Raw genomic sequence first — 115,343 nt, forward strand, 5'->3', positions numbered from 1 at the left:
GAATTTGCCTGGCGGCACTAGCGCGGTGGTCCCACCTGACCCCATGCCGAACTCAGAAGTGAAACGCCGTAGCGCCGATGGTAGTGTGGGGCCTCCCCATGCGAGAGTAGGGAACTGCCAGGCATCAGATAACGAAGAACCCCGACCGCAAAGCCGGGGTTTTTTGCTTTTTGTCTTCTCTGTTTTTATGTCTGCTTTACCTGCTAAACGATCGTTTTCCGTGTCCTGAACTATAAAATCGCATGAATACGCGCAGCCTTAAAACGGCAGCGACGCATATTCACCTGATGCGGTAACAGCCAGGTTTTGAATAATAAATTACTCTCTTAAGCCATATCAGAAAGAAGTTTGCAGCCACGACAGTTCTTCCTTCCGGCTCCGACATATTCCGAAAACCTTTTCCTGCCAGCCAGAAATGTGATCTTTGTCACTATTTGTTTATAACATATATGTAACATTTCCCTCCTCGTATAACAGTGAACAAGGACGCTCACCGCAGGAGTATCATTCGTATGGCCGAAAGCAGTATGACAACGGACGCATCGCTTACCAGTAGCGATACTCGCCGTCGGGTGTGGGCAATCATCGGCGCCTCATCCGGTAACCTTGTAGAATGGTTTGATTTTTACGTTTATTCCTTTTGCTCTCTCTACTTCGCCCATATCTTTTTCCCGGCAGGAAATACGACAACCCAGTTATTACAGACCGCAGGCGTTTTTGCTGCTGGTTTTTTAATGCGGCCAATCGGCGGCTGGTTGTTTGGGCGCATCGCTGACCGTCGCGGGCGCAAAACATCTATGCTTATCTCGGTATGCATGATGTGCTTCGGATCGCTGGTCATCGCCTGTTTACCTGGTTATGACACTATAGGCACCTGGGCTCCGGCTTTGCTATTGCTGGCGCGCTTGTTTCAGGGGCTTTCCGTTGGGGGAGAGTATGGCACCAGCGCCACTTACATGAGTGAAGTGGCAGTCGAAGGTCGCAAAGGTTTTTATGCATCGTTCCAGTATGTCACCCTGATTGGTGGGCAGTTGCTGGCGCTGCTGGTCGTCGTTATTCTGCAACAGGTACTCGACAATGAAGCGCTTCGCAGCTGGGGCTGGCGTATTCCTTTTGCTATCGGTGCTGTGCTGGCAATCGTTGCGCTCTGGTTGCGCCGTCAGCTGGATGAAACCTCGCAGCAAGAAGTACGCGCGCTGAAAGAAGCCGGATCGATGAAAGGGTTGTGGCGCAATCGCAATGCCTTTCTGATGGTGCTCGGTTTTACCGCTGCCGGTTCTTTGACTTTTTATACATTCACTACTTATATGCAAAAGTATCTGGTCAATACTGCCGGTATGCATGCCAATGTCGCCAGCGTGATCATGACCGTTGCGCTGTTTGTCTTTATGCTGCTTCAGCCCGCGATCGGCGCGCTCTCGGATAAGATTGGTCGCCGCACGTCGATGTTGATTTTTGGCGGGATGGCAACGCTATGTACGGTACCGGTCCTGAGCGCTCTGCATAGCGTGACCTCACCTTACGCGGCATTTGGCCTGGTAATGGTTGCACTGGTGATCGTCAGCTTCTACACCTCGATAAGCGGTATTCTTAAGGCTGAGATGTTCCCGGCACAGGTACGGGCATTAGGGGTGGGGCTATCTTATGCGGTTGCTAATGCCTTGTTTGGTGGCTCCGCTGAATACGTTGCGCTTTCCCTGAAATCGGTAGGATTTGAAACGGCCTTCTTCTGGTATGTAACGGTTATGGGTGCAATCGCGTTTCTCGTCTCGCTGAAACTGCACCGCAAAGGAAAGGGGATCCGTCTTTAATGCCTCGCCAGTTGCCACACGGTATAACCCGTCGTGGCACCGGCGACATCCCATACAAAATCTTTCCAGCTCCAGCCGCTTCCTGTCGGGCGGCTGTCCCACAGCTCTTTTGATGCCCCCAGACTCAGGGAGAACATGACGCCAATGGTCGCACTGCGATCGCGGCTTATTCCCTGATGCTGCGCGTATTCATTACCGGCTGCGGAAAGCATCGCCGAGCCAATAAAGTGTTGTGCTTTATCTTGCCCGCTCCAGTTATCATTTGCCATATGACTACAGCCTGTTAATAACAATGCGCTTGCCAGCCAAAGATATTTCATCACGAAGCCCGAAAAAAAGCCCCGTCAGGAGGACGAGGCGCAGGTATCAGAGAATACGGCTAATTAGTTTATCGATACGGATACGGCGCAGACGACGGATCAACTTGCGCACTTTGACCGGATAGTCAGCGATACTCTGTAGATCGCGATAGTGGTTCACAACAGTCGTATGTGTGCGAATAAGTTCCAGTTCCTTCTCTCGCTGCGCGGTTAACTCATGTTTAGGATCGTGGATCAGCACGGCATTTTCCAGATCCAGTCGCCACGCGCGCGGGTTCAGGTTATTCCCTGTCAGCAGGATCCATTCATCATCCACCCACATCCCTTTCAGGTGATAGCTGTTGTCGTCATCTTTCCATAAACGTACCACCAGCTGATCGGTATTCACATAATATTGCAGGCGGCTTAAGAAACGACGCAGGTTGATCTCATAAAGGTAGGGCAAAGCACCGATAATTTTAAACGGTTGATCTTCGGGGATATAAAAATCATTCGCCGTTTTATCACCCACGATAATTTCAACTTTTTTGCCTTCACGCAGTAGCTGAATAATATTGCGCACCAGCACCGCTGGCAGGTTGAAATAAGGCGTGCAAATGGTGAGTTTATGCTCTGTACAGGGCATTAAGTGGAAAATCGTTTTGTTCAGCGGACTGGATTTCCCCAGACCAACGAGCGGGGTGACAGCCAGCTGGTCATTGTTCGCATCGCCCGCGAAATGGAACGTGGCATCGCGCAACGCCTGGCGAAAAAGGCGAATATCGTTTTTGATTTCCGGGCTTTTTGGCCGCTCCGGGTTATCAAGACGATTAACTCCGCGCCCCTGAATCAGGTTCTGTTCCACCCAGCTTTGCATCACATCCGCCATCTGAGGGTTACGAATCACCTGGTAACGGTCGTAGCGGTACTTATCGTGCTGATGCAGGTAGACGTCATTCAGACTCGCGCCGCTGTACAGCACGCTGTCATCAATGATGAAACCTTTAAAGTGGAGTACGCCGAGGGCTTCACGGGTGTTGACCGGCACACCGTATACCGGAACCGCGACGCCAGGATTTTCCTGCGCCAGGCGGCAATACCAGTCGGCATTCGTGTCTGAGGCGGCGGCACCAATACGCCCACGCTGGGCGCGATGCCAGTCGACAAGAACGCAGATTTCCAGCTCTGGTCGTTGGCGCTTAGCGTCATACAGCGCGTTGAGGACGCCTTTCCCGCCATCGTCCTGCTCCAGATACAGGGCGATAATCGTTATGCGACGCGTGGCGCTGGCTATTTTTTCCAGCAGCGTCTCCCTGAATTCCGCGGGCGAATAGAAAAAGGTTACATCATCAACTGATTGAGAAAGCTTGGGTAGTTGGGCAAGGTGTTGTTGATGTTTATTACGCTTAAATTTTGACAACATCACAGTGCGTTTCTTCTCTGTTTAATAAAGGGTCTTCTGTACCATGCAGACGACATAAGCGGACAATAATAACACTGTGCCTGCTAAAGTGGTCAACATTTCCAGTACCTTACTCAGAATTCTTCCATCCGATCCAGCTGAAGCGATAACCCGACGATCCCTTCCTCCAACTGAACATCGACGTCAAATCCCAGTTTTCGCGCAAGTGTTACCATGCCGCGATTGTTTGGCATCGTAATGCCATTTAAGCGCTTAAGTCCGTGATCTCGCGTATAACTGATAAGCTTTTCGAGTAAGCGCCGCCCAAGCCCAAGTCCTTTCAGATCAGAGCGCACCAGTACGGCGAACTCTGCATCGATATTGTCCGGATCGGAGATAGCGCGAGTCACTCCCAAAATTTCCTCACCGCTACCCGTTTGGCGAACAGCCACGAAGGCCATTTCCCGATCGTAGTCGATCTGCGTCATATTCGCTAAATCATCATGGGTAAATTCGTTTATTTCACTAAAGTAGCGATAATAAAGATCTTCTTTCGTCACCTGCGCGATAAACGCCTGTAGCTGAGGTTCATCTTCCGGAAGAATCGGACGAAACAGGCACTGTTCGCCGTTTTTCATCACGACGTGCTCTTCCAGATTTTGCGGATAGGGACGAATGGCCAGCCGGGATTCGCCGCTATCTGTGCAGGGCGCCACCGTCATGGTCACATCCAGCGCGATAAATTCGCTGCCGGAGGCCAGCAACGGATGGATATCAAGACGCTCTATCTCCGGGCAATCGACTATCAGGTTTGAAACCTGCACCAGAAACTGGCTCAGCCCGGCGATATCCAGCGCACGTAACGCGCTACGCCCGCGGATCTTTTTGCTTTTGATAGCCTGGATCACCAGATAGCGCGCCAGGTTCATATTCAGCGGCGGCAGCGCAACGGCGGCTTGATTCTCCGCGCGCCACTCCACACCCCCTTCGCCCAGCATCAGCAACGGACCGAACACCGGATCGTGCTCAACGACCACCCGTAGCTCCTGCGCGCCCGCGCGATTCGCCATGCTCTGCACCTGTAAGCCCTGAATGCGCGCCTGTGGCCAGCTCATTTTTACACGATCGATGATTGCGTCGGCGGCCTGCTGTACCTCTTTCGCGGTGCGCAGGTAGAGCATCACACCCTGAACCTCTGATTTGTGCGCAATATCGGGCGAGCGCAATTTCAGCGCCACCGGATAACCAATCTGCTCTGCGATATGCACCGCTTCGGCGCTGTCGCTGGCAATCCACGTTGGCAGAGTTTGTAGCCCCCAGGCCCGCAGGATAGGCTGGACTTCGTGGGTATCCAGGGTGGTCGCGCCCTCGGTTATCGCCTGACGCAGCAGGTTATGCGCCTCGGCGGTATCTTCGTTCAGATTTAGCGACAGGGCAGGCGTTTCACGTAGCTGTTTCTGGTTGCGGCGATACTCCACCATATGCATAAAGGCGGTGATGGAGCCTTCCGGCGTGCGATAGGTGGGCAGCCCGGCTTCGCTAAAGAAGCGTCGTGCTTCCTGGGAGGAAAACTCGCCGCACCAGTTGGTGAGCACGGTGACGTATTTACCACGCGGATGTTTCTTCAGGGCATTGATCAGCGCCAGCGCACTTTCACTACCGGGAGCCACGGCGCTTGGAGCATGGATAACCAGCAAAGCGTCGAAGTCCTGGCTATCGAGTAAAACATTCAGAGCTGCAATATACCGTTCGCTGCTCGCGTCATCGCGCAAGTCCAGCGGATTTCCCGCATCCACCGACTCTGGCAATGCGCTACGTAGCGCCGACACGGTCTCGTCGCTGAGCGTCGCCAGCTTTCCGTTACGCAACCATAGCTCGTCCAGCGCCAGCGCCGCCGGTGCTGCGCCATTACTGATAATCATTAACCGCTCACCGCGCAATGGCCGCATATGGCTGAGGGTTTCAACCGCCGAAAAGAGTTCATGGGTATCCTGCACCCGCAGCAACCCCGCGCGCTGGATGGCCGCATCCCAGGCCGGGTCGAGGCCCGCGTGTGAGTGTAACAGCCGCTGTGCCTGTGGGCTGCGGCCGCTTTTGATAACCAGTATCGGTTTATTGCGTGACGCGCTGCGTGCAGCAGAGACAAACCGCCGGGCGTCGCTTAAATGCTCCAGATAGAGCAGAATGGCGCTGGTTTTACTGTCCCGCGCGAGATAGTCCAGCAACTCGTCGACATCAATATCGAGGCTGTCACCGAGGGCGATAAAATAGGAAAAACCCATCTCGCGCTGCTGCGCCCAGTCAAGGATGGTATTGGAAACGGCGGCAGACTGAGAGATAAACGCCAGCTTACCACGGGTAATCGGCACCGGAGAGAAACTGGCGTTCAGCCCCTGCCAGGGGGCCAGCAAACCAAGGCTGTTCGGCCCAAGAAGGCGCATCTGGTAACGACCGGCGCAGGCCAGCAAATCTGCATGCTGTTCAGAAGGCGCAGAGAGGATAATGCAGGTTTTGCACCCTTTTTGCCCAAGCGCCTCAAGCAGTTCCAGATTGCGCCGGGCATGGGTGCAGAGTACGGCCAGGTCCGGCGTGAACGGTAAACTGGCGACATCCGGCCAGGCCAGCACGCCTTGTACCGCTTTCCAGGATGGCGTGACGGGCAGCACCGGCCCGTCGAAACCGCCCGCCAACAGGTTGCGCATCATAAAATAACCGGCGCGATCCTTTTTCATCGATGCGCCCACCACCGCAATAGATTTCGGACGCAGTAACGCTTCCAGCCCTCGTTGGCTCATACCGGCCTCCACAAAAGAGTGACCAGAAGATTTTAAACGTTTTCTGTTGATATTGCTGTGATGGCGGCCGGATGATGAGGCTTGCCTGCCAGATAGCGCTCACGAAACAGAACAAAATGCTCGCCAAGCGCCTGGGCCGCAAGCGTATCCTGAGCCAGAGCCAGCAAGGCGATCGCCACCTCTGCCGTGCAGTATTGATCTTCGCTGTGGGCAATGCGCAGGCGGTACGCCGACACGCGGGAGAGATCGACAGAAATAACCGGTAGCGCGTCGAGCCACGGGCTTTTGCGAAACATCTTACGCGCCTCCGTCCAGGTGCCATCCAGCATAATAAAAAGCGGCGGTTTACCCGGCGGCGGTGCGCTTAATACCTGTCGTTCGCTGCCAGCGTACGAGGCCGGAAACACCACGATAGGCTGGTACTCATCGCTCTGGCATAAATCGATAAGCGCCTGCGGCGGTGCCGTGCGTGACCATTGAAAGGCTAACGTATCGGGCAGCACGTCTGCTATCAGTCGCCCGGTATTGCTGGGTTTCATTGGCTCGGTATCAAACATCACCAGGCAAAAGCGGCTGCGCGCGGCGGTAGGCGTAATGGTGTCACACAAACACTGTTTGAGCGGGAGCAGGCAGCGCTGGCAACGGCGGATACGGTTACCGCGCGCAAGGAACGGGCGCGTCGAACGGGCAAGGCGCTCAGCACGAAGTGTAAGGACAGCGTTATTAGTCATGAAAAGAGGCACTGGAAAAAGGCTATTGTCGCAGAGGCGAAAACGGGGCACAAGATGCGCCCCGGCAGGTTTACAGTGATTCGTTCAGCCAGCTATCGAAAGGCGCTTTTGGCACTGCGCCGCTGAGCGTATCGACCACTTCGCCATTTTTGAACAGCATAATGGTCGGAATACTGCGAATACGAAAGCGCGCGCTCAGTTCGCGCTCGACTTCAGTATTCACCTTCACAAAACGGATTTTACCGCTGCGTTCTTCCGCCACATCTTCAAAGATAGGCGCGAAGCTGCGGCACGGGCCGCACCACGGCGCCCAGAAATCCACCACCACGGGCAGATCGTCTTTTAATAATTTATCCAGCGTTTCGTCAGTTGCGTTGATGACATCTCCGGCGAATAATTCATGCCCACAGCGTCCACATTTGGCAGCATCGTTCACTCTTTCTTCGGGAATGCGGTTCAGCGCCTGACAGCTTGCACATACGGTATTCATAACTAACCTCAGGAAAGCGATGGTACAGAGCGGCGTTTCGCCGATTTGTTTCTTTGATGTTACATATTATTGATAAGAAGGTTTTAAACGACAATGTGTTTTGTTCAATGAATACGATAGTCGAGAGCTTTTGAATGAATTAATGGCGAAGCGCAGGGACATCAGGTAATCTGCGCGCTTCGCGCAGCGCTGGTGGAGAAAAGCATGAACGATGAATTAAAGAACAAAAGCGGCAAGGTCAGAGTGATGTATGTCCGCAGTGATGATGATTCCGATAAACGTACCCATAACCCGCGTACCGGGAAAGGGGCAGGGCGTAGCGGATCGTCTCGTGCCGACGGTGGCCGTCGCCCCTCCCGCGATGACAGAAGTCGTCCGCAACGCGACGATTTCAACAAACGTAACGATTCCCCGTGGCGTACCGTCTCCCGTGCGCCGGGCGATGAGGCACCGGCAAAACCGGACCACGGCGGTATCAGTGGTAAAAGCTTTATCGACCCGGAAGTGCTGCGTCGCCAGCGCGCCGAAGAGACCCGCGTCTATGGGGAAAATGCCTGCCAGGCGCTGTTCAGCAGCCGTCCGGAGTCGATTGTTCGCGCCTGGTTTGTACAAAGCGTCACGCCGCGTTTTAAAGAAGCGCTGCGCTGGATGGCCGCGAACCGCAAAGCTTACCATGTGGTGGATGAAGCCGAGCTGGAGAAAGCGTCCGGCACCGAGCACCACGGTGGCGTTTGCTTCCTGATTAAAAAACGCAACGGCATGAGCGTGGATCAATGGGTTGCGCAGGCAGGCGAAGAAGATTGTGTGCTGGCGCTGGAAGATGTCGGCAACCCGCATAACCTCGGCGCAATTATGCGTAGCTGCGCGCACTTTGGCGTGAAAGGCGTGGTGTTGCAGGACGCGGCGGTGATCGAGTCTGGCGCGGCAGTCCGTACGGCAGAAGGCGGCGCTGAGCATGTGCAGGCTATTACTGGCGACAGCTTTATGGATGCGCTGGAAGATTTCCGCAAGGCAGGCTATGCCCTGGTAACGACCTCTAGCCATAAAGGCATGTCGCTGTTTAAAGCGGAGCTGCCGAAAAAAATGGTGCTGGTGTTAGGCCAGGAGCGTGATGGCCTGTCCGATGCGGCGCTGGCCAGCGCTGATCTGAGCGTCTCTATTGATGGCACCGGGAACGTTGAAAGCCTCAACGTCTCCGTTGCCACCGGCGTACTGCTCGCGCAGTGGTGGCGTCAGAACAAAGCATAAAATGAAGGCCGGGTACTACACCCGGCCTTTTTTGTTACTCACTCTCAGCCGGTAATGTCGGCATCCAGTCAATCGGTTTTTCCCCTCGCTGTTCCAGCCACTGATTCGCCAGTACAAAATGATTACAGCCAAAGAAGCCCCGGTGCGCTGAGAGCGGTGACGGGTGAGGCGCTTTCAGTACGTGGTGGCGGGAACCGTCAATAATGGCGCCCTTTTTCTGCGCGTGCGAACCCCAGAGTAAAAACACCACGCCTTCGCGATGCGTATTGATAAGGCTTATCACTTTATCGGTAAATGTTTCCCAGCCAAGACTGGCATGTGAGTGCGCCTGCCCGGCGCGTACCGTTAGTACGGTGTTGAGCAGCAGTACGCCCTGGCGCGCCCAGCTTTCAAGATAGCCATGATTCGGGCGAACAAAACCCGGCACGGTGTTCTCCAGCTCTTTATACATATTCAACAGCGAAGGCGGAATTGCCACACCAGGTCGCACAGAAAACGCCAGGCCGTGCGCCTGGCCGGGGCCGTGATACGGGTCTTGCCCGAGGATCACGACTTTGACATCGCCCAGTTCGGTAAAGCGAAAAGCGTTAAACACATCCTTTTGCGGTGGGTAGATGGTAACGCCGGACTGACGCTCTGCGGCAACCGTGCTGAGGGTGTTGATGAAATAAGGTTGCTGTTTTTCGTCTGCCAGCACGTCATGCCATGTTTGTGATGTGGTCATCCCGCTCTCCTGCGAAGTTTGTTCCGTCTAGCTTAACTGCTTATTTCAGCAGAACAAAATTTGCTGACATGCCGCTCAAATTTTTTTGAAAATTTACACTTTTTGGCAAATCTGCGCGGCTGCGTAACTTGATATAAAACAAGAAATTTCCCCTATCACCCTTTTTGTGGTGTGGTTTTTATTGATTTAAATCAAAGAATGGTGGGTGTCAGGCTGGTATATAAACAAGCAGACAACATTGGTTTTACCATTTGGCCAGTTTTGAACGGCCAAATAGATATCGTGCCTGAGGGAGGCTAATTATGATTACTGGTATCCAGATTACTAAAGCAGCAAACGACAACCTGTTAAATTCGTTCTGGCTGCTCGACAATGAAAAAGGCGAAGCGCGCTGCGTATGTGCAAAAGGTGACTTTGCAGAAGATGAAGTCGTTTCCGTCAGCAAACTGGGTGATATCGAATACCGCGAAATTCCGATGGAAGTGAAACCGGAAGTGCGCGTGGAAGGCGGTCAGCACCTGAACGTAAACGTACTGCGCCGTGAAACGCTGCTTGATGCGGTAGAGCATCCGGAAAAATATCCGCAGCTGACCATCCGTGTATCCGGCTACGCTGTACGTTTCAACTCACTGACCCCGGAACAGCAGCGCGACGTTATCGCTCGTACTTTTACCGAAAGCCTGTAATTTTCAGGTACACACAGCAAAACGCCGGGAAACCCCGGCGTTTTTTTTACTCTTCGGTATTTTGCTGTTCGTTACCGCTGGTGCTTGGTTTACGGCGCTTACCGATGTTTTTGGTATCGCGGTGGCGTTTTTTCACCCGTGGCTTCTCTTTTTCTTTCTCTTTTTTCTTCTCTTCACGCTTCGCCAGCGCTTTTTTCGACGGCTTGCCTTTGAGCTTCTCGCTTGGCGTACGGGTTTTTGGCCGCAGCTCGTCAATCACACGGGCCTTCAGCGGCTCTTCAACATAGCGGCCAATTTTACCCAGCAGCAGGTGATCGTGAGCTTCCACCAGGGAAATCGCCGTACCTTTGCGTCCCGCGCGACCGGTACGCCCGATACGGTGCAGATAGGTATCCCCGCTGCGCGGCATATCAAAGTTAAAAACATGGCTGACATCAGGAATATCAATCCCGCGCGCGGCCACATCGGTTGCGATAAGCACATTCACGCGACCGTCAGTCAGGCGTTTGATGGCCTCGTTACGCTTCACCTGAACCATCTCGCCTTCGAGATAGCAGTTGTTGATCCCCGCTTCACGCAGCCAGTTTGCCAGCTCATGCACGCGCTCACGCTTGCGCACAAACACGATTGAGCGGCTGGTCTCCGGCTGTTTCAACAGGTGCACCAGCAGTGCGGTTTTGTGCTCGATATCGTCGGCACGGTAGTACCACTGGTGGATTTTTTTACGCTCGCGCGTGGACGGTGTGGCGGAAACCTCTACCGGCTCTTCCAGCAGGCGCTCGGCAAAATCTTTGATTGCGTCGCCTTCGAGCGTTGCGGAAAAGAGCATGGTCTGCTTACGCCAGCGGGTTTCGCCCGCGATATGCTCAATATCCTGCGCGAAGCCCATATCCAGCATACGGTCGGCTTCATCCAGGATCAGCGTTTCAACGGCGCGGCAGTCAAAGTTCTCTTCTTTAATATATTGCAGCAGGCGGCCGGTGGTGGCTACCACGACATCCTGGTTTTCGCTGAACACTTCGGCGTGGTTCATATACGCAACACCACCGGTAATGGTAGCAATATCCAGATGGGTATGCGCTGCCAGTTCGCGGGCGTGATCGGCAACCTGCATCGCCAGTTCACGGGTTGGCGTCAGGATCAAAATGCGCGGCGGACCGGATTTCTTGCGTGGAAAGTCCAGAAGGTGTTGCAACGCAGGCAGCAGATATGCCGCTGTTTTACCCGTACCGGTTGGCGCAGAACCGAGGACATCACGCCCTTCAAGCGCAGGCGGAATGGCAGCAGCCTGAATAGCGGTCGGGCGTGTAAAGCCTTTATCCTGGAGCGCGTCCAGCAGGCTGTCATCAAGTTCTAGTTCGGAAAAAGTCGTTACAGTCATGGTCTACCTCTGTGTGGGGCGCTGATTATAGACGTTACGGCTACAATCTTCATCTGTTGTCTGCTTATCGCTTTTCCAGCGCTGCGCTTTCCCCTATGCTAAACCTGTTTCCGTTTCGAGGTTAGAGAAATGCTTTCGCCAAAGGCTCAGTTGCGCCGTGACGGCTTTACCTTTAAAGAATTTTTTGTCGCTCACGATCGTTGTGCCATGAAAGTGGGTACGGATGGGGTGATGCTGGGGGCATGGTTGCCGGTTGCCAGGGCTCGCCATGTGCTGGATATCGGGACCGGCAGCGGGCTGCTTGCGCTGATGCTGGCGCAAAGAACACCGGCGCAAGCCGTTATTGACGCGGTGGAACTTGACGCGCAGGCCGCTGCGCAGGCGCAGGAAAATGCGCAGGCTTCGCCCTGGGCGCAACGTATTCATATTCACCATGCTGATATTCGCCAGTGGAGCCAGCAGACGACCGTTCGTTACGATCTTATCGTCAGTAATCCGCCTTATTACGATGAAGGCGTGAAATGCGCTACGCCGGAACGCGACCGCGCACGCTACACCACCACGCTTGATCACCAGGCGTTACTGGAAACCGCGGCCATGTTGATAACCGAAGAGGGATACTTCTGCGTGGTGCTACCGATTGAAACCGGCGAGTCGTTTACGCAAAAAGCGCAGCGCCTGGGCTGGCACCTGCGTTTACGCACCGATGTCAGCGAAACCGACAGCCGCCTGCCGCATCGCGTTTTGCTGGCGTTTTCGCCAAAAGCGGGGGAAGTCTTCCTCGACAGGCTGGTGATCCGTGGGCCGGATCAGCGCTATTCGCAGAGCTATACCGCGCTGACCCAGGCGTTTTATCTTTTTATGTGATGACATGCGGTGTCAGCACCGTCGGGCCTGCGTCCGGCAACTGCGCCGGGTAATCCAGGGTAAAGTGCAGGCCACGGCTCTCTTTGCGCTGCATCGCACAGCGAACAATCAGCTCTGCCACCTGCACCAGGTTGCGCAGTTCCAGTAAATTGTTCGAGACGCGGAAATTGGCGTAGTACTCGTCAATTTCCTGCTGTAGCAGCCTGATACGGCGCAGGGCGCGCTCCAGGCGTCGGGTGGTGCGCACTATTCCGACGTAGTCCCACATAAATAGCCGCAATTCATGCCAGTTATGTTGCAAAATAACCCGCTCGTCGGCGTCATCCACACGGCTTTCGTCCCAGGCCGGTAGCGTGGGAGCGGGCTGAATATCATGAATGCGCCGGGAGATATCTTCCGCCGCCGACCAGCCATAGACCAGGCATTCAAGCAGTGAATTCGATGCCATACGGTTCGCCCCGTGCAGGCCGCTGTAACTGACCTCGCCAACGGCGTACAGGCTCTCCACATCTGTCCGACCATGCTTATCAATCATCACGCCGCCGCAGGTATAGTGCGCAGCGGGAACAATCGGCACCGGCTGTTTGGTTAAATCAATACCCAGCCCGAGCAATTTTTCATAAATCATCGGAAAGTGATGGCGGACAAATTCTGCCGGTTTATGGCTGATATCAAGATACATACACTCAACGCCCAGCCGCTTCATCTCATGATCGATAGCGCGCGCGACGATATCCCGTGGAGCCAGCTCGCCGCGGGCGTCAAAGTCAGGCATAAAGCGCGTACCGTCAGGGCGCTTGAGATGCGCGCCTTCTCCCCGTAGCGCCTCGGTCAGCAGGAAGTTACGCGCCTGCGGGTGAAACAACGCTGTTGGGTGAAACTGGTTGAACTCCAGGTTTGCTACCCGGCAGCCCGCTCGCCAGGCCATCGCAATGCCATCACCAGAAGCAATATCCGGGTTGGTCGTATATTGATAAACCTTTGATGCGCCCCCGGTTGCCAGCACAACGGCTTTAGCCTGACAGGTGACGACGCGCTCCTGGTTGCGGTTCCATACCCATGCGCCGACAACGCGACGAGCGCCAGGGAGACCGATTTTGTCTGAAATAATCAGGTCCACTGCGTTGCAGCGCTCCAGTATGCGAATGTTGGGGTGATTAATCGCTTTACTGACCAGCGTATTTTCTACTGCTTTACCGGTGGCATCAGCTGCGTGAAGAATGCGACGATGGCTGTGTCCGCCTTCCCGCGTAAGGTGATAGTTGGCTTCGCCGTTTTCAGCCACCTCGGTGTCAAAGCAGACGCCCTGGTCGATAAGCCACTGCACACACGATCGCGCATGGCTGGCGACAAACTCCGCCGCTTGCCGGTCAACAATACCGGCGCCGGCAATCAGCGTATCTTCTACATGGGAGGCGATGCTGTCCGTTTTATCAAAAACCGCGGCAATCCCCCCTTGCGCATACAAGGTAGAGCCTTCGTTTATCGGCCCTTTACTCAGGACGATGACGTTATGTTGCGCAGCCATGCGTAACGCCACCGACAGACCAGCCGCTCCGCTGCCTATCACTAATACATCACAGGAAAATTCCGTCGTCGTGTTCATGAGAGTGTGTTTAGTATATTAAACATTGATGCTGAGAATAGCACTCTCAGGTGAATTAATGGCAAGTTTTTTTATTTTTTGTATTTAGCACTAAACGCGAGGCTAAAAGAAAAGGAGGTTGCGGGCGCGAAGCAAACACTTATTAAAGATGAAAAAAATGCGCTATTGCGTTACTCTCTGGCGATCTTAAGGTCTTTTCTTTGAGAAACGGATCGTTCACTGCTTGCAGACTTATAATGATTCATAATGAAAAGTTCGTAGAACGGTGTACAAAAATAAAGGCGTAACGGAACTTAACAACCTATCCGCTCTCTAATTGGCTGCTTGCTCATGATAGTGCAGTATTGGAGTGGCGTTTCTGGATACGCGTGGAAATTGGTTTTGGGGAGACATTACCTCGGATGAGCGAGCAGTTAACGGATCAGGTCCTTGTCGAAAGGGTACAGAAAGGGGATCAGAAAGCGTTCAACTTACTGGTAGTTCGCTACCAGCATAAGGTGGCGAGTCTGGTTTCCCGCTATGTACCTTCAGGCGATGTGCCCGATGTCGTACAAGAGTCATTTATAAAGGCCTATCGCGCGCTTGATTCATTCAGGGGGGATAGTGCTTTTTATACCTGGCTGTACCGAATTGCTGTTAATACAGCAAAAAATTACCTGGTCGCCCAGGGGCGCAGGCCGCCTTCCAGCGATGTGGACGCTATTGATGCGGAAAACTTCGAAAGTGGCGGCGCACTGAAAGAAATTTCGAACCCTGAGAACTTAATGTTGTCAGAAGAACTGAGACAAATAGTTTTCCGTACCATTGAGGCGCTTCCGGAAGATTTACGTATGGCCATTACCTTGCGGGAACTGGATGGCCTGAGTTACGAAGAGATTGCGGCCATCATGGATTGCCCGGTAGGTACCGTACGTTCACGTATCTTCCGTGCGCGGGAAGCTATTGATAATAAAGTTCAACCGCTTATCAGGCGTTGACGATAGCGGGATACTGGAAAAGGTATTAGGCATGCAGAAAGAAAAACTTTCCGCTTTAATGGATGGTGAAATGCTGGATAACGAGCTGCTCAGCGAGCTGGCAAACGATCCGCAAATGCAGCAAACATGGGAGAGTTATCACCTTATTCGCGACACCATGCGCGGTGATACTGCCGAACACATCCATTTCGATATCTCAGCCCGAGTCATGGCCGCGATTGAGAACGACGCTGCGTCATCGCCAGCGCCACTGATCCCCGAAGCCCAACCGGCACCCCATGAGTGGCGTAAAATGCCGTTCTGGCATAAAGTGCGCCCGTGGGCCAGCCAGCTCACCCAGATGGGTGTCGCTGCGTGCGTTTCGCTTGCTGTTATTGTTGGCGTCCAGCACTATAATGGGCAGTCTGAATCCACCCAGCAGCCCGAGGCGCCGGTGTTTAACACGCTGCCGATGATGGGCAAAGCCAGCCCGGTGAGCCTGGGTGTTCCGGCTGATGCCACGGCAAGTACCGGTCAGCAACAGCAGGTGCAGGAACAGCGTCGTCGCATCAATGCGATGCTGCAGGACTACGAACTGCAACGCCGTCTGCACTCTGAACAGCTTCAGTTTGAGCAGGCGCAAACGCAGCAGGCCGCTGTCCAGGTGCCAGGAAATCAAACTTTAGGAACGCAATCGCAGTAATGAAGCAACTTTGGTGTGCCATGTCTGTTGTGGCTGCTGGCCTGTTTTTCTCTGTTAACGCCTCGGCTGATGTATCGTCCGGGGCGTTGTTGCAGCAGATGAATGCGGCGAGCCAGTCGCTTAACTACGAACTGTCTTTTATCAGCATTAATAAGCAGGGTGTGGAGTCGCTGCGCTATCGTCACGCGCGCCTTGACGATCAGCCTCTTGCGCAACTGCTGCAAATGGATGGTCCCCGCCGCGAAGTGGTACAGCGTGGCAACGAGATAAGCTACTTTGAGCCGGGTCTTGAACCCTTTACGCTCAACGGCAACTATATTGTCGATTCGCTGCCTTCACTGGTCTATACCGATTTCAAACGTCTCTCACCCTGGTATGACTTCATCTCTGTCGGGCGTACACGTATTGCCGATCGTCTTTGCGAAGTGATCCGCGTGGTGGCGCGAGACGGGACGCGCTACAGCTACATTGTGTGGATGGATGCCGAAACGCACCTGCCGATGCGTGTTGATTTGCTCGATCGCGATGGCGAAACGCTTGAACAGTTTCGCGTAATCGCCTTTACCGTTAATGGGCAGGTTGCGAACAGTATGCAAACGCTGGCAAAAGCTAACCTGCCGCCGCTGCTTTCCGTCCCCGCTGGCGATGACGTGCAGTTTAACTGGGCGCCTTCCTGGCTGCCGCAGGGCTTCAGTGAGGTCGCCAGCAGCCGCCGCAAATTGCCGACGGTTGATATGCCTGTCGAATCCCGCCTCTATTCTGATGGCTTATTCAGCTTTTCGGTTAACGTCAATCGCGCGAACCAGAACAGCGGCGATCAACTCTTGCGTACCGGCAGGCGCACGGTGAGCACTGCGGTGCGAGACAATGCTGAAATCACCATCGTCGGCGAACTTCCTCCGCCAACCGCAAAACGTATTGCGGACAGCATTAAATTCAGGGCCGCACAATGATTAAAGAGTGGGCGACCGTCGTCTCCTGGCAAAATGGCGAAGCGCTGGTCGAATGCGACGTTAAAGCTTCCTGTAGCAGCTGCGCTTCCCGCGTGGGCTGCGGTAGCCGGGTGCTGAATAAACTGGGGCCGCAAACCACGCATACGCTTGTCGTACCCTGCGCGCAGCCGCTGGTGGCAGGGCAGAAGGTGGAGCTGGGTATTGCTGAAGCCAGCCTGCTCGGATCGGCCCTGCTGGTCTATATGTCTCCACTGGCAGGGCTTTTTGCCATTGGCGCCATTTTTCAGACAATGTTTGGTTCCGATTTTGCCACGCTCTGCGGCGCGCTGCTCGGCGGTACGGGCGGCTTCCTTCTTGCGCGCGGGTTGTCGCCAACACTTGCTTCCCGTCACGCATGGCAGCCGGTTATCTTAAGCGTCGGGCTGGCTCCAGAGCTGCTTCGCGTTGATAATGACGCTGATGAGCCACGCCAGTGATTTAACTGAAATTCGCGACTCTTCTCTTGCTCGTATGAGCATTTCCCCGCATTGTGGTTGTAGTGTAGAATGCGGCGTTTCAGTATATTTTACGTCAGGCGCGAACAGGCCTCTTAGTGACTCGTAAGGCATAAAAACTCATTATATGAAGAATATTCGTAACTTTTCGATCATCGCACACATCGACCACGGTAAGTCGACGCTGTCTGACCGTATCATCCAGATTTGCGGTGGTCTTTCCGATCGCGAAATGGCGGCGCAGGTTCTTGATTCGATGGATCTGGAGCGTGAGCGCGGTATCACCATCAAAGCGCAAAGCGTCACCCTGGATTACAAGGCCAGCGACGGCGAGACTTACCAGCTGAACTTTATCGACACGCCAGGGCATGTTGACTTCTCTTATGAAGTTTCCCGCTCGCTTGCCGCCTGTGAAGGCGCGCTGCTGGTGGTGGATGCCGGGCAGGGCGTAGAAGCGCAGACGCTGGCAAACTGCTACACCGCCATTGAGATGGATCTGGAAGTCGTACCGGTACTCAATAAAATTGACTTGCCGGCGGCCGATCCTGAGCGCGTGGCGGAAGAGATCGAAGATATTGTCGGTATTGATGCTACCGACGCGGTGCGCTGCTCGGCGAAAACCGGCGTTGGCGTACCGGACGTACTGGAGCGCCTGGTTCGCGATATTCCGCCGCCGGAAGGCGACCCGGATGCGCCGTTACAGGCCCTGATCATCGACTCCTGGTTTGATAACTACCTCGGCGTTGTTTCGCTGGTGCGGATTAAAAACGGCACCCTGCGTAAAGGCGAAAAAATTAAAGTGATGAGCACCGGCCAGGTGTACAACGCCGACCGCCTGGGTATTTTCACGCCGAAACAGGTTGATCGTACCGAGCTGAAATGCGGCGAGGTGGGCTGGTTAGTTTGCGCTATCAAAGATATTCTCGGCGCGCCGGTTGGCGATACCCTGACCAGCGCGCGTAATCCGGCAGACAAAGCGCTGCCCGGCTTTAAAAAAGTGAAGCCGCAGGTTTACGCGGGCCTGTTCCCGGTCAGTTCTGATGATTACGAAAACTTCCGCGATGCGCTTGGCAAGCTAAGTCTCAATGACGCCTCCTTATTCTACGAGCCGGAAAGCTCAACGGCGCTGGGCTTCGGCTTCCGCTGTGGCTTCCTGGGTCTGCTGCATATGGAGATTATCCAGGAGCGTCTGGAGCGTGAATACGATCTGGACTTGATTACCACAGCGCCGACCGTTGTGTATGAAGTGCAGACCACCAATAAAGAAGTTATCTATGTCGACAGCCCCTCTAAGCTGCCGCCGCTGAATAACATCGAAGAGCTGCGCGAGCCTATCGCCGAGTGTCATATGCTGCTGCCGCAGGAGTATCTGGGCAACGTTATCACCCTGTGCGTTGAGAAGCGCGGCGTGCAAACCAACATGGTTTACCACGGCAAACAGGTGGCGCTGACGTATGAAATCCCGATGGCGGAAGTGGTGCTGGATTTCTTCGATCGTCTGAAGTCAACGTCGCGCGGCTATGCTTCGCTCGATTACAACTTTAAGCGTTTCCAGGCTTCAAACATGGTGCGCGTAGATGTGCTGATTAACGGCGAGCGAGTTGATGCGCTGGCGCTTATCACGCACAACGATAACGCGCCGTACCGTGGCCGCGAGCTGGTGGAGAAGATGAAAGAGCTTATTCCTCGCCAGCAGTTTGATATCGCCATTCAGGCGGCTATCGGCAACCATATTATTGCCCGCTCGACGGTAAAACAGCTGCGTAAAAACGTGCTGGCAAAATGCTATGGCGGCGACGTCAGCCGTAAGAAAAAGCTGCTGCAGAAACAAAAAGAAGGTAAGAAGCGAATGAAGCAGGTCGGCAACGTCGAACTGCCGCAAGAAGCATTCCTCGCCATTCTGCACGTTGGCAAAGAGAGCAAATAACCTTAAGGAGTTGGCATGGCGAACATGTTTGCCTTGATCCTGGTGATCGCAACGCTGGTGACCGGCGTTTTATGGTGCCTGGATAAATTTATTTTTGCGCCAAAACGACGGGAACGTCAGGCTGCCGCGCAGGCAGCCACAGGAGAGGCGCTGGATAAACATACGCTAAAGAAAATCGGCCCGAAACCGGGCTGGCTGGAAACGGGAGCGTCTGTTTTTCCGGTACTGGCGATCGTGCTGGTTGTGCGTTCCTTTATTTATGAACCCTTCCAGATCCCATCAGGTTCAATGATGCCAACGCTGTTAATTGGTGATTTTATTCTGGTGGAGAAGTTTGCTTACGGTATTAAAGATCCTATCTACCAGAAAACGTTAATAGAAACCGGGCACCCAAAACGCGGAGACATCGCGGTATTTAAATATCCCGACGATCCGCGTCTTGATTATATTAAGCGCGTGGTTGGGCTGCCTGGCGATAAAGTCTCATACGATCCGCTGACCAAACAGGTGACCGTCCAGCCAAATTGCCGTTCTGGCCAGGCGTGCGATAACGCGCTGCCTGTGACCTACAGCAACGTAGAACCGAGTGATTTTGTGCAGACGTTCGGTCGCCGTAACGGTGGCGAAGCGAGCAGCGGTTTCTTCGAGCTGCCGAAAGGCGAAACTCGCCCGGACGGTATTCGTCTCAATGAGCGTAAAGAGACGCTGGGCGATGTGACGCACCGTATTCTGACGGTACCTATCGCACAGGATCAGGTCGGCATCTACAATCGCCAGAGCGGGCAGCCTGCGGGAACGTGGATTGTGCCGCCGGGTCACTACTTTATGATGGGCGACAACCGCGATAACAGCGCAGACAGCCGCTACTGGGGCTTTGTGCCGGAGGCCAACCTGGTCGGTCGCGCAACGGCTATCTGGATGAGTTTCGATAAGCAAGAAGGTGAATGGCCGACAGGCGTGCGCCTGAATCGTATTGGCGGAATTCATTAATTAATCGGGGGGCTAATAATATTGCCCCCCGAATTATTTCACCGATTATTCCCTTCAGGCTAACGACAACCCCGGTGGTTGCGTATAGAATATTCCCCCGAAGTTTAAGGCTGGCTCCCACGGGTGCCACATCACACGAAAGCGCGTTGATTTCCTCAGGTCGGTTTCGTGTGCTGCATTATTGACGCATTTATTTATTGGTAACGCATGAATCCCATCGTAATTAATCGGCTTCAACGGAAGCTGGGCTACACTTTTCAACATCATGAACTGTTACAGCAGGCATTAACTCACCGCAGCGCGAGCAGCAAACATAATGAGCGCCTCGAATTTCTCGGCGACTCAATTTTAAGTTATGTGATTGCTAACGCACTTTACCATCGCTTCCCGCGCGTGGATGAAGGGGATATGAGCCGGATGCGCGCGACGCTGGTGCGTGGTAACACGCTCGCTGAAATCGCCCGCGAGTTTGAGCTGGGCGAGTGCCTGCGTTTAGGGCCGGGCGAGCTGAAAAGCGGCGGTTTTCGCCGTGAATCTATTCTGGCGGACACCGTTGAAGCGTTGATTGGCGGGGTGTTCCTCGATAGCGATATCCAGACCGTCGAAAGACTGATTTTGAGCTGGTATCAAACCCGACTGGACGAAATCAGTCCGGGCGATAAGCAAAAAGATCCGAAAACGCGCCTGCAGGAGTTTTTGCAGGGTCGCCATCTGCCGCTACCTTCTTATCTGGTGGTGCAGGTGCGTGGTGAAGCGCACGATCAAGAATTTACTATCCACTGCCAGGTTAGCGGCCTGAGTGAACCGGTGGTTGGCACGGGTTCCAGCCGCCGTAAGGCGGAGCAGGCTGCCGCCGAACAGGCGCTGAAAAAACTGGAGTTGGAATGAGCACTGAAACTGAAAAAAATTATTGTGGGTTTATCGCTATCGTCGGGCGTCCGAACGTTGGCAAATCTACCCTGTTAAACAAGCTGCTCGGGCAGAAGATCTCTATCACCTCCCGTAAAGCTCAAACCACGCGCCACCGCATTGTGGGTATCCATACCGAAGGACCGTATCAGGCTGTGTATGTCGACACGCCTGGCCTGCATATGGAAGAGAAGCGCGCGATCAACCGCCTGATGAACAAAGCGGCCAGCAGCTCCATCGGCGACGTTGAGCTGGTAATTTTTGTCGTTGAAGGTACGCGCTGGACGCCGGACGATGAAATGGTGCTTAACAAGCTGCGCGATGGCAAAGCACCGGTTATCCTGGCGGTTAACAAAGTGGATAACGTGCAGGAAAAAGCCGATCTTCTGCCGCATCTGCAATTCCTGGCAAGCCAGATGAACTTCCTTGATATTGTGCCGATTTCCGCAGAAACAGGCATGAATGTCGATACAATTGCCAGCATCGTTCGCAAACATCTGCCGGAAGCGGAGCATCACTTCCCGGAAGATTATGTCACCGATCGCTCTCAGCGCTTTATGGCCTCTGAAATCATTCGCGAGAAGCTGATGCGTTTTCTTGGCGCGGAGTTGCCGTATTCCGTTACCGTTGAAATCGAACGCTTTATTACCAACGAGCGCGGCGGTTATGACATCAACGGGCTGATCCTTGTTGAGCGCGAAGGGCAGAAGAAAATGGTGATTGGCAACAAAGGCGCCAAAATCAAAACCATTGGTATCGAAGCGCGTAAAGATATGGAAGAGATGTTCGAAGCCAAAGTTCACCTTGAGCTGTGGGTGAAAGTGAAATCCGGCTGGGCCGATGACGAGCGTGCGCTGCGCAGTCTTGGTTATGTAGACGATCTCTGAGTAAAGCAGAATGGAAGGTTGGCAGCGGGCCTTCGTTCTTCATAGCCGTCCCTGGAGCGAAACCAGCCTGATACTGGACGTTTTTACCGAGGAATCAGGCCGCGTGCGTCTGGTCGCAAAAGGCGCACGCTCCAAACGCTCCAACCTGAAAGGCGCGCTTCAGCCTTTCACCCCTCTGCTGGTGCGTTTTGGCGGGCGCGGCGAAGTTAAAACCCTGCGTAGCGCAGAAGCGGTCTCGCTGGCGCTGCCATTAAGCGGTATCACGCTCTACAGCGGACTTTACGTCAATGAGCTTATCTCCCGCGTGCTGGAGCATGAGACGCGCTTCTCAGCCCTTTTCTTTGATTACCTGCACTGTATCCAGGCCTTAGCTGGCGCAACCGGTTCGCCGGAACCGACCCTGCGCCGCTTCGAGCTGGCATTGCTCGGCCATCTTGGTTACGGCGTTGACTTCCTTCACTGTGCAGGCAGCGGCGAGCCGGTCGAGGACGCCATGACCTATCGCTACCGGGAAGAGAAGGGGTTTATCGCCAGCCTCGTTATTGATAATGCAACCTTTACCGGGCGCGATCTGCGGGCGCTGGCCGAGCGTGAGTTTCCCGATGCCGATACATTACGCGCGGCAAAGCGCTTTACCCGCATCGCCCTGAAGCCGTATCTTGGTGGCAAACCGTTAAAGAGTCGGGAGCTATTCCGGCAATTTATACCGAACCGGAATCTATCAAAACAATGAGGAGTGTCATGGCTGAACTACTGTTAGGCGTCAACATCGACCATATCGCCACGCTGCGTAACGCGCGCGGTACCGCCTATCCTGACCCGGTTCAGGCGGCATTTATCGCTGAGCAAGCCGGTGCCGACGGTATTACTGTGCATTTGCGTGAAGACCGTCGTCATATCACTGACCGTGATGTGAAGATACTGCGCCAGACGCTGCATACCCGAATGAATCTGGAGATGGCGGTGACCGACGAGATGCTGGCGATCGCCTGCGAAACGAAGCCGCACTTTTGCTGCCTGGTGCCGGAAAAACGCCAGGAAGTGACCACCGAAGGCGGGCTGGATGTTGCCGGTCAGCGTGAAAAAATGCGCGATGCCTGCCTGCGCCTGGCGGATGCGGGCATTCTTGTCTCGCTATTTATTGATGCCGACAGCACGCAGATTCAGGCGGCAGCGGACGTGGGCGCGCCGTACATTGAAATCCACACCGGTTGCTATGCGGATGCGAAAAGCGATGCTGAGCAGGCAAAAGAGCTGGAACGTATCGCACACGCGGCCACTTACGCGGCAAGCCTTGGGCTGAAAGTTAACGCAGGGCACGGGCTGACCTATCACAATGTAAAATCGATTGCTGCGCTGCCGGAAATGCACGAGCTGAATATTGGTCACGCTATCATCGGTCGGGCGGTGATGAGCGGTCTGAAAGAAGCGGTTTCTGAAATGAAACGCCTGATGCTGGAAGCGCGCGCATAATGGCAATCCTCGGCCTTGGCACCGATATCGTTGAAATTGAGCGCATCGAGGCGGTCATCGCCCGTAGCGGCGACCGGCTGGCAAAACGCGTCCTCAGCGCCAATGAGTGGGCGCAGTATCAGGCGCATCAACAGCCTGTGCGCTTTCTGGCGAAACGCTTTGCGGTAAAAGAAGCGGCGGCAAAAGCCTTTGGCACGGGGATCCGTAACGGGCTGGCTTTCAATCAGTTCGAAGTTTATAACGACGAACTGGGAAAACCGAGCCTGCGTTTGTGGGACGAAGCGCAGCGGCTGGCGGAGCGAATGGGCGTGCGCTCAACGCACGTAACGCTTGCCGATGAGCGTCACTACGCCTGCGCCACGGTTATTATTGAGAGCTAAATTTTATCGGCGTGATGCAGCTGGACGAACTTGTCCCACAGCTGTTCTTCCGTTTCGCGGTGTGCCGGATCTTTAAGGATGGTATTAGGGATCGGGCACACTTTCTGGCAGGTCGGCGTGTCATAGTGTCCGACGCACTCGGTACAGCGATCGCTGTTAATCTCATAAATGCTATCACCCAGCGAAATGGCTTCGTTCGGGCATTCCGGCTCGCACATATCGCAATTGATGCATTTTTTGGTAATTAACAGCGCCATCAGGAAATTCTCAGAAACAACACAAACAGGGCGGGCATTATACGATGATTCTCTGCTCAAACCAGTTTTTTTACCAGCTCCTGACTATGGCGAATGCGCTCCGGTGCGTGTTCCAAATCCTGCTGCACCAGCGCCATAAACAGCAAATCAGTTAGCATCATCTGCGCACTGGTTGAGGAGATCGCCGCGCTGCGCGTGGTTTGCTCCTCGGCGATAGTATACAAGCAGTGGGTCGCACGTTGTTGCAAGCCATTGGGGGTAAAACCGGTGATGGCGAGGATCTTGCCCCCGACGTGCAGCATCTCTTCAGCCGCCAGGTTTATCTCCCGCCGCTCGCCGGAATAAGAAATAGGCAGCAGTAAATCCTCAGGTGACATCGCCTGCACCGTAGCCAGAAGCGCATGCATATCCTGCTCAACGATGGCATTGACGCCAATTTTCATCAGCTTCCAGCCAAAATTGCGCGCCACCAGACCGGAAGCGCCAATGCCGGTCAGAATTATTCGCCGGGCATCGTGCAACAGCCGTACGCTTTCCAGCAGTTTGTCTTCGCTGTTGACATCCAGCGAGGCATGCATGGCGCTGAGGTTTTCTTTAATTAATTTTTCCCCCACCACCCGCAGAGAATCATCACCGCGAATCTTATTATGCAGGGGAATGGAATAGGGATTGGGGCTGCTGGCCAGCGCTTCGCTGATCGCCAGTTTCATCGCCGGAAAGCCTTTAAAATCCATTTTCTGGGCAAATTTAACCACGCTGGATTGACTCACCCCGGCTTCGGCCGCAAGCTGCTGCGAACTGAGATGCCGGGCGCGGTCGGGGTTTTCCAGCAGAAACTCAGCTAATTTTTTATCGCTCTGCGGCAGGTCTGGATAGCGCTGGCGAATACGAATCAAGCAATTCATAGGCACTCCGGAAGGCGGTAATGAAGGAAGCAAAACCACTTCCATCCATTTGTAATAATTATGAATTAAAACTTCCGTGAGTACAAAAAAAGTGTCAATTCGCGTTGATGGCGCTTAAGGGGAAGCGGGAGGATGCGCGTTCAGCCGCGGCGAATTATCCAGCTGACGAATGGCCGGGACAAGTGCGGCACACAGTGTGGCAACCACTACCGCGAGCGCGGAAAACAGCAGCACCTGGCTGCTGCCGTACTGCAAAGCCAGCGGCCCGGCGGCCAGCTCGCCAAGCGGAATGGCCACAAACGATCCCATTGCATCATAGGCATAAACCCGCGCCAGTTTATCTGCCGGAATATGCGTCTGCAGCGATTGCGCCCAGGTGACGCCAAAGAAACCAAAACTGACGCCAGCGATAAAAAATGCCGCCATAAGCCAGGGGCTCGTCGTCACCAGGCTTAGCAGAAAGATAGGCAGCGCACACAGGGCAACCAGAAGGGTGCCAAGAAACAGATCGCGGCGCGGACGCCAGCGCAGGGCGAGAAATGTCCCGGCAATCAGACCGACGCTTTGCGCTGCAACAATAATCCCCCAGCCGGTACGGCCAAAAGAGGTATCGGCAATCACCGGGCCAAGAACCATCACGATGCCGCTAAACGCGGCATTAATAATGGTGAACTGCACGACGATAGCCCATACCCATGCACGGCTGGCAAACTCCTGCCAGCCATCGCGCAAATCCTGCACGATATTGCTTTGCGACGTTTTAAGCTGTATCGCACCGGCACGAATGCACAGATAGAGCGGTGCCGAGGCCGCAAAGCCCAGCGCATCGATAGCCAGTCCCCAGCCAGGCCCAACGGCACCTGTTAACACACCGCCCAGCGAAGCGCCAACAACGGTGCCGCTGTAAATCCCTAACTGTATCAATGCATTGGCTGCCCGCAGATGATGCGGTGCTACCGTTTGCGGCACCAGCGCGGAAGAGGCAGGCAGCGCAATGCCTGCCGCCGCGCCGTTGAGCGTGCCGAGCAGCGCCAGGCTCGTCACGGTAGCCGAACTGTCCAGCACCAGCCAGGCGACAACACCCTGGCTCAGGGCGGCTACCAGCGATGAGGAAACCAGCACCAGGCTGCGTGAATAGCGGTCTGCCAGCACGCCTCCGAGGAGCAAAAAGGCAACGTTAAAGACCGATCGCGCGGCGACAACAAAGCCTAAATCCGCCGCCGAACCGCCGATATCCAGCACCGCAAAAGCCAGCGCAATCGGCGCAATACCGTTACCCAGTACGGTCAGCAGGCGAGCAAAAAAGAGATAGCGGAAAGCGGCATAACGAAAGGCGTGCATTTTTTATACTAATAAGTCTGCTCAATAAGTTGGCCCAGTGTAGAGCATCTGCGGCATAACAATATAGCTGCTTATTATCGCGGGGCCGTTTCGTGACGGTGACCGGAAAATTAAGGTGTTATCTGTTAGGCTTCTTTTATTAGCGATCGCCAGCAGGAGGAGCAGGGCGGTTGGAGTTTAACCAGACGAGGGATAACATTTGGCTACCAGCGAGCGCCGCGTTGTATTTTTCGATCTCGACGGAACACTTCATCAGCAGGATATGTTCGGAACGTTTCTGCGCTTTATGTTGCGTCATCACCCGCTTAACGCCTTACTTGTGCTGCCGCTATTGCCGGTTATCGGTGTGGCGTTATTGATTAAAGGCCGCGCAGCACGTTGGCCGATGAGCCTGCTGCTGTGGGGATGTACGTTTGGACATAGCGAGGCGCACCTGCTGCGTTTACAGGAAAAATTTGTTAATTGGTTCAGAGGCCACGTGACTGCTTTTCCGGTGGTGCAGGACAGGCTGACTAACTACCTCGCTGCGTCCGATGCTGACATCTGGCTGATAACCGGCTCACCACAGCCGCTGGTCGAGCAGGTCTATTTCGATACGCCCTGGCTGCCGCGCGTGAATCTTATCGCCAGTCAGATAAGCCGACGTTACGGCGGCTGGGTATTGACGCTGCGCTGCCTGGGGCATGAAAAAGTGGTGCAGCTTGAGCGCCAGATTGGCACGCCGCTGCGCCTGTACAGCGGCTACAGCGACAGCAAACAGGATAACCCGCTGCTCTACTTTTGCCAGCACCGCTGGCGCGTTACGCCGCGCGGCGAACTGCAACAACTGGAATAGTGAAACAGATAACGGGTGTGTATAATGCGCCCCGCCTGAATCACTGGAGTGCACCCTTTTGTCCAATCCTGAACTGAACCATGAATACTGGATGCGTTATGCGCTGACGTTAGCGAAGCGCGCGTGGGACGAGGGCGAAGTGCCTGTTGGCGCGGTGCTGGTGCATAACGATCGTGTTATCGGCGAAGGCTGGAACCGCCCCATTGGCCGCCACGATCCTACCGCACATGCTGAAATCATGGCGCTGCGCCAGGGTGGGCTGGTGCTGCAAAACTACCGACTTATTGATACCACGTTATATGTCACGCTGGAGCCGTGCGTGATGTGCGCCGGGGCGATGGTGCATAGTCGCATTGGTCAACTGGTGTTTGGCGCGCGGGATGCGAAAACCGGGGCCGCCGGATCGCTAATTGATATTTTGCACCATCCTGGTATGAATCATCGGGTGGAAATTTGCGAAGGCGTGTTAGGCGATGAGTGCGCGGCAGTGCTGAGTGAGTTTTTCCGCCAGCGCAGGCTTGAGAAAAAAGCGCTCAAAAAAAGCGCCGGTTAGCGCTCAGCGCTGCTTTTCAGCGGGCGTGGTCGCCAGCGACTCTGGCAGCAGAAGCGGGCTACGCGGGAACGGATCGCGGGTGGCGAACGCGCTAAAAGGCAGCACGCCAAAGCCCGGGCGACTCAACTCATCTGTCGTGACTGCCGGGTAACTTTGCGCCAGTTGCAACGCTTTGGCCGCGAGTTTTTCTTTCTCGCGCAGATAACCCACCAGGCTTATTTCATACTTACGGATATTTTCCACATACGCATAAGCTTCATGCCCACGGGCGTAACCGTAGGTCAGTTTGCTGTACCAGGGTTTGCGGCTCAGCAGCGGCAGCCGCTGTTTAACGTCCGCCCAGCTGTCGGGGTTGCCTTTGGTCTTCGCCGTCAGCGCTCGGGCATCCAGCATATGTGCGTAGCCCATATTGTACGCCGCCAGCGCAAACCAAATCTTCTCATCCTGCGGGACGCTGTCCGGCACTTTGCTCATCATATCCTGCAAATAGCGCGCGCCGCCGCTGATGCTCTGCTCGGCATCGGTGCGATCGCTCAGGCCTAAGCTTTGCGCGGTGTTTTTCGTCAGCATCATCAGCCCGCGCACGCCGGTCGGCGATGTCGCCTGTGGGTCCCAGTGCGACTCCTGATAGGCGATAGCGGCCAGCAGCCGCCAGTCGATAGCACCAGCGTATTTTTCAAAAAGCGGCTGTAATTCAGGCAGAACGCTGTCGATAGCGCGTAGAAACGTGCGTGTGTCGACATAGTCAAAATCATCGCCGTGACCGAGATAGCGCTCTTCCAGCCGGGCAAGCGTTCCGTCTTCGTTGATATTATTAAAGAAATCAAGCATAGCTGCCGACAATGTATTGTCATCATCGCGCGCCGTAAACCAGGTCACCGGTTGCTCATCGGTCACATCCAGGGCGACCGCCAGCTCCGGATGAACGCGTTGAAAAAGGCTGACGGCGACCGAGTCGGCAACCGTATAGCTCAGTTTACCGCTGATCACCTGCTCCAGCAGGGCGCTGGTACCGAGCTTTTCGTCCACCGTCCAGCTCAGGTCCGGGTACTTTTTCTCTTTCAGTTCGCGCAGATCGTCAAGCACTACGTGACCCGGTGCGATGGTTAACTGGCTGGCATTGACGGACTCCAGCGTGCGCGGGCGATAGCTGCCAACCCGGTAGACGAGCTGCTGCGAAACGGAGTAGTAGACCGGGCCGGTTTGATAGTTTTTTATGCGCTGGCTGTTATAAACCAGACCGGCGGCCAGCATATCGGCATGGTCATTATCCAGATCGTCAAACAGCTGGCTAATATTCTGCCGGACGGTGATTTTGAGTTTTACGCCCAGATAGTCGGCAAAATGCTGAGCCAGTTCATAATCCAGGCCGTAAGATTTGCCATCGATCTGTGTATAAATGAGCGGCGTGGAAATCGTACTGACACGCAGCTCCCCGCGCGCTTTTATCGCCGCGATACGGTTGTCGGCTTTGCCGAACCAGGGGATGGAAGGCCACAGGGCCGCTGCCAGCAGCAGGGTGACAATGCCGATGAGCAGATAATTAAGCTTAAATTTTTTCAATTAGTTAATTCTCTGCGCCGTACGTTGCCTCAGAATTGACCCTCGGTATAACAATAAGGTTTGTCCGTGAATGTGCGGCATTTTGCGCAACAAAACGCCAGTTGGCAACTAATTACAGTATTCGGCGGCAGCTATTGTTAAAAAAGATGTTGATTTTATTTCCACGCAAACGGTTTCGTCGCCGCGCACTATTCTCTATAATGTCGCTCGTTTTCCTCCTGGTGCACACTTAAAGCGTCGCCGACGCTTCGTATTCGAAGACGAGAGACTTATGATCGAAATTCTGCGTGGTTCGCCTGCCTTGTCCCCTTTTCGTAGTAACAAACTGCTGGCGCGTTTTCAGGCGGCCAACCTTCCGGTAACGAATATTTATGCTGAATATGTTCACTTCGCCGACCTGACCGACAGGCTGACGGAAGACGAACTCGCCCGGCTTCAGCGCCTGCTGAAATACGGCCCAAGCCTCAGCAGCCATACGCCGGACGGAAAATTACTGCTCGTCACTCCTCGTCCTGGCACCATCTCTCCCTGGTCTTCAAAAGCAACCGATATTGCCCACAACTGCGGTCTGAACAAAGTCGCCCGCCTTGAGCGTGGCGTAGCCTGGTACGTTGAAGCGTCCACGCTGACCGAGGCCCAGTGGAGCGAAGTAGCGGCAGAGCTGCACGACCGCATGATGGAGAGTGTTTTTAGCGCGCTTGCGGATGCGCAGCGGCTGTTTGAGCACCATCAGCCTGCGCCGGTACAAAGCGTGGATTTGCTGGGGGAAGGGCGCAAAGCGTTAGTCGATGCGAACCTGCGTCTTGGCCTTGCGCTGGCAGAAGATGAAATCGATTACCTGCACGATGCGTTTACGCGCCTGGGGCGCAACCCGAACGATATCGAGCTGTATATGTTCGCGCAGGCCAACTCTGAGCACTGCCGACACAAAATTTTCAACGCCGACTGGGTGATTGACGGCCAACAGCAGCCGAAATCGCTGTTCAAAATGATTAAAAACACCTTTGAGAAAACGCCGGACTTCGTGCTGTCTGCCTATAAAGACAACGCGGCGGTGATGGAAGGTTCAGCGGTCGGGCGTTTCTTTGCCGATCGCGGCGAAGGGCGCTATGACTACCATCAGGAGCCTGCGCATATCCTGATGAAGGTGGAAACCCATAACCACCCCACCGCGATTTCACCGTGGCCGGGTGCGGCAACGGGTTCTGGCGGCGAGATCCGTGACGAAGGCGCGACCGGGCGCGGCGCGAAGCCGAAAGCAGGCCTGGTTGGGTTCTCGGTCTCGAACCTGCGCATTCCGGGCTTTGAACAGCCGTGGGAAGAGGATTTCGGCAAGCCGGAGCGTATCGTCACGGCGCTGGATATTATGACCGAAGGCCCGCTGGGCGGTGCTGCGTTCAACAACGAATTTGGTCGCCCGGCGCTGACCGGCTACTTCCGTACCTACGAAGAAAAAGTGAACAGCCATAACGGCGAAGAGCTGCGGGGTTATCACAAACCGATAATGCTGGCGGGCGGTATCGGTAACATCCGCGCCGATCACGTGCAAAAAGGCGAGATCCCGCCAGGCGCGAAGCTGATCGTGCTCGGCGGCCCGGCGATGAATATCGGTCTTGGCGGCGGCGCGGCTTCCTCTATGGCCTCCGGTCAGTCGGAAGCCGATCTGGATTTTGCCTCCGTACAGCGTGATAACCCGGAGATGGAACGCCGCTGCCAGGAGGTTATCGATCGCTGCTGGCAACTGGGGGATGCAAACCCAATCCTCTTTATTCATGATGTCGGCGCGGGCGGTCTTTCGAACGCAATGCCGGAGCTGGTCAGCGATGGCGGTCGCGGCGGGCGTTTTGAGCTGCGCGATATCCTCAGCGATGAGCCAGGTATGAGCCCGCTGGAAATCTGGTGTAACGAGTCTCAGGAACGCTATGTGCTTGCCGTCGCCGCCGATCAGTTGGCGCTGTTTGACGAGCTGTGCCGCCGCGAGCGCGCGCCTTACGCGGTGATTGGCGAAGCGACCGAGGCGAAGCATCTGACACTGAACGATAACCATTTTGGCAACCAGCCTATCGATATGCCGCTGGATGTGCTGCTGGGTAAAACCCCGAAGATGACGCGCGATGTGGCGTCCCGCACGGCGGCGGGCGAGGTGTTTGACACCCGCGCGATAACCGTTGCTGAAGCGGTGAACCGCGTGCTGCATCTGCCTGCCGTAGCGGAAAAAACCTTCCTTGTGACCATCGGCGACCGCACGGTGACCGGCATGGTCGCGCGCGACCAGATGGTTGGCCCGTGGCAGGTTCCGGTGGCGAACTGCGCGGTCACCACCGCCAGCCTCGACAGCTATTACGGTGAAGCGATGTCGATTGGCGAGCGCTCGNTCGCGCTGTTGGATTTTGCCGCCTCTGCTCGCCTCGCCGTCGGGGAGGCGCTGACCAATATTGCCGCTACGCAGATTGGCGATATCAAGCGCATCAAGCTTTCGGCGAACTGGATGGCGGCGGCAGGGCACCCTGGTGAAGATGCCGGGCTGTATGCGGCGGTGAAAGCGGTGGGCGAAGAACTGTGCCCGGCGCTTGGCCTGACTATCCCGGTGGGCAAAGACTCTATGTCGATGAAAACCCGCTGGCAGGAAGGCAGTGAGCAGCGCGAAATGACCTCGCCGCTGTCGCTGGTGATTTCTGCGTTTGCCCGCGTTGAAGATGTGCGCCGCACGGTTACGCCGCAGCTTTCAACCGAAGATAATGCGCTGCTGCTTATTGATTTGGGTAAGGGGCATAACGCGCTGGGTGCTACCGCGCTGGCGCAGGTCTATCGCCAGCTAGGGGATAAGCCTGCGGATGTGCGCGATGTCGCGCAACTGAAAGGTTTTTATGATGCCATGCAGGCGCTGGTGGCAGACAGCAAGCTGCTTGCCTACCATGACCGCGCCGATGGCGGGCTGCTGGTGACGCTGGCGGAGATGGCGTTTGCCGGTCACTGTGGCATCCATGCGGATATCGCTTCGCTTGGCAATGATCGTCTGGCTGCGCTGTTTAACGAAGAGCTGGGCGCGGTTATCCAGGTTCGCGCCAGCGATCGTGAGGCGGTGGAAAGCGTGCTGGCCGCCTGGAATCTTAGCGATTGTGTGCACTACCTCGGCAAGGCCGTGGCGGGCGATCGCTTTGTTATCGAGGCAGACGGGCAGGCGGTGTTCAGCGAAAGCCGTACCCAGCTGCGCATGTGGTGGGCCGAAACGACCTGGCAGATGCAGCGCCTGCGCGATAACCCGGCGTGTGCCGATCAGGAGCATGAAGCGAAAGCGAATGACAACGATCCGGGCCTGAACGTGGCGCTGTCGTTTGATATCAACGAAGACGTCGCGGCACCTTATATTGCCACCGGCGCGCGGCCAAAAATTGCCGTGCTGCGCGAGCAGGGCGTGAACTCCCACGTGGAGATGGCGGCAGCATTCCATCGTGCGGGTTTTGATGCGTTCGATGTGCATATGAGCGATTTGCTGGCGGGGCGTACCGGTCTGGAAAACTTCCAGGCGCTGGTGGCCTGCGGCGGGTTCTCCTACGGCGACGTTTTGGGCGCAGGGGAAGGCTGGGCGAAATCGATTCTGTTTAACGAGCGCGTGCGCGATGAGTTTGCAACTTTCTTCCATCGCCCGCAAACGCTGGCACTGGGCGTGTGTAACGGCTGCCAGATGATGTCGAACCTGCGCGAACTTATTCCTGGTAGCGAACTGTGGCCACGCTTTGTGCGCAACCAATCCGATCGCTTCGAAGCGCGTTTCAGCCTGGTGGAAGTGACGCAAAGCCCGTCGCTGCTGATGCAGGGAATGGTAGGGTCGCATATGCCTATCGCGGTTTCTCATGGGGAAGGGCGTGTGGAAGTGCGTGACGAGGCGCACCTGGCAAGCCTTGAGAGTAAAGGGCTGGTGGCGCTGCGCTACGTAGATAACTTCGGCAAGGTGACGGAAAACTACCCGGCGAACCCGAATGGCTCTCCGAACGGTATCACGGCGGTGACCAGCGAAAGCGGTCGCGTGACCATTATGATGCCGCACCCGGAGCGCGTGTTCCGCACGGTGGCAAACTCCTGGCACCCGGAAAACTGGGGCGAGGACAGCCCGTGGATGCGTATCTTCCGTAACGCACGTAAACAGCTCGGCTAACCTGAGCGCGTAGCAAGCCTTCTCACCGGAGAAGGCTTTTTTATATGTGTGCAGGCACTCGCTTCCTGTGGGCGCTCTCCACAACACATTTGCTCGGGCGTATTTTTTAACCGAACGGTGAAAACAGCTCTCTGGCGCTTTCCCGTTCAAGCTTACATGGTGAATCAAAGCCATCTCCTTCGCCGCGAGTTGTGCCAGAGCGCAGTGTCGGTACTTTGCGACAATTCCTTTCCTGTGATGTCTCCAAATGGCGACACTTAATTATTTGATTATTAACCATTTTTGTAAATGGCATTTAAGATGTTGCTAAACAGCGACAGTGTGATTGAAAAATAATCACTCATACTTTGCGCGTTACTGTAAATAAATACATTATTAATCAATAGACTGAATGAATAGTTTGTATGTTGGCATAAACAATGCATAATGATATGCAGTGGCTCATTCACCTATTTATGTCAGCCCCTTCGGGACGCGCTACATAAGCTTCGAATGACGCACAAAAAGGTGCCTGCCGTCCACCTGCTGATAATTGCGAAGCTTTATCAGGCATCGGGCGAAACGTCGAGTTAGGCACCGCCTAATTTCATAGCAAAGCCGGGTTTATGCCCGGCTTTGCTGTTTCTGGCTTTCCCTCGCCGCCTGACTCGGTTAGCATCTGCGGGTACTCTTCCGGCGGGCTGCGTCCTCTTACTCCAGTCACTTATTTTAGTAAGCGCCCGAAGATGCCCATTCTTACCTTCGCGATATCTCAAAAAAGAGATATATAAACTTTTTATGCTGCGAGAGTGATGCGTTGAAACGTTGGCCTGTTTTTCCTCGTTCGTTACGCCAGCTGGTCATGATGGCGTTTTTGCTTATTCTGCTGCCGCTGCTGGTGCTCGCCTGGCAGGCGTGGCAAAGCCTCAACGCACTCAGCGCGCAGGCATTACAGACCAACCGCACCACGCTGATTGACGCCCGTCGCAGCGAAGCGATGACCAACGCTGCGCTGGAGATGGAGCGCAGCTACCGCCAGTACTGCGTGCTGGATGACGCCACCCTCGCGCGGGTGTATCAGAACCAGCGCAAGCGCTACAGCGAAATGCTCGATGCCCATGCGGGCGTGCTGCCGGATGACAAGCTCTACCAGGCGCTGCGCCAGGATCTCAGCGATTTAGCGCAGTTACAATGCAGCAACAGCGGCCCGACATCCGAGGCATCGGCGCGACTGGAAGCCTTCGCCTCAGCAAATACCGAAATGGTGCAATCAACCCGCGCGGTCGTGTTCTCCCGTGGTCAGCAGTTACAGCTGGAGATTGCCGAGCGCGGTCAGTTTTTTGGCTGGCAGGCGCTGGTGCTGTTTCTGGTGAGTCTCGGTCTGGTTCTGCTTTTTACCCGCATGATTATCGGCCCGGTAAAAGGTATCGAGCGCATGATAAGCCGCCTGGGGGAAGGGCGCACGCTGGGTAAAAACGTGGCGTTTAAAGGCCCTCGTGAGCTGCGCTATGTCGGCGAGCGGATTATCTGGCTGAGCGAAAGGCTCGCCTGGCTGGAGTCCCAGCGCCATCAATTTTTACGCCATATCTCCCATGAACTGAAAACGCCGCTTGCCAGCATGCGTGAAGGCACGGAACTGCTTGCCGATCAGGTGGTTGGGCCGCTTACGACAGAGCAGAAAGAGGTGGTGGATATTCTCGATGCCAGTAGCCGCAATTTGCAGAAATTGATTGAGCAACTGCTGGATTACAACCGTCGGCTGGCGGATGGCGCGGTGGAGCTGGAAGAGGTGGAGATAGCGCCGCTGGTTGAGGCGGTTATCACCGCCCACAGTTTGCCCGCGCGGGCTAAAATGATGCATACCGATGTCGCGCTGGATGCGCCAACCTGCCAGGCTGAACCCATGTTACTGATGAGCGTGCTGGATAATCTTTACTCCAACGCGGTGCACTATGGTGCTGAATCCGGTACCATTTATTTACATAGCTATACTGTCGGCGCACGGTTTCGTATCGAAGTGGCAAATAGCGGTACGCCGATCCCTGAAACGGAACGCGAGATGATTTTCGAACCGTTCTTTCAGGGCAGCCACCAGCGAAAAGGGGCCGTAAAAGGCAGCGGGTTAGGGCTAAGTATTGCCAGAGATTGCATCCGCCGTATGCAGGGTGAATTATTTCTGGTCACTGACAGTAAAGCCGACGTCTGTTTCCGTATTGAGTTACCGCTTAATGCATCGGAAAAATCAATTAAATGAATCTATATCTGGTGAGTATGTCGCACGTTTTTTCCCGCATGATAAGCGCGGTTTCATTGCAAACCCCCTGGCTGCGAACGCTTCCGTGTCTGCTGCTGGCCGGGTGCGTGGTGCAAAAGCCACAGAGTGCCATCCATAACGACCCGCGTGAGCACTTGCCCGAACAGCAACTGGCTGATTTCCTCTCGACCAACTGTGACGATATCTGGTCGCTGTCGGGTACGCATGTTGATTCCAACCCACTTTACTGGCTGCGCGCGATGGATTGCGCCCAGCGACTCGCGCCAGCGGTGGCGCGGGCCGAAGCGCGGACATGGTCTGATGACAGCTGGGAAGCCACCTTTCGCCGCGGTATTTTGCTCTCCAGAGCAAAAATCACCCCGCTTGAGCGCCGCGAATACGCCCAGCGGCTGGATACGTTAAGTCCGGGCATTCCGGCGCAGGTGCGCCCGTTGTTCCAGCTCTGGCGCGATGGTGAAATGGCGCAGCTGCAGCTTTCTGAAGAGCGCAGCCGTTACGGCAAGCTTCAGCAATCTACCGATAGCGAGCTGGATACGCTTCGCCAGCAGCACCAGTATCTGCGCGAACAGCTCGATACCACTACGCGTAAGCTGGAGAATCTGACCGATATTGAGCGGCGGCTCTCCACGCGTAAACCGGTGTCTGGTGAATTGCCGGACAGCGCCCGCCCGGAGAAAACGCAAGGTGAGGAGATAAACCATGACAAGCCGTAAGCCTGCCCATCTGCTGCTGGTGGACGACGATCCGGGCCTACTGAAATTACTGGGGCTGCGCCTGACCAGTGAAGGTTACAGCATCGTCACCGCAGAGAGCGGCCAGGAAGGGTTACGTATCCTGGCGCGTGAAAAGGTCGATCTGGTGATTAGCGATCTGCGCATGGATGAGATGGACGGGATGCAGCTTTTTGCCGAAATCCAGCGCGTGCAGCCGGGGATGCCGGTGATCATTCTGACGGCGCATGGTTCGATTCCGGACGCGGTCGCCGCGACCCAGCAAGGGGTGTTCAGCTTTCTCACCAAGCCGGTGGACAAAGACGCTTTGTACCTGGCCATTGATGAAGCGCTGGAGCACAGCGGCTCGGCAAGCGACGACCAGTGGCGTGAAACCATCGTCACCCGCAGCCCTACGATGCTGCGCTTGCTTGAGCAGGCGCGAATGGTGGCGCAGTCAGACGTCAGCGTGTTGATAAACGGCCAGAGCGGTACCGGTAAAGAGATCCTCGCGCAGGCTATTCATAACGCCAGCCCGCGCAGCAAAAAAGCCTTTATTGCTATCAACTGCGGCGCGTTACCTGAGCAACTGTTGGAGTCCGAACTCTTTGGCCACGCGCGCGGCGCGTTTACCGGTGCCGTCAGCAATCGCGAAGGTCTGTTCCAGGCCGCAGAAGGCGGCACGCTGTTTCTTGATGAAATTGGTGATATGCCTATTCCGCTTCAGGTGAAGCTGCTGCGCGTGTTGCAGGAGCGTAAAGTGCGCCCGCTTGGCAGCAATCGCGACATTGATATTAACGTGCGCATTATTTCCGCCACGCACCGCGATTTGCCCAAAGCGATGGCGCGCGGCGAGTTCCGTGAAGACTTGTTCTATCGGCTAAACGTGGTGACCCTGAAAATTCCCGCGCTCGCCGAGCGTGCAGAAGATATTCCGCTGCTGGCAAACCACCTGCTGCGCCAGTCGGCGGACAGGCATAAATCGTTTGTCCGCGCGTTTTCAACCGATGCAATGAAGCGCCTGATGACCGCCAGTTGGCCCGGCAACGTGCGCCAGCTGGTGAACGTGATTGAGCAGTGTGTGGCGCTCACTTCGTCGCCGGTCATCAGCGATGCGCTGGTAGAACAGGCGCTGGAGGGCGAAAACACCGCTCTGCCGACCTTTGCCGAAGCGCGTAATCAGTTTGAACTCAACTACTTACGCAAACTTTTGCAAATCACCAAAGGGAACGTCACCCACGCGGCGCGCATGGCGGGGCGTAACCGCACAGAGTTCTATAAATTACTCTCACGGCATGAACTGGACGCCAATGACTTTAAAGAGTAATGGCGTAGTGATTATGATACTGTGAGCAACCGATTACGATGCAGCAAACTGGCAAGAGCGTTTAAGGACCGACCATGAAAAAGATTGATGCGATTATTAAACCTTTCAAACTGGATGATGTGCGCGAAGCACTGGCTGAAGTCGGGATCACCGGTATGACGGTGACCGAAGTGAAAGGTTTTGGTCGCCAGAAGGGCCACACCGAACTCTATCGTGGCGCGGAATATATGGTGGATTTTCTGCCGAAGGTAAAAATTGAAATCGTGGTCACTGACGATATCGTCGATACCTGCGTGGATACCATTATTCGTACCGCCCAGACCGGGAAAATCGGCGACGGTAAAATTTTCGTCTTCGACGTTGCGCGCGTAGTGCGTATTCGTACCGGGGAAGAAGACGACGCGGCAATCTGATGGTTTTCCCTCACCCCGCAGGGTGAGGGCTGTTCGCGCTTACAGCACTTTATGCGGGCCAAAGCATTCGTAATGAATCCGCTCGTTTGCCACACCCAGGCTCACTAATTGCTGTGCGGCAAACTGCATAAACCCTACCGGTCCGCAGAGGTAAAACTGCATCGCCGGGTCGCTAAACTTGCCTTCATGCCGGGCTAAATCCATCAAACCTTCGCTGTCAAAACGCCCGGCGGCGCTGTCCGCCTCATCCGGCTGGCGATACCACACATGCTTATAAAAGCGCGGCAGGGATGCGCCAAGTGTGTTCACCTCGTCGGCAAACGCATGCACCTCACCTTTTTCAGCGGCGTGCAGCCAGTTTACCTGGGCTGCATGGTGTGATTTTGCCAGCGTATCCAGCATCGCCAGCATCGGCGTCTGGCCTACGCCTGCTGAGATAAGCGTCACCGGCGTGTCTGGCGTCACATCCATAAAGAAATCCCCGGCAGGCGCGGCGAGATAAACCACATCGCCGGGTTTGGCGGCGTTATGCAACCAGTTTGAAACCTGCCCGCCTTCCTCGCGCTTCACGGCGATACGGTACGTTTTGCCATTCGGCTTACGGGTCAGAGAGTACTGGCGGATCTCCTGGTGCGGGAAGCCTTCGGGTTTTAACCAGATAGCGAGATATTGCCCCGGCTGATAATCGGCAACGGCTTTGCCATCCACCGGTTCGAATTCAAAGCTGGTGATAAGCGCGCTTTGCGGGGTTTTGTTCAGCAGGCGGAACGCGCGGGTGCCTGTCCAGCCACCCTCTTTTTGTGCATGTTCGTCGTAAATTTGCGCTTCGCGATTGATAAACACTCCGGCCAGCACGCCGTAAGCTTTACCCCATGCGTCCAGCACTTCCTGGCCTGGGCTGAACAGCTCATCCAGCGTCGCCAGCAGATGTGTGCCAACGATATCGTACTGCGCGGGCTGGATCTGAAAGCTGGTATGCTTCTGGGCGATTTTCTCCACCGCCGGCAAGAGTGCTGCCAGGTTATCAATATTGCTGGCGTAAGCGGCAATCGCATTGAACAGTGCTTCGCGCTGATCGCCGTTGCGCTGGTTGCTCATATTAAAAATTTCTTTTAATTCAGGATTATGTTTAAACATCCTGTCATAAAAATGCGCGGTGAGTTTGGGGCCGGTGGCCGCCAGCAGGGGGAGGGTGGATTTGACCGTCGCGATGGTTTGAGCGTCAAGCATGGTGGCTTCCTCTAATGCATTTCATTTAAAGTTGTATTTTAAATGCATCTTATAGCGGAGGCGGAAAGTTGTAAAGAAAATGGCGAGTGGCAGCGTTGCATTGTGAATAATGTGCATCACAATCCTGAAAAGAAATCCGTTTCAAATCGATGGGGCGTTTGCGCGGCATGCCTTGTCTGGCCTGAAGCCAAACGTTTGCGTAAAAAGGTTTGTCAAGACCTGTTATCGCGATATTAATCAGTTATACTGTCAGCCGTTCCCAACATTGGGCCCTTTTTAAGCGTTGTTTTGTTAGCTGAGTCAGGAGATGCGGATGTTAAAGCGTGAAATGAACATTGCCGATTATGATGCCGAACTATGGCAGGCTATGGAGCAAGAAAAAGTACGTCAGGAAGAGCACATTGAACTGATCGCCTCCGAAAACTACACCAGCCCGCGCGTTATGCAGGCTCAGGGTTCTCAGCTGACCAATAAATATGCGGAAGGCTATCCGGGCAAACGCTACTACGGCGGTTGCGAATATGTGGATATTGTTGAGCAACTGGCTATCGACCGCGCCAAAGAGCTGTTTGGCGCTGACTACGCTAACGTCCAGCCGCACTCAGGTTCTCAGGCTAACTTCGCTGTTTACACCTCGCTGCTGGAACCGGGCGATACCGTGCTGGGGATGAATCTGGCGCATGGCGGCCACCTGACTCACGGCTCTCCGGTTAACTTCTCCGGCAAACTGTACAACATCGTGCCTTACGGCATTGATGAAACAGGCCATATTGACTACAACGACCTTGCCGCTCAGGCGCAAAAGCATAAGCCGAAGATGATTATTGGCGGCTTTTCTGCCTACTCCGGCGTGGTTGACTGGGCGAAAATGCGCGAAATCGCCGACACTATCGGCGCGTATTTGTTTGTGGATATGGCGCATGTTGCCGGTCTGGTTGCCGCTGGCGTTTACCCGAACCCGGTTCCGCATGCCCACGTTGTGACCACCACGACGCACAAAACGCTGGCTGGCCCGCGCGGTGGTCTGATCCTTGCAAAAGGCGGCAGCGAAGAGCTGTATAAAAAACTCAACTCAGCCGTCTTCCCTGGCGGTCAGGGCGGCCCGCTGATGCACGTTATCGCCGGTAAAGCCGTTGCGCTGAAAGAGGCGATGGAGCCTGAGTTCAAAACCTACCAGCAGCAGGTGGCTAAAAACGCGAAAGCGATGGTTGAAGTGTTCCTGGCGCGCGGTTACAAAGTCGTTTCCGGTGGTACTGACAACCATCTGTTCCTGCTGGACCTGGTGGATAAAAACCTGACCGGTAAAGAGGCCGATGCCGCGCTGGGCCGTGCGAACATCACGGTGAACAAAAACAGCGTGCCGAACGATCCGAAAAGCCCGTTCGTGACCTCCGGTATCCGTATCGGTAGCCCGGCCGTAACCCGTCGTGGTTTCAAAGAAGCTGAAGTCAAAGAGCTGGCTGGCTGGATGTGTGACGTGCTGGATAATATCAATGACGAAGCGGTCATTGAGCGCACCAAACAAAAAGTGCTGGATATCTGCGCGCGTTTCCCGGTTTACGCCTAAGCGTTTACCCCCTGAACAAGGCCGCCCGCGCGGCCTTTTTTTACGCCCTTTATTCGTGTGGTCTTATAAAGGTGCGGCGCGAAGTGACCCGGCGCAAAAAGTCCGGCAGGCCCAGGCACAGCCGTTTATTTGTTGCGCTGTTGTTACTTGCCAGTCCGGACTTTTACCGCCAGACTAGGGCCACCATTCAGGAGGGAATCATGGTTCTGCAGTCTACGCGCTGGCTGGCGCTCGCTTATTTCACCTATTTTTTTAGTTACGGTATCTTCTTACCTTTCTGGAGCGTCTGGCTCAAAGGTGTAGGGCTGACGCCTGATATCATCGGTATATTGCTTGGCGCAGGCCTGGTAGCGCGCTTTCTCGGCAGCTTGCTGATTGCGCCGCGAGTCAGCGATCCCTCCCGTCTCATTACCGCCCTGCGCGTACTGGCTCTGGTGACGCTGCTGTTTGCGCTGGCATTTTACGCGAGCAGCAACGTTATGTGGCTGGCCGTGGTGATTGTGGGTTTCAACCTTTTCTTCTCGCCGCTGGTGCCGTTAACGGATGCGCTGGCGGGCACCTGGCAAAAACAGATAACGATGGATTATGGCCGGGTGCGGGTGTGGGGTTCCATCGCGTTTATTGTGAGCTCGGCGCTGACCGGCAAGCTGGTGAGTCAGTATGATTACCAGGTGATCCTCGCCATGCTGATTCTGGGCATCGTGTCGCTTCTGCTGGGCATGCTGCTGCGCCCGTCCATCGCCCCACAGGGTGAAGCGCGCCGCCAGACGTCTGCGGGCTGGCAGGAGTGGCGCAAACTGGTGGCGCAGAACTGGCGCTTTCTCGCCTGCGTCTCCTTTTTGCAAGGCGCGCACGCGGCCTACTATGGCTTTAGTGCTATCTACTGGCAGTCGGCGGGGTATTCCGCATCCACAGTTGGCTATCTTTGGTCGCTGGGCGTGGTCGCTGAGGTGGTTATCTTTACGCTGAGCAACCGGCTGTTTCGGCGTTTCAGCTCGCGAGATTTGTTACTGCTTTCTGCCGTCACAGGCCTGGTGCGCTGGGGACTTATGGCGTCCACCACGGAACTGCCGTGGTTGATTGTTATGCAGCTTATGCACTGCGGAACCTTTACCGTTTGCCATCTCGCGGCGATGCGCTATATCTCTGCCCGCCACGGCAGCGAGGTGATCCGTTTGCAGGCCGTTTACTCGGCGGTCGCAATGGGAGGCAGTATTGCCATCATGACCGTGTTCGCGGGCTTTTTGTATGAGTACCTGCAACAGGGCGTTTTCTGGGTGATGGCGCTGTTAACCCTCCCGGCGATGTTCCTGCGCCCGTACGTGAGCGCACAGGAAAAGGCGGTCTAATCTTCCAGCATGGCGCGAATATGCTCCTGCTGCTGAGGGCTGAGCGTGCCGGCGGTGTGTATCAGCGGCGGCGAGAACAGCGGCAACGGCATGGCATACGGCAGGATGATGAGCGTGACATCACGCGGCGCGCCGTGCTTTATGAATTCTGACAGCGGCATATAGGTAATATTGAGCGGCAACAGCGTTAACTCACGTAGCTGCTGCTCGATTTCCTGCTCCCGCGCCGTCTCCTCTGCGGTCACCAATATGACCGATTTTTCATGCAGATCGCTCTCCTGCATCAGCCAGGCGCCAAAAATCACCGCCACCAGACCCGCCTCTTCTTCACTAAAACGCAGCGCATACTCCTCTTCCAGCGTTTGCAGCGCTTCACGCGTGGTGCGCATCAGCCTGGGATAGAGCTGATGAATTTCATCCGGCAGGCTATTATCGATACCAATGGTAAACAGGGTTCTGTCCAGCGCCAGCGCCAGGTGGATGTAAAGCTGATCGCTCAGGCCCTTTTCATCGCTAAAACGCAGCCCGGCCAGTTCGCGAAAGCGGGTAATCATCCTGCCGATAGCCTGTTGCAGGCGGCGGTCCTGATGGTGAACATCACGCAGCGGGTCCGGGATGCGCAGCATCATAAACATCAAAGAGAGAAACAGCTGCTCGTTTTCTTGCGGGTGGGCGATGACCCGGCGCTGCCAGTGGCGCACAATCTCCTGCGCCACTAGATACTCGGCGCGCGACTGTGTCCACTCCTGCTGGACAGGGCTAAATTCGGGCGTCTGGCCGTAGTGGTTTTGCAGCAGGCAATACTGTAAATAGAGGCGCAAAAACTGCACGTCGCGACTCTCGAATGAGCGCTGCAAGCGGCGCGAGCACAGGTGAATCAATGCGTGCAGATTGGTGTCGTCATAGAGCGTTCGGGAAATCCGATGCTCTTTTAACGCATTTTTTAGCGTCGGCGTGAAGTGATGCGTGATAAATTGCGGGCACAGACGCAGCGCGCGCCTGAGCCAGTGGAGCAGACATAAGCGTTGATTCAACGTTGCGCCTTCAATCCGGTAGCAGCCGTTGGGGTGCGGCACAATGGAGAGCTGGTGATAACGTTGGATCTCACTTTGGGTATCGGCGATATCCTGTCGCGCTACAACATCGTCCACTCCATTCATGGCGCTGATAGTTTCCATGGTGACAGCGTGCCCGGGCAAGGCGAGCATCAAAAGCACCTGGCAGCGGCGCTGCGGACTGGAGAGCGCAGATGGCGGCGTCATTACTATAGTCATCTGTCAAATTCCAGTTAGGGGATTTGATAAGCGTAGTTAACGCTGTGCGCTGTGAAAGCGCAACCGGTGCTATTTCCTCCAGGAATGCCGGAGAGGGTCACAGAATTTTTCACGTGAGGAACACATGCAAGCAGTGAAACAATGCGTATGCGGGGCAATTCTTGCGCTTTTATCATTTGCCGTTTCGGCGCATCCTCACAGTTTTATTCGATTAACCACGCAATTTATTGCTGATAATGAAAACTTTATTGGCCTGAAAATGCGCTGGACGATGGATGAGTTGACCTCCGCCGATCTGTTATATGACGCGGGCGACGCGAAGCCAGGCGATGAGATCTGGAAAAAACTGGCGGCGGAAGTGATGGCAAATGTGCTCGGGCAGCACTATTTCACTGAAATTTGGCACAACGGGCAAAAAGTCACGTTTTTAAACCGCCCGACCGAGTACGGCATGGCACGTGAGGCGCATCAGGCGGTGCTGACATTTACCCTGCCGCTGGCGAAACCCCAACCGCTGCGCGGCCAGCGTTATCAAATCACCACCTTTGATCCAACCTACTATGTTGATATGAGCTATGAACAGGATAGCGACGTCACGCTGCCTGTGGCGTTGCAACGTTTTTGTAAAGTGACGGTGTTAACCCCCACGCCCGGAGACGATATGCTGAGCTATGCGCAGTCGCTGGATAAAGACGACGCGCCGGAGGAAGATATGCAGCTTGGTAAACAATTTGCCCAGACGGTGACGCTGGCATGTCAGTGATAGCACCGGTGGGTGCCCGTAAACAGCGCTTCCTGCACTGGTGGCCGCTGGTGCTTTTTCTGCTGTTGATGCTGGCTGGCGGCATCTGGCTCTGGCAGGCGTGGCCGCAGGTGATGATAAAAAGCGTGGTCTGGCAGCGTGAAATCAATATGCAGCTAAGCGGGCTTTTGAAAAATGTGGCGCAAAACCCGGGCAAAGCAGGCGGAACGTTGCTGCTGTTCAGCTTTACCTGGGGTGTGCTGCATGCGCTGGGGCCTGGGCATGGCAAAATTGTGATTACTACCTGGCTTGCCACGCATCCATCAAAGCTGCGTTCAGGGATAGCGCTGACGCTTGCCTCTTCATTATTACAAGGGCTGGTGGCGATTGCGCTGGTCGTGGTGGTGCTGACTATCCTCGCACTGCCCGCCCGCCAGCTGCACCTCAGCGGCTACTGGATGGAGAAGGGGAGTTATCTGTTGGTGGGGATGCTGGGCATGCTGCTGTGCTGGCGGGCGCTGAAAAATCTGCGCGCGCTATTACAGGTTCCCCGGTTTCGCCGTTTTTCACCGTCGCATGTGCATGATGAGCGCTGCGGCTGTGGCCATCAACATTTGCCTGACCCGGAACAGTTAAACGGTGAGTGGCGCGCGCGGGTAATGATTGTGTTATCCATGGGAATGCGCCCGTGTTCCGGCGCCATCATGGTGCTGCTGTTCAGTAAAGTGCTGGGCGTGTTCGCCTGGGGCGTGGCTTCGGCGCTGGCAATGGCGGCAGGCACGGCGCTGACCATCAGCGCGCTGGCTGTACTGGTACACAGTTTCCGTGTGCTGGCGATAAAAATGAGCGGTCAACGAGCGCCGGTATTGTGGCGGCAGGTAGGATGGACGACGCTTGCGCTGGCGGGAGGTGTGCTGTTGCTTGGTGCTGCGGTGATTATGTGGCTTAGCGCGCTACCGCCTGGGGGCGGGCTGCGGCCATTTTAACGATGCCCGGCAACAAGGCCGGGCACGGTATTGCTTAGCGCTTCAGCGCGTCGCTCAGTTCTTCGCGCATGTTCGCCAGCATTGCTTTCACAACGCGTGGGTTACCTGCAACGAGGTTGCCGCTCATCATATAGTTGTGCCCACCGGTGAAGTCGGACACCAGGCCACCGGCTTCACGCACCAGCAATTCACCGGCTGCGAAATCCCACGGCTTCAGGCCAATCTCAAAGAAACCGTCCACGCGACCTGCGGCAACATAGGCCAGATCCAGCGCGGCGGAACCGGTACGGCGGAAATCGGCGCACTCGGTAAACAGTTTACTTACGATGTTGATATAGGTTGTTGCGTGCTGCTTCGCTTTGAACGGGAAGCCAGTCGCCAGGATAGTGCCGTCCAGATCGCGGGCAATGCTGCCGCGCAGGCGGTAGCCATTAAGCTGTGCGCCCTGGCCACGGGTAGCGGTAAAGAGTTCGTTACGCATCGGATCGTAAACCACCGCCACTTCGGTGCGGCCTTTGATACGTACAGCGATAGATACCGCGAAGTGCGGCAGGCGTTTGATAAAGTTGGTGGTGCCATCCAGGGGATCGATAACCCATTGTACATCCTGGTCAGCGCCTTCGTGCTCACCACTCTCTTCGGTGATGATGGTGTGTTGCGGGTAAGATTTGCGGATGGTGTCAATAATTACCGCTTCCGCAGCTTTATCAACGTTAGTCACGAAATCATTGCTGCCTTTCTGGCTGGTTTCTACGGTGTCGGGCGTTTCGTAGTTTTTGGCAATTAAATTACCCGCCTTGCGCGCAGCACGCACGGCGATGTTCAGCATCGGATGCATCGGTCTCTCTCACTGGATGTTAAAGAACAGGAAAACGGCGCGTATCATAGCAGCGAATTCGGATTATGTCTTCGGTTTATGATAGTATGCGCCAATATTCTTTAGTCGTTGAAAAGCTATGCTGCAAAATATTCGAATTGTACTGGTAGAAACATCCCACACCGGCAACATGGGCTCTGTTGCCCGCGCCATGAAAACCATGGGCCTGACCAATCTGTGGCTGGTTAACCCGCTGGTAAAGCCTGATTCACAAGCGATAGCGCTGGCCGCCGGTGCCAGCGATGTGATTGGCAACGCACAGATTGTCGATACGCTCGATGAAGCGCTGGCAGGGTGCAGCTTAGTGGTCGGCACCAGCGCGCGCTCACGCACGCTGCCCTGGCCGATGCTCGACCCGCGTGAATGCGGCGTGAAAAGCGTGGCAGAAGCGCAACATGCGCCGGTCGCGCTGGTGTTTGGCCGCGAACGCGTGGGCCTGACGAATGATGAGCTACAAAAGTGCCACTACCATGTTGCGATTGCGGCGAACCCTGAATACAGTTCGCTGAACCTGGCGATGGCGGTACAGGTTATCGCTTATGAAGTGCGTATGGCCTGGCTTGCCGGGCAGGAGAGCGCAACGGAAGACGCAGCCCAGGAGACGCCTTATCCGCTGGTGGACGATCTGGAACGTTTCTATGGGCATCTGGAAAAAACCTTGCTGACGACCGGTTTCATCCGTGAAAACCATCCCGGCCAGGTGATGAACAAACTGCGCCGTCTTTTTACCCGTGCGCGCCCGGAAAGTCAGGAGCTAAATATCCTGCGCGGTATCCTGGCCTCCATTGAGCAACAGCAAAAATCCTGATGCCGCCCCGTTAACGCACTAAACGCTAAATACCTGACTAAAACAGTCAACTAAATAGTTGACCAAATTAGTCAGGAATGTCAGACTTGCCACTGCTATGCGACAGTAACATATTAATAAATAAACCCCGGGCAGGGGCGAGTTTGAGGTAGTAAGACATGAGACTAACATCTAAAGGGCGTTATGCCGTGACCGCTATGCTGGACGTGGCTCTCAACTCCGAATCAGGCCCGGTTCCATTGGCCGATATTTCTGAGCGTCAGGGGATTTCCCTCTCTTATCTGGAGCAGCTGTTCTCCCGTTTGCGTAAAAATGGCCTCGTTGCCAGCGTACGTGGTCCGGGCGGCGGTTATCTGCTGGGTAAAGACGCTGGCAGTATTGCAGTCGGTGAAGTCATCAGCGCCGTTGACGAATCTGTAGACGCTACCCGTTGCCAGGGTAAAAGCGGTTGCCAGGGCGGTGATAAGTGCCTGACTCACGCGCTGTGGCGCGATCTGAGCGACCGTCTGACCGGTTTTTTAAATAACATCACCCTGGGTGAGCTGGTGAATAATCAGGAAATTCTCGACGTTTCCGATCGCCAGCACTCTAACGAATCCCATCGCGGTAACCGTGCACAAGACGCAATCGACGTCAAACTGCGCGCATAATAAAAATACAGAATTCAGAATCGGGCCAGGGCACAACACGTGCCCTGTTAACACGGTCGTACATCCAGCCGGTTGCCCGATTCCTTGCATTAGAGCGATGTACGGAGTTTAAAGAGCAATGAAATTACCGATTTATCTCGACTACTCCGCAACCACGCCGGTGGACCCGCGTGTTGCCGAGAAAATGATGCAGTTTCTGACCCTGGACGGGACCTTTGGTAACCCTGCTTCCCGTTCACACCGTTTTGGCTGGCAAGCTGAAGAAGCCGTCGATATCGCCCGTAACCAGATTGCAGAACTGGTCGGTGCCGATCCGCGTGAAATCGTCTTCACTTCCGGTGCAACCGAATCCGATAACCTGGCGATTAAAGGTGCTGCCAACTTCTACCAGAAAAAAGGCAAGCACATTATCACCAGCAAAACCGAGCACAAAGCTGTGCTGGATACCTGTCGCCAGCTGGAGCGTGAAGGGTTTGAAGTCACCTACCTCGCGCCGCAGAGCAACGGTATCATTGACCTGAAAGAGCTGGAAGCGGCGATGCGTGACGACACCATCCTCGTTTCCATCATGCACGTGAATAACGAAATCGGCGTGGTGCAGGACATCGCGGCAATCGGCGAAATGTGTCGTGCGCGCGGTATCATCTACCATGTGGATGCCACCCAAAGCGTGGGCAAACTGCCGATTGACTTAAACCAGCTGAAAGTTGATCTGATGTCCTTCTCCGGCCATAAAATTTATGGGCCGAAAGGGATCGGTGCGCTTTATGTGCGCCGCAAACCGCGTATCCGTATCGAAGCGCAAATGCACGGCGGTGGTCACGAGCGCGGCATGCGTTCCGGCACCCTGCCTGTTCACCAGATTGTCGGCATGGGCGAAGCCTATCGTATCGCGAAAGAAGAGATGGCGAGCGAGATGGAGCGCCTGCGCGGCCTGCGTAACCGTCTGTGGAACGGCATCAACGATATCGAAGAAGTGTATCTCAATGGTGACCTTGAGCACGGCGCGCCGAACATCCTCAACGTTAGCTTTAACTACGTTGAAGGCGAGTCGCTGATTATGGCGCTGAAAGACCTGGCTGTTTCTTCCGGTTCTGCCTGTACTTCTGCAAGCCTTGAGCCGTCCTACGTGCTGCGCGCGTTGGGCATGAATGATGAACTGGCGCATAGCTCCATCCGTTTCTCTTTAGGGCGTTTCACCACTGAAGAAGAGATAGACTACACCATCGCACTGGTGCGTAAATCCATTGGTCGTCTGCGCGAGCTTTCTCCGCTGTGGGAAATGTTCAAGCAGGGCGTGGATTTGACCACTATCGAATGGGCTCATCATTAATTCGTTGCGCAAACAGGAGAATACATCATGGCTTATAGCGAAAAAGTAATCGATCACTACGAAAACCCGCGCAACGTTGGCTCGTTCGACAACGGCGACGACAGCATCGGTAGCGGCATGGTCGGCGCGCCGGCGTGCGGCGACGTGATGAAGCTGCAAATTAAAGTTAACGAGAAAGGCATTATCGAAGACGCGCGTTTCAAAACCTACGGTTGCGGCTCTGCGATTGCCTCCAGCTCGCTGGTGACCGAGTGGGTCAAAGGTAAATCCCTGGACGAAGCGCAGGCGATCAAAAACACCGATATCGCCGAAGAGCTGGAACTGCCGCCGGTGAAAATTCACTGCTCAATTCTGGCGGAAGATGCTATTAAAGCCGCGATTGCGGATTACAAAAGCAAACAAGCGAAATAAGGCGGGAGGTTGTTGTCATGTCCATTAGCCTGAGCGACAGTGCTGCCGCGCGAGTAAATTCTTTCCTTGCCAACCGTGGAAAAGGGTTTGGTCTGCGTCTGGGGGTCAGAACCTCTGGTTGTTCTGGTATGGCCTATGTACTGGAATTTGTTGACGCACCGAACGAAGAAGACACAGTGTTTGAAGACAAAGGCGTAAAGGTTGTGGTTGACGGCAAAAGCCTGCAATTTCTCGACGGCACTCAGCTGGACTTCGTCAAAGAAGGCCTGAACGAAGGGTTCAAATTTACCAACCCGAACGTCAAAGACGAGTGCGGTTGCGGTGAAAGCTTCAACGTCTAATCGCGTATCACCCGATGACCCCACCGCAGGCACCTGTGCGTGGGGTCTGCTTCGAATGCACACCCGGAATTGTTATGGATTACTTCACCCTCTTTGGGTTGCCGGCCCATTATCAACTCGATACCCAGGCGCTGGCGACACGTTTCCAGGATCTGCAACGGCAGTATCATCCTGACCGTTTTGCCAGCCATCCGCAGGCGGAGCAACTGGCCGCTGTGCAGCACTCCGCAACGATTAATCAGGCGTGGCAAACGCTACGAAACCCGCTAACGCGCGCAGAATATCTGCTCTCGCTCCACGGGTTTGATTTGGCCTCTGAGCAGCACACGGTTCGCGACACCGCCTTTTTGATGGAGCAACTGGAGCTGCGCGAAGAGCTGGATGAGATAGCCCGCGCTGAAGACGCCGCGCGTCTGGAGGCATTCCAGGCACGGGTGAAAGCGCTGTACGATGCGCGACATCAGCAAATGGTACAACAGTTAGATAATCAAACGTGGGATGCCGCGGCGGATACCGTGCGTAAACTGCGTTTTCTCGATAAACTGCGCAGCTCAACAGAACAACTCGAAGAAAAACTGCTCGGTTTTTAAAATTTTGGAAGCACACAATGGCCTTATTACAAATCAGTGAACCCGGCCTGAGCGCCGCACCGCACCAGCGCCGTCTGGCTGCGGGCATCGACCTTGGCACTACCAATTCGCTGGTGGCCACGGTGCGCAGCGGGCAGGCAGAAACGCTGGCCGACAGCGCCGGGCGGCACTTGCTCCCCTCCGTCGTTTATTACCAGGCCGACAGCCACTCCGTCGGTTTTGATGCGCGTGACAATGCCGCGCTGGACCCGATCAACACTATCAGTTCCGTAAAACGTCTGATGGGCCGCAGCCTTGCGGATATTCAGGCGCGCTATCCGCACCTTCCGTGGCAGTTTCAGGCCAGCGAAAACGGTTTGCCGATGATTGTCACCCCGGCGGGCCTGGTGAACCCTGTTCGCGTCTCCGCCGATATCCTTAAAGCCCTTGCGGCTCGCGCGCAAGAGACGCTGGCGGGCGAGCTGGATGGCGTGGTTATCACTGTCCCTGCCTATTTTGATGATGCGCAGCGTCAGGGCACAAAAGATGCGGCGCGTCTTGCGGGCCTGCACGTGCTGCGCTTGCTCAATGAGCCGACCGCCGCGGCCATCGCCTACGGCCTGGACTCCGGGCAGGAAGGGGTGATTGCCGTCTACGATCTCGGCGGCGGCACCTTTGATATCTCAATTCTGCGCCTCAGCCGTGGCGTGTTTGAAGTGCTGGCGACCGGCGGAGATTCAGCGCTGGGCGGAGACGATTTTGACCATCTGCTGGCTGATTACATTCGCGAGCAGGCGAAGCTTACCGATCGCAGCGATGCCCACCAACAGCGTGAATTGCTGGACGCGGCGATTGCCGCCAAAATCGCGCTCAGCGATGCCGACGTTGTCGATGTGAACGTGGCGGGGTGGCAGGGCAGCATCACGCGTGCGCAGTTCGACGCGCTGATTGCACCGCTGGTAAAACGTACATTGCTCGCCTGTCGCCGTGCATTGAAAGATGCAGGCGTGGAAGCAAGCGAGGTACTGCAAGTCGTGATGGTTGGCGGTTCGACGCGCGTGCCGCTGGTGCGCGAACGTGTGGGCGAGTTTTTTGGCCGCACGCCGTTGACTTCCATCGACCCGGATAAAGTTGTCGCCATTGGTGCCGCAATCCAGGCGGATATTCTGGTCGGCAACAAACCCGACAGCGAAATGCTGCTGCTGGACGTCATCCCGCTCTCGCTGGGGCTGGAAACGATGGGCGGCCTGGTTGAGAGGGTTATTCCGCGCAATACCACCATTCCGGTGGCGCGGGCGCAGGAGTTCACCACCTTTAAAGATGGCCAGACGGCGATGTCCATCCATGTGTTGCAGGGTGAGCGCGAACTGGTGCAGGACTGCCGCTCGCTGGCGCGTTTTGCGCTGCGCGGTATCCCGGCGATGCCCGCAGGCGGAGCGCATATTCGCGTGACCTTCCAGGTTGACGCTGATGGTCTGCTCAGCGTGACCGCGATGGAAAAATCGACCGGTGTGGAATCCTCTATCCAGGTGAAACCGTCCTACGGTCTGACCGACGGCGAAATCGCCGACATGATCAAAGACTCCATGAGCTTTGCTGAGCAGGACGTGAAAGCACGTATGCTGGCAGAGCAGAAAGTGGAAGCCGCGCGCGTACTGGAAAGTCTCGACGGTGCGCTCGCCGCTGACGCCGCGCTGTTAAGCGCCGCAGAGCGTGCGGGAATCGACAAGGCAGTGGCGCATCTGCGCGCGGTTGCCGAAAGCGATGATACCGACGCAATAGAACAAGCCATTAAAAATGTAGATAAACAAACCCAGGAATTCGCCGCGCGCCGTATGGATCAATCCGTGCGTTCCGCGCTGAAAGGCCATTCCGTCGACGAGGTTTAATATGCCTAAAATTGTTTTTCTGCCTCATCAGGATCTCTGTCCGGATGGCGCAGTTCTGGAAGCAAAAAGCGGTGAAACGATCCTGGATGTCGCCCTGCGCGGCGGCATAGAGATTGAGCACGCCTGCGAAAAATCCTGTGCCTGCACCACCTGCCACTGTATCGTGCGGGAAGGTTTTGATTCTTTGCCGGAAAGCAGTGAAGACGAAGACGACATGCTGGATAAAGCCTGGGGTCTTGAGCCGGACAGCCGTTTAAGCTGCCAGGCGCGCGTCACTGATGAGGATCTGGTGATAGAGATCCCGCGCTACACTATCAACCACGCACGGGAGCACTAAGATGGGACTGAAATGGACCGATAGCCGTGAAATCGGCGAAGCTCTCTACGACAGCCGTCCGGATGTGGACCCGAAAACCGTCCGTTTCACCGATATGCATCAGTGGATCTGTGAACTGGAGGAGTTCGACGACGACCCGAACGCATCCAATGAGAAAATTCTCGAAGCGATTCTGCTAGTCTGGTTAGACGAAGCATCGTAATCACGCAACGGGCTGCCTTCGGGTAGCCCGTTTTTACGCAAGCCTTGTGCGTAAGGATTTCGGGCGCGGCCCGACCCAATCTGGCCCATAACATAGCCTGCCGATCAGGCTCTAAGGATAAGTACAATGACAGAAGCCATGAAAATTACGCTGACCACGCAAAGCGCGGATCCGCGTTGGGGTGAAAAAGCCACTTACAGTATCAATAACGACGGTATCTCCCTGCATCTTACCGGAAAAGACGATCCGGCGCTTATTCAGCGCGCAGCCCGTAAAATCGATGGTCTGGGCATCAAGCATGTTGCTTTAAGCGGCGAAGGCTGGGATGTAGAGCGCAGCTGGGCTTTTTGGGCGGGTTATAAAGGGCCAAAAGGCACGCGCAAAATTGACTGGCCGCAACTGAGCGACGCTGAGCAAAACGAGCTGAATAACCGCCTGCAAACCATTGACTGGGTGCGTGACACCATTAATGCACCGGCAGAAGATCTGGGGCCAGAACAACTGGCGCAGCGCGCGGTCGATCTGCTGCACAGCGTGGGCGGCGAAAAGGTGTCATACCGCATCACTAAAGGTGAAGATCTGCGCGAGCAGAACTATATGGGTCTGCATACGGTAGGGCGTGGCTCCGATCGCCAACCGGTGCTGCTGGCGCTGGACTATAACCCGACCGGTAACGCCGATGCGCCGGTTTATGCCGTGCTTGTGGGCAAAGGGATAACCTTTGACTCCGGCGGCTACAGCATTAAGCCGACCAGCTCTATGGATTCGATGAAATCGGATATGGGCGGCGCGGCGCTGGTGACAGGCGCACTGGCTTTTGCTATCACGCGCGGCCTGAATAAGCGTGTGAAATTAATTCTTTGCTGTGCGGATAATCTGATAAGCGGTAACGCCTTTAAGCTTGGCGATGTCATCCATTACCGTAACGGTAAAACAGTTGAAGTGATGAATACCGACGCCGAAGGGCGCCTGGTGCTGGCCGATGGTTTGATTGATGCCAGCGCGCAGAAACCCGAGCTGATTATCGATGCCGCGACGCTGACCGGGGCGGCTAAGACCGCGCTGGGTAATGATTACCACGCACTATTCAGCTTCGATGACGGACTGGCAGGTCGCCTGATGAGCAGCGCAGCCGCAGAAAATGAACCGTTCTGGCGCTTGCCGCTGGCCGAGTTCCACCGCAGCCAACTGCCGTCTAACTTTGCTGAGCTGAACAATACAGCGAGCGGCTCGTTCCCTGCGGGTGCCAGCACGGCGGCTGGTTTCTTGTCGCATTTCGTTGAAAACTACCAGCAGGGTTGGCTGCATATCGACTGTTCCGCCACCTATCGTAAAGCGCCGGTTGAGCAGTGGGCGGCCGGGGCGACCGGGCTTGGCGTGCGCACCCTTGCTAATCTGTTAACGGCTGAGTAATTTCCCTCATTTACCGCTGCCTCTCTGCCTGAGAGGCAGCAAGAGGGCTAGTGTGGAATGTCTATGTCTGACTCGAATAACGAATTAGAAACGCTGCTGGAGCAGGCCGCAACCGAGCCTGCTTACCGTCCGGCATTTTTTCGCACGCTGCTGGAATCCACCGTTTGGGTACCCGGAACAGCGGCAGAAGGCGAAACCATTGTTGAGGATAGCGCGCTCGATTTAGAGCACTGGGAGAAAGATGACGGTAGCTCCGTTATTCCTTTTTTTACCTCGCTTGCAGCGTTGCAACAGGCCGTTGATAAAGGGCAGGCGTTTGTGGTGATGCCAGCGCGTACGCTCTTTGAAATGACGCTTGGCGAAACGCTTTTTCTCAATGCGAAACTGCCAACCGGTAAAGAGTTCACTCCGCGTGAAATCAGCCATTTAGTTGGCGAAGAGGGCAGCCCGCTAAGCCAGCAGGAAGTGCTGGAAGGCGGAACTGCGCTACTGTTATCAGAAGTGGCAGAACCGCCTGCACAGATGGTTGATTCTCTGACCACGCTTTTCAAAAGCCTCAAAACCGTTAAACGCGCGTTCCTCTGCTCCGTCAAAGAGCAGGCTGACGAGCAGGCTAACCTGCTTATCGGTATTGAAGCGGAGGGCGATATCGAAGCGATAGTCCACGCGGCGGGAAGCGTGGCAACGGATACGCTGCCGGGGGATGAACCCGTCGATATCTGCCTGGTTGCGGAAGGCGAAAAAGGCATCAGCCACTTTATGCTGGCGCATATTACGCCCTTCTACGAACGCCGCTGGGGCAGTTTCCTGCGCGACTTTAAACAGAACCGCATCATTTAATGCTCAGGCGGTGCGCTCTGCACCGTCTGCTTTTCATCACGCCGGTTCTGTCGGCAAATCTTCACGCGCGCCCCATTCACTCCAGGAACCGTCATACAGCGTGACATCTTTTGCGCCAAGCGTCGTCAGCGCCAGCACGACGACTGCCGCCGTTACGCCAGAGCCGCAGCTTGCGATGACCGGTTTGCGCAAATCCACGCCCTGGCGGCGGAAAATAGCTGCCAGCGCATCGGTGGTTTTCAGCTCCCCCTCAACAACCAGGTCACCCCAGGGAACGTTCAGCGCGCCAGGTATATGGCCGCGCTTAAGCCCCGGTCGCGGCTCGTCTGCCTGCGCGTTAAAACGTGGCGCCGGGCGAGCATCGACAATTTGCGCCGTCCCTTCGTGGCTCGCCAGCAGCATGTCGGTCAGTTTTTTAACGACCGCCGGATTAAAATTGGCCTGAAAGTCAGACTCCGGCAGCGGGACATCACCCTGTTGCAATGGCAGGGCATCACGCTGCCAGCCCGCCAGGCCGCCCGCCAGAATTGAGACATTTTCAGCCCCGAAACTGCGCAGCATCCACCATGCGCGCGGCGCAGAAAACAGGTTGCCCTCATCATATACAACCAGATGTTTATCGTGGCTTATCCCCAGCTCGCGCATGGCAACAGCAAAGGCTTCCGGGCGCGGCATCATATGCGGCAGAGGCGAGGTGTGATCGGATAGCGCTTCGATATCAAAAAAGACAGCCCCGGGAAGATGCCCTGCGCGATACTCGGCTTTGATATCGCGATGCTCCTGCCCGGGAGGCGCCATCCGGGCGTCAATCAGCTGAATTTCAGGGTCATCACTATGCTCAATCAGCCAGTCGGGCGCGACAAAAAACGAAGTGGACATGGTTGCCTCCGTGTCTTCAACAGTAACCTGAATTGTTAACGTTTTTACCTGAACCGACAAGTTATCCGCGTCAACTCTGGCCGGGTTTTCGTCATTTTGCGGCCTGCTTTCCAGATTTTAGTGGCTTTTTTGAATTCCTGGTTTTCACGCATAATAATGCCCGTGCATCGCTCAACAAGCTTGACAGAACAGGGATAAAAAATGAGATCGCTACGCTTCGCGGCGCTGACCTGCGCGCTATTAACGACACTGGTATTAGCAGGCTGCGATAACGATGATAAACCGCAGGCCGCCAGTACGGCTGCCGCATCTGCTACGCCTGCCGTGGAGCAAAAAGGCCAGGCAAATCCCGCGCCGGATAAAGCAAAGCGCGCGCAGCTTGTGGCGCAAAGCGAAGGAAAAGCCCTCACATTACTGGATGCGTCTGAGGTTCAGCTTGACGGTGCAGCGGCACTGGTGTTGGCGTTCTCTGTGCCGCTGGAGCCCGATCAGGATTTCTCTGCTGTTGTTCACCTGGTGGATAAAAAAAGCGGCAAAGTCGATGGTGCCTGGGAGCTTGCGCCCAATCTGAAAGAATTACGCCTGCGGCATCTGGAGCCGAATCGTGAACTGCTGGTGACGGTAGATAGCGGCCTGAAAGCGCTGAATGGCGCGACCTTTAATACCAATTATGAAAAAACCATCGCCACGCGCGATGTGCAGCCCAGCGTCGGCTTTGCCAGTCGGGGATCGCTGCTGCCGGGGAAGGTTGTTGAAGGGCTGCCGGTCATGGCGCTTAATGTAAATAGCGTCGATGTCAATTTTTACCGCGTAAAACCTGAGTCGCTCGCCGCCCTTATCAGCCAGTGGGAGTATCGCAACTCGCTGAGCAACTGGGAGTCGGACAACTTACTGAAAATGGCCGATCTGGTGTATACCGGACGTTTTGACCTCAACCCGGCGCGCAATACCCGTGAAAAACTGATGCTGCCGCTTAGCGGTATCCAGCCGTTGCAGCAAACGGGGGTATATATTGCAGTGATGAATCAGGCCGGGCATTACAACTACAGCAATGCCGCGACGCTGTTTACGCTGAGCAATATTGGTCTTTCCGCACACCGTTATCACAATCGTCTGGATATCTTCACGCAGGGGCTGGAAAACGGCGCGGCGCTCTCAGGTATAGATATTGTCTTACTCAATGAAAAAGGCCAAACGCTGGCACAGGCGACCAGCGACAGCGATGGGCATGCGACCCTGACGACAGATAAAGAAGCGGCGCTGATACTGGCGCGCAAAGAGGGTGAAACGACGCTGCTGGATCTCAAACTTCCGGCACTTGATCTGGCGGAGTTTGCCGTCGGGGGCGAGCCGGGTTACAGCAAGCAATTTTTTATGTTTGGCCCGCGCGATCTTTATCGTCCTGGCGAAACGGTGATACTGAATGCGCTGTTGCGCGACAGCGACGGTAAGCTGCTGGCCGATCAACCGGTGAAACTTGAGGTCGTCAAGCCGGACGGCCAGGTTATCCGCACCGTTGTTATCCAGCCGCAAAACGGCCTGTATCAGTTTACCTGGACTCTGGACGCCGGAGCGCAGACCGGGCTTTGGCATATCCGGGCTAATACCGGCGACAATCTTGCGCGCGAGTGGGCATTCCACGTCGAAGATTTTATGCCGGAGCGCATGGCGCTCGCTATTACCCCGCAACCGCAGCCCGTTGCGCCTTCAGCAGACGTGTTGTTTAACATTGAGGGCCACTATCTCTACGGCGCACCTGCCAGCGGTAACACGCTACAGGGCCAGCTTTTTCTGCGCCCATTGCGTGAAGCCGTGCAGGCCTTACCCGGCTTCCAGTTTGGCGATATTGCGGAAGAAAACCTCAGCCGCAGTCTGGATGAGGTTCAGCTGACGCTGGATAAATCCGGGAAGGGGACGGTGAGTACACCGAGCCAGTGGCAGGATAGCCACTCTCCGCTGCAACTCATTTTGCAGGCGAGCCTGCTGGAATCGGGCGGTCGTCCGGTGACGCGCCGGGCAGAGCAGGCAATCTGGCCGGCGAAAACGCTCCCGGGTATTCGCCCGCAGTTCGCCTCGAAAGCGGTTTACGACTACCGCACGGATACGACCGTAAATCAGCCGATGGTTGATGAAAACAGCACCGCTGCTTTTGACATCCTCTACGCTGATGCACAAGGTAACAAAAAGGCGGTCAGCGATTTACAGGTGCGTTTGATTCGTGAGCGGCGTGATTACTTCTGGAACTGGTCAGAAAACGAAGGCTGGCAGTCACAATTTAACCAAAAAGATTTGGTGGAAGGCGAGCAAAGCCTGACGCTTGCGGCAGACGAAACGGGCAAAGTGAGTTTCCCGGTCGAGTGGGGATCTTACCGGCTGGAGGTAAAAGGCCCTGATAACACGCTTAGCAGCGTGCGTTTCTGGGCGGGTTACAGCTGGCAGGATAACAGCGACGGAGCGGGGGCTGCACGCCCGGATCGCGTCACCATGAAGCTCGATAAACCAGGCTATAAGCCGGGCGATACTATTAAACTTCACCTCACAGCGCCTGCGGCCGGCAAAGGCTACGCGATGATTGAGTCCAGCGAAGGGCCGCTTTGGTGGCAGGAGATTGATGTTCCGGCGCAGGGGCTCTCGCTTGAGATTCCGGTCGACAGCAAATGGCAGCGCCACGATCTCTACATCAGCACGCTGGTTGTTCGCCCTGGCGATAAATCGAAATCCGCCACGCCAAAACGCGCGGTGGGTGTGCTGCATCTGCCGATGGGCGATGAAAATCGCCGTCTTAATATCGCGCTCGATACGCCGCAAAAGATGCGTCCTAATCAGCCGTTAACGGTAAAAATTAACGCGTCCGTGAAGAATGGCGAAACGCCAAAACAGATAAATGTGCTGGTGTCGGCGGTCGACAGCGGTGTATTGAATATCACCGACTTCGTTACGCCCGACCCGTGGCTGGGCTTTTTCGGGCAAAAACGGTACGGGGCGGATATCTACGATATCTACGGGCAGGTGATTGAAGGCCAGGGGCGTCTGGCGGCGCTGCGCTTTGGTGGTGACGGCGATGAGTTAAACCGCGGCGGTAAACCGCCGGTCAATCATGTCAACATTATTGCTCAGCAAGCGCAGCCAGTGACGCTTGATGAGAAGGGCGAAGGAACGGTGACGCTGCCGATTGGCGATTTTAATGGCGAGTTACGTGTAATGGCGCAAGCCTGGAGCGCACAAGAGTTCGGCAGCAGCGAAAGCAAAGTGATAGTCGCAGCACCGCTCATTGCCGAACTGAATAAGCCGCGCTTTTTGGGCAGCGGCGATACCTCCCGTTTAACACTGGATCTCACTAACCTGACAGACCAACCGCAAACGCTGAGCGTCGCGCTGACAGCAAAGGGTTTGCTTAGCCTTGAAAGCGCGCAGCCGGAACCGGTCACGCTGGCAGCAGGCGAGCGTTCGACGCTGTTTATTCCTGTGCGTGCGCTGGACGGGTTTGGCGACGGAGAAATCAGCGCGCAAATTAGCGGGTTGGCTCTGCCGGGCGAAACGTTCGCCCCGGAACACAAACAGTGGAAATTAGGCGTGCGGCCACCCTTTGCGGCGCAGACCGTTAGCAGCGGAGTGATGCTTAAGCCAGGCGAAAGCTGGCAGGCACCGCCACAGCATCTGGCGGGAATTTCCCCGGCAACGCTTACGGGGCGCTTACTGTTTAGCGGCAAACCGCCGCTGAATATCGCACGCTATATCGAAGAGCTCAGAGCGTATCCGTATGGCTGCCTGGAGCAGACAGCCAGCGGGCTGTTCCCGTCGCTTTATACCAATGCAGCGCAACTGGCAGTGCTGGGGATTAAAGGCGAAAGCGACGAGCAGCGTCGGGCCGCGGTGGATATCGGTATCTCAAGGCTTTTACAAATGCAGCGTGACGATGGCGGGTTCGCCTTGTGGGATAAAAACGGGCCTGAGGAGTACTGGTTGACAGCCTATGTGACCGACTTTCTGGTCAGCGCCTCGGCTCAGGGTTATAGCGTGCCCGCCGGGGCGCTCAATAACGCAAACAACCGCTTGTTGCGTTATCTGCAGGATCCGGCGGTGATGGCCGTGCGTTATAGCGACGATGTGCCCGCCACCAAATTTGCCGTGCAGAGCTATGCAGGACTGGTGCTGGCTCGCCAGCAAAAAGCGCCGTTGGGCGCGCTGCGTGAAATCTGGCAGCGCCATGACAGCGCAAAAGCTGCGCTGCCGTTGATGCAGCTCGGTGTGGCGCTAAAACTGATGGGGGATGAACCGCGCAGCGAGCAGGCTCTGGCGCTGGCGTTGAAAACCTCACGCCCGCAACCCTCAGTCTGGCTGGCGGATTATGGCAGCGAACTGCGTGACAACGCGCTGATGCTGGCTCTGCTCCAGGAGAATAATCTGCTGGCAGGCGAGCAGTCCCGCCTGCTGACAACGCTTTCAGAGCAGGCATATGGTCAGCGCTGGTTGTCCACACAGGAAAGCAACGCGCTGTTTTTGGCCGGGCGTAACCTCCAGAATGTTCCCGGCAGCTGGCAGGCGCAAACTTCCCTGAGTGAAGCGCCTCTGGCTGGCGATAGTGCCCAGGCTCGCAGCCTTGATGCCGACAGCCTTGCAGCATTACAGGTTACTAATAGCGGAACCACACCTCTGTGGCTGCGTCTCGACAGTTCCGCCTATCCGCAGATTGCCCCGGCGCCTTCCGGCAATGTTCTGCAAATTGAGCGTACTGTTCTGGGAACCGATGGGCGTAGTAAATCGCTCTCTTCGCTGAAAAGCGGTGAGCTGGTGCTGGTGTGGCTGGATATTCGCGCCAGCCAGAACGTGCCGGATGCACTGGTCGTGGACTTACTTCCTGCCGGGCTGGAGCTGGAGAACCAGAACCTCACCAGCAGCAGCGCCAGTTTGCAGGAGAGCGGCAGCGAAGTGCAGGAACTGCTCAACGCTATGCAGCAGGTGGATATCCAGCATATGGAGTTCCGCGACGATCGCTTTGTCGCGGCGGTGTCGGTAAACGAAGGTCAGCCCGTCACGCTTGTTTATCTGGCTCGCGCAGTCACACCGGGTACATACCAGGTTCCGGCACCTCAGGTGGAATCGATGTATGTCCCGGGCTGGCGCGCGACAGGAGCGACCAGTGGGCCGTTAATCATTGTTCCGTAACGTGAAAAGAGTACGTTTGTTATCCACCCGCAGGCTTTGGCTTGTGGGTGTACCGCTACTGGTAGTGCTGGCGGTACTGGTCGCCGACAAAATCTGGCCGCTGCCGCTTGTTGAAGTGCAGCCCGCGCGGGTGGTTGTCGCTGAAGATGGCACGCCGCTGTGGCGGTTTGCCGATGGCGAAGGGATTTGGCGCTATCCGGTGACCATTGAAGAGGTCTCGCCCCTCTACCTGCAGGCGCTGATCCAGTATGAAGATCGTTGGTTCTGGAAGCATCCTGGCGTCAATCCTTTTTCGGTTCTGCGCGCGGCCTGGCAGGATTTGCGCGCGGGTCACGTTGTCTCCGGGGGCAGTACGCTCACCATGCAGGTAGCGCGGCTACTCGACCCGCATCCGCGAACCTTTGGCGGCAAGGTTCGCCAGCTGTGGCGCGCATTGCAACTGGAGTGGCATCTTTCCAAGCGCGAAATCCTCACGCTCTATCTGAATCGCGCCCCCTTTGGCGGTACGCTGCAGGGCGTTGGCGCTGCAAGCTGGGCCTATCTGGGAAAACCGCCTTCACAGCTAAGCCACGCCGAAGCGGCACTTCTGGCGGTGCTGCCGCAAGCGCCAAGCCGCCTGCGCCCGGACCGCTGGGCGCAGCGTGCGCAGGCGGCGCGAGACAAAGTCCTCGCACGCATGGCTTCGCAGCGCGTCTGGTCTGCGCGCCAGGTGAAGGAAGCTCGGGAAGAACCGGTATGGTTGGCGCCGCGGCAGATGCCCCAGCTGGCGCCGCTCTTTTCCCGGCGAATGCTAAGCGTCAGTAATTCGCTGAAAATAACAACGACGCTGGACGCCAGCCTGCAACGGCAGCTGGAAGAACTGGCGCTGAATACCAAATCACGGCTGGCGCAGCGAAGTTCGCTGGCCATGATAGTTATCGATCATACGGATATGAAAGTCCGTGGCTGGGTCGGTTCGGTCGATATCAATGACGACAGCCGTTTCAGCCATGTGGATATGGTCAGCGCGGTGCGTTCTCCCGGCTCGGTACTGAAACCTTTTATTTACGGTCTGGCGCTCGATGAAGGGCTTATCCATCCCGCTTCTTTATTACAGGATGTGCCGCGCAAGGTGGGGGATTATCGCCCCGGCAACTTTGACAGCGGTTTTCACGGCCCGGTTAGTATGAGCGAGGCGCTGGTGCGTTCGCTGAATTTACCCGCAGTCCAGGTGCTGGAAGCTTACGGGCCGAAAAAGTTTGCCGGGAAGCTGCGTAACGCTGGCCTGCCGCTGATATTACCGGGCGGTGCAGAGCCAAACCTGTCGCTTATCCTCGGCGGTGCCGGAGCAAGGCTTGAGGATATTGCCGCAATCTGGAGCGCGTTTGCTCGCGGCGGTAAAGCGGGCAAGCTCCGCCTGACGCCGGATGCGCCGCTCGTCGAACGCCGTCTGATGTCGCCGGGCGCGGCATGGATTATCCGCCGTATCCTGGCCGGTGAGGCGCAACCGAAGCCGGACGCCGCGTTGCCTCAGGTCGCGCCCCTGGCATGGAAAACCGGCACCAGCTATGGCTACCGTGATGCCTGGGCAATAGGTATCAACGCGCGCTATGTCATCGGTATCTGGGTTGGAAGGCCCGATGGTACACCGGTCGCCGGGCAGTTTGGCTATGCCAGCGCTGTGCCGCTGCTTAATCAGGTGAACAATATGCTACAGGCGCACTCATTACTCGATCAGGGCAAATTACCGCGCGATCCGCGCCCGGAAACGGTAAGTCGTGCGGTCATCTGCTGGCCGGGAGGGCAACGTTTGCCAGCCGGAGACAGTAACTGCCGCCGTCGGCTGGCCACATGGCTACTGGACGGCAGCCAGCCGCCGACGCTGCTGATGCCGGAGCAGGAAGGGTCGCAGGGGATTCGCTTCCCGCTGTGGCTTAACCGTGAGGGCCGTCGCGTCGCGGCGGATTGCCCGCAGGCACAGCAAAAAACTTTGATAGTCTGGCCATTACCCCTTGAGCCCTGGCTGCCGCCCACCGAGCGCCGTGGCGCGCGCTTACCCGCAGCCGATACGCGTTGCCCGCCGCGTCAGGAGAGTGCGCCGCCGCCGTTGTTACTCAGTGGGGTACGGGATGGCGCCATCATCAGGCGGCTTCCTGGCGAGGCGTTTGCTTCGCTGCCTCTACAGAGCAGCGGCGGGGAAGGGGCGCGCTGGTGGTTTTTAAACGGTGAGCCGCTGGCAACGCATGAGCCTGCGCTAAGTCTTAAACTTGCGAAAACGGGCGAATATCAGCTGCTGGTGATGGATAATGCGGGGCAGGTTGCCACGGTGCAGTTTGCTGTGCAATAAAGCCGTAGCGAAGCGATTTTATTGCGCGTGTTGCTAATACTCATCTTATTTTAAAAAAATGTTACCTTAATCCATAGGCAACACGTGAGATGCTCATTATAATCCGCGCCACACTTGTGTCCGAACAGAACAACTAACAGAGGTAATCATGGCTATTGAACGTACTTTTTCCATCATCAAGCCGAACGCGGTGGCAAAAAACGTTATTGGCAACATCTTCTCTCGCTTTGAAGCCGCAGGGTTCAAAATCGTTGGTACCAAAATGCTGCACCTGACCGTTGAGCAGGCGCGCGGTTTTTATGCTGAGCACGAAGGTCGCCCGTTCTTCGATGGCCTGGTTGAATTTATGACCTCTGGCCCGATCGTTGTTTCTGTTCTTGAAGGGGAAAATGCGGTACAGCGCCACCGTGATCTGCTGGGTGCAACCAACCCGGACAACGCGCTGGCTGGCACTTTGCGTGCTGATTACGCTGACAGCTTCACCGAAAACGGCACCCACGGTTCCGATTCCGTGGAGTCCGCTGCACGCGAAATCGCTTATTTTTTCGCTGAAGGCGAAGTGTGCCCGCGTACGCGCTAATCTATATTTAACGAAAATATCACGCGCAAGCGTGGTATCTGTACGTCAGAATTTGTACAATGCTGCGCCCCAGGATGAGCAGACGCTTGCCTGGGGCGCTTCTTTTTAACCCTCCACGGGCCACAACGTGTAATAACGAGGCCGGAAAAAAATATGTCTGAAAATACTGTCATGCCTGAGAACGATGTTCTTACGGTTCCAAACAAAGACGCAAAAATCAATTTGCTGGATCTTAACCGTCAGCAGATGCGTGAATTTTTCAAAAATTTAGGTGAAAAACCCTTTCGCGCCGACCAGGTGATGAAGTGGATGTATCACTATTGCTGCGACGATTTTGATGAGATGACCGACATCAATAAAGTGCTGCGCGGCAAATTAAAAGAAGTCGCTGAAATCCGCGCGCCGGAAGTGGTCGAGGAGCAGCGCTCATCCGATGGGACTATCAAATGGGCCATCGCAGTCGGCGATCAGCGTGTCGAAACCGTGTATATCCCGGAAGACGATCGCGCAACGCTGTGCGTCTCTTCCCAGGTCGGTTGTGCGCTGGAGTGTAAATTCTGCTCCACCGCACAACAGGGCTTTAACCGTAACCTGCGGGTGTCGGAAATCATCGGCCAGGTATGGCGCGCGGCGAAAATCATCGGCGCGGCGAAAGTGACCGGTAGCCGTCCTATCACCAACGTGGTGATGATGGGCATGGGAGAGCCGCTGCTCAACCTGACTAACGTGGTACCGGCGATGGAAATCATGCTGGATGATTTTGGCTTTGGGCTATCCAAACGCCGCGTCACCCTGTCAACGTCTGGCGTGGTTCCTGCGCTTGATAAACTCGGCGATATGATTGATGTCGCGTTGGCTATTTCCCTGCACGCGCCGAATGACGAAATCCGCGACGAAATTGTACCGATTAATAAGAAGTACAATATTGAAACCTTCCTCGCTGCGGTGCGCCGTTACCTTGAAAAGTCCAACGCCAACCAGGGCCGCGTGACGATTGAATACGTGATGCTTGACCACGTCAATGACGGCACGGAACACGCGCATCAGCTGGCTGAGTTGCTGAAAGATACGCCGTGTAAGATAAACCTGATCCCGTGGAACCCGTTCCCCGGCGCGCCGTATGGTCGCAGCTCCAACAGCCGTATCGATCGGTTCTGCAAAGTCTTAATGAGCTATGGTTTTACGACTATCGTGCGTAAAACGCGCGGCGATGATATCGATGCGGCTTGTGGGCAACTGGCGGGCGAGGTGATTGACCGCACCAAACGCACTATGCGCAAGCGTATGCAGGGCGAGCCCATTGCGGTTAAGGCCGTGTAATTGCAGAAGGCTGCGCAGTTAATGTGTTGCATTTTGTAAAAATGCGTGGAAATTGGCCTGTCCGGGCGCAGGCCAGTAATAATTACGGTGCGTTTCTGCTGAGATTGAGGCAGTATGTAGTGATGGAACAAGGGTTTAGCAAAAAGTGCTGAAAGCTGTTCTGTTATGGCAAGCCAGAGAGTCTTATACTGTGGGTCTATGGTTAACTGACCCGGTTTTTTCGTGGCGCTTGTGAGCATTGCGGTCACAAACGCCTGATTCTTACATTTCACGTACCAGTAGTTGTAGCGAATGAATACTGAAGCCACTCAAGACCAAAACGAAGCACAAACCACTGGCGTACGTCTGCGCAGCGCCCGTGAACAACTTGGACTCAGCCAGCAGGCCGTTGCCGAACGCCTGTGTCTGAAGGTCTCCACGGTACGCGATATTGAAGAGGACAGGTCTCCTGCCGACCTGGCTTCCACGTTTGTACGTGGTTACATCCGCTCTTATGCTCGCCTGGTGCACATTCCTGAAGAGGAGTTGCTGCCGATGATCGAGAAGCAAGCACCGGTGCGTGCCGCCAAAGTTGCGCCTATGCAGAGCTTTGCGCTGGGTAAACCGCGCAAAAAACGCGACGGCTGGCTGATGAGCTTTACCTGGCTGGTATTGTTTGTCGTGGTCGGTCTCACGGGCGCCTGGTGGTGGCAGAATCATAAAGCGCAGCAGGAAGAGATCAGCACGATGGCCGATCAATCCACCGCAGAGCTTAACGCCAGCAACAGTGACAGCCAGAGCATACCGCTCAATACCGATACCATTTCTACACCTGCGCCAGCACCGGCTGACAGCGCACCCGTGACGGACACTGCCCAGGCGCCGACGGAGTCTGCTCCGCTGGACACGGCGAGCCAGGCCCCGGCTGTGGTTGCACCGTCCCAGGCGAATATCGATCCTGCGCCGCAAGCGCCTGTCGCTACTGACAGCACTGCTGCACAGTTGCCGATCGATCAGGCGGGCGTAGCGTCGGCGGCGGATGCCACTGCGCTGGTGATGAACTTCACGGCCGATTGCTGGCTTGAAGTGAGCGATGCGACCGGTAAAAAACTCTTTAGCGGTATGCAGCGCAAAGATGGCGTATTGAACCTGAACGGTCAGGCACCCTATAAACTGAAAATTGGTGCACCGGCCGCAGTACAGATCCAGTATCAGGGGAAACCTGTCGATCTGAGTCGTTTTATCAGAACTAACCAGGTTGCGCGTCTGACCCTCAATGCCGAACAATCAGCAGTACAGTAACAGACGGGCAACGCGGGAGATTTTTAATGCATAACCAGGCCCCGATTCAGCGTCGGAAATCGAAACGGATTTATGTTGGTAATGTGCCGATCGGCGATGGTGCTCCCATCGCCGTCCAGTCAATGACAAACACCCGTACCACGGATGTTGAGGCAACGGTTAATCAAATCAAAGCGCTGGAGCGCGTTGGCGCGGACATCGTTCGCGTTTCCGTCCCCACCATGGACGCGGCAGAAGCCTTCAAACTTATCAAACAGCAGGTGAGCGTGCCGCTGGTGGCGGATATCCACTTTGATTACCGTATCGCGCTGAAAGTTGCCGAATACGGTGTCGACTGCCTGCGAATCAACCCTGGCAATATCGGCAACGAAGAGCGTATCCGCACCGTTGTTGATTGCGCGCGCGACAAAAATATTCCTATCCGTATTGGCGTCAATGCCGGATCGCTGGAAAAAGATCTGCAGGAAAAGTACGGCGAACCAACGCCGCAGGCGCTGCTCGAATCCGCCATGCGTCACGTCGATCATCTCGATCGTCTGAATTTTGACCAATTTAAGGTCAGCGTAAAAGCCTCCGATGTGTTTCTCGCGGTAGAGTCGTATCGCCTGCTGGCAAAACAGATAGAGCAGCCGCTGCATCTGGGCATCACCGAAGCCGGTGGCGCGCGCGCCGGTGCCGTAAAATCAGCCATTGGCTTAGGTCTGCTGCTTTCTGAAGGCATTGGCGACACCCTGCGTATTTCGCTGGCGGCTGATCCGGTGGAAGAGATCAAAGTTGGGTTTGATATCCTGAAGTCCTTGCGTATCCGCTCGCGCGGTATCAACTTTATCGCCTGCCCAACCTGCTCCCGCCAGGAGTTTGATGTTATCGGTACTGTTAACGCACTTGAACAGCGCCTGGAAGATATCATCACGCCGATGGATGTTTCTATTATCGGTTGCGTGGTGAATGGCCCCGGCGAAGCGCTGGTGTCCACGCTTGGTGTGACCGGCGGCAACAAGAAAAGCGGCCTGTATGAAGATGGCGTGCGCAAAGATCGCCTGGATAACAGCGACATGATAAGCCAGCTTGAGGCCCGTATCCGTGCAAAAGCCTCAATACTGGACGAAGCGCGCCGTATCAACGTGCAACAGGTAGAAAAATAACGTAGCTGGGAAGCGGCTGGCTTCCCGTGTATGATGAACCCGCCCGGCGCGAGCAGTGCTCGTCGCGGCCCTGAGGGTTCATTTTTTGTATTAATAAAGAGAACAAACGTGGCAAAGAACATTCAAGCCATTCGCGGCATGAACGATTATCTGCCTGGCGACACCGCCATCTGGCAGCGTATTGAAGGCACCTTAAAAAACGTGCTCGGCAGCTACGGTTACAGTGAAATCCGTTTGCCGATTGTAGAGCAGACCCCGTTATTCAAACGCGCGATCGGTGAAGTGACCGACGTGGTTGAAAAAGAGATGTATACCTTTGACGATCGCAACGGCGATAGCCTGACGCTGCGTCCCGAAGGTACGGCGGGCTGTGTACGCGCCGGCATCGAGCATGGTCTTCTGTACAATCAGGAACAGCGCTTGTGGTATGTCGGGCCGATGTTCCGCTATGAGCGTCCGCAAAAAGGGCGCTATCGCCAGTTCCATCAGCTGGGTGTGGAAGTGTTTGGCCTGCAGGGGCCGGATATTGACGCCGAGCTGATTATGCTGACCGCACGCTGGTGGCGCGCGCTTGGCATCGACCAGCATGTTGCGCTGGAGCTTAACTCTATCGGTTCGCTGGCGGCGCGCGCGACATATCGCGAGGCGCTGGTGGCTTTCCTTGAGCAGCATAAAGACAAGCTGGACGAAGACTGCCTGCGGCGTATGTATACCAACCCGCTGCGCGTACTGGACACCAAAAACCCGGAGATTCAGACGCTGCTCAACGATGCGCCGAAACTGGGTGATTACCTTGATGAAGAGTCCCGCGAGCACTTTGCCGGGCTGTGTGCTTTCCTGGATGCGGCAGGCATCCGTTATACCGTGAACCAACGGCTGGTACGCGGCCTGGACTACTACAATCGCACCGTGTTTGAATGGGTCACCAGCAGCCTGGGGGCGCAGGGGACGGTGTGCGCAGGCGGTCGTTACGATGGCCTGGTTGAGCAGCTTGGCGGTCGCGCCACGCCAGCGGTTGGCTTTGCGATGGGTCTGGAACGACTTGTTTTGTTAGTTCAGGCAGTTAATCCGGAATTTAAAGCAGAATCCGTTGTCGATATATACCTGGTGGCCTCTGGCGCCAATACGCAGTCTGCGGCAATGCTGCTGGCAGAGAAGGTGCGCGATGCGTTGCCTGGCGTACGGCTGATGATGAACCACGGCGGCGGCAATTTCAAAAAGCAATTCGCACGGGCAGATAAATGGGGCGCTCGCGCCGCGCTGGTGCTCGGCGAGTCTGAAATTGCTGGCGGTAATGTTGTGGTGAAGGATTTACGCTCTGGTGAGCAGAGTACGGTAACGCAGGACAGCGTTGCGGCGCATTTGCGCACACTACTGGGCTAATCTCGCCGGTGAATTATCGTTAAGGAGAAGGACTGCGTGGAAATTTACGAGAACGAAAACGACCAGGTTGACGCTATCAAACGCTTCTTTGTCGAAAACGGCAAAGCACTGGCTGTTGGGGTAGTTTTAGGTATCGGTGCGCTGGTCGGCTGGCGCTACTGGTCCAGTCATCAGGAGGATTCGGCAAAAGCCTCCTCCCAGGCGTATGAAGACGCGATTTCCGCGCTTTCGGCCGGTAAACCCGAGGCGCTCGCCGCCGGGGAGAAATTCGTCGCTGATAACAAAAACACCTACGGCGCGTTAGCTGCGCTGGAGCTGGCGCAGCAGTACGTTGATAAAAACGAGCTGGAAAAAGCAGCCGCCCAGTTACAGCTGGGGCTGGGTGCGACCAGTGATGAAAATCTGCAATCAATGATTAACGTACGCCTGGCGCGTGTTCAGGTGCAGCTGAAGCAGCAAGACGGCGCGCTGAAAACGCTGGATGCCGTGAAGGGTGAAAGCTGGGCGGCTATCGTTGCCGATCTGCGCGGCGAAGCGTTGCTGAGTAAAGGCGATAAACAAGGTGCGCGCACCGCATGGGAAAACGGCATCAAAAACAATGCTTCTCCTGCGTTGAGTGAAATGATGCAGATGAAAATTAATAATTTGTCCATCTAAGAGGGACCCGATGCAATTGCGTAAATTACTTCTGCCTGGGCTGCTTTCCGTTACGTTATTGAGCGGCTGTTCCCTGTTCAGTGGTGAAGAAGATGTTGTGAAGATGTCTCCGCTGCCAACTGTTGAAAACGAATTCAACCCATCCACTGCGTGGAGCACATCGGTGGGTAACGGTATCGGCGATTTTTATTCCAACCTGCACCCGGCATTTGCTGATGGTGTGGTGTATGCCGCCGATCGTCATGGCACGGTGAAAGCCGTCAGTATTGATGATGGCCGTGAAATCTGGTCAGTCAATCTGGCAGAAAAAGACGGCTGGTTCTCTTCCCGTCCGGCGCTGCTCTCCGGCGGTGTCACCGTTGCCGGTGGCCATGTGCTGATCGGCAGCGAAAAAGCGCGCGTTTATGCGCTCAACACCAGCGACGGCAGCGAAGCCTGGCAGGCACGCGTGGCCGGTGAAGCGCTGTCCCGCCCGGTTGTCAGCGATGGCCTGGTCTTAATTCACACCAGTAACGGCCAGCTTCAGGCGCTGAATGAAAGCGATGGCGCGGTGAAATGGACCGTCAACCTGGATATGCCGTCTCTCTCCCTGCGCGGTGAATCCGCTCCGGCCACCGCCTTTGGCGCAGCCATTGTTGGCGGCGATAATGGACGCGTGAGCGCGGTGCTGATGCAGCAGGGCCAGATGATTTGGCAGCAGCGTATTTCGCAGGCAACGGGCGCTACGGAAATTGACCGCCTGAGCGATGTGGATACCACGCCTGTGGTGGTGGATGGCGTGGTCTACGCGCTGGCCTATAACGGTAACCTGACGGCGCTGGATTTGCGCAGCGGTCAGATCATGTGGAAACGCGAGCTGGGTTCAGTAAGCGATTTCGTGGTTGAAGGCAACCGTATCTATCTTATCGATCAGAACGATCGCGTGCTGGCCCTGACCACCGACGGTGGCGTGACGCTGTGGACGCAAAGCGATCTGTTGCATCGTAACCTTACCGCTCCGGTGCTGTATAATGGTTACATTGTGACAGGTGACAGCGAAGGGTACATTCACTGGATCAATATCGACAGTGGGCGTTTTGTCGCGCAGGAGAAAGTCGATAGCTCTGGTTTCCTGACCGAGCCGGTGGTTGCCGATGGCAAACTGCTTATCCAGGCGAAAGACGGTACGCTGTACGCCATCACGCGTTAATCGCGCTGTGAGTGTCGTTTCTGAAGACGGCTCCTGTTGCAGGGGCCGTTTTCCTGTTTTAAAAACGCTGCGCAAGTCGTAACGTTTTGCTAATGAATTATCAGTAATGAGGCTTTAAACATGGTACCTGTGGTCGCGCTTGTCGGGCGCCCTAACGTTGGAAAATCCACGCTGTTTAACCGTTTAACACGCACCCGGGATGCGCTGGTGGCGGATTTCCCGGGGCTGACTCGTGACCGTAAGTACGGTCGTGCTGAAGTGGAAGGCCGTGAGTTTATCTGCATCGATACCGGCGGTATCGACGGCACCGAAGATGGTGTCGAAACGCGTATGGCGGAGCAGTCGCTGCTGGCGATTGAAGAAGCTGACGTTGTGCTGTTTATGGTGGATGCGCGCGCGGGCCTGATGCCTGCCGACTCGGCTATTGCAAAGCATCTGCGTTCGCGTGAAAAACCCACGTTTTTGGTGGCGAATAAAACCGACGGTCTCGATCCGGATCAGGCGGCGGCAGACTTCTATGCGCTGGGGCTGGGGGAAATCTACCCGATTGCGGCGTCCCACGGGCGCGGCGTAACCAGCCTGCTCGAACATGTGCTGATGCCGTGGATGGACGAGGTGAACCCGCCGGAAGAAGTGGATGAAGAGGCGGAGTACTGGGCGCAATTCGAAGCCAAAGAAAATGGCGCAGAAGAGGCGCCGCAGGAAGAGTTCAACCCGCAGGACTTGCCCATCAAGCTTGCTATCGTCGGGCGTCCGAACGTAGGTAAGTCCACACTCACTAACCGTATCCTCGGCGAAGATCGCGTGGTGGTGTATGACATGCCTGGCACCACGCGTGACAGTATTTACATCCCGATGCAGCGTGATGAGCGTGAGTATGTGCTTATTGATACCGCTGGCGTGCGTAAGCGCGGCAAAATCACGGATGTCGTCGAGAAATTCTCGGTGATTAAAACGCTGCAAGCGATTGAAGATGCGAACGTTGTGCTGCTGGTCATTGATGCACGCGAAGGGATTTCCGATCAGGACCTTTCGCTGCTCGGGTTTATTCTTAACAGCGGGCGCTCGCTGGTGATTGTCGTCAACAAGTGGGATGGCCTGAGCCAGGAAGTGAAAGAGCAGGTGAAAGAGACGCTGGACTATCGTCTGGGCTTTATCGATTTCGCCCGCGTGCACTTTATCTCTGCGCTGCATGGCAGCGGCGTTGGCAATCTGTTTGAGTCGGTGCGCGAAGCCTATGACAGCTCCACCCGCCGCGTCAGCACTGCACTATTGACGCGCATTATGAATATGGCCGCAGAAGATCATCAGCCGCCGCTGGTGCGTGGTCGCCGCGTGAAGCTGAAATACGCGCACGCCGGGGGCTATAATCCACCGATTGTGGTGATCCACGGCAACCAGGTCAAAGATCTGCCGGACTCTTATAAACGTTACCTGATGAATTACTTCCGTAAATCACTGGATGTGATGGGTACGCCTATCCGTATTCAGTTCAAGGAAGGGGACAACCCGTTTGCGGAGAAACGCAACACGCTGACGCCGAACCAGATGCGTAAACGTAAGCGTTTGATTAAGCACATCAAGAAAGGTAAGTAACCATTCACTTAACCCGCCGGCCTGGCGGGTTTTTTGCTATTGTCGTGTATGCTTAACTCGTTAACCATCAGGAGGGAGTTATGGATCTGACCTGCCCGACATGCCACGAACCGCTGACACTGAACGGTGACCAGGGTCACTGCGCACACTGCGGTAAAGATATCGCTTTGCAGGCATTGTGCCCGGAGTGCCACCAACCCTTAGAGGTGCTGAAAGCTTGCGGCGCGGTGGACTTTTTTTGCCAGCACGGCCACGGGCTTATCTCTAAAAAGCGCGTCGAATTTGTCCTGCCTTAAGGTTTGCAAATACAGGCCTGGCCATCTCGCCAGAGTTCGACCAGCGACTCTGGCGCTTTGTTCTCCGGTATCAGCAGTTGTAAATCCGTTTGCGGCGTGGTCCAGATAATCTGTAAACGATAGAAGCGCTGATCGCCGCGACCGGGTGAATCCGCCTGGCCTGGCGGCTGGCTGAGTGGCAACGTCTGGCGCAAAATAGCATCAAGGCGCTGGCGCTGATCGTTGCTAAGCTGCGCTATCACGATACGCCGCGTGCCGCTGAGCCTGGGGATATACGCCAGCCCGCCTTCGCGAGCCAGTTCGATAACCGTATCGTCGGTCAATTCGGGTTCGTTCATCATAATACTCCGACGTCTTTCCACGCCTGCTCGATGGCGTTCGCCACGCGATTACCGGAACGTTTCCCTCCGTGTTGGATAGTCAGGCGCGCGAAGCTGGCGAAATCCGCATCCTGGGCCAGCGATTTATCACAAACAGTATCGTACCAGGCATACCCGGTTTCCTCCCAGGCAAAGCCGCCGACGGCGGTTGCTGCAAGGTAAAACGCGCGGTTCGGAATGCCGGAGTTTAAATGCACGCCGCCGTTATCTTCGCGCGTTTTAATAAAGTCCTTCATATGCGCAGGCTGTGGGTCTTTACCCAGCAGCGGATCATCATACGCGCTCCCGGGTTCAGACATAGAGCGCAGCCCGCGACCGTTAATCCCTTGCGCCAGTAGTCCTGCACCAATCAGCCAGTCAGCCTGATCCGCTGTTTGTTGCTGCTGATACTGCTTCACCAGCGAGCCAAAAACGTCTGATAACGATTCATTTAGCGCCCCGGCTTCTGAAAAATAGATAAGCCCGGTTTCTGTTTCCGTGACGCCATGACTTAATTCATGCGCCACCACTTCAATGGCGATGGTGAAGCGATTAAAAATTTCGCCATCGCCGTCGCCAAAGACCATTTGCTGACCATTCCAGAAGGCGTTTTGGTACTCTTCGCCGTAATGCACCGTGCCGCTCAGTATTAACCCCTGGTTATCAATCGAGTTACGCTGCCACGTTTGCCAGAAAAAGTCGTGGGTAATGCCGAGATAATCATACGCTTCATCCACGGTGACGTCGCCATTTGACGGCTGGCCTTCATAACGCACCTGCTCGCCGGGCAAGGTTTCCCGGTGCTGTGCATCGTAGACATCGCGTACCAGCTCACCGGCTGAGGTGGCCAGCGGGGCGGAAATGGTTTCGGGCTTGTGATGCGCCATCAGCGTTTGCACATGGCTTAAGGTCTGGCGCGCGCAGCGCTGCTGCGTCTCAGAACCGTGGTCAATAATACGACGTAAGATATACGGAGGAATAACACTGTGCGGGCGACGTGACGGCATATGGATCTCCTTGATATCAGGAATATCAAAAAAGTATAGGCTCGTCCCGACCGGACAATAGTACAAATTACTGCTTTTTACGCGCGCGCGTTTTTTTTGCTGCGGTGATATTGATAACCTCGCTCTCTACCCAGCCGTCATTCAGGCGCGTGGTGAGCGTATCGCCGGTTTTTATCTGCGTGGTCTTTTTCAGAACTTCGCCAGCCGGAGAGGTTGTCACGCTATAGCCACGCGCCAGGGTTGCCAGCGGGCTGACGGCCTCCAGATGCGTGATGGCTGTTCCAAAGCGTTCGCGCGTGTTGCCCAGTTGCTCGCGGATCTTTTGCGCCAGACGATACTCCAGCTGTTGCACTCGGGTTTGCGCCCGGTAAATACGCGGCTGCGGGTTTTGCTGATTCAGGCGCTGCATCAGGTGTTGCTGGCGCACGGAAGACCGCTTTAGCTGGTTATCCAGCGCACCCTGCAAACGCTGACGCAGCCGTTCCAGCACCGTTTGTTGACGCGCCAGGCGTAACTGCGGGTGCTGCTGTTGCAGCCGATGATTTAGCAGCGAGAAGTGGCGATTGCGCCCGGCGAGGAAATAATCCATCGCCATCTCAAGACGCTGCTGCATGGTTTGCACCTGGCGCAGCAGTTCGAGCTGATTACGGCTGACAATCTCAGCAGCGGCAGAAGGCGTCGGCGCGCGTAAGTCGGCGACAAAATCGGCGATGGTGACGTCCGTTTCATGGCCGACCGCGCTGACGACAGGAATTTGGCTTGCAAAAATGGCGCGCGCCACGCGCTCATCGTTAAAGCTCCATAAATCTTCCAGCGAACCGCCGCCGCGCCCGACAATCAGCACATCGCATTCCTGGCGACTATTTGCCAGCGCAATCGCGCGCACGATTTGGCCCGGCGCATCGTCTCCCTGGACGGCGGTGGGGTAAACCACGACCGGCAGCGAAGGGTCGCGGCGTTTCAACACATGCAGGATGTCGTGCAGCGCGGCCCCGGTTTTGGAGGTGATAACGCCGACACAGTGCGCGGGGGAGGGAAGCGCTTGCTTAAATTGCTGGTCAAAAAGACCTTCGGCAGCGAGTTTCGTCTTCAGCTGCTCATATTTTTGCTGCAACAACCCTTCACCCGCCGGTTGCATGCTTTCAACAATTATCTGGTAATCCCCGCGTGGCTCATACAGGGTGATATTGGCGCGAACCAGCACTTGCTGGCCGTGCTGCGGGCGGAAAGCCACTCGACGGTTGCTGTTGCGAAACATCGCGCAGCGTACCTGCGCCGTGTCATCTTTTAAGGTGAAGTACCAGTGACCGGAGGAGGGCTGCGTGAAGTTGGAGATTTCCCCGCTTATCCACACTTGCCCCATTTCACGCTCCAGCAGTAAACGAACCGACTGGTTAAGGCGGCTGACCGTATAAATGGAAGGGGATTGCGTCGTCGACATGTGAGCCAGATCAAATTTTAAATCAGCAGGTTATTCCATCGATAGTAACCCGCACAGAGATGATATCAAGTAATTTGACAAAAAATTGTGGATGCAATCGGTTACGCTCTGTATAATGCCACGGCAATATTTAACCACCCAGGTCAGAGATATTGCCATGCTACGTATCGCTAAAGAAGCCCTGACGTTTGACGACGTCCTCCTCGTTCCCGCTCATTCTACCGTTCTGCCGAATACTGCCGACCTCAGCACGCAGCTTACGAAAACCATTCGTCTGAACATCCCTATGCTCTCTGCCGCAATGGATACCGTGACTGAAGCGCGCCTGGCAATTGCCCTGGCACAGGAAGGCGGCATTGGCTTTATTCACAAAAACATGCCTATCGACAGGCAGGCCGAAGAAGTTCGCCGCGTGAAAAAACACGAATCCGGCGTGGTAAAAGACCCGCAAACGGTACTGCCGACCACAACCCTGCGTGAAGTGAAAGAGCTGACCGAACGTAACGGTTTCGCCGGTTATCCGGTGGTCACGGCAGACAACGAGCTGGTGGGCATTATCACGGGGCGCGATGTGCGTTTTGTGACCGATCTGAGCCAGCCGGTGAGCGTCTATATGACGCCGAAAGAGCGCCTGGTTACCGTGCGCGAAGGCGAATCCCGCGAAGTCGTGTTTGCGAAAATGCACGAAAAACGCGTCGAAAAAGCGCTGGTGGTTGATGACCAGTTCCACCTGCTTGGCATGATAACGGTTAAAGATTTCAAAAAAGCCGAGCGTAAACCCAACGCCTGTAAAGATGAGCAGGGCCAGCTTCGCGTGGGTGCCGCTGTTGGCGCGGGCGCGGGCAATGAAGAGCGCATCGATGCGCTGGTTGCCGCCGGTGTGGATGTGCTGCTGATTGACTCTTCACATGGTCACTCTGAAGGCGTGTTGCAGCGTATTCGTGAAACGCGTGCTAAGTACCCGGATCTGCAAATTATTGGTGGTAATGTGGCGACTGCCGCAGGCGCGCGTGCGCTGGCAGACGCGGGCGTTAGCGCCGTGAAGGTTGGCATTGGCCCGGGTTCCATTTGTACCACCCGTATTGTGACTGGCGTCGGTGTGCCGCAAATCACCGCGGTATCTGATGCGGTAGAAGCACTCGAAGGCACCGGCATCCCGGTTATCGCTGATGGCGGGATTCGTTTCTCCGGCGATATCGCCAAAGCTATCGCGGCTGGCGCAAGCGCGGTGATGGTCGGCTCGATGCTTGCGGGTACAGAAGAGTCTCCGGGGGAAATTGAACTCTTCCAGGGGCGCTCTTATAAATCCTATCGCGGCATGGGGTCGCTGGGTGCCATGTCCAAAGGCTCCTCCGATCGTTACTTCCAGAGCGATAACGCCGCCGACAAACTGGTGCCGGAAGGTATCGAAGGCCGCGTGGCTTATAAAGGCCGCCTGAAAGAGATCATTCACCAGCAGATGGGCGGCCTGCGCTCCTGTATGGGGCTGACCGGCTGTGCTACTATCGACGAGCTGCGCACGAAAGCGGAATTCGTGCGTATCAGCGGTGCAGGCATTCAGGAAAGCCACGTCCACGACGTGACCATCACCAAAGAATCACCGAACTACCGTATGGGTTCTTAATGTTTTTCCGCCCGGTGCTATGCCGGGCGCTGACTCTTATCTATAGCCACTTGCCTCGGAATTAGCGTCAATGACGGACAATATTCATAAACATCGTATTCTTATCCTCGACTTTGGCTCTCAGTACACTCAACTTGTTGCACGTCGCGTGCGTGAGCTGGGCGTGTATTGCGAGCTGTGGGCGTGGGATGTGACTGAAGCGCAGATCCGCGACTTCAATCCTAACGGCATCATTCTCTCTGGCGGCCCGGAAAGCACCACGGAAGAGAACAGCCCGCGCGCGCCGCAGTACGTGTTTGAAGCCGGCGTGCCGGTGTTAGGCGTTTGCTATGGTATGCAGACCATGGCGATGCAGCTTGGCGGCCATGTTGAAGCGTCTAACGAACGTGAGTTTGGTTATGCTCAGGTTGAAGTGCAGACGGAGAGCGCATTTATCCGCGGCATCGAAGATTCTCTGACTGCAGACGGCAAAGTGCTGCTGGATGTGTGGATGAGCCACGGTGATAAAGTCACGGCTATCCCGCCAGACTTTGTGACCGTTGCCAGCACAGAATCCTGCCCGTTTGCCATTATGGCGAATGAAGAAAAACGTTTTTACGGCGTGCAGTTCCACCCGGAAGTGACGCACACCCGCCAGGGCCTGCGTATGCTTGAGCGTTTCGTGCGCGATATCTGCCAGTGCGAAGCATTGTGGACTCCGGCGAAAATTATCGATGACGCTGTTGAGCGCATTCGCCAGCAGGTGGGCAACGATAAAGTGATCCTGGGGCTTTCGGGCGGCGTGGATTCTTCCGTCACCGCAATGCTGCTGCATCGTGCGATTGGCAGCAATCTGACCTGTGTGTTTGTTGATAACGGTCTGCTGCGTCTGAATGAAGCCGAACAGGTGCTGGATATGTTTGGCGACCATTTCGGTCTGAACATTGTCCATGTTCCGGCCGAAGAGCGCTTCCTCAGCGCGCTGGCGGGCGAGAACGATCCGGAAGCAAAACGTAAAATCATCGGTCGCGTGTTCGTTGAAGTGTTCGATGAAGAAGCGCTGAAGCTTAAAGACGTGAAATGGCTGGCGCAGGGCACAATTTACCCGGACGTTATCGAGTCTGCGGCATCCGCTACCGGTAAAGCACACGTTATCAAGTCTCACCATAACGTAGGCGGCCTGCCAAAAGAGATGAAGATGGGGCTGGTTGAACCGCTGAAAGAGCTGTTCAAAGATGAAGTCCGGAAAATTGGTCTCGAGCTGGGCCTGCCGTATGACATGCTCTACCGCCACCCGTTCCCGGGGCCAGGTCTTGGCGTGCGTGTGCTCGGTGAAGTGAAAAAAGAGTACTGCGATTTGCTGCGCAGCGCCGATGCTATCTTTATCGAAGAGCTGCGCAAAGCCGATCTCTACAACAAAGTGAGCCAGGCCTTCACCGTATTCCTGCCGGTACGTTCCGTCGGTGTGATGGGCGATGGCCGTAAGTACGATTGGGTCGTTTCCCTGCGTGCCGTTGAAACCATCGACTTTATGACCGCTCACTGGGCGCATCTGCCGTACGATTTCCTCGGCCGCGTATCCAACCGTATTATCAATGAAGTGAATGGTATTTCGCGCGTGGTGTATGACATCAGCGGGAAGCCGCCAGCAACCATTGAGTGGGAATGATTTTTAGCTAATCATTCTTTGAATTAATACATCAACCCTCTGTCCTGGCAGGGGGTTTTTTTATATCTGCTTATAATTCTTTTTATATGGCGGGCAGGCGTCAGGTGCCATGCAATACTGGATTTTCATAGAGATTTTCAGTGTCTGACAGGGCGCAGACGTGCGCAGTCCCACGATGGTCATCGTGTACAAAAAAGCAGGGTCTTAGCGTTGTACGGTAGGGTCGCCGGGCTGATTGATTTGTTGCAGCTGGACTTTTTCCTGATGATGGTACCAGGCGCCAACAGAGGAATAGACAAAACGGCCAAAGAAAAAGAGGAAGCTGATAAGAAGTACGATACGGGTCATGCGACTGTCAAATCGCTGTCGTTTTCGCATACTGGTTGCCTGACTCACAAAGGGTTCCTTCAAAAATACCCGACGGGCGGGCGACAGGCACATTAAGGCACAGTCTACGGTTCAGGTCAATTGATGTTGAGCAATTTTTGCCTGTTTAATTTATCATCAATTTTTATATCAAATATATTAAATATTTACATGTGAAATGAATAAGCCGCCCCATTGAGAAAAACCGCACGGTCGGGCGTTATTCATCGTTTGTTTTTGATTTACATCAATTATTCCTTGTTCGCTGACACTACACTTTTAAGCTGTTCACGTAACAGCACTTACCTCAAGCTGCATAGCGGCAGAATATTTTCCCCTTACGAAAATCTGCCAGATCAAGGTGTCTTTGTCGGGCGTTTATGACCTTTATAAAAAAAATCACCTGTCTGAAGGATAAATGGTGGGCACTTCCCCTTCTTCTGCCTGGTGCACTGCTTCCTTTAATTAGTATTGCTAATGTTTTCGCCACTGTTTCCGGGCAAGACATTATTCTTTTTTATCTGTCGCAGGCATTACTGAGCAGTTTGCTGATGTTTTTCGGCATGGCGGCATTGCCGGGCATCATACTTGCCTTAGCCTGGCACGCGCGGCATCTCTCCCTGGCTGAACAGCTTGTCCAAAATTTGCAGATGTTGATCCCGGTACTGGCAGGCTGGTGCGGCTACCGGATTTTTGTCACGCGCCGCTATCGGGTCGCCTATGGCGCTCTGTCGTTAGTTATCCAAAGGTTTTACTGGCAGGTTTTATGCCCCGCCACGCTCTGGCTGATGATGAGTGAACTGGGCGCCTGGCTGAACCGCGAAGCCGGCGCGCTAGCGTTGAGTATTCCGATGCTGATAACCTGGCAGGCGCTGCTGGTTGGATCGCTCACCGGTATCCCTTTTTGCTACTTGCTGATCCGCATTATCCACCATCCTCGTTATCTGCTCTCCTGGCTCTCGCAAATGCGCCGGGAGTTTGAACCCAGAGCCAGCAAGCAAGAACTGATGATGTGGATAGCCATTGTCGTCGGTATTGTCATGGTATTACTGATGCCGCAGAGTAATACCAGCGCGCTTTTCAACACCAACTACACGCTGTCGTTACTGTTGCCGATCATGCTGTGGGGCTCGCTGCGCTATGGTTTTCGCTTTATGTCGCTGATTCTGGCGCCCATGCTCGGTTTTTTCGTGCACGACTTCTCTTCGCGCTCAGGGATTCCGGGCAACGAGATCCATTTAGTGGTTTTCTCTTCCAGCTATCTGGTGTTCTCATTTATTGTCCTCAGCATGGCGGTGGTAGCAACACGCCAGCGCCGGGTGCATGAGCGCGCAAGGCGCCTCGCTTTTATCGATCCCATAACACATATGCCCAATTTGCGCGCATTGAGCCGGGCACTGACACAGACGCCCTGGTCAGTGCTCTGTTTTTTACGCGTACCGGAGCTGGAGCTGTTAGGGCGCAATTACGGTGTACTGCTGCGTATTCAGTATAAGCAGCGCATGGCCGACTGGCTGAAGCCTCTCCTCGCGCCGCACGAGTGCATCTACCAGCTTTCCGGCCATGACCTGGTGATTCGCCTCAACACCCCAATGCATCAGGTACGTATTGATGAGCTGGATGCCCGAATCAAACAGTTTCGCTTTGTCTGGAATGAAATGCCGCTCCAGCCGCAGGTTGGCCTGAGCTACTGCTACGTGCGTTCGCCGGTCAAGCATCTCTATCTGTTATTGGGGGAGATGAGCACCATCGCTGATTTGTCCCTTGCCAGCAATCACCCGGAAAATCTGCTAAACCGGGGCGCTGAGAACCTGCAACGCAGCCTGAAAAATAAAGTTGAAATGATGAACCAGCTGCACGTTGCGCTGGAGAAGGGTCATTTTACGCTGATGGCGCAGCGAATTAGCGGCGTCCGTGGCGATGCTTATTATGAAATCCTGCTGCGCATGAAGGGGGAGCAGGGGCAGGAAATCAGCCCCGGGGAGTTTTTACCGGTGGCGTGCGAGTTTGGTCTGTCGACCCGTATCGATTTGTGGGTGGTCGAACACGTCCTGAGTTTTATGGCGCGACATCGCCTGCAAATACCGGCGCAGCGTTTTTCCATTAACCTCTCTCCGGCTTCGCTTTGCCGCACCCAGTTTTCACAGGATGTGTGGCGTCTTTTGCAGAAATATTCCATTGAAGGCTGGCAGTTAATTTTTGAAATCACCGAAAACCATTCGCTCAATCACGTCCAGCGGGTTCATCAGACGCTGGAAAGCCTGCAACGTATGGGCTGTCGCGTGGCAATTGATGATTTTGGCACCGGCTATGCCAGCTATACGCGGCTGAAAACGGTCAATGCAGATATGCTAAAAATCGATGGCAGCTTTATCCGCAATATTGTTTCGAATAGCCTCGATTACCAAATCGTGGCATCGATTTGCCATCTGGCGAGAATGAAGAAAATGCTGGTGGTCGCCGGGCATGTCGATAGCGAAGAGATACGCAGCGCCGTCAAAGCGCTGGGTATCGATTATTTTCAGGGCGCGCTGATTGGTCAGCCTGCTCCGCTGGAAACGCTGGTGGAGCAGGCGGGGTGAACGGGCGGCTCAGGCCGCCACAACGTCCGGGGAAAGCTCTTCTTCGATTTTCAGACGCCAGCCGGTCACGGCTTCCCAGTACTCCTGCTCTTTTTCCAGATCCAGCAACACCAGCGCGTTCTGGCTGAACCAGTCGTGAGGGAAACAGAGCGTCCAGTGGTTGGCATCGGTTCTCAGGCGCAGCGACGGCGGTGTGGTTGTCGCCTGGCGCTGGTTATTGAGCAGCACGCCGAGGCGCAGCAACTGGATCAGCGGCAAATAGTGTTTCTTTTTGAACAGGGTGAAACGCGGCAGTTCATCAAGCTTGATCCCTTTGCGGTGAAAGCGAACCAGCGTTGCCATCATCAGTTGCTGCTCCTGGTTAAAGCCGGGCAGATCGCTGTTTTGCAGGATGTAGGCCGAGTGGCGATGCATGCCGCTGTGATTAATGTTCAGGCCGACTTCGTGCAGCATGGCTGCCCACTTCAGTAACGCCGCCAGCTGAGGATTAGCCAGTTTAGCGTTTTGCGCCTGCCACTGATCGTACATTTGCGTGGTGGTTTCCAGCACGCGGCGCGCCTGGTCACGGTCAATATTGTACTGATTCGCCAGGCTTTGCGCGGTGCGGCTGCGAATATCCTGATGGCGAAAGCGACCCTCCATTTCATACAGCACGCCTTCACGCAGCGCGCCATCGGAAAGACGTAATTCACGGATGGCCAGCGCATCGAATACGCCGCACAGAATAGCCAGCCCCGGCACAAACACGGTTTTGCGCTCATCGGAAAGCCCTGGCAGAGCCAGTTCGCTGAAATTTTTATACTTCAGCACTTCTGCAACCAGCTTATCCAGCCGTTCCGGGGTGATAAAACCGTCTTTCTCGCCCATCGCCAGCAGCACTTCATGCGCGGCTTTAATGGTGCCGGAGGCGCCCATCGCCACGTTCCAGCCCTGGATCCTGAACTGCCAGGTCAGCGTTTCCAGCTTCTGCATGGCCGCTATTCGCGCACGGCGGAAGTTCTCGGCATTGATAGTTCCGGCAGGAAAGAAGAGTTGCGCAAAGCTTACGCAGCCCATACGGCGGCTTTCAACCAGTTTCGGCTCAAAATCCTCCCCGATAACCAGTTCGGTTGAACCACCGCCGATATCAATCACCAGCTTGCGGCCCTTTTCCGGCTGGGTATGTTCCACACCCATGAAAATTAACCGCGCTTCTTCATTGCCCGGAATGATTTCGATAGGGTAGGGGATAACTTTTTCCGCGCGTTTGAGAAACTCCGTTGCGTTCTGCGCCTGGCGCAACGTGTGGGTACCCACAATACATACGCTTGAGGGAGAAAAACCCTGTAAGCGTTCTGCAAAAAGCGACAGGCAGTTCAGCCCGCGCTCCATCGCCTCTTCGCTCAGCATATTATTGCTGTCCAGGCCATCAGCCAGGTGAACGCGCTGTTTCAGGCGGCCGATGATTTGCATCGCACCATCTACCACACGCGCGATCACCATATGGAAACTGTTTGAACCCAGGTCGACCGCGGCAAACTCTTCCGGGCGGGGCGTCTTTTCAAGTATCGGCATAGATTATTCGGGCTGTTCGAGAGATTTCAGATAATCGTAAATCGCCAGCTGTGCACGCACTTTGCGGCGATTTCCGCGCGGTACATAACGATTACTCAGTTCTTTATCGATGTACCGTGCTTTTACGGTATCACTGAACAGTAGCTCAATGATATCCAGAACACGCTGTTTAAGCCGTGGATCGAGAATTGGCGCCGCCACTTCTATACGGTAATCGATATTACGCGTCATCCAGTCGGCGGAAGAAAGATACACTTGCTTGTCGCCGCCGTTCTCAAAAATATAGATGCGATCGTGCTCAAGATAACGATCAACGATACTAATTACGCGAATATTTTCGCTGATGCCCTCAAGCTGCGGGATCAACGAACACATGCCGCGCACCAGCAAATTCACCGGAACCCCTGAGCTGGAGGCGGTATAGAGGCGATCGACCAGCCCTTTATCGACCAGGTTATTCAGCTTCAGGGTGATACCGGACGGCAGGCCATTTTGCGCGTTGGCAATCTCGGTATCTATCATGTCATACAGCAGGCGGCGAGAATTCTGCGGCGACACCAGCAAATAGTCAAAGTTTACCGGGCGGTAAGGGTTCTCAATAAAGTTAAACACTCGCCGCACTTCGTTGGTGATGCGCGCATCGGCGGTTAACAGCGAGTAATCAGTGTATATACGCGCCGTTTTTTCGTTAAAGTTCCCGGTGCCGATATGCGCATAGCGCACCACTTCTTCCCCTTCCATACGGGAGATCAGAAACAGCTTGGCGTGAATTTTTAAACCCGGTGCCGAGAAGATAACCTGCACACCGGCTTCCGTCAGGCGTTTCGCCCAGTGGATATTCGCCTCTTCATCAAAGCGCGCCTGTAATTCCACCACCACGGTGACCTTTTTACCGTTGTGCGCGGCGTGGATCATTGAATCAATAATGCGCGAGTCTTTGGCGACGCGGTAAATATTGATTTTGATAGCCAGCACGCTTGGGTCGAACGATGCCTGGCGTAGCAGCTCAAGAACATGCTCAAACGTATGGTACGGATAGTAGAGCAGCACATCGCGCTCGCGGATGGCGTCAAAGCCGTTGCGGAATTTATCAAACCACAGATGGCGCAGGCGCGGCAGCGGTTTGTTCACCAGGTTCGCTTTGCCAACATTCGGAAAGCCGATAAAGTCTTTGAAGTTATGATAGCGCCCGCCGGGGATAATCGAGTCATAACGGGAGATAGTCAGCTTCTTGCTCAGCATCTCCACCATGGCATCCGGCATATCGCGCTGATAAACAAAGCGTACCGGCTCGGCGGTCAGGCGCTGTTTCAGGCTCGATGACATCAGCTCCATCAGGCTTGATTCCATCTCATGCACCAAATCATATTCGGCGTCACGGGTCATCTTCATCGAGTAGGCGTTCAGCGCGTCGTAATCGAAAAAGCCGCTGAAGATATCATCCAGGCAGTAGCGCAGGATATTGTCCAGCAGGATCATTGGCTTACGGCGACGCGGTGTTTCCGGCGGCAGGTTAACGAAGCGCGGCACTTTATCCGACGGGATCTCCAGCAGGGCGTAGCGAATATTATCCCCGCGAATAATTTCGACCGCCAGATAGGTGTAATCATCCTTCAGGAAGCGCACCAGGTTGGTTTCGCGGGTGATGAGCGTTGGCGTAATGTGCTGGCGCAGATGCTGCTTAAAGTAATTACGCAGCCAGCTTTGCTGGTTTTGCGACAGCTGGCGTTCGTTAATCAGGAAAATTTGGTTACGTGCCATCTCCAGCAGCAGATCGTTATACAGGCTATCGAACTCCTGATCGGCTTTCAGTACGCGGGACTGAATTTTACCCAGTAAATGGCGGGAGTTGGTCGCAACACCTTGTTCTTCGCTGATGATCAGTCGCCGTTTCAGTTCAGCAAAGCGAACCTTATAGAATTCATCGAGGTTATTAGAATAGATCCCCAGAAAACGCATCCTTTCGATCAGCGGGTTGGTTTTATCCGCCGCTTCCTGAAGAACGCGTTCGTTAAAGCATAACCAGCTTAATTCTTTTTCGAGATATAACTTTTCCTGACCCATTCCTGTTTACACTCCGGTTCGTACGCGGGACATGGCAGTTCCTTCGTAACACACAACTTATTATGGCGAGCTTTGCCCTCAGATGTCCAACTGTGGCAAAAAAGTATGACAGTAATCCGTTTATTGTTCTTAAGAGGCGGAATTGCAAGGGAAGAGTACATAAAACCTGCCGCAAGCGGCAGGGAGAGGGGATGTTATTCGTCAGCTGCGTAACCCTGCGCCGGCAGGCAGACGCCATCAAGCCAGGCGTGGTTATCGACCATTTTCAGGCGACCATTAACAAACCAGTTGATGACCAGCGGGTAAATCGCATGCTCCTGCGACTGCACTCGCTCGATAATGTCCTGCTCCGTATCACCGGCAAACACCGGGACTCTGGCCTGCAAAATCACCGGGCCGCCATCCAGTTCATCGGTCACAAAGTGAACGGAGGTGCCGTGCTCCTGGTCGCCGTTTTCCAGCGCCTGGCGATGGGTATGCAGGCCGGGATATTTAGGCAGCAGGGAGGGGTGAATATTCAGCAGCCGCCCGCTGTAATGCGCAACAAACGCCGGACTAAGGATGCGCATATAACCGGCCAGCACCACCACATCGGGAGCGTAAGCATCGATTTCCTGCATCAGCTGGCGGTCGAACGCTTCGCGGCTGGCGAACTGCGACGCCTCCAGCGCATGCGCCGCAATAGCGGCGTCCCGCGCACGCTCAAGGCCGAACGCATCGGCCTTGTTACTGAATACTGCCCGCAGGGTGCCGTTGATTTTTTTCTGTTCGCAGGCATCGATAATCGCCTGCAAATTGCTGCCGTTGCCGGAAATCAGCACCACGATGTTTTTCATTCAATGACCACGCGCTCGGCGGAATCAGACGCTTTAATCATCCCAATTTTCCACGCCTTTTCACCGCTGGCGGTCAGCCGTGCGATTGCATCATCTGCCGCAGCACCAGGCAGTGCGATAACCATGCCGACGCCGCAGTTAAAGGTGCGGTACATTTCGTGGCGGCTCACATTCCCGGCGCTTTGCAGCCAGTCAAAGACCGCAGGCCACTGCCATGAAGACTCATCAATCACCGCCTGGGTGTTATCCGGCAATACGCGCGGAATGTTTTCCCAGAAACCGCCGCCCGTCAGGTGAGCGATGGCGTGAACATCCGTATGCGCAATCAAATCCAGCACGGATTTCACATAAATACGCGTTGGTGCCAGCAGGTGATCGGCAAGGGATTTGCCTTCGAGCTGGGTCGTTTGCGGGTCGCAGCCGCTCACTTCAATCACTTTACGCACCAACGAGTAACCATTGGAGTGCGGCCCGCTGGACGCCAGCGCCACCAGCACGTCGCCGTCAGCCACTTTAGAACCGTCGATGATTTCTGACTTTTCCACCACGCCCACGCAGAAACCGGCCACGTCATAATCGTCACCGTGATACATGCCCGGCATCTCGGCGGTTTCACCGCCAACCAGCGCACAGCCGGATTGCAGGCAGCCTTCAGCGATACCGTGAATGACGCTGGCGGCGGTGTCCACATCCAGCTTGCCGGTGGCGTAGTAGTCGAGGAAAAACAGCGGCTCAGCGCCTTGTACCACCAGGTCGTTGACGCACATCGCGACCAGATCGATACCGATCGTGTCGTGACGTTTCAGATCCATCGCCAGGCGCAGTTTTGTACCTACGCCGTCAGTGCCGGAAACCAGTACCGGTTCGCGATATTTTTGCGGCAGCGCGCACAGCGCGCCGAAGCCGCCCAGACCGCCCATCACTTCCGGACGGCGGGTTTTCTTCACCACGCCTTTGATTCGGTCAACCAGTGCATTGCCCGCGTCAATATCAACACCGGCATCTTTGTAGCTAAGAGAGGTTTTATCGGTCACTGCTTGGGTCCCCACGCGTTTGCTAGCGGTAGAAATAAAATTCGGCGCAATTCTAACAGTCAAAGCAAACGTTTGCGAGTGCATTATTCCCGGCCGCAGCGGAAAGTTACGATATACTCTTTTCCAGTCTGATTGATCGCGATCAAGCGGCTTTCGCTAGCAGAACGGAAAAAAAGCGGTATAATCCGGCGATTTTTTTGTGGTTGCCACCTGACTGGGGAAGGAGAAGAGTATGAAGATCGTGGAAGTAAAACACCCACTCGTCAAACACAAGCTGGGACTGATGCGCGAGCACGACATCAGCACCAAACGCTTTCGTGAACTCGCCTCGGAAGTAGGTAGTCTGCTGACATACGAAGCGACGGCCGACCTCGAAACGGAAACCGTCACTATCGAAGGCTGGAACGGCCCGGTGCAGGTTGAGCAGATCAAAGGTAAAAAAATTACCGTGGTGCCGATTTTGCGCGCAGGTCTGGGCATGATGGAAGGCGTGCTGGAACATGTGCCGAGCGCGCGCATCAGCGTCGTCGGCGTTTACCGCGACGAAAAAACGCTGGAGCCGGTACCGTACTTCCAGAAACTGGTTTCCAATATCGATGAGCGTATGGCGCTGGTGGTTGACCCGATGCTGGCAACCGGTGGTTCGATGATTGCCACTATCGATCTGCTGAAAAAAGCAGGCTGCCACAGCATCAAGGTGCTGGTGCTGGTTGCTGCCCCGGAAGGTCTGGCGGCGCTGGAGAAAGCGCACCCGGACGTCGAGCTTTACACCGCCTCAATCGATCAAGGGCTTAATGAGCACGGGTACATTATTCCCGGCCTCGGCGATGCCGGCGACAAAATTTTTGGTACTAAGTAACGCATAACAAATCGGAAGCCGACTTTGATAGTCGGCTTTTTTTTGGCAAATAAAACACTCAATAATTATTAACACGCAGAGGAAAATAATATGACGCGCCGTGCTATCGGGGTAAGTGAAAGACCGCCGCTTTTGCAAACCATCCCGCTTAGTTTACAGCACCTGTTCGCCATGTTTGGCGCAACCGTGCTGGTGCCTATCCTGTTTCATATAAACCCGGCCACTGTGCTTTTGTTTAATGGTATCGGGACGCTGCTTTATCTTTTTATCTGTAAAGGTAAAATCCCCGCCTATCTTGGCTCCAGTTTCGCGTTTATTTCCCCGGTTTTGCTGCTGTTGCCGCTCGGTTATGAAGTGGCGCTTGGCGGCTTTATTATGTGCGGCGTGCTGTTCTGCCTGGTCTCGTTTATTGTGAAGAAAGCGGGAACCGGCTGGCTGGACGTGATGTTTCCGCCTGCGGCGATGGGCGCAATCGTTGCCGTTATCGGTCTGGAACTGGCGGGCGTGGCGGCGAATATGGCCGGTTTGCTGCCGCCGGAGGGGCAGGCGCCGGATTCGACGACCATTATTATCTCGCTGGTGACGCTGGGTGTGACCGTTTTCGGTTCGGTACTGTTCCGCGGTTTTCTTGCCATCATCCCTATTTTAATCGGCGTGCTGGCAGGTTATGCGCTCTCCTTTGCGATGGGTGTTGTGGACACGACACCGATTGCCGAAGCGCACTGGTTCGCGCTGCCGACCTTTTACACCCCGCGTTTTGAATGGTTCGCCATTTTCACCATTCTGCCAGCGGCGCTGGTGGTCATCGCAGAGCACGTCGGGCACCTGGTGGTGACGGCGAATATCGTTAAAAAAGATTTGATCCGCGACCCTGGTCTTCACCGCTCGATGTTTGCCAACGGTTTCTCGACCATTATTTCGGGCTTCTTTGGCTCCACGCCAAACACCACCTACGGCGAAAACATTGGCGTGATGGCGATTACGCGTGTTTACAGCACCTGGGTTATCGGCGGGGCGGCGATTATCGCAATTCTGCTTTCCTGCGTGGGCAAACTCGCGGCGGCTATCCAGATAATACCGGTGCCGGTCATGGGCGGCGTCTCCCTGCTGCTGTACGGGGTGATTGGCGCGTCGGGTATTCGTGTGCTGATTGAATCGAAGGTGGATTACAGCAAAGCGCAAAACCTGATCCTGACATCGGTGATTTTGATTATCGGCGTGAGCGGCGCGAAAGTGCACATTGGCGCGGCAGAGCTGAAAGGTATGGCGCTGGCGACCATCGTCGGTATCGGTCTGAGCCTGATTTTCAAACTGATAAGCGTGCTGCGCCCGGAAGAAGTGGTGCTGGACGCGCAGAATAGCGACGGTAAAGCGCAGTAACGGCGCATTGTTGAACCGGGTGTAGCGCCCGGTTCAAACCGTGCAATATTTTATGGTAAACTGGCTGCGTTTTTTGTAAGCCTTGTTGAGGTACCTCTGAACACGCCGGCACAGCTCTCCCTGCCATTATATTTACCTGACGACGAAACGTTCGCGAGTTTCTGGCCGGGTGATAACCCTTCTTTACTGGCGGCGCTGCAAAACGTCTTGCGCCAGGCACATAGCGGATACATCTATTTCTGGTCGCGCGAAGGCGCTGGCCGCAGCCATTTGCTGCACGCCGCCTGTGCTGAGTTGTCCCAGCGTGGTGAAGCCGTGGGCTACGTGCCGCTGGATAAACGCACCTGGTTTGTGCCGGAAGTGCTCGACGGTATGGAGCAGCTTTCGCTGGTCTGCATTGATAATATTGAGTGCATCGCCGGAGACGCGCTATGGGAGATGGCGATTTTCAATCTCTACAACCGTATCCTGGAGTCGGGTAAAACCCGGCTGCTTATCACCGGCGACAGGCCGCCGCGCCAGTTGAACCTTGGCTTACCCGATCTCGCCTCGCGTCTCGACTGGGGGCAAATCTATAAGTTGCAGCCGCTCTCTGATGAAGACAAGTTGCAGGCGTTACAGCTGCGCGCGCGTTTGCGCGGTTTTGAACTGCCGGAAGACGTGGGGCGCTTTTTGCTAAAACGGCTGGATCGCGAGATGCGCACGCTGTTTGACACGCTCGATCAGCTCGATCGGGCGTCGATTACCGCCCAGCGAAAACTGACCATTCCTTTCGTTAAAGAGATCCTCAAGCTCTGACCCCTTGCCGCCAGGCGAGGGGTTTTGCCATCACAAAATCTCCAGTACCTGCTCCGGCGGGCGACCGATACGCGCCTGGCCGTTGGCCACCACAATCGGGCGCTCGATAAGCTTCGGGTTTTCCACCAGCGCCTGCACCAGCTGCTCTTCCGTCAGGTCACTGTTGGCAAGATTAAGCGTGCTATACAGCTCCTCTTTGCGGCGCATCAGCTCGCGCGCGCTCGACATACCCAGCATTGCGAGCAGCTCGCGCAGGGTAGCGGCATCCGGCGGCGTCTCCAGGTAGAGCACCACCTGTGGCTCCACGCCCTGGGTTTTCAGCAGGTTTAAGGTTTCGCGGCTCTTTGAGCAGCGAGGATTGTGGTAAATTTTCACCGCGTCAGACATCTTTTCTCCTTATTACATCTTTTCGTACGGGCGGAAACGCTGCTGCATCTGGCGCAGCTGATCAATGCGTGCATCATAACGCGCCTGTTGCAGGCTGCCGAGTTTTGCCTGCGAACTGGCGCTGCTTAAAAGCGTGATGGCCTGATCCAGCCTGCCGACCAGCGCCTGGCCTTCGGCTCGCGCCGCCAGCTCCTGATCGCGGTTGCCAAGCGCCGCTTCGGCCTGCGCCAGCAGTTCCCAGCCGTTGATATCGTCTTTATTATTGAAGGTATAGCGATTGAGGATGCGTTCCGCTTGCGCAGGCTGACCGCCTTCAAGATAGGCATTGGCGAGGTTGAGCTGTAACACCGGGTTCGTTTTCAGCTCGGACGCCGCGTTCAGGCGCTTAATGGCCGCCGCGCTTTTTTGCTGGCCCAAATCGATATCCGTTGCCAGGTCAAGGAACCAGTCGTTGTTCGGCGCGCTGCTTAAAAGCGGTTGCAGCGCTTTTTCTGCCTCGGCGTAATTTTTCGCCTCCATTGCCAGCAACGCACGACCATACTGCGCCGCGCGCTGCTCGCGCACGTTGCCTTTTGACCAGCTATCGAGCTGATCGGTGGTGAGCTGGTTGCGCCCGGAATTGTACATACCCAGCGCTCGGGCTTTGGCCATGTAAAACGCCTCGGAGGATTGCGACACCACCGGGCGCATCTGGCTGGCGCGGTTACGGGCATCCGCCAGGCGGCTTTCCGGCAGGGGGTGAGTCAGCAAGATCTCCGGCGGGCGGCTGGAGTAACGCGACTGGTCGAGCAATTTCTCAAGGAATGTCGGCATCGCCTGCGGGTCAAAACCGGCGCGCTGCAACACCTGGATACCAATACGATCGGCTTCCTGCTCGTTCTGCTGGGTGAAACTTATCATCCCCTGGCGCGTGCCTGCCAGCGTACCTGTCAGGGCCGCCATCCCCGCCTGCGGGTTAGCCATCGCCAGCAGTATGGAACCCAGCGCCCCGGCCCAGGTGAGCGGCGCGCTGCGTTTCTGATCTTCCATCGCCCGCGCCAGGTGGCGCTGGGTGACGTGCGAAATTTCGTGCGCCATCACCGAAGCCAGCTGGCTTTCGTTATCCGCATAGCGAAACAGCGCCGAGTGCAGCACCACGTTGCCGCCAAAAAAAGCGAACGCGTTGATTTCGTCGTTATTGACCAGATAGAAGTGGAAAGGGGTTTTCACCGAGTCCGCATGCTCAACCAGCCGCATACCGAGCGAGTTAATGTACTTAACCAGCAGCGGATCGTTGATAAGCGGCGCACTGCCGCGCAGCTGGCGCACATAATAGTCGCCCATTTGCATCTCCTGGCCGATGGAGAGCGTGCTGCCCGCAGAGGTGCCCATATCGGGAAGGCTATCTGCCGGGTTGGCCAGCGCCGGGCTAACCGGGCCGAGAACCAGCGCGCTAATCAACGTGGCGGCCAGTGTTCGTTTCAACTGCCTGAACATAACTTCTATCCTGTATCCGGGAATCACACTATAGACATAAAATCTGCGGCCTGGTTCCTGTTTCCCCGCCCTGCGAGTGTAGCCGCCTTACGGGATGAAGAAAATCCTGGTTTACGGATAATTATGTTTCGTGAAAAGGGTACGAAAAACGAAGTCTTTTTTTTGACATTTCGCTACAATTCCCCCTCTTCATTCCCGCCAAAGAGATGGATAAAAGGAACACTATGCTCGAAATGTTAATGCAGTGGTATCGCCGACGCTTTAGCGACCCGGAGGCGATTGCGCTGCTGGTCATTCTGCTCGCGGGATTTTGTATTCTCTTCTTTTTTAGCGGCTTGCTGGCACCCTTGCTGGTCGCGCTGGTGATTGCGTACCTGCTTGAATGGCCGACGGCGCGGTTGCAGCGGGTGGGCTGTTCGCGCAACTGGGCGGCCAGCATCGTGCTGGTGCTGTTTGTCGGTTTACTGCTGGTGATGGCCTTTGTGGTAATGCCTATTGCCTGGCAGCAGGGGATCTATCTCATCCGGGATATGCCCGGCATGCTCAATAAGCTCTCTGATTTTGCCGCCACGCTGCCGCGCCGTTACCCGGCGCTGATGGATGCAGGCATTATTGATGCGATGGCGGAAAATATGCGCTCGCGCATGCTGTCGATGGGGGACTCGGTGGTGAAGTACTCCCTCGCCTCGCTGGTCGGACTGCTGACGCTGGCGGTTTATCTGGTGCTGGTTCCGCTGATGGTTTTCTTCCTGGTGAAAGATAAAGAGCAGATGCTCAACGCTGTGCGGCGCGTGCTGCCGCGTAATCGCGGGCTGGCAGGCCAGGTCTGGAACGAGATGAACCAGCAAATCACCAACTATATTCGCGGCAAGGTGCTGGAGATGATTGTGGTCGGCGTCGCCACGTGGATTGGTTTTTTGCTGTTCGGCCTGAACTACTCCTTGTTGCTGGCGGTGCTGGTGGGCGTTTCGGTCTTGATCCCCTATATCGGCGCTTTTGTGGTGACGATTCCGGTGGTTGGCGTAGCGCTGTTCCAGTTTGGCCTCGGCACCGAGTTCTGGAGTTGCTTTGCGGTGTATTTAATCATTCAGGCGCTTGATGGCAACCTGCTGGTGCCGGTGCTGTTTTCCGAAGCGGTCAACCTGCATCCGCTGGTGATCATTCTTTCGGTGATTATTTTTGGCGGGCTATGGGGCTTCTGGGGCGTGTTCTTTGCCATCCCGCTGGCAACACTTGTGAAAGCGGTGATCCACGCCTGGCCTGATTCACCGCCGGTCGCCGAAGAGTAATTACAGCACTTCGCGCACTGCGATGCCGAGGCGCTGCATCCGGGAGAGCAGCGTGGTGCGCTTCATCCCCAGTTTCACCGCCGCGCCGCGCGGCCCGGCGACGATGCCGTTGGTTTCCCGCAGTACCTGAATAATCAGCTCGCGCTCCTGCTCGTCGTTTTCCGGCGGCTGAGGGTGGATTATCTCCGCCACCTTCGGCAGCGTAAAAGAGAAACGGTCATGGGCGACCGGCTGCACCATGCCGGATGGCTGCACGTTGGCAGGCGGGTTATCAAGACGCAGCGCCAGCGTGTTATCCCTTGCGAGCAGCACCGCGCGTTCGATGACATTCTCCAGCTCCCGCACATTTCCCGGCCACTCGTAGCGCATCAGCTGGCGCAGCGTCTCGTCGGGAATGGTGTCGATGGTGCGGTTAAGGCGGCGCGCCAGTTTTTGCGTGAAATAACGCGCCAGCAGCGGAATATCCTCCGGGCGCTCGCGCAGCGGGGGCAATACCAGCGGGAAAACATTCAGGCGGTAAAAGAGATCGTTACGAAACTCCCGGTCAATCACCATCTGGTGTAAATCCCGGTTGGTGGCGGCTATGACCCGCACATTCACCGCAATGGTTTTTGTGCCGCCAATGCGTTCAATCTCGCGCTCCTGCAACACCCGCAGCAGCTTCGGCTGTAGCTCAAGGGGCATGTCGCCGATTTCATCCAGAAAGAGCGTGCCTTCATCGGCCATTTCAAAGCGCCCGCGATGGGTGTTAATGGCTCCGGTAAACGCGCCCTTGTCGTGGCCGAATAGCTCGCTTTCCAGCAAGCTGGTGGGAATGGCGGCGCAGTTAATTTTGACCAGCGGTTTATCTTTGCGCCCGCTCATCTGGTGCAGCGCGCGGGCGATTATCTCTTTGCCGGTGCCGGTTTCACCGAGGATCAGCACCGTGCTGTCGCTGAGCGCCACGATTTTCGCCTGCTGAAGCACTTCGCGCATCGCCTCGCTCTGGTAAATAATCTCGCTGGCGATAGGGTTGGCGTAAATCTGTTCATTTAATCGGCTGTTTTCACTGCGCAAGTTCTCTTTCAGTTCATGCATATTGCGCAGTGCATCAGCATTACCAACGGCAATCGCAATCCGGTCGGCGATTTGCTGTAAAAGTTGGCAATGTTGCGCCGTAAACGGTGTGCTGTCCCGGTGCGCAAGCAGCAGCGCCCCGGCGCTATGGTGATTAAACGCCAGCGGCAAAACAAATGCGGCACCCAGCCCCAGCGCGGTAAGCGGCTGGAGCAGCGGGTCATCCTGCCACAGGGTTGCATGCATCGATTGTGTCAGCAGCGTGCCGCCCGGTGCGTTAAGCACCGTCTGTAACAGCGTGCTCTCAGCGCTAAGCTCACATTTTTCTGCCACCGCCGGGCTGGCTGGAAAGCGGGTCGAGTGGCAGATTAACCTGCCTGATTGCAGCGTATCGCGCAGCACGATGCGTACATTATCGATAGCAAAAAAGCGGTGTATTTCCCGTGACACATCGTCAATCAGCCGGTCGGGGTCCAGGTGAGAGAGCACTGCGTTGGTGATGTCCACCAGCACCTGATGATGGTCGCGCTCTTCGCGTAATGCCTGCATCGCTACGCTAAGTTGTTCGTGGGAGAGGCGCTCCTGTAGCCCCTGGCTGGCGAGGCGGGCAAGCCAGGCAAACAGGGCGCTTTCTTTATCGCTAAAGGTGCCGTTATCGGTGCGCACAAATCGCAGCTGCGCGACGTCGCTGCCATTGAGCAGCACCACATGCAACGCGCTGTCGCTAATGTTGCCGGTGTATTCCTGCGTGTCGTACTCTTCGCTGCCATCCTCAAAGTAGCGCCAGAAGTCGCTATTATTAAGACGTAACTCGATAAACTGAATCGGGCTGAAGGGTGGCGGCAGGGGGATAAATGCGCGAAGTAAAGAAGCCTGTTCGCTTCGTTCCAGCAGCTGCCGTAATATCATGAAGAGGTTATCCTTGCAGAATCTGTGAGTCATCCCTCAAACTGTGTGCAAACTGTACAATAACCCTTCTCTTCGTAATGTTACAGGCCTCACGTATCGTCACAGGAATAGCAATTCGTCCAGTTGATGCATCAGCGCAGCAGACGCACCATCAAATAGAGCGCGGGTTCCTGTGCCATCGCGTTAAGATGATGCAATAACTGGCGACTCCAGCTACGCCAGGGTTCTGCCGACGTCTTTGCCAGTTTTGCAAACGCGGGAGCCAGCGTATTGATATGTGAAGCATCAATGACAATCTCTGTGAATGTCAAAAGGCCCTGCATTTTGCGCTGCGCCTCGCCCGGCTCCAGCAGCGCCAGCCACTGTTGATACTCCTCAAGCGGGCATTCCAGCGCAACATTCAGGCAGTCAATCACGCCGACATGGTGACCAATCGCCAGCGAGTAATAGACAACCTGACGGCTATTTTCTGCAAGCTCGACGCTGTCATCAACAAACTTTTGCCCCAGCATCCAGAACATCACCTTTTCACCCATGGGCACGCTCCACCTCGGCCAGCAGTTGCTGCACGATAGCGCTAAGCCGCGGGTCGTCTTCGCGTTGCAGCCACGCGCTCACCCGGCCTGGCGCAAGCGCGGGATCGCCTGCGGTGATAAGCGTAAACAGCCGGTCGGCGATTTCACGCCCCTGGCGATAGCCCGCGAGCTGGCGCGCCAGGCGCTCAACCGTGACGCGCAGGGCCAGCGGGATGGCGGGCCAGGTCACCTGCGCGGCGTCTTCAGGCGCTTGCTGATAATCAACACCATGCAGTTTTTGTTTTAACAGGCCGAGCGCGACAGCAAAACCATACAACGTTGCCGCCGGGGTTGGCGGGCAGCCGGGGATCCACACATCGACCGGCACAATGGTGTCGCTGCCGCCCCAGACGCAGTAAAGATCGTGGAAGATGCCGCCGCCGACTCCGCACGCGCCGTAAGAGACAGCAATTTTATGATCCGGCGCGGCGTCCCATGCCCGCAGAGCAGGCATGCGCATCGCACGCGTTACCGCGCCGGTGAAGAGCAAAATATCCGCATGGCGCGGCGAGGCGACGACTTTGATACCGAAACGCTCCGCATCAAAAAGCGGGGTAATGGCGGCAAAAATCTCTATTTCGCAGCCGTTACAGCCGCCGCAATCCACGCGATAAACATAAGCCGAGCGCTGGATATCACGCAGCAGCGCCTGTTTTAGCTTTTGCGCCTGCGCATCCTGTGGAACAGGCTGGCTGATGTGTTGAGTAAGCCCGCTCATAGCTGCTTCTCCAGAAAGTAGTGAATATTGAGGCTGTCGTGATGCTCCAGCGCCTCGCGCCGCCTGCAAGCCGGGCAGAGGCTAAGCTGTGCGTGCAGCATATCGGCAAGTTGCGGGGCTTGCTGGCTGTGGATCAAAAGCGCTGCCGCCAGCGCGACGGATTTTTCCGGCGCAAAAGGCAGGCCGCAATGGCGGCAGTGCTGCAGGCGAAAAGTGGCGCGAACATACAGATCGCTTTTTTGCGTGACGGCCAGCTCAAACTCCTGCGTCAGATAAATCGCCCGCGTCGGGCACACCTCTTCGCAGCGCCCGCAGTAAATACAGCGCCCCAGAAAAAGCTGCCAGGTGCGGCTGTTCTCTTCCGGGTGTGTTTCCATGGTCAGCGCGTTAGCCGGGCAGGCGCAGGTACAGGCACCGCAGGCGATGCACTGCTCTGGCTCCAGCTGCGGTTTGCCGCGAAAGCCAGCACAGACGGCGAGTGGCGCAAAAGGGTATTTCACCGTCGGCTCGCCTGCCCGCAGAAGGGTTTTCAGCAATTTCAGCATCGTTTCTTCCTTATTTCAGCGGCGAATGGCGACCTTCCATCGCGTAGCGCTCTATTTCTTTATAAGGCACGGTCGTGGATTTACGTTTGCGCACATCCACCAGCGTCACACGGTCGGTACAGGAGTAGCAGGGATCGAGGCTGCCGATTATCAGCGGCGCATCGGAAACCGTATTGCCGCGCAGCATATAGCGCAGCACCGGCCAGTTGGCATAAGTCGCCGCGCGACAGCGCCAGCGATAAAGCTTCTGGTTATCGCCGAGCATGCTCCAGTGCACATCTTCCCCGCGCGGCGCTTCCACATAACCGAGGGCAAACTTATGCGGCTGGTAGCTGAAACCTTCGGTTAAAAGCGGCGTGTCGGGCAGGGTATCGAGCGCATACTCAATCATCGCCAGCGCATCGAACACCTCTTTCACCCGCACCATCAGCCGCGAGTAAACATCGCCCGCTGACTGCGTGAAAAGCGTTTTGGGCAGGCGGGCGTAATCTGCATAAGGATGATCAAAGCGCAAATCCCGGGCAAAACCGCTGCCACGGATCATTGGCCCTACCGGGCTATAGTCCCGTGCTATCTGGCGGTCGAGGACGCCCACGCCCTGAGTACGCTGCGCCATATTGGGCGTGGAGAGCAACATATCCACCAGTTGCGCAACCTCCTGGCGCATTTCTCGCACCAGTTGAATTGTTTGAATGCGCTGCGTTTTTAAAATATCGCGCCGCACGCCGCCTGGCAGGTTCATGCCATAGGTTTTGCGTGAACCGGTGAGCAATTCCGCCATGGTCATCGATTTTTCCCGCACGCGGAAAAACTGCATAAAACCGGTGTCGAAACCCACAAAGTGGCTGGAGAGACCAATATTGAGCAGATGGCTGTGCAGGCGTTCCACCTCCAGCAGCACCGAGCGGATAGTGAGCGCTCGCGCCGGGACAGGAATGCCGAGGGCGTTTTCCACCGAAGAGGTGTACGCAACGCTGTGGGCGAAGCCGCAAATGCCGCAGACCCGGTCAGATAAAAAGGTCACTTCGGTGTAACCCATGCGGGTTTCCGCCAGCTTCTCCATGCCGCGATGCACATAAAACAAGCGATAATCGGCATCAATGATGCGCTCGCCATCCACAAACAGCCGGAAATGCCCCGGCTCGTCAGAGGTGATGTGCAGCGGGCCTATCGGCACGATACGCGCGGCGTCACCGCCTTCATTAATAAAGGTGTAGTTTTCCTCATCGCGCGTGGGCGCCGGGCGCAGGCGGTAATCCATCGTATCTTTACGCAGCGGGTGCAAATCGTCCGGCCAGTCATCCGGCAGTACCAGTCGTCGCCTGTCCGGCAGACCCACCGGGATAAGCCCGTACATATCGCGGATCTCGCGCTCGCCCCACACCGCCGCAGGCACGCGCGGCGTCACCGAGGGGAACTCGCGCGTTTGCGCATCCACCAGCGCTTTGACCACAATCCAGCACTTCTCCGCCCCCTCTATCGACAGGGCGTAATAGACCGCGTAGTGACCGTTTAATGAACGCTCGTCATTACCAAACAGCACTGGCAGCCAGCCCTCGTGCTGGTAATAGAGGTAATGCACAATCTCCGGCAACTGCGCGCATTTCACCGTAACTGTGACCTGGTTAAAGGTCTGGCGCTCTTCATCCAGCACCGCGCCGGGGAACTGCTGTTTTAGCGCGGCAAGGCAGGCATTTCCGCGCGGCTGAGATTCATCACTCACGATCACTCTCCCTTCACAGGCGACGAGGCTGCGGTGGTATCAAGCGTTGCCCACAGCCAGCTAAATTGGGTGGATGACTCATCGCTGCCGGAGAGCACGATGGCCGAGGCGTTAGCCAGTAAGTTGCTGACTGGCGCAGGAATATGGGTGCCCATCAGTAGCATCATCACCAGTAGAATCACCATTGGCGCGGTGGTCAGCCAGCTCAGCTCCCCACTTGCCACCTGCGGCGGCGGGGCGGCGAACAGCGCTCTGGCGACCATGCGTACCAGCCCGCCGAGTACCAGCGTCAGCAGCAGTAACAGCACCAGGGTAATGAACAGATGTTCTGCCGCAAGGCCTGCGGTGACGGTCATAAATTCGCTAAGGAAAATGTTAAACGGCGGCATTCCGCCGAGTGCCAGCGCGCCCGCGCCAAGCAGCACGGCGGTCAGCGGCATCACTTTTAGCATGCCGCATATCACATCCAGGTTGCGGGTGCCGTACTTCAACAGCACATTGCCGGAGCCGCAAAACAGCAGGGTTTTCGCCAGGCTATGGTTAAGCGTATGCAAAAGCGCGGCGAGAATTCCCAGCGGGCCGCCGATCCCCAGCGCCACCGCCACCAGCCCCATATTCTCCACGCTGGAGTAAGCCAGAAGGCGCTTCATATCTTGCTGCACCAGGATAAAGAACGCAGCGACCGCCACCGAGAGCATGCCGAAGATGAGCAGCAGCATGTTCGGGAAATGCTCGCCGATGGCGTGGCAAATAATGATGTAGTAGCGGATAAGCACCAGCAGGGCGCAGTTCAGCAGCACCGCCGACAGCAGGGCGCTCACCGGGCTTGGGGCTTCGCTGTGCGCGTCCGGCAGCCAGGCGTGCATGGGAAACAGCCCGGTCTTGGTACCAAAACCAATCAGCACAAACACAAACGCCAGCACCATCAGCGTCGGGTCCAGCATGCGCGCTTCTTTTAACACCTCCGTCCAGAAAATCGCATGGTCAGGCTGCGCCATAAAGCTGGCGGCGTTGGCGTACACCAGTACCGTGCCAAACAGGCCAAATGCCACGCCGACGGTACAGATAATGATGTATTTCCACGCGGCTTCCAGCGAGGAGCGCTGACCGTAAATGCCCACCAAAAAGGCAGAGCTTAGCGTGGTTGCTTCGATGGCTGCCCACATCACAATCAGGTTATTACTGGTTACCACCAGCAGCATGGTGAACAGAAACAGGTGGAAAAAACCGTAGTAATAACAGAGCGTCGCCACGCTTATCTCGCCATGTTCCACTTCGTGGCGCATATAGCCGATGGAGTACAGCCCGGTCAGAAACGCGATAATACCGAGCAGAGCAAGAAACAGACCGCTAAGGCTGTCGATATGCAACCAGCGTTGGGCGGCGAAGATCTCCTGTTCGTGCATGGCCTCATTGACCGTAAGCAGCGCGAGCAACAGCAGCAGCGTGATGCCTAAACAATGGACTATCGTTACGCCTTTTTCGGCATATGCCCCGCAAAAACGGCAGGCAAAGCACAGGGCGCAGATGACCAGCGGGGTTAACAGCAGCAGCGTGAACAACAAAGCGTGGCTCATCGTATTACCCCTTCAGCGCCGTCAGGTTATTCACATCCAGCGTGCCGTGCGTGCGCCAGATTTTTCTTGCCAGCAGCACCATCACAATCACGGCAAAAATCGCGTCGCTGGCAATCCCTATCTCAACCAGTTCCGGCGCGCGCCAGGCCAGCAGCGCCAGCACCAGGTGGGAGCCGTTTTCCATCAGGCAGTAGCCGAACACCTGGCGCAAAATATTGCGCTGGCTGACGATACACAGCAGACCCAACAGGAAATGACCGAGCGCCACGGCCAGCGCCGGTTTAAGCTGCGCGACCATCGGCAGCTGCACCGGGCGCACCACAAACCAGCACAGCAGCACGATACCGGAAGCCAGTAGCACCAGCGTGGCGGGGCCAAACAGCCCGCTGCTCTCGCCTTGCGGAACCATCTTGCGAAACGCAAAACCCATGATCAGCGGCACCAGCAGCACTTTGGTGAAAAACGCGCTGAGCGACCACCACAGCAGTTGCTGCGCCTGCAAAAGTTGCGACAGGGTGAAAAAAATCGACACCAGCACCAGCGATTGCAGCGCGTATAACCAGCAGGAGGCGGTGTAACGTCTGGCGCAAATCACCAGCAGTGAAGTAAACATCATCAACCCCGCCAGGTTGTTGACGAGCAGTGTTCCCGTCATAGCGACTCCTTATCCAAGCCAAAGCGCAGCAATGAGGCTGGAAGCCAGCGACATCACCACCAGAACCACCAGCACCACCTTCATGGCGTAAGGCAGCGGGGCGGCGGTAGCCACCTCTTCACTGGGCTCTCCCGGCACCACGCGCCCGAACCAGTAGATAAACCAGCCAAAACTGGCGACGGATTCCAGCAGCGCCAGCACCATCACCACAAACAACACCGGATGTATATTGGACAGGGCAAAACCCGCAGCGAAGAGGGGAAATTTACTGAAGAAACCGTTAAAGGGCGGTACGCCGGTGATAGCCAGCGCCGCCACGCAAAAACCGATACCCACCAGCGGCAGGGTGTGCATCACGCCATGCAGGCGCGGCAGCAAACGCGTGCCGCAGCTATAGCTCAGCGCGCCAGCCACCAGGAAGAACAGGCTCTTGGCAAACGCGTGGTTGAAGATATAAATAATCCCGGCTTTGAAGGCCAGCGGCGAGCCGAAGGTAGAGAGCGAGAGCGCAAGGAAAATCCACGCCAGCTGCGAAATGGTTGACCAGGCCAGCAGGCGCTTCATATCGTTTTGCGGCAGATACATTAAAAAACCGTAGATCATGGTCAGCATCGCCATCGTCACGCCCACCCAGCCGATTTCGTGTGGGACTGCGCCGCCTTCGGCAATCGCTCTGGCAAAAATGTAGACGCCCACTTTTACCATCGAGGCTGCGTGTAAGTACGCACTTACCGGTGTGGGCGCTTCCATCGCGTCCGGCAGCCAGGCCTGTAGCGGCAACTGGGCAGATTTCCCCCAGGCGGCGAACAGGATGCCGCCATAGACCAGATACACCGGCGCGCCTTCGAGCTGGCTGATAGCGGTGAGCGCAAAGGTGCCGGTATAGAGAAACAGCGTGGCAGCCGCCAGGTAAAGGCCCAGAGACGCGACATGGGTTATCAGCAAGGCTTTCATCGCCGCGCGCTGCGACTTTTCGCTCTGGTAGTAGCTAATCAGCGCCCACGAGCACCCGCCGGTGATTTCAAAAAAGAGCAGTTGCCCAAGCAGCGTGGAAGAGAGCACCAGGCCCGTCATGGCACCGATAAAAATCAGCAAAAAAGCGTAGTAGCGGTTGCTGCCCTCATGCGGATGCTCACGGTTAGCGCGCGTGAGATAGCCGGTGGAGTAATAGACCACCAGCAGGCCGAGGAACACCACCGCAAACAGGATAAGCAGGCCGATTTTGTCCAGCAGAAGACCAAACAGCGCCACATTACCCGCCGCCATCAGGGGCAGTTCAATGCTTTCATCCCCGCCGCCGTAAAAGCTTATCGCCAGCGACATCGCCGCGACCGTCGCCAGCAGCGCGAAGGCGGTGGCGAGTTGTGGCGCGCTTCGCCGGGGTGCCAGCGAGACGACCAGCGCGCCGACAAAAGGCAGCAGCAGCGTGCCCAGAGCTAAAGTTTCCATCGTTTTGTGTCCTTACAAACCGGTTAACCAGAGAACATATGACAGCGCAGCCAGACTAAAGCCGAGCCAGGTAAGGTGGTGCGTCAGTAAAAAACGCCCGCGTGCCAGCGCGTTTTCCGTTATCGAGGCAAGCGTAAACACCACCAGTAATTTCAAAAGCGTCAAGAACAGCGCCAGTATCAGCGCGCCAGGAGTGAGGCTTTCGGCATTACCGAACGGGAAAAACAGCGCAACAAACAGCGAAGCCATCACCACCTGTTTGAGCCCCACGCCCCATTTCACCAGCGCCAGCCCTGCGCCGGCATATTCGGTTAGCGGCCCTTCCTGCAACTCCTGCTCGGCTTCGGCCACATCGAAAGGGATTTTTCCCATCTCAATAAAACAGGTGAAACCGCAGGCTAAAAACGCCAGCAACGTCGCCACCGGCGAGAGCCAGCCGCTGGCAAGCGTGGCGCTGATGGTGCTGATATTGGTTGAACCCGCCAGCAGCGCCAGCACCAGCAACGAGAGGATCAGCATCGGTTCCACCAGAATGCCCAGCGTCAGCTCGCGGCTGGCGCCCAGCCCGGCGAAAGGACTGCCGGTATCCAGGCCAGAGAGGGCAAAAAAGAAGCGAAACAGCGCAAACAAATAGATAAGGGTGATGAGATCGCCCGCACCGGCAAAGGGCGATGCGCGCACAAACAGCGGCAGAGTCATCGCCACCAGCAACATGCTGCTTAACAACACCCAGGGCATCAGGCGAAACATCAGCCCGGAAGACGCGGGCGCGACGGACTGGCGCTTGAGCAGCTTTTGCAGGTCACGGTAATCCTGCAAGATGCCCGGCCCGCGCCGGGAGTGCATGCGCGCACGGATCTGGCGCGAAAGTCCGGTAAAAAGCGGCGTCAATGCCAGCAGCAGCACCGCCTGGCAAAGGGCGAACACCGCCTGCGACCACGATTGCAAAACCATCTCGTCTCTCCTTATAACGCGATGCACAGAAGCAGGGTAACCAGCGCGGCAATCACATACAGGCAGTAGAGGCGAAAATCGCCGCCTTGCAGTAACTGCACGACACGCGCGATGCGCCGGATAGCCTGAACCAGAGGTAGGATCAGCCGCTCGTCCCAGAAAGGTTCGCTGCGACGGGCAACGCGCGTGATGCCGCCGAGGCTCTGTTGCAACGGCGGTGCCGGGTCAAGGCGCTGGCGCAACTGATACAGCGGGCCAAACAGCACGCGCAGCGGCTGAGTGAAGCTACCCGCCGAGGGCGACATACCTTTCTCCCAGGCATAACCACAGGCCCAGGCATCACCCTGGCGGCGAAACGCGCCGCGCGTCTGGCGGTGGCAATACCACACCACGCCCGGCAGCAGCGGCAGGGCGAGCAGCAACAAAAAGAGAGTCGAGGGTGTGAGTACGGCCTGGTGCGCTTCGCCGGGCACGAGCGTGATGCCCTGGGCGACAGCAAGCGTTGCCGGCGGGGTAAGCGACAGCGCCACCTGTAACAGATGCGGCGCGATGACGCTTGCGCCAGCGCCAAACACAACACATAACAGCGCCAGCACCAGCATGGCGCAGACCATCGGCCAGGGAACTTCCCGCGCTTTATCCGCCTGTTCACTGCGCGCGTTGCCGCAAAAGCTGACGCCATAGACTTTGACAAAACACATCGCGGCCAGTGCGCCGGTGATTGCCAGCATCACGATAGCCAGCGGCCCGGCAAGCCTGACCACCATCGAATCGATTTGCGTCAGGCTAAACAGCGCCTGGTAGGTATACCACTCGCTGATAAACCCGTTGAGCGGCGGCAGGGCGGAAATGGCCAGGCAGCCGACAAGAAACGCGCCTGCCGTCCACGGCATACGTTTAGCCAGCGCGCCCATATGTTCCATATCCCGCGTATGCACGCGGGAGATAACGGCCCCCGCGCCCAGAAACAGCAGCCCTTTGAACAGCGCATGGTTTATCAGATGAAACAGCGCGCCCACCAGCCCGACGGCGGCTATCGAGGGCTGGTGCAGCGCAATGCCCGCCATGCCGACGCCCACGCCCATCAAAATGATGCCGATGTTCTCCACCGTGTGCCACGCCAGCAGCCGCTTGATATCATGCTCCGCCAGCGCATAGAGCACGCCGAGCACCGCAGACACCGCGCCAAAAGCCAGCACCACCACGCCCCACCACAGAGGAATACCGCTACCGGCCAGCAAGTCGAGGCCGACTTTCAGAATGCCGAAGATACCGATTTTCACCATCACGCCGGACATCAGCGCCGAGGCATGAGAGGGTGCGGCGGGGTGCGCGCGTGGCAGCCAGCTATGCAGCGGCAGCATCCCGGCTTTGGCACCAAAACCAATAAACGCCAGCAAAAACACCGCCGATGCGCGCCCGCTCTCAAGACTGAGCGCGCGAAAGCTGGCGAAATCCAGGCTGCCGCTCTGCCGCCAGAGCAAAAAGAAGGCAATCATAATCAGCACAGAACCGGCGTGGGCAATAAAGAAATAGAGCAGCCCGGCCTGGATGGACTCCCGGTCCTGGTCGGTAATGACGAGAAACCACGAGGCAAGCGACATCATCTCAAACAGCACGATAAACCAGAACGCGTTGTCCATCACCACCAGGCCCGCCATCGAGGCGATAAACAAGTTCATAAAAAAACCCATCGCGCCCGCGCCTTTGCCCAGGTATTCACGCACGTAGGCGAGCGAATAGAGACCGCACAGCGTCACCAGCAGGGAAATCACCAGCAGCATAAAGGCGCTTAAGCCATCAAGACGGACAATAAAATGCGCAAAATCGAAAGGCGTCAGCGTTTGCCAGACGTAGACTCTGGCGCTGCGCAGCGCAATCAGGGCGCTGGCGATACCCAGCGCGCCGCCGAGCATCGCGCTGACCCCCGCTGCTTTGATGGCGAGTGTTTCATGGCGCGCCAGCAGTAAGGATGCGAGCGCGCCAATGGCGTAGATGAGAATTGACCACATCAATAATTGCAGTGCATCCATTAGAGTTGCTCCGGCGGATTGGCAGGGAGAGTCAAATCTGCTGCGGTCAGCGCCCGTCGCGTTTTTAACTGTTGATTAAGCGAGGCTGGCGTAAGCAGATGCAGGGCGTTGGTCGGGCAGGCGCGCACGCAGGCGGGGCCTTGCGCCAGAAAGTGGCAAAGATCGCACTTCACCGCCACGGTCTGGATGCCCGCGTTCCAGCGCAGAAAAGGCGGGTCGGTTTGCGCACTGCCGGGCACATCGCGCAGCTGTTCTTCCGCCACCGCGTATTCATAGCTGGCCGGTGCATTTACCGGACGGCTTCCGGCGGGAGTGATTGCACCGAACGGGCAGACCAGGCCACAAAGCTTGCAGCCAATGCACAGGCTTTCGTTAAGATAAACCGCATCATCGCGCAGGGAGATAGCATTCACCGGACACACCTGTTTGCACGGCGCATCATCGCAGTGGCGGCACAGCACCGGCGCGGTTTTGCTTTTTGTGCGCACCAGTGTCAGCCGGGGATGCGGCACAAGACCCTGTGTTTTATGCACGTCCGAACAAGCGGCAAGGCAGGTGTTGCACCCTATACACCACTCGGGATCGGCCATCACAAAACGATTCATACTGGCTCCCTGTCAATGAAGGCAAAACGTTACGCCTGCATAAGCACAAGGTGTGCCAGATTTATAACTTATTGTTTTTGATGGGTTTGATGAATTTGTTCGTCAGAAAAAGACAAAAGTGATGGTGTGATAGGGTTAAAAATTAACCCATCGGCAGATGTGTCGGGCAGGGAGGGAAAAGTGTGACGAACGTCAAATTTTAGGCCGCAAAAAACATCGGGGCGTACCCTGCCGGGTCGCCCGCAGGACGAAACGTCAACGATCAGACGTTTTCTTTTAACCAGTTAATGACAATGTCGTGGTGATTACTGGTCTTAAAATCATCAAATACATGCATGATTTTGCCGTTTTCATCAATCAGGAAACTGATGCGGTGGATGCCGTCGTAGGTTTTACCCATAAAGGTTTTTTCACCCCAGACGCCAAATTGTTCGCTGACCTGATGGTTTTCATCCGACAGCAGCGTAAAGTTAAGCAGCTCTTTTTCGGCGAAACGAGAGAGTTTTTCCGGCTTATCGGTGCTGATACCCAGCACTTCAACGCCTGCTTTTTTTAACTCGTCCATGTTATCGCGCAGGCCGCAGGCCTGGACAGTACAGCCTGGTGTCATAGCTTTCGGGTAGAAATAGACCAGAACGCGCTGTCCCTGGAAGTCGGTCAAATTTACTTGTTCACCGTCTTGATCGGGCAAGCTAAATTTCGGTGCGATATCACCGGCTTTCAGTGGATTCATTAATTAACTCCATCCTGTTCATCATGCTGTGAATAATTGACGATATTTATACTGCCTTGCGCATTCAATTCTGTACATAGCACTTTGAATGCCTGGTCAATCGTTGATGCGTCCAGGGACGCAGGACTATGAGCGGTAATCTGAATAAAAAGCTGCGGTGTATCGTCCTGTTTTCCAGGCTGCGTGCGGGATACCAGTTCGGCAATATTCATCTCGTGTGCATCAAACAGCGCGGTAAAACGCTCTATCAAATGCGGTGAATCAGGTACTTCAACCTGCACCCATACGGTGGATGGCGTATCAGGACGCGGGCGGGCGGCGGTCCGTTTCATTACGATCAGCAAATCCAGCTCGGCGCCTTTGAGCGGCAAGGTGGATTCGATAAGCGTAATAGCATTCCACGACCCGGAAAGCAGCATAATAAACGTGAACTCTTCACCGAGCATTGCCAGTCGGCTGTCTTCAATATTACAGCCGCAACTGCTGACGTGACGCGTAATTGTGTTCACGATGCCTGGCCTGTCGGCCCCCAGCGCAGTGATAACCAAAAATTGTTGTGATGAGGTTGTCAAACCTGTGCTTCCTGTCAATCATGAGGTAATCATAAGGAAAGCATAAAAAAAACCGGCATACAACCGCCAGAGAGACTCAGCTCTCTTGCTTTTCTTACGGCACCGCACGTACCATTGAGAATCTTGTTTGCACAGAGGATGGCCCATGTTCACGGGAAGTATTGTCGCGCTTGTCACGCCGATGGATTCGCAAGGTAAAGTCTGCCGCTCAAGCCTGAAAAAACTGATTGATTATCATGTCGCCAATGGAACCTCGGCGATTGTGTCGGTAGGGACGACCGGCGAGTCCGCCACGCTCAGCCATGACGAACATGCTGAGGTGGTGATGATGACGGTTGAGCTGGCCGATGGCCGCATCCCTGTGATTGCCGGTACCGGGGCCAATGCTACCTCGGAGGCCATCAGCCTGACGCAGCGTTTCAACAACAGCGGCGTCGTGGGCTGCCTCACCGTAACGCCTTATTACAATCGCCCGACCCAGGAAGGGCTGTTCCAGCATTTTAAAGCCATTGCCGAGCATACTGACCTGCCGCAAATTCTGTATAATGTGCCTTCGCGCACCGGTTGCGATATGCTGCCCGAAACCGTGGGTCGCCTGGCGCAAGTGAAAAATATTGTCGCAATTAAAGAAGCCACAGGGAACTTAAGTCGCGTTCACCAGATCAAAGAGCTGGTTTCAGATGACTTTATCCTGCTCAGCGGCGACGATGCCACTGCGCTGGACTTTATGCAGCTTGGCGGCCACGGCGTTATTTCCGTGACCACGAACGTTGCAGCGCGTGACATGGCCGACATGTGCAAACTGGCAGCCGAAGGGCAGTTTGCCAGGGCGCGCGTAATCAACCAGCGTCTGATGCCGTTACACAACAAACTATTTGTCGAACCCAATCCCATCCCGGTTAAATGGGCATGCAAGGAGTTGGGGCTTGTAGCGACCGATACGCTGCGCCTGCCGATGACGCCTATCACCGACCACGGTCGTGATGTTGTTCGCAGTGCGCTTAAGCATGCCGGTTTGCTGTAAAGTTTAGGGAGATTTGATGGCTTACTCAGTACAGAAGTCGCGCCTGGCGAAGGTAGCGAGTGTTTCACTTGTGATGTTGCTCGCCGCCTGTAGTTCAGATTCACGTTACAAGCGTCAGGTTAGCGGAGACGAGTCCTATCTGGATGCCGCACCGCTTGCTGAACTTCATGCACCTGCCGGGCTGATTCTGCCGGTGGAAAACGGCGATTACAACATCCCTGTTACCCAGGGCAGCGGCGCGGTTGGCAAACAGCTTGATATTCGCCCACCGGCACAGCCGCTGGCGCTGGTGACCGGCGCACGCACCCAGTTTACCGGTGATACCGCGACGCTGATGGTGGAAAACGGGCGCAACAACGCGCTGTGGCCGCAGGTTGTCAGCGTGTTGCAGGCGAAGAATTACACTATCGACAAACGTGACGATGCCGCTCAGACCCTGACCACTGACTGGGTGGAATGGAACCGTCTGGACGAAGACGAGCAGTATCGCGGGCGTTATCAAATCTCCGTTAAACCGCAGGGCTATCAGCAGGCGGTGATGGTGAAACTGGTCAACCTTGAGCAGGCGGGCAAACCGGTGGCGGATGCCGCCTCATTGCAGCGTTACAGCGCCGAAATGCTGAACGTTATCTCCGCGGGTCTTGATAAAACCGCGACCGATGCGCAAAACGCCGCGCAGAATCGCAGCGTCACCACGCTTGATGTGCAAAGCGGCGCGGACGATACCGGTCTGCCGATGCTGGTGGTGCGCGGGCCGTTTAACGTAGTGTGGCAGCGCCTGCCGGGCGTGCTGGAGAAAGTCGGCATGAAAGTGACCGACAGCACCCGCTCTACCGGTAGCATGTCGGTGACCTATAAACCGCTGTCTGACAGCCGCTGGCAGGAGCTGGGCGCGCGCGATCCGGGTCTCGCTTCCGGCGATTACAAATTGCAGGTCGGTGATTTAGACAACCGCAGCAGCCTGCAATTTATCGACCCGAAAGGCCATACGCTGACACAGTCGCAGAACGACGCGCTGGTCGCCGCCTTCCAGGCCGCGTTTAACCAGTAAAATCAGGGCCGGATCTCTCCGGCCCTTTTTAATTTCCGTGACGCAAACGTGTGCGTCGGCATAGAATAGCGAAAAACATGAAATCTGGAGTGAAAGATGCAAAAGCAAGCTGAGTTGTATCGTGGCAAAGCAAAAACCGTATACAGTACGGAAAACCCGGACCTGTTGGTGCTTGAGTTCCGCAATGATACGTCAGCAGGGGATGGCGCACGCATTGAGCAGTTCGATCGTAAAGGCATGGTGAACAATAAATTTAACCATTTCATTATGACTAAACTGGAAGAAGCAGGCATCCCGACGCAGATGGAAGCGCTGCTTTCGGATACCGAATGCCTGGTCAAAAAGCTGGAGATGGTGCCGGTCGAGTGCGTTATCCGTAACCGCGCCGCAGGATCGCTGGTAAAACGCTTAGGGATCGAAGAGGGGATTGAACTCTCCCCGCCGCTGTTCGACCTGTTTTTGAAAAACGATGCGATGCACGACCCGATGGTCAACGATTCCTACTGCGAAACCTTCGGCTGGGTGAGCAAAGAGAACCTGGCGCGCATGAAGGAGCTGACTTACAAAGCTAACGACGTGCTGAAAAAACTGTTTGATGATGCGGGCCTGATCCTCGTGGATTTCAAACTGGAGTTCGGCCTGTACAAAGGCGAAGTGGTACTGGGCGACGAATTCTCCCCGGACGGCAGCCGCTTGTGGGACAAAGAAACGCTGGACAAAATGGACAAAGACCGTTTCCGCCAGAGTCTGGGCGGTGTGATTGAAGCCTATGAAGCGGTGGCGCATCGCCTGGGCGTTAAGCTGGACTGATCCTGCCTCTCTCCAGAGGGTGCCTGCATCCTCTGGATCTCGCCTCTTTCCCTGGAGTAGTTATTCCCCCGGCGCCTGAGCTAATATATAGAGTATTATTTTTAGCATATTGAGGTCGTTATGCGCTGGCAAGGGCGTCGAGAAAGTAACAATATTGAAGACCGACGCGATCAGTCGGGTGGTCCGTCAATGCGCGGGCCAGGGTTTCGCCTGCCGGGCGGCAAAGGCGGGTTAGTGCTGTTGTGTCTGGTGATGGTGGCAAGCTATTACGGCGTCGATTTAACCGGTCTGCTGACCGGCGAGCCTGTCAATGCGCCCGCACAACAGCAGCGCACCATTAGCCCGCAGGAAGATGAAGCCGCACGTTTTACCAGCGTAATCTTTGCTACAACGGAAGATACCTGGGGGCAAATTTTCGAAAAAAATGGCCAGCAGTATCCGCAGCCGAAACTGGTGATGTACCGCAACCGTACCAGCACCGGGTGCGGCACCGGGCAGTCAATTATGGGGCCGTTCTATTGCCCGGCCGACAACCGCGTCTATATCGATCTCTCCTTTTACGATGAAATGAAAAGCAAACTCGGCGCGGACGGTGATTTCGCCCAGGGCTATGTTATCGCCCACGAAGTGGGTCACCATGTGCAGAAACTGCTCGGCACTGAGGCAAAAGTCCGTCGTTTACAGCAAAACGCCACGCAAAAAGAGGCCAATGCGCTCTCCGTTCGCATGGAGCTTCAGGCCGACTGCTATGCGGGCGTCTGGGGGCACAGCATGCAGCAGCAGGGCGTGCTGGAGCCTGGCGATCTGGAAGAGGCGCTGAACGCCGCCCAGTCGATAGGCGACGACCGCTTGCAGCAGCGCGGCCAGGGCGTGGTCATCCCGGAAAGCTTTACCCACGGCACCTCCGCCCAGCGCTATAGCTGGTTTAAGCGCGGGATGGACAGCGGCGATCCGGCGCAGTGTGATACTTTCACCGGGCGGCTGTAACGCCTGATATGCATGCATTAACAGCGCAGATGGCGCGCGAAGGGATACGCCGCCTGCTGGTGATAAGCGGGCAGTCTGCGTGGTGCGAGGCGCAGGCAAACACCTTACGCGAGGCATTGCCTGGCGACTGGCTGTGGGTCGGCGAGCAGAGCGCGTGGCCGCTGCACTGCCAGCCGCGCGCGCTGGCAACCCTGCTTGGGCGTGAGTTTCACCATGCGGTTTTTGACGCGCGCGGCGGTTTCGACGCCGCCGCGTTTGCAGCACTTGGCGGGACGCTAAAAGCCGGGAGCTGGTTAGTACTGCTGGTGCCTGCGCTGTCCGCATGGCCGCGACAGCCCGACGCAGACAGCTGCCGCTGGAGCGATACGCCTGCGCCGGTTGCGACGCCGGTGTTTGTCCGCCACTTCTGCCGCACGCTGCTTTGCGATACGCACGCTGTGCTCTGGCGCGAAGGGCAGCCGCTCAACCTTCCTGATTTTCCCCCCCGACCCCTATGGCACCCGGCGAACGGCGCGCCGCAGCAAGAGCAGGCACGCATTCTTGATGAGCTTCAGACGATGCCGCCAGGCGTTATGGTCGTCACGGCGGCGCGCGGTCGCGGCAAGTCGGCGCTGGCGGGGATGCATATCGCTCGCCTGAACGAGACTGTCATGGTGAGCGCGCCGACGCGTGCGGCTACCGATGTGCTCGCGCAGTATGCCGGGCAGCGCTTTATATTCAGCGCCCCGGATGCGCTGTTGCAGCATATTGAGCGACACGGCCCGCAGCCAGGCTGGCTGATCGTTGATGAAGCAGCGGCCATTCCCGGCCCGCTGCTGCATGCGCTGAGCGCTGCCTTCAGCCATGTGCTGCTGACCACGACCGTGCAGGGCTACGAAGGAACGGGGCAGGGATTTTTACTGAAATTTTGCGCCGGTTTCCCGCATTTACGCCATCGCACGTTAAGCACGCCGCTGCGCTGGGCGGAAAACTGCCCGCTGGAGCGTTTTATCAGCACGCTTTTATTGTTTGATGATGCCGCACTGAGCGCGCCGCCGGACGGTGAGATAACCGTGCAGCCGCTGGCAGCAGACGCCTGGCGTGAAGAACCCGCGAAGCCCGCCGCGCTCTATCGGCTACTTTCGAGCGCGCACTACCGTACCTCTCCGCTTGATCTGCGCCGCATGATGGATGCGCCAGGCCAGCATTTCTGGCTGGCGCAGCAGGGTGAAACCGCTATCGCGGCGCTGTGGCTGGTGGAAGAGGGTGGATTATCACCAGCACTCAGCCAGGCTGTGTGGGCGGGGTATCGCCGCCCGCGCGGGAATCTGGTGGCGCAATCGCTGGCGGCCCACGGCGGAAGTCCGCTGGCGCCGACCTTGCGCGGGCTGCGTATCACGCGTATTGCTGTGCACCCGCACCTGCAGCGTAAAGGTCTGGGGAGCGAACTGATCGCCCACGCCTGCACGCAGGCAGAAGGTTTCGATTATCTCTCTGTCAGCTTTGGGTATACCCCGGTATTGTGGCGTTTCTGGCAACGTTGCGGCTTTGTGCTGGTGCGTCTTGGTAGCTACCGGGAGGCGAGCAGCGGCTGTTTCACCGCGATGGCGCTTTTGCCGCTCACCGACGCCGGGCACACGCTGGCGGCGCGTGAGCAGCGGCGTCTGGCGCGTGATTTGCCCTGGCTTGAGCCGTGGCGCGAAGAAAAGTTGCCGCTGCCTGCTATCCAGGCGACTACCCTTAATGATGACGACTGGCAGGAGCTGAGTGGTTTTGCTTTTGCCCATCGTCCGCTGACGGCAGCGACGGGCGCGCTGTGCCGCCTGCTGCTGCAAAGCTCCCTGCCGCTACCCGCGCTGCGCGGGCAGCTTACCGAGGGCGAAAGCGAGCAGGCTTTGTGCGCGCGGCTTACGCTTGCAGGGCGAAAAGCGTTGCTGGTCGTACAGCGCGCGGAAGCGGCGCAGGCGTTAGCGCAGTGTGATGCTCCGCGCGCTGCGGCGTTAAAAGAGCAGGTGCGAAAGCTGCAATTTTTTTAACTGTCTCATTCAACCAAATGGCATGGTCATTCCTGCTCCCCGGCGTACACTGCACGTAATAAATGAAGGAGACCGCGATGAAACATGACCATTTTGTTGTGCAAAGCCCGCAAGCGCCGGCGAAACAATTGCTGCTGCTGTTTCATGGCGTGGGCGATAACCCGGTCTCGATGGGTGAGCCAGGACGTTGGTTTGCGCCGCAATTTCCCGATGCGTTGATTGTGAGCGTTGGCGGCGCACAGGCCTGCGGCCCGGCACCGGCGCGCCAGTGGTTTTCGGTCGCGGGCGTGACGGAAGAGAATCGCCAGCAGCGCGTGGATGCCATCATGCCGGTGTTTATCGACACCGTCCGTTACTGGCAGAAAGAGAGCGGATTAGGCCCACAGGCCACAGCGCTTATTGGTTTTTCTCAGGGGGCGATTATGGCGCTGGAGAGCATCAAAGCGCAGCCGGACCTGGCCTCCAGAGTGATTGCGTTTAATGGCCGCTACGCCAGCCTGCCGCAGCAGGCCACCACGGCCAACACCATCCACCTGATCCACGGTGGCGACGATCCGGTTATCGAGCTTGCCTGGGCGGTTGCCGCACAGGAGGCGCTGCAGAGCCTCGGTGGAGACGTCACTTTAGATATCGTGGAGGGTTTGGGCCACGCTATTGATGAGCGCAGCATGAACATTGCGCTGAACCATTTGCGCTTTACCGTACCCAAGCACTATTTCGATGAGCCGTTAAGCGGCGGGACGCCGAAAGACGATGATATTATCGAGCTGTTGTAGGATGTTCACCCCCGGCCGGGGGTGAAACGCTTACTTCTTCGGCTGGTCTTTATTCGGCCAGTCGTCGTCATCATCCCACTTGTCGTTAAAATCACGATGCGGCGGTAGTTCCGGCTTGTTCGCAAGAAACTTTTTATGATCGACGCGTTTAAGGTCTTTTATTACATTCAGCAGTACACCGAGTAAAAACACCAGTACCAGAATCCACCAGTATTTAGCCAGCCATTCCATGCAATCCTCCAGGCCCTCAGGCGATAAGTTGTTCCATAATACGTTGGTACATACGGGCCAGAAGCTGCAAATCGGCCGCGTTCACGCATTCGTTGATTTTATGAATCGTGGCGTTTACCGGCCCGAGTTCAACCACTTGTGCGCCCATCCGCGCGATAAAACGGCCATCGGACGTGCCGCCGGTCGTTAACAGCTGCGGTTTTATCTCATTATAGTGCTCAATAGCATTCACCACCGCATCCACCAGCTTACCGCGCCCGGTCAAAAACGGTTGCCCGGACAGCCACCAGTCGATGGTATAGCGCAGCTGGTGTTTCTCCAGCAGGGCGATGACCTGCGCCTTGATCATCTCATCCGTCAGCTCCGTGCTGAAGCGAAAATTGAACTGCACAAACAGATCGCCAGGAATAACGTTATTGCTGCCGGTGCCGGCTTTAATATTCGCAATCTGCATACTGGTCGGCGGGAAGTAATCGTTGCCGCGATCCCACTCAATACCCACCAGCTCGGTGAGCATAGGCGCTGCGCGATGCACCGGGTTATCCGCCAGGTGCGGGTAAGCGACATGGCCCTGCACGCCGTGAATGGTCAGGTTACAGGTCAGGGAGCCGCGACGGCCATTTTTGACCACATCACCCACCACTTCCGTGCTGGACGGTTCGCCCACCAGGCAGTAATCCAGCCGTTCCTTACGCGCCATCAGCGCTTCGACCACTTTTACCGTACCGTTGGTGGCGCTGGCCTCTTCATCAGAGGTGATAAGAAATGCCAGTCGGCCCCTATGCTGCGGATGCTGGGCGACAAAACGCTCGGCGGCGACCACCATTGCGGCCAACGAACCTTTCATGTCTGCCGCGCCACGGCCAAACAGCATGCCGTCGCGGATGGTCGGTTCAAAGGGTGGGTTGATCCAGCGGTCGGCATCGCCCGCGGGAACCACATCGGTATGACCGGCGAAGGCCAGCGTTTCGCCCTGACC

The 115,343-nt window shown here is 55.9% G+C and carries 102 protein-coding genes and 1 rRNA gene (1 of these 103 running past the window's edge); 62 read left to right on the top strand and 41 right to left on the bottom strand.

The window, feature by feature from the left end:
* Positions 1–7: 7 nt before the first annotated feature.
* Together rrf and ACTU3N_RS11060 are read left to right on the top strand one after the other, a co-directional pair.
* Positions 8–123: ribosomal RNA gene (gene rrf, locus ACTU3N_RS11055) — 5S ribosomal RNA — on the top strand.
* Between the two features lie 389 nt (positions 124–512).
* The gene (locus ACTU3N_RS11060) at positions 513–1,811 is read left to right on the top strand and encodes an MFS transporter (protein ID WP_443086185.1); all 1,299 of its coding nucleotides are present in this window, start codon (positions 513–515) and stop codon (positions 1,809–1,811) included.
* On the opposite strand, the gene ACTU3N_RS11065 is transcribed toward ACTU3N_RS11060, so the two are convergent.
* From ACTU3N_RS11065 to trxC, 5 genes are all read right to left on the bottom strand, one after another.
* Positions 1,808–2,131, bottom strand: a complete 324-nt coding sequence (locus ACTU3N_RS11065; protein WP_443086186.1) for a YfiM family lipoprotein — start codon at positions 2,129–2,131, stop codon at positions 1,808–1,810. The two genes, ACTU3N_RS11060 and ACTU3N_RS11065, sit on opposite strands and share 4 nt — an antisense overlap.
* Before the next feature lie 46 nt (positions 2,132–2,177).
* Positions 2,178–3,533 (bottom strand): CDP-diacylglycerol--serine O-phosphatidyltransferase, encoded by a 1,356-nt coding sequence (pssA, locus tag ACTU3N_RS11070; RefSeq protein WP_443086403.1) that lies wholly within the window; start codon positions 3,531–3,533, stop codon positions 2,178–2,180.
* Between the two features lie 113 nt (positions 3,534–3,646).
* Entirely contained in the window at positions 3,647–6,307 is a 2,661-nt protein-coding gene (locus ACTU3N_RS11075; RefSeq protein ID WP_443086187.1) for a bifunctional acetate--CoA ligase family protein/GNAT family N-acetyltransferase, read from the bottom strand.
* Positions 6,308–6,339: 32 nt separating this feature from the next.
* Positions 6,340–7,038, bottom strand: coding sequence for a tRNA-uridine aminocarboxypropyltransferase (locus ACTU3N_RS11080; RefSeq protein ID WP_443086188.1), 699 nt, complete (start codon positions 7,036–7,038; stop codon positions 6,340–6,342).
* Between the two features lie 70 nt (positions 7,039–7,108).
* On the bottom strand, positions 7,109–7,528 hold the full coding sequence (trxC, locus tag ACTU3N_RS11085; RefSeq protein ID WP_443086189.1) for a thioredoxin TrxC: 420 nt from the start codon (positions 7,526–7,528) through the stop codon (positions 7,109–7,111).
* Positions 7,529–7,732: 204 nt separating this feature from the next.
* Here trxC and ACTU3N_RS11090 point away from each other — a divergent pair, with 204 nt between their 5' ends.
* Positions 7,733–8,776 carry a tRNA/rRNA methyltransferase gene (locus ACTU3N_RS11090; RefSeq protein WP_443086190.1) on the top strand — a complete coding sequence of 348 codons (1,044 nt, stop codon included), beginning with the start codon at positions 7,733–7,735 and terminating at the stop codon, positions 8,774–8,776.
* A gap of 34 nt (positions 8,777–8,810) precedes the next feature.
* On the opposite strand, the gene ung is transcribed toward ACTU3N_RS11090, so the two are convergent.
* Positions 8,811–9,500, bottom strand: a complete 690-nt coding sequence (gene ung / locus ACTU3N_RS11095; protein ID WP_443086191.1) for a uracil-DNA glycosylase — start codon at positions 9,498–9,500, stop codon at positions 8,811–8,813.
* Between the two features lie 302 nt (positions 9,501–9,802).
* Between ung and grcA the strand changes: the two genes are divergently transcribed.
* Positions 9,803–10,186, top strand: a complete 384-nt coding sequence (gene grcA / locus ACTU3N_RS11100) for an autonomous glycyl radical cofactor GrcA (RefSeq protein WP_443086192.1) — start codon at positions 9,803–9,805, stop codon at positions 10,184–10,186.
* A gap of 46 nt (positions 10,187–10,232) precedes the next feature.
* Here the strand turns inward: grcA and srmB are convergent, their stop codons facing one another.
* Entirely contained in the window at positions 10,233–11,567 is a 1,335-nt protein-coding gene (gene srmB, locus ACTU3N_RS11105) for an ATP-dependent RNA helicase SrmB (RefSeq protein ID WP_443086193.1), read from the bottom strand.
* A gap of 129 nt (positions 11,568–11,696) precedes the next feature.
* Between srmB and trmN the strand changes: the two genes are divergently transcribed.
* Complete coding sequence (gene trmN, locus ACTU3N_RS11110; protein WP_443086194.1) at positions 11,697–12,434, top strand: tRNA(1)(Val) (adenine(37)-N(6))-methyltransferase TrmN; 738 nt, start codon at positions 11,697–11,699, stop codon at positions 12,432–12,434.
* Here trmN and nadB read toward each other — a convergent pair.
* The gene (nadB, locus tag ACTU3N_RS11115; RefSeq protein WP_443086195.1) at positions 12,427–14,040 is read right to left on the bottom strand and encodes an L-aspartate oxidase; all 1,614 of its coding nucleotides are present in this window, start codon (positions 14,038–14,040) and stop codon (positions 12,427–12,429) included. The genes trmN and nadB overlap by 8 nt on opposite strands.
* Before the next feature lie 401 nt (positions 14,041–14,441).
* Between nadB and rpoE the strand changes: the two genes are divergently transcribed.
* The 11 genes from rpoE (at position 14,442) to acpS (ending at position 23,712) form a co-directional block, all read left to right on the top strand.
* Complete coding sequence (gene rpoE, locus ACTU3N_RS11120) at positions 14,442–15,017, top strand: RNA polymerase sigma factor RpoE (protein ID WP_095282946.1); 576 nt, start codon at positions 14,442–14,444, stop codon at positions 15,015–15,017.
* A gap of 31 nt (positions 15,018–15,048) precedes the next feature.
* The gene (gene rseA / locus ACTU3N_RS11125) at positions 15,049–15,699 is read left to right on the top strand and encodes an anti-sigma-E factor RseA (protein ID WP_443086196.1); all 651 of its coding nucleotides are present in this window, start codon (positions 15,049–15,051) and stop codon (positions 15,697–15,699) included.
* Entirely contained in the window at positions 15,699–16,652 is a 954-nt protein-coding gene (rseB, locus tag ACTU3N_RS11130; protein ID WP_443086197.1) for a sigma-E factor regulatory protein RseB, read from the top strand. The genes rseA and rseB overlap by 1 nt, the downstream gene beginning before the upstream one ends.
* Entirely contained in the window at positions 16,649–17,128 is a 480-nt protein-coding gene (gene rseC / locus ACTU3N_RS11135) for a SoxR-reducing system protein RseC (RefSeq protein WP_443086198.1), read from the top strand. Before rseB ends, rseC begins: the two co-directional genes overlap by 4 nt.
* A 145-nt stretch (positions 17,129–17,273) precedes the next feature.
* A complete protein-coding gene (gene lepA / locus ACTU3N_RS11140) occupies positions 17,274–19,073 on the top strand; it encodes a translation elongation factor 4 (protein WP_443086199.1) in 1,800 nt (599 codons plus the stop codon).
* A 15-nt stretch (positions 19,074–19,088) separates the two neighbouring features.
* Complete coding sequence (gene lepB / locus ACTU3N_RS11145; protein WP_443086200.1) at positions 19,089–20,063, top strand: signal peptidase I; 975 nt, start codon at positions 19,089–19,091, stop codon at positions 20,061–20,063.
* A gap of 207 nt (positions 20,064–20,270) precedes the next feature.
* Positions 20,271–20,951, top strand: a complete 681-nt coding sequence (gene rnc, locus ACTU3N_RS11150) for a ribonuclease III (RefSeq protein WP_443086201.1) — start codon at positions 20,271–20,273, stop codon at positions 20,949–20,951.
* Positions 20,948–21,859: a GTPase Era gene (gene era / locus ACTU3N_RS11155; protein WP_443086202.1), complete on the top strand. Its 912-nt coding sequence runs from the start codon at positions 20,948–20,950 to the stop codon at positions 21,857–21,859. The genes rnc and era overlap by 4 nt, the downstream gene beginning before the upstream one ends.
* A 10-nt stretch (positions 21,860–21,869) precedes the next feature.
* Positions 21,870–22,592 carry a DNA repair protein RecO gene (gene recO, locus ACTU3N_RS11160; RefSeq protein WP_443086203.1) on the top strand — a complete coding sequence of 241 codons (723 nt, stop codon included), beginning with the start codon at positions 21,870–21,872 and terminating at the stop codon, positions 22,590–22,592.
* 8 nt (positions 22,593–22,600) lie between these two features.
* Positions 22,601–23,332, top strand: a complete 732-nt coding sequence (gene pdxJ / locus ACTU3N_RS11165; protein WP_443086204.1) for a pyridoxine 5'-phosphate synthase — start codon at positions 22,601–22,603, stop codon at positions 23,330–23,332.
* The gene (gene acpS, locus ACTU3N_RS11170) at positions 23,332–23,712 is read left to right on the top strand and encodes a holo-ACP synthase (protein WP_443086205.1); all 381 of its coding nucleotides are present in this window, start codon (positions 23,332–23,334) and stop codon (positions 23,710–23,712) included. Before pdxJ ends, acpS begins: the two co-directional genes overlap by 1 nt.
* Here acpS and ACTU3N_RS11175 read toward each other — a convergent pair.
* The 3 genes from ACTU3N_RS11175 to ACTU3N_RS11185 all read right to left on the bottom strand — a co-directional run bounded on the left by ACTU3N_RS11175 (position 23,709) and on the right by ACTU3N_RS11185 (position 26,215).
* Positions 23,709–23,969, bottom strand: a complete 261-nt coding sequence (locus ACTU3N_RS11175; RefSeq protein WP_443086206.1) for a YfhL family 4Fe-4S dicluster ferredoxin — start codon at positions 23,967–23,969, stop codon at positions 23,709–23,711. The genes acpS and ACTU3N_RS11175 overlap by 4 nt on opposite strands.
* 56 nt (positions 23,970–24,025) lie before the next feature.
* Positions 24,026–24,874 (bottom strand): MurR/RpiR family transcriptional regulator, encoded by an 849-nt coding sequence (locus ACTU3N_RS11180; protein ID WP_443086207.1) that lies wholly within the window; start codon positions 24,872–24,874, stop codon positions 24,026–24,028.
* A gap of 114 nt (positions 24,875–24,988) precedes the next feature.
* A complete protein-coding gene (locus ACTU3N_RS11185; RefSeq protein WP_443086208.1) occupies positions 24,989–26,215 on the bottom strand; it encodes an MFS transporter in 1,227 nt (408 codons plus the stop codon).
* A 199-nt stretch (positions 26,216–26,414) separates the two neighbouring features.
* Between ACTU3N_RS11185 and yfhb the strand changes: the two genes are divergently transcribed.
* Together yfhb and tadA are read left to right on the top strand one after the other, a co-directional pair.
* A complete protein-coding gene (yfhb, locus tag ACTU3N_RS11190) occupies positions 26,415–27,050 on the top strand; it encodes a phosphatidylglycerophosphatase C (protein WP_443086209.1) in 636 nt (211 codons plus the stop codon).
* A gap of 58 nt (positions 27,051–27,108) precedes the next feature.
* Positions 27,109–27,603, top strand: coding sequence for a tRNA adenosine(34) deaminase TadA (gene tadA, locus ACTU3N_RS11195; protein WP_443086210.1), 495 nt, complete (start codon positions 27,109–27,111; stop codon positions 27,601–27,603).
* 3 nt (positions 27,604–27,606) lie between these two features.
* On the opposite strand, the gene mltF is transcribed toward tadA, so the two are convergent.
* The gene (mltF, locus tag ACTU3N_RS11200) at positions 27,607–29,166 is read right to left on the bottom strand and encodes a membrane-bound lytic murein transglycosylase MltF (protein ID WP_443086211.1); all 1,560 of its coding nucleotides are present in this window, start codon (positions 29,164–29,166) and stop codon (positions 27,607–27,609) included.
* A 271-nt stretch (positions 29,167–29,437) separates the two neighbouring features.
* Between mltF and purL the strand changes: the two genes are divergently transcribed.
* The 5 genes from purL (at position 29,438) to glnB (ending at position 38,026) form a co-directional block, all read left to right on the top strand.
* Positions 29,438–33,322: a phosphoribosylformylglycinamidine synthase gene (purL, locus tag ACTU3N_RS11205; RefSeq protein ID WP_443086212.1), complete on the top strand. Its 3,885-nt coding sequence runs from the start codon at positions 29,438–29,440 to the stop codon at positions 33,320–33,322.
* A 796-nt stretch (positions 33,323–34,118) separates the two neighbouring features.
* Entirely contained in the window at positions 34,119–35,555 is a 1,437-nt protein-coding gene (qseE, locus tag ACTU3N_RS11210; RefSeq protein WP_443086213.1) for a two component system sensor histidine kinase QseE/GlrK, read from the top strand.
* Positions 35,556–35,572: 17 nt separating this feature from the next.
* The gene (qseG, locus tag ACTU3N_RS11215) at positions 35,573–36,289 is read left to right on the top strand and encodes a two-component system QseEF-associated lipoprotein QseG (protein WP_443086214.1); all 717 of its coding nucleotides are present in this window, start codon (positions 35,573–35,575) and stop codon (positions 36,287–36,289) included.
* Positions 36,276–37,613, top strand: coding sequence for a two-component system response regulator GlrR (glrR, locus tag ACTU3N_RS11220; RefSeq protein ID WP_443086215.1), 1,338 nt, complete (start codon positions 36,276–36,278; stop codon positions 37,611–37,613). Before qseG ends, glrR begins: the two co-directional genes overlap by 14 nt.
* 74 nt (positions 37,614–37,687) lie before the next feature.
* Positions 37,688–38,026 carry a nitrogen regulatory protein P-II gene (gene glnB / locus ACTU3N_RS11225; protein WP_002438074.1) on the top strand — a complete coding sequence of 113 codons (339 nt, stop codon included), beginning with the start codon at positions 37,688–37,690 and terminating at the stop codon, positions 38,024–38,026.
* Positions 38,027–38,065: 39 nt separating this feature from the next.
* On the opposite strand, the gene hmpA is transcribed toward glnB, so the two are convergent.
* Positions 38,066–39,256, bottom strand: a complete 1,191-nt coding sequence (gene hmpA, locus ACTU3N_RS11230; protein ID WP_443086216.1) for an NO-inducible flavohemoprotein — start codon at positions 39,254–39,256, stop codon at positions 38,066–38,068.
* 313 nt (positions 39,257–39,569) lie between these two features.
* On the opposite strand from hmpA, the gene glyA reads away from it, so the two are divergent.
* Together glyA and ACTU3N_RS11240 are read left to right on the top strand one after the other, a co-directional pair.
* The gene (gene glyA, locus ACTU3N_RS11235; protein WP_443086217.1) at positions 39,570–40,823 is read left to right on the top strand and encodes a serine hydroxymethyltransferase; all 1,254 of its coding nucleotides are present in this window, start codon (positions 39,570–39,572) and stop codon (positions 40,821–40,823) included.
* A 200-nt stretch (positions 40,824–41,023) separates the two neighbouring features.
* Positions 41,024–42,172 (top strand): 3-phenylpropionate MFS transporter, encoded by a 1,149-nt coding sequence (locus tag ACTU3N_RS11240; RefSeq protein WP_443086218.1) that lies wholly within the window; start codon positions 41,024–41,026, stop codon positions 42,170–42,172.
* Here the strand turns inward: ACTU3N_RS11240 and csiE are convergent.
* Positions 42,169–43,446: a stationary phase inducible protein CsiE gene (gene csiE / locus ACTU3N_RS11245; protein ID WP_443086219.1), complete on the bottom strand. Its 1,278-nt coding sequence runs from the start codon at positions 43,444–43,446 to the stop codon at positions 42,169–42,171. The genes ACTU3N_RS11240 and csiE overlap by 4 nt on opposite strands.
* 124 nt (positions 43,447–43,570) lie before the next feature.
* Between csiE and ACTU3N_RS11250 the strand changes: the two genes are divergently transcribed.
* Positions 43,571–44,209 carry a DUF1007 family protein gene (locus ACTU3N_RS11250; RefSeq protein WP_443086220.1) on the top strand — a complete coding sequence of 213 codons (639 nt, stop codon included), beginning with the start codon at positions 43,571–43,573 and terminating at the stop codon, positions 44,207–44,209.
* Positions 44,200–45,174: a nickel/cobalt transporter gene (locus ACTU3N_RS11255; RefSeq protein ID WP_443086221.1), complete on the top strand. Its 975-nt coding sequence runs from the start codon at positions 44,200–44,202 to the stop codon at positions 45,172–45,174. Before ACTU3N_RS11250 ends, ACTU3N_RS11255 begins: the two co-directional genes overlap by 10 nt.
* A 34-nt stretch (positions 45,175–45,208) precedes the next feature.
* Here the strand turns inward: ACTU3N_RS11255 and suhB are convergent, their stop codons facing one another.
* Positions 45,209–46,003 carry an inositol-1-monophosphatase gene (gene suhB / locus ACTU3N_RS11260; protein WP_443086222.1) on the bottom strand — a complete coding sequence of 265 codons (795 nt, stop codon included), beginning with the start codon at positions 46,001–46,003 and terminating at the stop codon, positions 45,209–45,211.
* 127 nt (positions 46,004–46,130) lie between these two features.
* Here suhB and trmJ point away from each other — a divergent pair, with 127 nt between their 5' ends.
* From trmJ to sseB, 11 genes are all read left to right on the top strand, one after another.
* On the top strand, positions 46,131–46,859 hold the full coding sequence (gene trmJ, locus ACTU3N_RS11265) for a tRNA (cytosine(32)/uridine(32)-2'-O)-methyltransferase TrmJ (RefSeq protein ID WP_443086223.1): 729 nt from the start codon (positions 46,131–46,133) through the stop codon (positions 46,857–46,859).
* 158 nt (positions 46,860–47,017) lie between these two features.
* A complete protein-coding gene (gene iscR / locus ACTU3N_RS11270; RefSeq protein WP_443086224.1) occupies positions 47,018–47,509 on the top strand; it encodes a Fe-S cluster assembly transcriptional regulator IscR in 492 nt (163 codons plus the stop codon).
* A 118-nt stretch (positions 47,510–47,627) separates the two neighbouring features.
* Positions 47,628–48,842 (top strand): cysteine desulfurase, encoded by a 1,215-nt coding sequence (gene iscS / locus ACTU3N_RS11275; protein WP_443086225.1) that lies wholly within the window; start codon positions 47,628–47,630, stop codon positions 48,840–48,842.
* 27 nt (positions 48,843–48,869) lie between these two features.
* On the top strand, positions 48,870–49,253 hold the full coding sequence (iscU, locus tag ACTU3N_RS11280) for a Fe-S cluster assembly scaffold IscU (protein WP_443086226.1): 384 nt from the start codon (positions 48,870–48,872) through the stop codon (positions 49,251–49,253).
* A gap of 17 nt (positions 49,254–49,270) precedes the next feature.
* Positions 49,271–49,594, top strand: coding sequence for an iron-sulfur cluster assembly protein IscA (gene iscA / locus ACTU3N_RS11285; RefSeq protein WP_443086227.1), 324 nt, complete (start codon positions 49,271–49,273; stop codon positions 49,592–49,594).
* Positions 49,595–49,668: 74 nt separating this feature from the next.
* Complete coding sequence (hscB, locus tag ACTU3N_RS11290; RefSeq protein WP_443086228.1) at positions 49,669–50,184, top strand: co-chaperone HscB; 516 nt, start codon at positions 49,669–49,671, stop codon at positions 50,182–50,184.
* A 17-nt stretch (positions 50,185–50,201) separates the two neighbouring features.
* Positions 50,202–52,052 carry a Fe-S protein assembly chaperone HscA gene (gene hscA / locus ACTU3N_RS11295; protein ID WP_443086229.1) on the top strand — a complete coding sequence of 617 codons (1,851 nt, stop codon included), beginning with the start codon at positions 50,202–50,204 and terminating at the stop codon, positions 52,050–52,052.
* A 1-nt stretch (position 52,053) separates the two neighbouring features.
* Positions 52,054–52,389: an ISC system 2Fe-2S type ferredoxin gene (gene fdx, locus ACTU3N_RS11300; protein WP_443086230.1), complete on the top strand. Its 336-nt coding sequence runs from the start codon at positions 52,054–52,056 to the stop codon at positions 52,387–52,389.
* Between the two features lies 1 nt (position 52,390).
* The gene (gene iscX / locus ACTU3N_RS11305) at positions 52,391–52,591 is read left to right on the top strand and encodes a Fe-S cluster assembly protein IscX (protein WP_007370809.1); all 201 of its coding nucleotides are present in this window, start codon (positions 52,391–52,393) and stop codon (positions 52,589–52,591) included.
* Between the two features lie 126 nt (positions 52,592–52,717).
* Complete coding sequence (gene pepB, locus ACTU3N_RS11310; RefSeq protein WP_443086231.1) at positions 52,718–54,004, top strand: aminopeptidase PepB; 1,287 nt, start codon at positions 52,718–52,720, stop codon at positions 54,002–54,004.
* Positions 54,005–54,067: 63 nt separating this feature from the next.
* Positions 54,068–54,844: an enhanced serine sensitivity protein SseB gene (gene sseB / locus ACTU3N_RS11315; protein WP_443086232.1), complete on the top strand. Its 777-nt coding sequence runs from the start codon at positions 54,068–54,070 to the stop codon at positions 54,842–54,844.
* A gap of 36 nt (positions 54,845–54,880) precedes the next feature.
* On the opposite strand, the gene sseA is transcribed toward sseB, so the two are convergent.
* Positions 54,881–55,723, bottom strand: coding sequence for a 3-mercaptopyruvate sulfurtransferase (gene sseA, locus ACTU3N_RS11320; RefSeq protein WP_443086233.1), 843 nt, complete (start codon positions 55,721–55,723; stop codon positions 54,881–54,883).
* Between the two features lie 201 nt (positions 55,724–55,924).
* On the opposite strand from sseA, the gene ACTU3N_RS11325 reads away from it, so the two are divergent.
* The 11 genes from ACTU3N_RS11325 to ACTU3N_RS11375 all read left to right on the top strand — a co-directional run bounded on the left by ACTU3N_RS11325 (position 55,925) and on the right by ACTU3N_RS11375 (position 72,662).
* Positions 55,925–60,889 (top strand): alpha-2-macroglobulin family protein, encoded by a 4,965-nt coding sequence (locus ACTU3N_RS11325; protein WP_443086234.1) that lies wholly within the window; start codon positions 55,925–55,927, stop codon positions 60,887–60,889.
* A 1-nt stretch (position 60,890) separates the two neighbouring features.
* On the top strand, positions 60,891–63,215 hold the full coding sequence (pbpC, locus tag ACTU3N_RS11330; RefSeq protein WP_443086235.1) for a peptidoglycan glycosyltransferase PbpC: 2,325 nt from the start codon (positions 60,891–60,893) through the stop codon (positions 63,213–63,215).
* Positions 63,216–63,363: 148 nt separating this feature from the next.
* Positions 63,364–63,795 (top strand): nucleoside-diphosphate kinase, encoded by a 432-nt coding sequence (gene ndk / locus ACTU3N_RS11335; protein WP_023481239.1) that lies wholly within the window; start codon positions 63,364–63,366, stop codon positions 63,793–63,795.
* Positions 63,796–63,948: 153 nt separating this feature from the next.
* Positions 63,949–65,115: a bifunctional tRNA (adenosine(37)-C2)-methyltransferase TrmG/ribosomal RNA large subunit methyltransferase RlmN gene (locus ACTU3N_RS11340; RefSeq protein WP_443086236.1), complete on the top strand. Its 1,167-nt coding sequence runs from the start codon at positions 63,949–63,951 to the stop codon at positions 65,113–65,115.
* A gap of 291 nt (positions 65,116–65,406) precedes the next feature.
* Positions 65,407–66,396 (top strand): cytoskeleton protein RodZ, encoded by a 990-nt coding sequence (gene rodZ / locus ACTU3N_RS11345; RefSeq protein ID WP_443086237.1) that lies wholly within the window; start codon positions 65,407–65,409, stop codon positions 66,394–66,396.
* 26 nt (positions 66,397–66,422) lie between these two features.
* The gene (ispG, locus tag ACTU3N_RS11350; protein WP_443086238.1) at positions 66,423–67,541 is read left to right on the top strand and encodes a flavodoxin-dependent (E)-4-hydroxy-3-methylbut-2-enyl-diphosphate synthase; all 1,119 of its coding nucleotides are present in this window, start codon (positions 66,423–66,425) and stop codon (positions 67,539–67,541) included.
* Positions 67,542–67,649: 108 nt separating this feature from the next.
* Positions 67,650–68,924 carry a histidine--tRNA ligase gene (gene hisS / locus ACTU3N_RS11355; RefSeq protein WP_443086239.1) on the top strand — a complete coding sequence of 425 codons (1,275 nt, stop codon included), beginning with the start codon at positions 67,650–67,652 and terminating at the stop codon, positions 68,922–68,924.
* A 36-nt stretch (positions 68,925–68,960) separates the two neighbouring features.
* Positions 68,961–69,581, top strand: a complete 621-nt coding sequence (locus ACTU3N_RS11360; protein ID WP_443086240.1) for a YfgM family protein — start codon at positions 68,961–68,963, stop codon at positions 69,579–69,581.
* Between the two features lie 10 nt (positions 69,582–69,591).
* Positions 69,592–70,770 carry an outer membrane protein assembly factor BamB gene (gene bamB / locus ACTU3N_RS11365; protein WP_443086241.1) on the top strand — a complete coding sequence of 393 codons (1,179 nt, stop codon included), beginning with the start codon at positions 69,592–69,594 and terminating at the stop codon, positions 70,768–70,770.
* A gap of 120 nt (positions 70,771–70,890) precedes the next feature.
* A complete protein-coding gene (gene der / locus ACTU3N_RS11370; protein WP_443086242.1) occupies positions 70,891–72,366 on the top strand; it encodes a ribosome biogenesis GTPase Der in 1,476 nt (491 codons plus the stop codon).
* Between the two features lie 80 nt (positions 72,367–72,446).
* On the top strand, positions 72,447–72,662 hold the full coding sequence (locus ACTU3N_RS11375) for a zinc ribbon domain-containing protein (RefSeq protein ID WP_443086243.1): 216 nt from the start codon (positions 72,447–72,449) through the stop codon (positions 72,660–72,662).
* Here ACTU3N_RS11375 and ACTU3N_RS11380 read toward each other — a convergent pair.
* The 3 genes from ACTU3N_RS11380 to xseA all read right to left on the bottom strand — a co-directional run bounded on the left by ACTU3N_RS11380 (position 72,659) and on the right by xseA (position 75,469).
* Positions 72,659–73,003, bottom strand: a complete 345-nt coding sequence (locus tag ACTU3N_RS11380; RefSeq protein ID WP_443086244.1) for a protealysin inhibitor emfourin — start codon at positions 73,001–73,003, stop codon at positions 72,659–72,661. The genes ACTU3N_RS11375 and ACTU3N_RS11380 overlap by 4 nt on opposite strands.
* Positions 73,000–74,028, bottom strand: a complete 1,029-nt coding sequence (locus tag ACTU3N_RS11385) for a M4 family metallopeptidase (RefSeq protein WP_443086245.1) — start codon at positions 74,026–74,028, stop codon at positions 73,000–73,002. The genes ACTU3N_RS11380 and ACTU3N_RS11385 overlap by 4 nt, the downstream gene beginning before the upstream one ends.
* A 67-nt stretch (positions 74,029–74,095) precedes the next feature.
* Positions 74,096–75,469, bottom strand: a complete 1,374-nt coding sequence (gene xseA / locus ACTU3N_RS11390; RefSeq protein ID WP_443086246.1) for an exodeoxyribonuclease VII large subunit — start codon at positions 75,467–75,469, stop codon at positions 74,096–74,098.
* 157 nt (positions 75,470–75,626) lie between these two features.
* On the opposite strand from xseA, the gene guaB reads away from it, so the two are divergent.
* Positions 75,627–77,093 (top strand): IMP dehydrogenase, encoded by a 1,467-nt coding sequence (guaB, locus tag ACTU3N_RS11395; RefSeq protein ID WP_443086247.1) that lies wholly within the window; start codon positions 75,627–75,629, stop codon positions 77,091–77,093.
* Positions 77,094–77,163: 70 nt separating this feature from the next.
* Complete coding sequence (guaA, locus tag ACTU3N_RS11400; RefSeq protein WP_443086248.1) at positions 77,164–78,741, top strand: glutamine-hydrolyzing GMP synthase; 1,578 nt, start codon at positions 77,164–77,166, stop codon at positions 78,739–78,741.
* Positions 78,742–78,945: 204 nt separating this feature from the next.
* On the opposite strand, the gene ACTU3N_RS11405 is transcribed toward guaA, so the two are convergent.
* Complete coding sequence (locus ACTU3N_RS11405) at positions 78,946–79,119, bottom strand: YfgG family protein (RefSeq protein WP_443086249.1); 174 nt, start codon at positions 79,117–79,119, stop codon at positions 78,946–78,948.
* A 368-nt stretch (positions 79,120–79,487) separates the two neighbouring features.
* Between ACTU3N_RS11405 and ACTU3N_RS11410 the strand changes: the two genes are divergently transcribed.
* Entirely contained in the window at positions 79,488–81,689 is a 2,202-nt protein-coding gene (locus ACTU3N_RS11410) for an EAL domain-containing protein (RefSeq protein ID WP_443086250.1), read from the top strand.
* A 9-nt stretch (positions 81,690–81,698) separates the two neighbouring features.
* Here ACTU3N_RS11410 and ppx read toward each other — a convergent pair whose 3' ends face one another.
* The 4 genes from ppx to purM all read right to left on the bottom strand — a co-directional run bounded on the left by ppx (position 81,699) and on the right by purM (position 87,177).
* Positions 81,699–83,243 (bottom strand): exopolyphosphatase, encoded by a 1,545-nt coding sequence (gene ppx, locus ACTU3N_RS11415; protein ID WP_443086251.1) that lies wholly within the window; start codon positions 83,241–83,243, stop codon positions 81,699–81,701.
* Between the two features lie 3 nt (positions 83,244–83,246).
* Positions 83,247–85,307, bottom strand: coding sequence for a polyphosphate kinase 1 (gene ppk1, locus ACTU3N_RS11420; protein WP_443086252.1), 2,061 nt, complete (start codon positions 85,305–85,307; stop codon positions 83,247–83,249).
* A 194-nt stretch (positions 85,308–85,501) separates the two neighbouring features.
* Positions 85,502–86,143: a phosphoribosylglycinamide formyltransferase gene (purN, locus tag ACTU3N_RS11425; RefSeq protein ID WP_443086253.1), complete on the bottom strand. Its 642-nt coding sequence runs from the start codon at positions 86,141–86,143 to the stop codon at positions 85,502–85,504.
* The gene (gene purM, locus ACTU3N_RS11430) at positions 86,140–87,177 is read right to left on the bottom strand and encodes a phosphoribosylformylglycinamidine cyclo-ligase (protein ID WP_443086254.1); all 1,038 of its coding nucleotides are present in this window, start codon (positions 87,175–87,177) and stop codon (positions 86,140–86,142) included. Before purM ends, purN begins: the two co-directional genes overlap by 4 nt.
* A 232-nt stretch (positions 87,178–87,409) precedes the next feature.
* On the opposite strand from purM, the gene upp reads away from it, so the two are divergent.
* The 3 genes from upp to ACTU3N_RS11445 all read left to right on the top strand — a co-directional run bounded on the left by upp (position 87,410) and on the right by ACTU3N_RS11445 (position 90,214).
* Positions 87,410–88,036 (top strand): uracil phosphoribosyltransferase, encoded by a 627-nt coding sequence (gene upp, locus ACTU3N_RS11435; RefSeq protein WP_443086255.1) that lies wholly within the window; start codon positions 87,410–87,412, stop codon positions 88,034–88,036.
* Positions 88,037–88,126: 90 nt separating this feature from the next.
* Positions 88,127–89,416, top strand: a complete 1,290-nt coding sequence (uraA, locus tag ACTU3N_RS11440) for a uracil permease (RefSeq protein ID WP_443086256.1) — start codon at positions 88,127–88,129, stop codon at positions 89,414–89,416.
* 96 nt (positions 89,417–89,512) lie between these two features.
* A complete protein-coding gene (locus ACTU3N_RS11445; protein WP_443086404.1) occupies positions 89,513–90,214 on the top strand; it encodes a DnaA inactivator Hda in 702 nt (233 codons plus the stop codon).
* 30 nt (positions 90,215–90,244) lie between these two features.
* On the opposite strand, the gene arsC is transcribed toward ACTU3N_RS11445, so the two are convergent.
* Complete coding sequence (gene arsC, locus ACTU3N_RS11450; RefSeq protein ID WP_443086257.1) at positions 90,245–90,601, bottom strand: arsenate reductase (glutaredoxin); 357 nt, start codon at positions 90,599–90,601, stop codon at positions 90,245–90,247.
* Between the two features lie 12 nt (positions 90,602–90,613).
* Complete coding sequence (gene bepA / locus ACTU3N_RS11455) at positions 90,614–92,077, bottom strand: beta-barrel assembly-enhancing protease (protein WP_443086258.1); 1,464 nt, start codon at positions 92,075–92,077, stop codon at positions 90,614–90,616.
* Positions 92,078–92,301: 224 nt separating this feature from the next.
* On the opposite strand from bepA, the gene ACTU3N_RS11460 reads away from it, so the two are divergent.
* A complete protein-coding gene (locus ACTU3N_RS11460) occupies positions 92,302–93,366 on the top strand; it encodes an AI-2E family transporter (protein WP_443086259.1) in 1,065 nt (354 codons plus the stop codon).
* Here ACTU3N_RS11460 and ACTU3N_RS11465 read toward each other — a convergent pair whose 3' ends face one another.
* The 13 genes from ACTU3N_RS11465 to ACTU3N_RS11525 form a co-directional block, all read right to left on the bottom strand.
* Entirely contained in the window at positions 93,367–95,331 is a 1,965-nt protein-coding gene (locus ACTU3N_RS11465) for a sigma 54-interacting transcriptional regulator (protein WP_443086260.1), read from the bottom strand.
* A gap of 131 nt (positions 95,332–95,462) precedes the next feature.
* Positions 95,463–95,867, bottom strand: a complete 405-nt coding sequence (locus ACTU3N_RS11470) for a formate hydrogenlyase maturation HycH family protein (protein WP_443086261.1) — start codon at positions 95,865–95,867, stop codon at positions 95,463–95,465.
* Positions 95,860–96,624: an NADH-quinone oxidoreductase subunit B family protein gene (locus tag ACTU3N_RS11475; protein WP_443086262.1), complete on the bottom strand. Its 765-nt coding sequence runs from the start codon at positions 96,622–96,624 to the stop codon at positions 95,860–95,862. Before ACTU3N_RS11475 ends, ACTU3N_RS11470 begins: the two co-directional genes overlap by 8 nt.
* Positions 96,621–97,169: a hydrogenase 4 subunit H gene (gene hyfH, locus ACTU3N_RS11480; RefSeq protein ID WP_443086263.1), complete on the bottom strand. Its 549-nt coding sequence runs from the start codon at positions 97,167–97,169 to the stop codon at positions 96,621–96,623. Before hyfH ends, ACTU3N_RS11475 begins: the two co-directional genes overlap by 4 nt.
* 10 nt (positions 97,170–97,179) lie before the next feature.
* Positions 97,180–98,892, bottom strand: a complete 1,713-nt coding sequence (locus ACTU3N_RS11485) for a hydrogenase large subunit (protein WP_443086264.1) — start codon at positions 98,890–98,892, stop codon at positions 97,180–97,182.
* 2 nt (positions 98,893–98,894) lie between these two features.
* Positions 98,895–100,469, bottom strand: coding sequence for a hydrogenase 4 subunit F (locus ACTU3N_RS11490; RefSeq protein WP_443086265.1), 1,575 nt, complete (start codon positions 100,467–100,469; stop codon positions 98,895–98,897).
* A 4-nt stretch (positions 100,470–100,473) separates the two neighbouring features.
* Entirely contained in the window at positions 100,474–101,124 is a 651-nt protein-coding gene (gene hyfE, locus ACTU3N_RS11495) for a hydrogenase 4 membrane subunit (RefSeq protein WP_443086266.1), read from the bottom strand.
* A 9-nt stretch (positions 101,125–101,133) separates the two neighbouring features.
* Complete coding sequence (locus ACTU3N_RS11500; protein ID WP_443086267.1) at positions 101,134–102,573, bottom strand: hydrogenase 4 subunit D; 1,440 nt, start codon at positions 102,571–102,573, stop codon at positions 101,134–101,136.
* Positions 102,574–102,585: 12 nt separating this feature from the next.
* The gene (locus ACTU3N_RS11505) at positions 102,586–103,527 is read right to left on the bottom strand and encodes a respiratory chain complex I subunit 1 family protein (RefSeq protein WP_443086268.1); all 942 of its coding nucleotides are present in this window, start codon (positions 103,525–103,527) and stop codon (positions 102,586–102,588) included.
* 11 nt (positions 103,528–103,538) lie between these two features.
* Positions 103,539–105,560, bottom strand: coding sequence for a hydrogenase 4 subunit B (gene hyfB, locus ACTU3N_RS11510; RefSeq protein WP_443086269.1), 2,022 nt, complete (start codon positions 105,558–105,560; stop codon positions 103,539–103,541).
* Positions 105,560–106,165 (bottom strand): 4Fe-4S dicluster domain-containing protein, encoded by a 606-nt coding sequence (locus tag ACTU3N_RS11515; RefSeq protein ID WP_443086270.1) that lies wholly within the window; start codon positions 106,163–106,165, stop codon positions 105,560–105,562. Before ACTU3N_RS11515 ends, hyfB begins: the two co-directional genes overlap by 1 nt.
* A gap of 262 nt (positions 106,166–106,427) precedes the next feature.
* Entirely contained in the window at positions 106,428–106,898 is a 471-nt protein-coding gene (bcp, locus tag ACTU3N_RS11520) for a thioredoxin-dependent thiol peroxidase (protein ID WP_443086271.1), read from the bottom strand.
* Positions 106,898–107,470 (bottom strand): glycine cleavage system transcriptional repressor, encoded by a 573-nt coding sequence (locus tag ACTU3N_RS11525; RefSeq protein ID WP_443086272.1) that lies wholly within the window; start codon positions 107,468–107,470, stop codon positions 106,898–106,900. The genes bcp and ACTU3N_RS11525 overlap by 1 nt, the downstream gene beginning before the upstream one ends.
* Before the next feature lie 145 nt (positions 107,471–107,615).
* Here ACTU3N_RS11525 and dapA point away from each other — a divergent pair, with 145 nt between their 5' ends.
* From dapA to ypfH, 6 genes are all read left to right on the top strand, one after another.
* Positions 107,616–108,494 (top strand): 4-hydroxy-tetrahydrodipicolinate synthase, encoded by an 879-nt coding sequence (dapA, locus tag ACTU3N_RS11530; protein WP_443086273.1) that lies wholly within the window; start codon positions 107,616–107,618, stop codon positions 108,492–108,494.
* A 16-nt stretch (positions 108,495–108,510) separates the two neighbouring features.
* On the top strand, positions 108,511–109,545 hold the full coding sequence (gene bamC, locus ACTU3N_RS11535) for an outer membrane protein assembly factor BamC (protein ID WP_443086274.1): 1,035 nt from the start codon (positions 108,511–108,513) through the stop codon (positions 109,543–109,545).
* A 96-nt stretch (positions 109,546–109,641) separates the two neighbouring features.
* The gene (gene purC / locus ACTU3N_RS11540; protein ID WP_443086275.1) at positions 109,642–110,355 is read left to right on the top strand and encodes a phosphoribosylaminoimidazolesuccinocarboxamide synthase; all 714 of its coding nucleotides are present in this window, start codon (positions 109,642–109,644) and stop codon (positions 110,353–110,355) included.
* A 120-nt stretch (positions 110,356–110,475) separates the two neighbouring features.
* Positions 110,476–111,342, top strand: coding sequence for a KPN_02809 family neutral zinc metallopeptidase (gene ypfJ, locus ACTU3N_RS11545; protein ID WP_443086276.1), 867 nt, complete (start codon positions 110,476–110,478; stop codon positions 111,340–111,342).
* 8 nt (positions 111,343–111,350) lie between these two features.
* Positions 111,351–113,357: a tRNA(Met) cytidine acetyltransferase TmcA gene (locus ACTU3N_RS11550; RefSeq protein ID WP_443086277.1), complete on the top strand. Its 2,007-nt coding sequence runs from the start codon at positions 111,351–111,353 to the stop codon at positions 113,355–113,357.
* 77 nt (positions 113,358–113,434) lie between these two features.
* Positions 113,435–114,133 carry an esterase gene (gene ypfH / locus ACTU3N_RS11555; RefSeq protein ID WP_443086278.1) on the top strand — a complete coding sequence of 233 codons (699 nt, stop codon included), beginning with the start codon at positions 113,435–113,437 and terminating at the stop codon, positions 114,131–114,133.
* Between the two features lie 30 nt (positions 114,134–114,163).
* Here ypfH and ACTU3N_RS11560 read toward each other — a convergent pair whose 3' ends face one another.
* Together ACTU3N_RS11560 and dapE are read right to left on the bottom strand one after the other, a co-directional pair.
* Positions 114,164–114,364 carry a YpfN family protein gene (locus tag ACTU3N_RS11560; protein WP_443086279.1) on the bottom strand — a complete coding sequence of 67 codons (201 nt, stop codon included), beginning with the start codon at positions 114,362–114,364 and terminating at the stop codon, positions 114,164–114,166.
* A gap of 16 nt (positions 114,365–114,380) precedes the next feature.
* Positions 114,381–115,343, bottom strand: the 3' portion of a protein-coding gene (dapE, locus tag ACTU3N_RS11565; RefSeq protein ID WP_443086280.1) for a succinyl-diaminopimelate desuccinylase. Its footprint extends 165 nt past the window's final position; only the last 963 of its 1,128 coding nucleotides appear in the window; the start codon falls outside the window, past its right edge; the stop codon is at positions 114,381–114,383.

This window comes from Vagococcus sp. WN89Y (genome assembly GCF_052220145.1).
In the GTDB taxonomy this organism is placed as follows: Bacteria; Pseudomonadota; Gammaproteobacteria; order Enterobacterales; family Enterobacteriaceae; genus Kosakonia.

What these genes read in the sequence shown, in the direction of transcription:
- ACTU3N_RS11060 (WP_443086185.1), top strand. Translation starts at nt 513, where the DNA reads ATGGCCGAAAGCAGTATGACAACGGACGCATCGCTTACCAGTAGCGAT.
- ACTU3N_RS11065 (WP_443086186.1), bottom strand. Translation starts at nt 2,131, where the DNA reads ATGAAATATCTTTGGCTGGCAAGCGCATTGTTATTAACAGGCTGTAGT.
- pssA (WP_443086403.1), bottom strand. Translation starts at nt 3,533, where the DNA reads ATGTTGTCAAAATTTAAGCGTAATAAACATCAACAACACCTTGCCCAA.
- ACTU3N_RS11075 (WP_443086187.1), bottom strand. Translation starts at nt 6,307, where the DNA reads ATGAGCCAACGAGGGCTGGAAGCGTTACTGCGTCCGAAATCTATTGCG.
- ACTU3N_RS11080 (WP_443086188.1), bottom strand. Translation starts at nt 7,038, where the DNA reads ATGACTAATAACGCTGTCCTTACACTTCGTGCTGAGCGCCTTGCCCGT.
- trxC (WP_443086189.1), bottom strand. Translation starts at nt 7,528, where the DNA reads ATGAATACCGTATGTGCAAGCTGTCAGGCGCTGAACCGCATTCCCGAA.
- ACTU3N_RS11090 (WP_443086190.1), top strand. Translation starts at nt 7,733, where the DNA reads ATGAACGATGAATTAAAGAACAAAAGCGGCAAGGTCAGAGTGATGTAT.
- ung (WP_443086191.1), bottom strand. Translation starts at nt 9,500, where the DNA reads ATGACCACATCACAAACATGGCATGACGTGCTGGCAGACGAAAAACAG.
- grcA (WP_443086192.1), top strand. Translation starts at nt 9,803, where the DNA reads ATGATTACTGGTATCCAGATTACTAAAGCAGCAAACGACAACCTGTTA.
- srmB (WP_443086193.1), bottom strand. Translation starts at nt 11,567, where the DNA reads ATGACTGTAACGACTTTTTCCGAACTAGAACTTGATGACAGCCTGCTG.
- trmN (WP_443086194.1), top strand. Translation starts at nt 11,697, where the DNA reads ATGCTTTCGCCAAAGGCTCAGTTGCGCCGTGACGGCTTTACCTTTAAA.
- nadB (WP_443086195.1), bottom strand. Translation starts at nt 14,040, where the DNA reads ATGAACACGACGACGGAATTTTCCTGTGATGTATTAGTGATAGGCAGC.
- rpoE (WP_095282946.1), top strand. Translation starts at nt 14,442, where the DNA reads ATGAGCGAGCAGTTAACGGATCAGGTCCTTGTCGAAAGGGTACAGAAA.
- rseA (WP_443086196.1), top strand. Translation starts at nt 15,049, where the DNA reads ATGCAGAAAGAAAAACTTTCCGCTTTAATGGATGGTGAAATGCTGGAT.
- rseB (WP_443086197.1), top strand. Translation starts at nt 15,699, where the DNA reads ATGAAGCAACTTTGGTGTGCCATGTCTGTTGTGGCTGCTGGCCTGTTT.
- rseC (WP_443086198.1), top strand. Translation starts at nt 16,649, where the DNA reads ATGATTAAAGAGTGGGCGACCGTCGTCTCCTGGCAAAATGGCGAAGCG.
- lepA (WP_443086199.1), top strand. Translation starts at nt 17,274, where the DNA reads ATGAAGAATATTCGTAACTTTTCGATCATCGCACACATCGACCACGGT.
- lepB (WP_443086200.1), top strand. Translation starts at nt 19,089, where the DNA reads ATGGCGAACATGTTTGCCTTGATCCTGGTGATCGCAACGCTGGTGACC.
- rnc (WP_443086201.1), top strand. Translation starts at nt 20,271, where the DNA reads ATGAATCCCATCGTAATTAATCGGCTTCAACGGAAGCTGGGCTACACT.
- era (WP_443086202.1), top strand. Translation starts at nt 20,948, where the DNA reads ATGAGCACTGAAACTGAAAAAAATTATTGTGGGTTTATCGCTATCGTC.
- recO (WP_443086203.1), top strand. Translation starts at nt 21,870, where the DNA reads ATGGAAGGTTGGCAGCGGGCCTTCGTTCTTCATAGCCGTCCCTGGAGC.
- pdxJ (WP_443086204.1), top strand. Translation starts at nt 22,601, where the DNA reads ATGGCTGAACTACTGTTAGGCGTCAACATCGACCATATCGCCACGCTG.
- acpS (WP_443086205.1), top strand. Translation starts at nt 23,332, where the DNA reads ATGGCAATCCTCGGCCTTGGCACCGATATCGTTGAAATTGAGCGCATC.
- ACTU3N_RS11175 (WP_443086206.1), bottom strand. Translation starts at nt 23,969, where the DNA reads ATGGCGCTGTTAATTACCAAAAAATGCATCAATTGCGATATGTGCGAG.
- ACTU3N_RS11180 (WP_443086207.1), bottom strand. Translation starts at nt 24,874, where the DNA reads ATGAATTGCTTGATTCGTATTCGCCAGCGCTATCCAGACCTGCCGCAG.
- ACTU3N_RS11185 (WP_443086208.1), bottom strand. Translation starts at nt 26,215, where the DNA reads ATGCACGCCTTTCGTTATGCCGCTTTCCGCTATCTCTTTTTTGCTCGC.
- qseG (WP_443086214.1), top strand. Translation starts at nt 35,573, where the DNA reads ATGTCGCACGTTTTTTCCCGCATGATAAGCGCGGTTTCATTGCAAACC.
- glrR (WP_443086215.1), top strand. Translation starts at nt 36,276, where the DNA reads ATGACAAGCCGTAAGCCTGCCCATCTGCTGCTGGTGGACGACGATCCG.
- glnB (WP_002438074.1), top strand. Translation starts at nt 37,688, where the DNA reads ATGAAAAAGATTGATGCGATTATTAAACCTTTCAAACTGGATGATGTG.
- hmpA (WP_443086216.1), bottom strand. Translation starts at nt 39,256, where the DNA reads ATGCTTGACGCTCAAACCATCGCGACGGTCAAATCCACCCTCCCCCTG.
- glyA (WP_443086217.1), top strand. Translation starts at nt 39,570, where the DNA reads ATGTTAAAGCGTGAAATGAACATTGCCGATTATGATGCCGAACTATGG.
- ACTU3N_RS11240 (WP_443086218.1), top strand. Translation starts at nt 41,024, where the DNA reads ATGGTTCTGCAGTCTACGCGCTGGCTGGCGCTCGCTTATTTCACCTAT.
- csiE (WP_443086219.1), bottom strand. Translation starts at nt 43,446, where the DNA reads ATGACTATAGTAATGACGCCGCCATCTGCGCTCTCCAGTCCGCAGCGC.
- ACTU3N_RS11250 (WP_443086220.1), top strand. Translation starts at nt 43,571, where the DNA reads ATGCAAGCAGTGAAACAATGCGTATGCGGGGCAATTCTTGCGCTTTTA.
- ACTU3N_RS11255 (WP_443086221.1), top strand. Translation starts at nt 44,200, where the DNA reads ATGTCAGTGATAGCACCGGTGGGTGCCCGTAAACAGCGCTTCCTGCAC.
- suhB (WP_443086222.1), bottom strand. Translation starts at nt 46,003, where the DNA reads ATGCTGAACATCGCCGTGCGTGCTGCGCGCAAGGCGGGTAATTTAATT.
- trmJ (WP_443086223.1), top strand. Translation starts at nt 46,131, where the DNA reads ATGCTGCAAAATATTCGAATTGTACTGGTAGAAACATCCCACACCGGC.
- iscR (WP_443086224.1), top strand. Translation starts at nt 47,018, where the DNA reads ATGAGACTAACATCTAAAGGGCGTTATGCCGTGACCGCTATGCTGGAC.
- iscS (WP_443086225.1), top strand. Translation starts at nt 47,628, where the DNA reads ATGAAATTACCGATTTATCTCGACTACTCCGCAACCACGCCGGTGGAC.
- iscU (WP_443086226.1), top strand. Translation starts at nt 48,870, where the DNA reads ATGGCTTATAGCGAAAAAGTAATCGATCACTACGAAAACCCGCGCAAC.
- iscA (WP_443086227.1), top strand. Translation starts at nt 49,271, where the DNA reads ATGTCCATTAGCCTGAGCGACAGTGCTGCCGCGCGAGTAAATTCTTTC.
- hscB (WP_443086228.1), top strand. Translation starts at nt 49,669, where the DNA reads ATGGATTACTTCACCCTCTTTGGGTTGCCGGCCCATTATCAACTCGAT.
- hscA (WP_443086229.1), top strand. Translation starts at nt 50,202, where the DNA reads ATGGCCTTATTACAAATCAGTGAACCCGGCCTGAGCGCCGCACCGCAC.
- fdx (WP_443086230.1), top strand. Translation starts at nt 52,054, where the DNA reads ATGCCTAAAATTGTTTTTCTGCCTCATCAGGATCTCTGTCCGGATGGC.
- iscX (WP_007370809.1), top strand. Translation starts at nt 52,391, where the DNA reads ATGGGACTGAAATGGACCGATAGCCGTGAAATCGGCGAAGCTCTCTAC.
- pepB (WP_443086231.1), top strand. Translation starts at nt 52,718, where the DNA reads ATGACAGAAGCCATGAAAATTACGCTGACCACGCAAAGCGCGGATCCG.
- sseB (WP_443086232.1), top strand. Translation starts at nt 54,068, where the DNA reads ATGTCTGACTCGAATAACGAATTAGAAACGCTGCTGGAGCAGGCCGCA.
- sseA (WP_443086233.1), bottom strand. Translation starts at nt 55,723, where the DNA reads ATGTCCACTTCGTTTTTTGTCGCGCCCGACTGGCTGATTGAGCATAGT.
- ACTU3N_RS11325 (WP_443086234.1), top strand. Translation starts at nt 55,925, where the DNA reads ATGAGATCGCTACGCTTCGCGGCGCTGACCTGCGCGCTATTAACGACA.
- ndk (WP_023481239.1), top strand. Translation starts at nt 63,364, where the DNA reads ATGGCTATTGAACGTACTTTTTCCATCATCAAGCCGAACGCGGTGGCA.
- ACTU3N_RS11340 (WP_443086236.1), top strand. Translation starts at nt 63,949, where the DNA reads ATGTCTGAAAATACTGTCATGCCTGAGAACGATGTTCTTACGGTTCCA.
- rodZ (WP_443086237.1), top strand. Translation starts at nt 65,407, where the DNA reads ATGAATACTGAAGCCACTCAAGACCAAAACGAAGCACAAACCACTGGC.
- ispG (WP_443086238.1), top strand. Translation starts at nt 66,423, where the DNA reads ATGCATAACCAGGCCCCGATTCAGCGTCGGAAATCGAAACGGATTTAT.
- bamB (WP_443086241.1), top strand. Translation starts at nt 69,592, where the DNA reads ATGCAATTGCGTAAATTACTTCTGCCTGGGCTGCTTTCCGTTACGTTA.
- der (WP_443086242.1), top strand. Translation starts at nt 70,891, where the DNA reads ATGGTACCTGTGGTCGCGCTTGTCGGGCGCCCTAACGTTGGAAAATCC.
- ACTU3N_RS11375 (WP_443086243.1), top strand. Translation starts at nt 72,447, where the DNA reads ATGGATCTGACCTGCCCGACATGCCACGAACCGCTGACACTGAACGGT.
- ACTU3N_RS11380 (WP_443086244.1), bottom strand. Translation starts at nt 73,003, where the DNA reads ATGATGAACGAACCCGAATTGACCGACGATACGGTTATCGAACTGGCT.
- ACTU3N_RS11385 (WP_443086245.1), bottom strand. Translation starts at nt 74,028, where the DNA reads ATGCCGTCACGTCGCCCGCACAGTGTTATTCCTCCGTATATCTTACGT.
- xseA (WP_443086246.1), bottom strand. Translation starts at nt 75,469, where the DNA reads ATGTCGACGACGCAATCCCCTTCCATTTATACGGTCAGCCGCCTTAAC.
- guaB (WP_443086247.1), top strand. Translation starts at nt 75,627, where the DNA reads ATGCTACGTATCGCTAAAGAAGCCCTGACGTTTGACGACGTCCTCCTC.
- guaA (WP_443086248.1), top strand. Translation starts at nt 77,164, where the DNA reads ATGACGGACAATATTCATAAACATCGTATTCTTATCCTCGACTTTGGC.
- ACTU3N_RS11405 (WP_443086249.1), bottom strand. Translation starts at nt 79,119, where the DNA reads ATGCGAAAACGACAGCGATTTGACAGTCGCATGACCCGTATCGTACTT.
- ACTU3N_RS11410 (WP_443086250.1), top strand. Translation starts at nt 79,488, where the DNA reads ATGACCTTTATAAAAAAAATCACCTGTCTGAAGGATAAATGGTGGGCA.
- ppx (WP_443086251.1), bottom strand. Translation starts at nt 83,243, where the DNA reads ATGCCGATACTTGAAAAGACGCCCCGCCCGGAAGAGTTTGCCGCGGTC.
- ppk1 (WP_443086252.1), bottom strand. Translation starts at nt 85,307, where the DNA reads ATGGGTCAGGAAAAGTTATATCTCGAAAAAGAATTAAGCTGGTTATGC.
- purN (WP_443086253.1), bottom strand. Translation starts at nt 86,143, where the DNA reads ATGAAAAACATCGTGGTGCTGATTTCCGGCAACGGCAGCAATTTGCAG.
- upp (WP_443086255.1), top strand. Translation starts at nt 87,410, where the DNA reads ATGAAGATCGTGGAAGTAAAACACCCACTCGTCAAACACAAGCTGGGA.
- uraA (WP_443086256.1), top strand. Translation starts at nt 88,127, where the DNA reads ATGACGCGCCGTGCTATCGGGGTAAGTGAAAGACCGCCGCTTTTGCAA.
- arsC (WP_443086257.1), bottom strand. Translation starts at nt 90,601, where the DNA reads ATGTCTGACGCGGTGAAAATTTACCACAATCCTCGCTGCTCAAAGAGC.
- bepA (WP_443086258.1), bottom strand. Translation starts at nt 92,077, where the DNA reads ATGTTCAGGCAGTTGAAACGAACACTGGCCGCCACGTTGATTAGCGCG.
- ACTU3N_RS11460 (WP_443086259.1), top strand. Translation starts at nt 92,302, where the DNA reads ATGCTCGAAATGTTAATGCAGTGGTATCGCCGACGCTTTAGCGACCCG.
- ACTU3N_RS11465 (WP_443086260.1), bottom strand. Translation starts at nt 95,331, where the DNA reads ATGATATTACGGCAGCTGCTGGAACGAAGCGAACAGGCTTCTTTACTT.
- ACTU3N_RS11470 (WP_443086261.1), bottom strand. Translation starts at nt 95,867, where the DNA reads ATGGGTGAAAAGGTGATGTTCTGGATGCTGGGGCAAAAGTTTGTTGAT.
- ACTU3N_RS11475 (WP_443086262.1), bottom strand. Translation starts at nt 96,624, where the DNA reads ATGAGCGGGCTTACTCAACACATCAGCCAGCCTGTTCCACAGGATGCG.
- hyfH (WP_443086263.1), bottom strand. Translation starts at nt 97,169, where the DNA reads ATGCTGAAATTGCTGAAAACCCTTCTGCGGGCAGGCGAGCCGACGGTG.
- ACTU3N_RS11490 (WP_443086265.1), bottom strand. Translation starts at nt 100,469, where the DNA reads ATGAGCCACGCTTTGTTGTTCACGCTGCTGCTGTTAACCCCGCTGGTC.
- hyfE (WP_443086266.1), bottom strand. Translation starts at nt 101,124, where the DNA reads ATGACGGGAACACTGCTCGTCAACAACCTGGCGGGGTTGATGATGTTT.
- ACTU3N_RS11500 (WP_443086267.1), bottom strand. Translation starts at nt 102,573, where the DNA reads ATGGAAACTTTAGCTCTGGGCACGCTGCTGCTGCCTTTTGTCGGCGCG.
- ACTU3N_RS11505 (WP_443086268.1), bottom strand. Translation starts at nt 103,527, where the DNA reads ATGGTTTTGCAATCGTGGTCGCAGGCGGTGTTCGCCCTTTGCCAGGCG.
- hyfB (WP_443086269.1), bottom strand. Translation starts at nt 105,560, where the DNA reads ATGGATGCACTGCAATTATTGATGTGGTCAATTCTCATCTACGCCATT.
- ACTU3N_RS11515 (WP_443086270.1), bottom strand. Translation starts at nt 106,165, where the DNA reads ATGAATCGTTTTGTGATGGCCGATCCCGAGTGGTGTATAGGGTGCAAC.
- bcp (WP_443086271.1), bottom strand. Translation starts at nt 106,898, where the DNA reads ATGAATCCACTGAAAGCCGGTGATATCGCACCGAAATTTAGCTTGCCC.
- dapA (WP_443086273.1), top strand. Translation starts at nt 107,616, where the DNA reads ATGTTCACGGGAAGTATTGTCGCGCTTGTCACGCCGATGGATTCGCAA.
- bamC (WP_443086274.1), top strand. Translation starts at nt 108,511, where the DNA reads ATGGCTTACTCAGTACAGAAGTCGCGCCTGGCGAAGGTAGCGAGTGTT.
- purC (WP_443086275.1), top strand. Translation starts at nt 109,642, where the DNA reads ATGCAAAAGCAAGCTGAGTTGTATCGTGGCAAAGCAAAAACCGTATAC.
- ypfJ (WP_443086276.1), top strand. Translation starts at nt 110,476, where the DNA reads ATGCGCTGGCAAGGGCGTCGAGAAAGTAACAATATTGAAGACCGACGC.
- ACTU3N_RS11550 (WP_443086277.1), top strand. Translation starts at nt 111,351, where the DNA reads ATGCATGCATTAACAGCGCAGATGGCGCGCGAAGGGATACGCCGCCTG.
- ypfH (WP_443086278.1), top strand. Translation starts at nt 113,435, where the DNA reads ATGAAACATGACCATTTTGTTGTGCAAAGCCCGCAAGCGCCGGCGAAA.
- ACTU3N_RS11560 (WP_443086279.1), bottom strand. Translation starts at nt 114,364, where the DNA reads ATGGAATGGCTGGCTAAATACTGGTGGATTCTGGTACTGGTGTTTTTA.